This is a genomic window from Eubacterium sp. AM05-23 (assembly GCF_003477535.1).
Taxonomy (GTDB): Bacteria; Bacillota; Clostridia; order Eubacteriales; family Eubacteriaceae; genus Eubacterium; species Eubacterium maltosivorans.
Window position 1 is genome coordinate 108,616 of sequence record NZ_QUDF01000004.1, and the last position, 112,910, is coordinate 221,525.

Here is a 112,910-nt window from a genome sequence, read left to right on the forward strand (position 1 = left end):
CCTTTTTTGGCTATCTGACAGCAGGCATTGATTTTAAGACGCTGAAACTGGTGCTGCATCCGGCAACCCTTGAGGGCGATAAAATTATCCGGCCAGAGCTTGTGATCTCTTATGGGGATTTTTTGCAGAATGTCATTGATTTTTTTATTATAGCGCTGTCCATTTATATTGTGACAAAAGCCATTCGGAAGATCAGCCGCAAAGAGCAGAATCAAGATCAGCAGGATGCAGTGACGGAAATTGACCTTTTGACCGATATAAAAAATATATTGGAAAAAGATCAGAGCAGCCCTCCGGCACCATTGCCGGAAAGTGTGAAGGCTCAAAAAACAGACCTGCCAGAACAAAATGTTCCGATTCACAAAAATGCGCAGAAGCTGCGGCTTGATAAAAAGTATAGAATCCATTAAAATAAAGAGTAAACTTATTTGGAAAAACATATAAAAGTTAAAGGGGAAACTATTGAAAGAACTATCCGTATTTGATATTATCGGGCCAAATATGATCGGGCCTTCCAGCTCCCATACCGCAGGAGCTTTAAGAATCGCACTTCTGGCCCGCAAAATGGTCAAGGGGACCATCCGAAAGGTAGATTTTGTGCTCTATGGTTCCTTTGCCAGAACCTACCGCGGACATGGCACAGACAAGGCCCTGGTGGCTGGAATTTTAGGCTTTGGCACCGAGGACTACCGTATTCGGGATTCCTTTGAGTATGCCAGAAAAGAAGGGCTTGAATACCGTTTTATTGCTAATACCGAGAAAAAGGATATCCATCCCAATACTGTAGCCATTACTATCACCGATATAGAGGGACAGACCACTGTTGTCGTCGGAGAGTCCATAGGCGGCGGAGCCGCAGTGATCCGGGAAATCAACGGTGTCGAGATTGCCCTTTCCGGCGAATATAACACTATTCTGGTCAAGCAGAGGGATAAGCCCGGCGTGCTGGCTCATATAACCAGATGCCTGAGCGACTGCCAGATCAATATCGCTTTTACCAAGCTCTATCGAGAAAAGAAAGGCGAAATCGCTTATACAATTATCGAAACCGACGAAGAGATCACGGGCGAGGTCATCGCAGCCATCGAGGCGTCCGAGAATATTATCATCGCTACGCGCATCGAGCTGTAGGAGGAAAGCGATGAATTTTACAAATGGAAGTACCCTGTTAAAAAGCTGTCACCGCCATCAGTGTCCGATTTCAGAGGCCATGTTCAGAAGAGAAACGACCTATCTGGAAAACACGCCTGAAGAAACAGAAGCCCGGATGCATCACGCCTGGGAAATTATGAAGGACGCGGTCAGAACCTCCCTTGAGGAAGAGCTGACCTCTGTCGGCGGACTTATCGGCGGTGAGGCTCGGAAGCTTAACGCGCGCCGCCAGGCAGGCAAAAGCATCAGTGGTCCTCTGACCGCTAAAGCCATCGCCTATGCCATGGGCGTGCTTGAAGTGAACGCCTCCATGGGGCTGATCGTTGCGGCGCCTACTGCTGGCTCCTCCGGCGTACTGCCTGGAGTTTTCATGGCCGTTCAGGAGGAACACGGCTTTAGGGATACCGAGATGGAAAAAGCATTATTCAACGCGGGGGCTATCGGCTATATTATTTCACGGAACGCAACCGTTGCTGGAGCAGAAGGCGGCTGTCAGGCCGAGGTCGGTGCGGCCAGCGCCATGGCGGCCAGCGCGCTGACCGAGCTCTTTGGCGGAACCCCGCAGATGTGCCTGGGTGCGGCCGCAAACGCTCTTTCAAATCTGCTGGGACTGGTTTGTGACCCTATTGCAGGATTGGTGGAAGCGCCGTGTCAGAAGCGGAACGCCATCGGGGCTTCCAATGCCATTATCAGCGCAGAGATCGCATTGAGCGGCGTGGAAAGCCTTGTTCCCTTTGACGAGGCAGTCAGCGCCATGCTGCAGGTCGGAAGGCGGCTGCCGCCAGAGCTGCGGGAGACAGCCCTTGGGGGCATGGCCGCAACGCCGACAGGCTGTGCGCTGTGCAAGCAAATTTATAAAGGACAGGATGAGGAGGAAAGAGAATGAAAAGAGAAGATTATTTGTCCTGGGATGAATACTTCATGGGGATCGCCCTGCTGGCAGCCAAAAGAAGCAAGGACCCTGGAACACAGGTAGGAGCCTGTATTGTAAGCCCGGACAACAAAATTTTAACCATGGGCTATAATGGAATGCCCACAGGCTGTCATGATGACGAGATGCCCTGGGAGCGGGAAGGCGAGCCCCTTGAGACAAAATATCTTTACGTCTGTCATGCTGAATTTAACGCTATTTTGAATAACGGCGGTCGTTCTCTGAAAGGAGCGACCCTTTACGCAACCCTTTTTCCCTGTAATGAATGCGCCAAAGCCATCATTCAGTCGGGAATTCAAAAAGTTATTTATATGGAGGATAAATACGCAGATACCGACGCGGTCATTGCCTCCAAAAGAATGTTCGATATGGTTGGGGTCACCTACGAGGCCTATGAAGTTAAGCATAAGAAAATTGTCATTGAGCTGTAAAGCTAAAAAAAGCTGCCGAGTTTTGCCGGCAGCTTTTTTATCTTTCTTTATTCCTTGATGACAACCCCCAGAAGCCTTGAAAGCTCAGCGGCCTGAAAAAGATTTACAACAGCGCCTCGCAGCTCCTGGCTGCCGGAAACCGTGATCCGGCTCAGGGTATCGCTCGTGAAATCTATACCCTTTAAAGGCGTATGGAGAAAATCAGCTTCAGTGAGGTCGCACTGCTGAAACTGGGTGGTTTTCAATTTACAGTCCTGGAAGCTGACATTTTGGAGGGGGCAGTTCTCAAACAGGACGTGCTTGGTTTTACTGGTGGAAAAATTCATGAAATTTCCAAGGCATTCCGTAAAGTGGCATTCTTCCAAAATACAGGCGTTAAAATCGGTGCCCAGCAGTTTGCAGTTTTTGAAGACGACGCGGTGGAAGGTGGAATCACTGAGGTTAAGATTCGATAGATCACAGCCGGTAAAAATAACGTCGGCAAAAAAAGTATGGGTCAGGCCAGAAGATAGAAACTGACAGTTCTTAAACTGGCAGTGGTGAAATTCAAGCTTTGACTGGCGGAAAGCTTCAAGACCAGTATCGCTGAATTTAAAGCTTTCGATATCCTCATCCTCATCAATACATTCATAAATAATTGTGAGCAGGTCATTATAAGGCTTTAGGGGATCGGGAAAAGCCGGTGGTTGTAAGCGCATAAGGACACTCCTTTCATGATGACTTATTATAGCATAACAGATATCAGAATTAAATAGAAAATTTGTTCTTTTTCTGTTGACTAATTCGATCTGATGTTTTATACTAATTTAAAGAAAGAACGGATATTTGAAGGGATGAGGGCTTAAAATGGAACTGTTGGACAAATTGAAAATTCTAACCGATGCTGCAAAATTTGACGTAGCCTGTACCTCTAGTGGGGTAAAACGGAATGGAAAGAAGGGTGCCTTGGGAAATACGGTGGCGGATGGCATCTGCCATAGCTTTGCAATGGATGGCCGCTGCATTTCTCTTCTGAAGGTGCTGATGACAAATGTATGTGTCTATGACTGCAAGTACTGTGTGAACAGGGTTTCTCAGGATGTTGAGCGCGCTGCATTTACCCCAAGGGAGCTGGCAGATCTGACCATTGGCTTTTACCGGCGAAATTATATCGAAGGCCTTTTTCTCAGTTCTTCGGTCATAAAAAATCCTGATTATACCTGTGAAAGAATGATTGAAACCCTGGCGCTTTTGAGAGGGGACGAATACAATTTTAACGGCTACATTCATGTAAAAGCCATACCAGGGGCCGATCCAAGGCTTTTGACACAGCTGGGCTATCTGGCGGACCGGATGAGCATTAACATTGAGCTTCCGTCTGAGGAGGGCCTTAAACGACTGGCGCCGGATAAAACAAAGACCTCCATTTTTAAGCCCATGGGGATGATTACAGATAAAATCGAAGAAAACAGCTATGATGTGGTCAAATACCGCCATACCCCCAAATTTGTCCCGGCCGGCCAGAGCACACAGATGATCATCGGTGCAACCCCGGACACAGACTACAAAATATTAAACCTGACAGAAGGCCTTTATCAGAAATATTCGCTTAAACGCGTGTTTTTTTCTGCTTATGTGCCTGTGTCAGAAAATAAACTACTGCCGGCCCTCGACACTAAACCGCCGCTTTTGCGGGAGCACCGGCTGTACCAGGCGGATTGGCTGCTCCGGTTTTATGGCTTTCACGCGGCCGAGCTGCTGGATGCCGAGCATCCGAATTTTAACCCGCTGGTTGATCCAAAGTGCAGCTGGGCGCTGGCGCATCTGGATCAGTTTCCCATTGAGGTGAATACTGCCTCCAGAGAAATGCTTCTAAGGGTGCCGGGTATTGGGGTTAAAAGCACCACGCGTATTATTCAGGCACGGCGGATGGGGAGGCTGGATTTTGAGGGACTGCGTAAAATCGGTGTGGTCTTGAAGCGGGCTCAGTATTTTATTTTGTGCAGCGGAAAAATGGTTGAAGGGCTTAAGGTAACGCCGGACGGCGTGTTGAGAGCGCTGATTTCAGAGCAGGGACAACGCGATTTAATTGAACGGAAATATGAGCAGCTGTCCTTCTTTGATAAAGATCAGTCGCCTGTGCTGCATAGGGAGGTTTTAAAATGTCTGACACAATGAAGCAGGTTTATCTCTATGATGGTAGCTTTGAGGGGTTTCTATGCTGCATTTTTGAAAGCTATATAAAAAAAGAAACCCCTGTCGATATTGTTCCAGATACCTTTGAGCAGTTTTTTCTCTATCCCATTAAGGAGATTGAAACAAACCGCAGACACGCCGACAGGGTTTTCCGTTCCTTTGATATTAAAATGTCTCCAGAAGTGACTGACTTTATTAAGTGTGGATTTCTGATCTGTCATCCTAAAAAGGAAATGTTAATGTATCGTTTTATCCGAAAAGGTTACCGTGTGGGGGGCGGTATTATCGACTGTCTGGCTGATCCGGATGTTCATGAGCTTTACAGAGCGGTCAAGCACCTTAAAAACGAAGCCCATCTTCTTCGGGGCTTTATCCGGTTTAGTGAGTATAATAAAACCCTCGTCTCAGTAATCGCACCTAAAAACTGGGTGCTTCCTCTTTTAGCAGAGCATTTCAGCGATCGGTATAACGGAGAAACGTTTATGATCTATGACGAGGTCCACCACTCAGCCCTTATCTATCACCCTTATGAGTGGATGCTTGTGCCGGTTGAGGATTTTACGCTGCCGGAGGCTGATGAAGAGGAGCTTCTTTTTCAGCAGCTGTGGCAGCGCTTTTACAATACGATCGGTATTAAGCAGCGTTTTAACCCGAAATGCCAGATGACGCATATGCCAAAACGTTATTGGTCTCATACGGTTGAGCACCAGCCTGAGCGCCTTGGCGAATATGGGCAGAAAAAACATTTAAGCGGAACCTAGCGGACAGCTAGGAAGGAGCAAATGGTCTCCTGCTTGACAGAACGGTATAATCCAGCGATGGTTTTATCCTGACATTTGCCTAAATAGGTTTTAAGGGAAGGCCAGCGCAGGCCTTTTTCAACAATGATGGCAGAAATTGCCTGACTGACAGCCTCTTTACATTTTTTTCGGGGTTGTCCTTCAAATTGTTCTGCCAGCGACAGGGCTTCCCGCTCTGTTATAAGGATTGACGCATTGTTATCGTCCAGGAGCCTGCGAGCTACAGCATTATTGAGTACCAGACCAAAAATATTTTCAGTAAGATCCCGGCTGGGATAACCGACATTGGCGGCAAACCGGTTCAAAAGCGTAATAATCTCGTCCTGATCGAACTGATTACAAAAGTGGTTTTCGAGATAGAGATTATTAATAATTTCTTTCATATAATGGATGCCGGAAAGGCTTTTTTGGTAGTAGCAGGGAAGGTATTCCAGCATACAGGGCGTTTCGGTTGCCTTGAATTCTGGGTCGTACTCTTTGAAAAATAAAGGTATATCGTCAATGGTGGTGTTGTAGGCATAGACGTCAACCTTTAGTCGGTTTCCTTTCAGGCGAGTATAGAGTAGTTTCGACTGATTAATTTCCTGTTTAATCTGGGTCAGCCCTTCGGTAAAAAGACTTGGAAGGGTTGAGGTCTGAAGTTTTTCGATGGCATCTTCGGGATTTTCATATTGTGATAAGATGGTGTCGATACAGTAAAAAATGCCATCGGTCAGTACACCTGCGATTTCTGTCTTGACAGAGCTTCCCCCCTGGGTGTAATGGCTGATCTGGCGGGTAAGCAGTGCGCTGAGATGCTTTTGAAAAGTTTCGAGATTGTTCTTGTTGATCATTCCAATGCGCACCCCCTCATATAACAATGTTTTTGTGTACTCGGCAGGGTCTAAATTTTTGACTTTCAGTGTGTTAACGGGCTCCATTTGTTTCATTTTAAATCTCCTGTTTGTGTAATTTGCTTCTGCAAAGTGCGTTAATTTGTCGATCCATCAGGATATCTTCGGCATTTGTCAATCCGCGGTCCAGAGCATCTGCCAGATGCTCGATGATGCAGTCGTCGCTGATACGGTCCAGAGTGTCCTCTTTGATAATATAGAAGGCTTCGACCAATTCTTCAAGGGTTTGGATATAGTTTTCTGGCCAGAGACTTTGAGAGTGGCAGACCGCGCGGATGATTTTTGGCAGTATGCCCTGGCCAATTTCTATACGTCCATGGCTTTTGAGTTCGCCGGCATTGTACATGGTCAGCCTATGGGCTTCGTCAGGAGTGAGGGAAAGGCCGTATTTAGCGGCGTTATCATTGGTACAGAGAATGGCATTTTCTTTTTCAACAATGTCTAGAGTACCAGAATTCAGCAGTGTAATCTGAAAATTCTTCATAAATATCCTCCTTGCCTATTGACAAAATAACTGATATGTGATATAATTATAAAATTAATATAGATAAATAATTTGAACGCAAACACTAGTATAACATTGATCACGCAGTGCTGTCAATGTTTTTTATTTTTTTGAAAAAAACGGTTGATAAAATTTATCGGTCATTGGAAATATAAAAAAACCGCTGCAGGGTGCCTGCAGCGGTTTTATGGCTAGTCTTCCGTAAAGGAATTGATTTTTAAATAGTCGATAAACTGCTCAGCCGTACGCCCGGAACGGTTAAGATGCCGCAGCTCCCATTGGATAGCCAGAGATTCGATTCTTGCGGCGGGCATATTAATACCGGCCTCCTTTGCGAGTTCCAAAACCATGGAGAGATAGCCTTTCTGATTAGGAACCTCAAAGGTAAGCACCAGACCAAAACGGCTAGAAAGTGAGAGTTTTTCTTCCATGACATCCTTGGTATGAACCGCATTATCGCGTTCGGACATGGTTTCAGTTACAAGATGGCGTTTGTTGGAGGTGGCATAAATCAGCACATTCTGCGGGTTTTCCTCGAGAGAGCCCTCCATGACATTTTTGAAAATCTTATAGTCTGCATCGTCCTCGTCAAAGGAGAGATCATCGATAAAAAGAATGAACGGGTAAGGTCGTTTTTTTACATATTCGATAACCGAGGGGATATATTCCAGCTGGTCTTTTTTTATTTCAACCATTTTAAGCTTGGTATCCTTAAAGGTATCCAGCAGGGCTTTGACCATCGTGGATTTTCCGGTACCCATATCTCCCTGAAGCAGTACGTTCAGGCCAGTATAATTGTTTACAAAGGAGGCAGTATTGGCAATGAGTTCCTTTTTTTGCATATCATAGCCGACAAGGGAATCCATAGGCTTATATTTTTGGTTGGTAATAGGGGAAAGGCGTCCACCGTCCACAATTTTAAAGCTGACATTAATTTCAAAAATTCCAAGACCGTGATGGTTGATGTATTCGTTGGTGGCGGTAAAGGCTTTATCGATGTTCTCAGTAGAAAAGGCCAGATCGATTTCATCACAGGGAGGAACCGGGAAAAAGATATGGGCAGAAAAGATATTGGTGTCGTCAAGATTTGTTTCCTTTAAAAAGGTATCCCAGTCAAAGTGATAGAGCTTCATGAAAATTTCAAATTCATGGTACATGCTTTTGGCAAAGGGGTGCTGCTTAGTAACGGGACCTCTTTCGAACAAAAGCGTCAGAGGATTCTCATTCCCGACGATCTGGGTGATCAGAAAATCCTTCCAGGGAGTTTTAGCGTAATTGGTGTCCTCGCTTTTATTAAAAGAATAGCCCAGCATCAGAGATTTCAAATGATAGTATGTGTCCAGATATTCCTTTCGATATTCGGCGCCCTTTAAGCCGGATTCATAGGCTTTTGAAAGAATCAGAAAATCCTTGAGGATCGGGTGCTCCAGAACGGGGCGGTAAAAGGAAAGTGTACTAAAGATATCTGACGCAATCACACGATTTATATTATCAGAGCTTTCAGTTGTCATATTTTGTTCACCTCAATAGTAAATTGTATTTTGTATTCTATTATAGCATAAGCGATTGCGTGATGGGACTAAAAAACAAAAATCTTAAAGATTCATCCTTTTTGTAACGAAAAAGTTACAAAAATCTTGAGAAAAGTTTACGTTTATGTTAAAATTCAATTGTCAACATGTTTTAGCGCTAATTTAAGGAGAAAATATAAATTGAAAACCTCAAAATTTGGAGATAAGCTGAGTTCTGTTGAAGAAAAAATTAACGCAAGGCTGGACAAATTTAACGATAAAATTGGAAAGCGGATTTTTACTGCCAGAGCGTCTGCCATTGTGGTAACAGCCTTTATGGTCTGTGTCGGAACGGGAATTGCCCATGTCCAGACAACAGCTTACGAGGTGTTGTATAATGGACAAAGCATTGGATATGTCAAAGATCAGAGTACCTTTGATAACGCTCTCGGAGAGCTGCAGCAAAAGCTTTCAAAGGAATATGGCAATGATAATGTTATTATTGCAGATGATATCAAGCTTAAGCCTGCCCGTACAATGGGAGAAAAGCTCGATGTGGACCAGTGTGCCGAGACCATTTATAATGCCGGAGTCGATGTTAAGCTCAAGGGGGCAGCCATCATGATTGATGGAAAGGCAGCCATCCAGACCGACTCTAAGGAGACAGCAGAAAAGGCGCTGAATGATTTTAAAAAGCAGTACGCCCAGGTAGAGGGTGCGACCGTTTTAAGCTCTGAGCTTAAGCAAAATGTCACGATTGATGAGCAAAATGTGGAAGTGCCTGATGCAAAAAATTATGATGTTACGATGTCATACCTGAAAGAAGGAAACGAGATTACAGCTCAGACCACCGTTCAGCCGGGGGAAACTGATGGAAATCTTATTGCGGCCAACCGTGGAACAACTGTTGACCGTCTAGCAGCCATGAACGCTGATAAGGATCTGAATGCTTTAAAGGAAGGTGACGTCCTGAATACAACTCAGAAGTCGCCTGTACTGACAGTGGTTACCATTGTCGAAAAGCAGTATCAGGAAGAAATCCCCTTTGAGACAGAAGAACAGCCTACCGATGAGCTGATGACTGGCGAAGAGGAAGAAATACAGAAAGGGGAAAACGGCCAGAAGGATGTCGATGCTGTTTTTACCTATGAAAACGGCCAGGAGGTCGGTAAAGAAGTTAAATCAGAAAATACTACCAAGGAGCCAGTCAAGGCAGTTAAACGTGTGGGAACAAAGGAAGCGGCAGCTGCGCCTGTATCCAGAGGCTCCATCAGCGGCAGCGGACAGTTTCTGATCCCGACCAGCGGCCTTGTGGGTGAAATAGGACGCCCGGGCGGCGGATCAAGCAATCACTCCAATGGCTGCGCTGTGGATATTTTGAACAGCTACGGCACCCCGGTTTATGCATCAGCGGCTGGAACAGTAACGCGCGCGTCAAGCTTTGGCGGCTATGGAAACTGTATTGAAATTCAGCATGAAGGCGGCTACTCGACATTGTACGGCCACCTGAGCAGCATTGATGTCAGTGTTGGACAGACTGTGGGCCAAGGTGAATATATTGGAGGAACCGGTTCTACCGGATCTTCAACGGCTAACCATCTTCATTTTGAAGTGAAGATTGGCGGTGTTGCCCAGCTTATTCAGGATTATATCCCTGTTTCGTCTGGCGCTTATGTTTAAAATTTGTTAAAATAAAACTGCCGGGATTAGCCGGCAGTTTTTTTAGTGGAAAGGAAACCCTATGAGTGATCCTAAGACAGTTCAGAAAGCCTATGACCAGAGTCTGAATTACATTTCTTTTAAAAATCGGACTGAAAAGGAAATGGTCGACTATCTGGAAAAAAAAGAGTACAGTGAGCGTGTGATTGCAGAGGTTATGACAAAGCTTGTACAGTATGCCTTTATTAACGATACCGCTTATGTAAAGAATTATTGCTATAACAATATTCATTTCAATTTCTGGGGCAGGGTTAAAATGCGTTATGACCTGAAAAAACGTGGGATTCCTCAAGAGTTGATCGCCAGCTTAGAGGAGCTTTATACGCCGGAGCAGGAACGGATATGCTGCGAGAAACAATATGAAAAAGCAGCCCGTCAGTACAGCCGGGAAAGCTACAGGAAACGCAAAGGTAAAATCTATACCTTTTTGCAGAGAAAGGGATTTCCGGGTGAGGTCATCCGCGAAGTGATCGAGGCTAACCTGCCAGAGGATGAAACTGAAAACCTGACTGAGGAAGAGACCGAGGCACTTCTTGAAAAACAGATGACCGAACTCAGACGTTTTTATGAAAAATACCGCAGAATGCAGGAAAACAAAGGTTATGCAGGCCGAGAACTGAAGCAGCGAGTTACCCGTAATCTGATGAGCAGAGGCTACAGCTACGATCAAATACGAATAATGACCGAAGAAGACGAATAATTATCTTTTTTGCCGTTAAGGTTACAAAGAATTTTGGTGATTGGTATAAATTTATCCTTAAAAAGCATGCGGGTTTGTATTATAATAAGCTTATTAGGATTAAATTAGGATTCGGAGGCAACGAGCGATGAAAATTGTAATAATGGAACCCCTCGGCATTACAGAGGATGCACTGCAGACCTTGAGCATGCTGCTTCGTGCGGACGGGCACGAGTTTATTGCTTATGAAAACCGGGAAACCGACACAGAAAAGCTGATTGAGCGGGTAAAAGACGCCGATGTTGTCGTACTGGCCAACCAGCCTTTTGGAAAAGAGGTTATTGACGCCTGCAAAAATCTGAAGCTGGTGGATATTGCCTTTACAGGGGTTGACCATGTAGATGTTGCCGCCTGTAAGGAAAGAGGCATTATCCTGTGCAATGCGGCGGGCTATTCGACCAATGCGGTGGCCGAGCTGGCCTTTGGTCTTATGATTGATGTCTACCGCTATATTGTGACCTGTGACCATGAAACCCGCAATGGCGGCACCATTGGCGGACTGATCGGCCATGAGCTCTGTGGTAAAAAGCTGGGAATCGTAGGAACTGGCGCCATTGGTCTGAAAGTGGCAGAAATTGGAAAAGCTTTTGGCTGTGAGCTTTTAGCCTACAGCCGGACTGTTCGCTCAGAAGGTCTAGAAATGGGTATCAAGTATATGGATTTAGAGGAGCTCCTCAAGCAGAGCGATATTGTAACGCTTCATATTCCTGTAAGTCCAGAAACACAGGGACTGATCAGCCGGGATATGCTGGCGCTTATGAAGCCTGAAGCCATTATAATCAATACATCGAGAGGCGGAGTTATTGACAATGAGGCACTGGCTGACGCACTAAAAGAAGGTAAAGTGGCCGGCGCCGGCATTGATGTTTATGAAGGAGAACCGCCGCTGCCAAAGGACCATCCGCTTTTAAGCGCACCGAACACAGTTCTTACACCACACGTGGCATATGCTACAAAAGAGTCCCTGTATAAGCGAGCAGTCATTGTATTTGATAATATTCGCTGCTGGCTTGAGGGCAATCCACAGAATAGGGTATAGGTAAAAATGAAGAAAATACTAGTTGTAACAGCCAGCCCTCTGGCTGAGAATTCTGTCAGCTGTCAGCTGGCAGGTGTTTTTATGAAAAATTATCAGGAGGTACATCCAGAGGATCAGCTTAAGTGCATTGATCTCAGCCGTCTGGAGCTTCCAGAGATTGACGAAGAGCTTATTGCCTACTTTAACGGGCAGTCTGACTCAGATAATGGCGCCTATACAGAAATAGACACCCTTTGTGAAGAATTTATGGCGGCGGACAAAACTGTTTTTGCGCTGCCGCATTGGAATTTAATCGTTCCGCCGAAGATGATCAGCTACTCGCTGGCGGTTATGCGCGCGGGCAGGAGCTTTCGTTATACGGAAAAAGGGCCGGTCGGCCTGCTGAAAAATAAAAAAACTCTGATTCTGATGGCCAGCGGCGGTACTTGTAATACCGATAATCCTGTTATGCACTGTTATGGCGTGGACTGGCTTAAGGGAATCCTTGGCCTGTGTGGGATTAAGGATGTCTCTGTGATTTATGCCCAAGGTATGGAGGAACAGCCGGATAAAACACAGGAGATCATGAATAATGCCTGTTTAGAGGTTGAAGCCTTCTCAAAAGAATGGTAAAATAAAAGCAGATGCGAAAAAAGCGTCTGCTTTTTTAATTTATTTTATGAAAAATTAAGCGAAACATATTAAAATAGAGTTTGTTATTGAGATTGCTTTATAGTCACAACAGGAGAGATAGTATGCTAAATACAAAAATAACCGATAAGACACCCATGGTGGATATACTTAAAAAGGTTGGCGCGGAGGTATTCGTTGGAAACGATACCACAGATCCTTACGAGGTAGCGCAGGCCTTAATCAAGGAATTATATGATTTGGAGAACACCTATACAGCGGCGATTAAGGAGGTGCGCACCAAGCTTGAGATTTTGAACGACGAGTTTCAGTCAACCCATGAGCGCAACCCGATCCATACCATTCAGTCCAGAGTAAAATCACCCAAGAGCATTGTTGAAAAGCTGGATCGCAAGGGCTTTGACCTGTGCGTTGAGTCCGCCAGAGAAAATCTGGATGATATCGCAGGGATTCGTATCATTTGCCCGTATATTGAGGATATCTACGCTGTTAAAAATCTTTTGAAAGCGCAGGACGATATTGAGCTTGTCCGCGTTACAGATTATATTAAAAAACCAAAGCCAAATGGTTACCGTAGTCTGCATTTAATTTTAAAGGTACCGGTGTTCTTTTCGGACCATAAGGAGATGGTTAAGGTAGAGGTACAGATCCGGACCATCGCTATGGATTTCTGGGCCAGCCTGGAACATCAGCTCCGGTATAAGGCAGTGGATTCTGCCAACATCCCCGAGTCTGTCGCCCGTGAGCTGAAAGAGTGCGCTGATACTATTGCAGAAACAGATGTGAGAATGCAGGATATCCATAACCAGGTAATCCGATAAAATACAGCCGTCAGAAAGCTGCTCTAGCCTCTGACGGCTGTATTTTTGTTTAATAAAACCTTGCGAACTGCCTGTTTTAACAATTTCAAATTGTTATTTTAAGTGTAATAGGATATAATTGTTCTACAGCATGAATATTATGGAGGAAAAAAGTGTCAAAGAATGATTACTCCAATCTTGGCGAGGAAATTAAATCCATTGTGAAAGAAGCCATAAACTCAACGGATTTTAAACAGCTCAACAAAAATATAAGCAATACGGTGAACAGCGCCCTGGAAGAAGTAAAAAAAGGCGTGCAGAGAGGAAAAGCCGTATGGTATGAAACAAGTGCCAGGATTGATGATGAAGAAGAAACAGTAACAGAGGCGCAGGTGGTAGAGCGGCCGCTGCGCGCACCGGTGGCAAAGTCGCCGGCTGGTAAAATATCCAGTATCATTATGATGGTGCTGGGATACTTTGGAATAGGATTCAGCGCCTTTGTATTGGCGGCTGTGGGAATTGCAGTCGGTATATCCGGCAGTCTTATTGCAATGGGTGTATCTATGGGGGTGCTGATCCCTCTGCTGATCGTATGTATCATCCTAGCTGTTACAGGAACAAAATCCAGAGGCCGGGTAAAGCGGTTTTATGAGTATGTTCGCACCCTTAACGGGCAGGCCTATATCTCAGTAAAACAGCTTGCATCCAGCGTTGGAAAAAATGATAAGTTTGTCGTGAAGGATTTATTGAAAATGATTCGTTCTGGTATGTTCCCTGAGGGGCGGATTAATGAGGAAAAAACCTATCTTCTGCTAAGTGATGAAGCCTACGACGCTTATGAAAAATACGAGGAAGGCGTCCGTCTGCGCGAGCGTGAGGAGCGCCGTTTAAGAGAAGAGGTAGAGCGGCAGCAGAGAATGGAAGCCCAAAATCCGATTCTCAAGGAAACGCGTCTGCTCATAGAAGAAGGCAAGGAAAGTATCGAACAGATCCGAGAGGCTAATGAGGCCATTTCAGGGGAAGTGATCTCACAGAAGCTTGACCGCCTGGAAATCATACTCTGCAAAATTTTCGAGTATGTTGAAAACCATACAGATGAGCTTCCCGAAACCCGCAAATTTATGGGCTATTATCTGCCAACGACCCTGAAGCTGGTTAACGCCTACCGTGAAATGGACGCGGAGCCCATCCAGGGAGAGAATATCCGGAGCGCGAAGCATGAGATCGAGGAGACACTGGACACCATCAATTATGCCTTTGAAAATCTGCTTGACAGTTTTTATCAGGACAAGGCGATGGATATCTCTACAGATATTACAGTGCTTGAAACCATGCTGGCCCAGGAAGGCCTGACAGAAAAAGACTTTAACACTGGAGGAAAGTAAAATGAGTGATGAAATAAAAGATTTTGAAACCGTTACGCCGACCCTGACTTTTGACCCCTTCGAGGAAGTAAAGGAGCCGATGCCAGAGACGGTAAAAGAAATGGCTGTAGAGGATGCAGCTTTTAATGAAAATACGCTGACGCCAGAAGAACGTCAGATGGTGGAAAATTTTTCACAGCAGATCGAGCTTACCAATTCTAATATGATCATGCAGTATGGAGCAGGCGCACAGAAAAAAATTGCGGATTTTTCAGAAACAGCGCTGGACAGTGTCAAGAGTAAAGATCTTGGTGAAATTGGCAATATGCTTACCAATATGGTCACAGAGCTTAAAAGCTTTGATGTTCAGGAGGAAGAAAAAGGATTCTTTGGTTTCTTTAAAAAAAGTGCCAATAAGATAACAGCTATGCGTGCAAAATACGCAACAGCAGAAACAAATGTTAATAAAATATCGGAAATTCTGGAAGGTCATCAGATCCAGCTTATGAAGGATGTGGCCATGCTGGATAAAATGTACGAGGTTAATAAAACCTATTTTAAAGAGCTTTCTATGTATATTCTGGCTGGCAAGAAAAAGCTGACCAAAACTCAAAACGAAGAACTGCCGGCACTGGTAGAAAAATCTAAGCTCAGTGGTTTACCGGAGGACGCCCAGGCAGCCAACGATTTGGCCGCCATGTGCAATCGCTTTGAAAAGAAAATTCATGACCTTGAGCTTACTCGTATGATCTCATTGCAGATGGCGCCGCAGATTCGTCTGGTTCAGAATAATGATATTCTGATGGCAGAAAAAATTCAGTCTTCACTCGTGAATACCATTCCACTGTGGAAGAGTCAGATGGTACTGGCACTGGGAGTTGTCCACTCAGGGCAGGCAGCGGAAGCTCAGAGACAGGTTACCGATATGACCAACGAGCTCCTCAAGAAAAATGCCGACACCCTTAAAATGGCAACCATTGAAACCGCCAAAGAATCTGAGCGCGGTATTGTAGATATCGAAACTCTGAAGCATACAAATGAATCGCTGATTTCCACTTTTGATGAAGTCCTGCGAATCCAGGCTGAAGGACGAGAAAAACGCCAGGCCGCTGAGGTTGAAATGCAGAAAATTGAAAGTGAACTGAAACAGAAGCTGTTAGAAATTAAAAAATAAAAAGCAGGGCCCCGCCCTGCTTTTTTTATCTGGTTTTATAGTATAATGGATTTTATATAACGCAGTCTATGAAGGATGAGGCTTATAAAAGAAGGGGATGAGGATATGCTGGATCATTTTAAGGATATAACTAAAATGCAGGAAGTACTGCATGAGGCTCAAACGGGGTTATGGGTCATTGAACTGGAGGAAGACAGAAAACCCAGAATGTATGCGGACAGTTCAATGCTGGACCTGCTGGGTTTTGAAGAAGAGCCCACTCCGGAAATGTGCTATCAGTGGTGGTACGACCGTATTGAGGATGATTACTATCCGATTGTTCAGACTGCGGTGGAGAGAATCACGCAGGATGACAGGGCAGAGGTGCAGTATCCCTGGCAGCACCCAAAATGGGGCAGAATTTATGTGCGCTGTGGGGGTGTCAGAGACTGGAATTACAAAAAGGGAATGTGCCTTAGAGGTTATCACCAAAACATCACCAATACAGTAATGCTTAAAAGGGAATATGACGCCATTATACAAACGCTCAGTAAGAGCTATACCGGTATCTTTTTATGTAATCTAGAGGATAAAACCTATAAGGCCATAAAAATGTCTGAAGTTTTTCAGAAATTTCAAATGGATTTTTCCAATTATGAGAGATTTATAGAGAGCTATGCAGTGGGGGAGGTAGCGCCGCAGTATCAGGAAGCCTTTTTAGAAACAGCAGGAATAAAAAATATCTGCAAACGCATCAGAGACGGTGAAAAGCAGAGTGAGGTTCTCTACCGAAATCAGATGGGGAGGTGGCGGCGAATCAAGATTATGCCTTCATCCGAGTATTCGCCGGCGTATCCGTGGGCGATTATCGCTTTTGACGAGCAGGACGTGGAAATGGAAAAAAGGATTGATGATACCATCACACAGATTGCAGTGTCGCAGATTTATAAGATGGTTATCTGTCTTGATTTTGAGCGGGCCGAGTATCATTGTATCCACTATTATGGTGAGCTGCTCCATTTGTCGAAACACGGAAAATCACATGATTTTTATCGGCAGATCATTAAATTGATGCCTTTGGAGGATAAGAAAGCTTTTGACAGCGTCTTTGACATTCAAAGCTACGATAAAAAAGGCTACCTTGAAGGGGTCCTGAGGCTTTGGGATAAAGAAAGGGAAGCCCTGCATTATTATAATTATTACGCTGTCCGGATTGATCAGGATAATGAGGAGCGCATTATATTAATGCTGAGAAACATTGATGACAAACAGGAGGCGCAACGAAGGGAAAACATATTGTCCAATTTATGCCAGTGTTATTACTCCATCTACCTGTTTGATCTGGAAAACAACGTGGAGGAGGCGATCTGGCAGGAAGAATTTATCAGGGAGCGCCATGAATTTCCAAAAGGCAGGCTGGATACATACTATTCAAAATTTGTCAAGGAGTATGTTTACAAAAGGGATCAGGAAAAGATGTACCGTGCGGGGAGTCCGGATTTTTTAAAACATGTGCTCTCACTGGAGCAGCCAGTTTATGAGGTGGATTTCAGAAGACGATATCCAGATGGCCTTTACTGGGTACGATCGCGGTTCAGCATTGCTGAAATAAGGGATGGAGAGGTAACCAAAGTCATTTTTGCCAATATGAATATCAATGAACAAAAGCTGGAAGAGCTGGAGCAGGAGGAGCAGAACCGCAAGGCGCTTCTTGCCGCCTATGAAACAGCCAAAAGCGCCAATGAGGCGAAAAGCAGCTTTTTGGCACAAATGTCCCATGATATCCGCACGCCCATGAACGCCATTATCGGGATGTCCGCCATCGCGTCCAGTCAGATTGATAACCCACAAAAAGTAAGGGAATGTCTGGAAAAGATTAATTTATCAAGCAAACATCTGTTGGCGCTTATCAATGAGATTTTAGATATGTCTAAGATCGAAAAGGGGAAAATTGCCCTGACAGAGGAACCTTTCTGCCTCAGTGATGTGGTTGAGGATGTACGTGCAATGACCCGGGCAGACGCAGTGGATAAAAAGCATGAGTTTACAGTGATCACAAAGGATCTGGAGCACAATATGCTGACGGGAGATGCTGGACGTATTCGACAGGTACTGTTAAATTTAATCAGTAACGCCATTAAATATACTACAAGCAACGGAAAGATTTTTTTTACAGTGCAGGAGGTATCTGCCACAGTACCGGGCTATGGGAGCTTTGTATTTACCATTGAGGATAATGGTATTGGTATGGATGAGGACTTTCTGGATTATATTTTTGTACCCTTTTCACGGGCTGAGGATCCACAGGTTCAGAGAATCCAAGGAACTGGTCTGGGAATGGCCATTTCGCAAAAAATAGTGGCGGCCATGCAGGGAAACATCCAGGTTGAAAGTAAAAAGGGAGAAGGCAGTCGGTTTGTAGTCACCCTAAATTTAAAAATAGAGGAAGGCCACTCGGCTGCCCGGGCCGAAACAGTAAGAAAACCCGCTGTTCAAAAACAAACATCTGGTTTCTCGGGTAAAATAAAGGTGCTGTTGGTGGAGGATAATCCGCTCAATATGGAAATTGCACAGACTATACTGGAAGAAAAAGGATACCTGGTGGAATGTGCTGAGAATGGAGCTGAAGCGCTTAATCTTTTTATAAAGTCAGAGCCCTACACCTACCAGCTTATCCTAATGGATCTGCAAATGCCAGTGATGGATGGCTGTGCCGCGACACGTGAAATCCGGGAAAGTGTGCATTTACAGGCAAAAAACATACCGATTATTGCGCTGACAGCTAATGCCTTTGCGGAGGACATGGCTAAGGCACTGGCGGCAGGGATGAATGATTATGTCTCCAAACCTATTGATTTTAACAAATTGACCGACATCATTGAGAAATGTATAAAAGAATAAAAATAAATCGTCCGAGCTCTGTTTTAAGAGCTTCGGACGGTTTTTGTTCGTTATAAAAGTTTTTCTGCGAGCGCCGTTACTTTTTTCAAAGCCTCGGGGACGTCGATGCTCTGGGGACAGTGCTCAATGCACTCGCCACAGGAAACACACTGCGACTCTTGTTTTTCTGAACCCAGCGCTCTATAGCCGTTGACAAAATCATTTTTATCCTCGCCTAGCATATACTCGTTATAGAGCTTGAAAAGTCCTGGAATCTCTACGCCGGAGGGGCAGTCCATGCAGTACCTGCAGCCGGTGCAGGGAATGGTCTTTGTTTTTGTGAAGATATCGCCGGCCTTGTTGACAAGCGCCATCTCGGATTCGGATAAGGGCTCAAAATTTTCCATGGTACAGATATTATCAGCGACCTGGTCCATGGCGGACATGCCGCTGAGCACAGTGAGCACATTTGGCAGAGTGGCAGCATAGCGCAATCCCCAGGAAGCCAGGCTTTTATCTGGTTCAGCCTCTTTAAGAACAGCAGCCGCCTCATCACAGAGGACTGCCAGGGTGCCGCCGCGCAAAGGCTCCATGACAATACATGGAAGACCATGTGTTTCAAGAATTTCATACTGGCGCTTGGCATTCTGAACATTCCAGTCCACATAGTTTAACTGAAGCTGGACAAAATCCCAGTCATAACGTTCAACCAGCTCCTCCAGCTTTTCCGGAGAGCCGTGAAAGGAAAAGCCCAAATGGCGGATCTGTCCGTCAGCCCTGCGCTTCAGCAGATGTTCCATAATGTTACAGTCATCATAAACCTTAAAGCTTTCATCCGAAATCGCATGGCAAAGGTAAAAATCAAAATAATCTACCTGGCAGTTTTCTAACTGCTTTTCAAAGATCTCATCGACATCTTTTTCCTCTTTTACCAGAAAACCTGGCATCTTACTGGCAAGATAAAACTGATCCCGGGGATATTTTTTCAGAGCTTTGCCCACAAAGGGTTCAGACAGCCGCTGATGATAGTTGAAAGCTGTGTCAAAATAATTAACACCGTGTTCAAAAGCATAGTCAAAAAGCGCCTGCGCGGCCGCTTCATCAATCTCCGGTCTGTCCGGGCTGATTTTTGGCAGGCGCATACAGCCAAAACCTAAAATTGAAATGGCGTCTTCAGTGTTTCGATAGCTACGTTTATACATTCTCTCCTCCTAATTATGTAAGCCTATTCTTATGATAACGCTGTAAAAGGGAACTCGCAAGTAATTTTCATATAATTTGAAAAATAAAAAGACACAAGAGGAAAATCCACTGTGTCTTTGAGCGTTATTGATAATTTTGAATAAACGTGGTGTAAAAAGTAATGGCTCGGCCCAGGTTTTCAATGGAAATACGTTCATTGACGTTGTGCATGGCGTCGCGTTCATTTTTAGTGACCTGCACAGGGGTAAAACGATAGATATTTTTTGATACTATATCATACTTACGCGCGTCAGTGCCGCCCAGCGAAATGGATGGAGTCGTTTCTGCGCCAGGGAAGATAACAGAAATGCAGGCTTCCAGATGTCTGTAGGCCTGAGTATCCGTCTCCGAAAAAACAGAAGGTGGATGATTCATCAAAATTTCAAAATCTGGTTTTTTCTTACCGCAGAGCTTAGTGATATGCCGGATCATATCCTCTACACTGTCTCCCTGCAGTATGCGGCAGTTTAAAATAGCGGAAGCCTCTCCTGGGACTACATTAGCCATATCGCTGCCCTGCAGAATGGTTGGCGCAATGGTGCTTCGTATCATGGCGTTGGTCATGGGAACCTTTGAGAGTTCTTTGTAGAGCGCAGGCTTTAAAAGCTCAATATGGTCATAAAAACGGCGCTTTCTGCCATGAACATCCGGCGAGACTTTTTTGAGCAGCTGCTTGACCGGCTCGGTAAGATGCGGCGGCATAGGATGATCCTCGATACTGACCAAAAGCCTTGAAAGTTGATGAATGGCGCTGCCCGGTGAGGGCACGGCAGAGTGTCCCCCCTTCTGTGAAAAGGTAACTTTTAAATTGGCCTGTCCCTTTTCGCCGACGCCGACGGTCGCCATTGGACGGTCGATCTGGGGAAAAAGATTTTCAATGCACATGCCGCCCTCATCCAGCACACACTCAAATTGAATGTTCTGGGACTTGAAAAAAGAAGCAATCCGTGAGGCGCCGAGGTTTCCGCCAACTTCCTCGTCAAATCCAAAAGCGAGATAAACATCGCGCTCAGGCTGCTGCTCCATGGTAATAAAGCGTTCCAATGCCTCGAAAAGAGCAATGATCTGGAATTTATCGTCTAAAGCGCCGCGCCCCCAGATATAACCGTCGGCAACGGCGCCGCTGAAGGGTGGGTAAGTCCATCTAGATTCGCTGCCCGGATCGGTCGGGACCACATCGTAATGCCCCAGAAAAAGCAGAGGTCTGGCGTCACGGTTTTTACCTTTCAGGCGGTAAACTAACCCGTAATTATTCACACGGGTATGCTCAAGATGCTCGTGGCAGATGGGGTAGGCTTCCTTTAAAAAGACAATAAAATCATCAAAAGGCTGATAATCCGGCGCGCGTCCGGGCCGGTTAGAAATTGTTTTTATCTGAATGGCCTTAGAAAGGTTCTGTATTGCTTTGTTGAGCGTAAGGGTCGTATTCATGGCGTCACATCCTTTGACAAAATTAAACTTAATGCTATTATATCATAATTGCGAATTCGCGAAAACGAAAATTAAGCCAAAATAATCTCTACACCCATATCTCGGTATAGCTTTACAATGTCAGGGGCTGCGTCGGAGTCTGTGATCAATGTGTCCCCGGATTTTAATTTTCCGACACAGACAAAATCATCCTTACCAAGCTTATCGGAATCGGCCATAATCACCAGCTTTTTTGAGATTTCCGCCAGAACCTTGTATAGACCGATTTCCACCAGACTGCCGTGATGCAGGGAACCGTCGGTGCCAATGCTGGTCACACCGATATAAGCTGTTTCAAACTTGAATTCCCGGATCATTCCCTCCGCGAAGCTGCCGGTAGTCGCCAAGGTGTTGCTGCGCAGCTCACCACCGATGATAATAATCGAAATATTTGTACGCTTGCTGAGCTCAAGGGCTGTGTTGAGTCCGTCTGTCACAATAAGCAGCCGTCTGGAATTATCCAGCTGCCGTGCCAGGGTAAAGACCGTGGTGCCAGAACTCAGAAAAATTTTCTGGCCGTCTGTAATCATGGCGGCGGCTCTTCGGGCGATGCGCTCTTTATGTTCGGTATTTGTGTTTAAACGCACATAAAGAGGTTTTTCCAAAAGAATATCTGTATTGTTTAAAACAGCACCGCCATGGGTTCTGGAAATTTTCCCTTCATTTTCCAATTTATCAAGGTCTCTGCGGATTGTCATCTTTGTTACACCAAAAAGATTACAGAGCTGCGAAACCTCTACACTGCCGTGTTGTTCTAATAGTTGTAGAATTTGTTCCTCTCTTTGTTCTTTTAACATCGTTTATGTCTCCTTTATGTGCTCTTTTGTGTCACTTATCTATAGAATAAACCATTTTAGGATTAATTGCAAGTAGATTAAAGGTAAACGGTTGACTTCTATTATGAAATGTGCTATTATACAAACATAAAGTATCCAAACGAACATGTTAAAGGTTCATTTAAAACATGAGGAGGAATAACAAAGATGGCAAAGTATGTAATCGGTATCGACTTCGGTACGCTCTCCGGTAGAGCTGTTGTGGTCAACGTAAAAACAGGGGAAGAAATTGGCTCGGCATTTTATAATTATCCGCATGCGGTAATGGACAGAGAGTTGCCAGATGGCACAAAACTGCCAATGGACTACGCGCTCCAGCATCCGCAGGATTATCTGGATGTTTTCAAGAACGCTGTTCCAGAAGTTTTATCACGCACACAGGTCGACCCGGCAGATGTTATCGGCGTAGGGGTTGACTTTACGGCATGTACAGTCTTGCCAGTAAAAGCTGACGGCACACCCATGTGCTTCTTAGACAAATATAAGAACGACCCAATGGCATATGTTATGATGTGGAAACATCACGGCGCTCAGAGCTATGCCAATAAACTGACTGAAATCGCAGAACAGCGCGGAGAAGATTTCATGGCCCGCTATGGCGGCAAGGCATCGTCTGAATCCATGACACCCCGTCTGTGGCAGATCTGTGTCGAAGACCATGAATTATATGAAGACATGGACTATTACATTGAAGCTGGCGACTGGGTAATCTGGCAGCTGACCGGAAAACAGACCAGAAACTCCTGTGCGGCAGGCTACAAGGCTTTATATCACAAAGTAGACGGTTATCCGTCAAAGGATTTCTATAAAGCGCTCGACCCACAGCTTGAAAATGTAGTGGAAGAAAAATTAAACTGCCCAATCTCACCGATCGGCAGCAGAGCAGGTGAAATTGACACAAAAGGCGCAGCGTTGACAGGCCTTAAGGTTGGCACGGCAGTAGCCATTGCCAATGTCGATGCCCATGCAGGTGTACCGGGTGCCATGAAACAGGCTGGTCCGGACCAGATGCTCATGATCATGGGGACATCCACCTGCCACATGCTGATCTCGAAAGAAGAAAAAATTGTACCCGGCGTCTTTGGCGTCGTTGAAGACGGTATTCTGCCAGGTTATTTTGGATACGAGGGCGGACAGAGCTGCGTAGGGGATCACTTCGCATGGTTTGTTGATAACTGTGTTCCGGAAGAATATGCGCAGGAAGCAAAAGCTCGTGGATTGAACCTGCATCAGATTTTAACCGAAAAAGCTGAAAAAATGGCTGTCGGTGAAAGTGGACTCATCGCGCTTGACTGGTGGAACGGCAACCGCTCCGTCCTCCTCGACAACGACCTAACGGGTATGATGCTCGGTATGACACTGCAGACAAAACCAGAGGAAATGTACCGTGCATTAATCGAAGCAACCGCTTATGGTACCAGAGAAATCATTGAAAACTTTGAAAAATGCGGTGTAACGGTCAATAATCTGTACGCGACTGGCGGCATTGCCATGAAGAATGCTATGATGATGCAGATCTACGCCGATGTTACCAGAAGAACGATCCGCATTGCGGGCTCCGAGTATGGCCCGGCCCTTGGCGCTGCGGTTATGGCTTCTGTAGCAGCGGGCGCTGCTGAGGGCGGCTATGATTCTGTATTTGAAGCTGCTCAGGTTCTGGCCAATGAAAAAGATATTCTTTATACACCAAATGAAGAAAACGCAAAAGTATATGACAAGCTGTTTGCGGAATATGCCATCTTGCACGATTACTTCGGCCGCGGCGAAAACGACGTAATGAAACGTCTGAAAGCCATCAAGGCAGAAGCAGCTAAATAGTCAGTAAAAGTCATTCCTCAAACAGGGGAATGACTTTTTTTGTCCCAAATGATTTGTTTTTTTGGAGGATTTTATCAATTTACAATTGACGAAATGTTATAAATGTGCTATTATAAAAACATAAAGTAACAAAAAGAACATTTGAAGATCGACAGAAAATTTTAATCATTTAGGGAGGAACCATGTTAGAAGAACTGAAACAGCAAGTTTATGAAGCCAATATGCTGCTGCCGGAGTATAAGCTCATTACCTTTACCTGGGGTAATGTATCCGGTATTGACCGGGAAAAAGGTCTGATCGCCATTAAACCCTCCGGTGTGGAATACGACAAGCTAAAGCCAGAAGATATGGTCATTGTCGCGTTAGAAGATGGTAAAGTGGTAGAAGGAGACCTGAATCCTTCATCCGATACCGACACACATCTTGAGCTTTACCGTGAATTTTCAAATATCGGCGGTGTGGTACATACCCACTCACAGTGGGCGACCATTTGGGCTCAGGCGGGAAAAGATATTAATGCTTACGGAACAACCCATGCTGATTACTTCAATGGACCGATTCCCTGCACGCGTGTTATGACCGATACAGAAATTGAGGGTGACTACGAGCTCAATACTGGCAAGGTTATTGTTGAAACCTTCAATGATATGGACATCAATCCCGATTATATGCCAGCCGTACTGGTTAAAAGCCACGGCCCGTTTAGCTGGGGGAAAGACCCGCACGAGGCTGTCCACAATGCGGTCGTTTTAGACCAGCTGGCCATGATGGCCTTCTACACCGAGCAGCTGGCTGGCGGCGCGTACCCAATGCAGGATGTACTTTTAAACAAACATTTCTACCGCAAGCACGGCGAAAACGCCTATTACGGCCAGAAGTAGCGAACCAGAGAAACCAAATCCATGATTTTGTGTTCCTTTAAAAACAAGCTTAAAAAACAAATTAAGTATCTGAATCTAACCTGTTTATAAAATCAAAAGGAGAAAAACATGAGTTTTAAAGAATTATCCATTAACGAATTGATCAACCACGAATTTGATTGCAGCTGTGGGAAAAAACATATTGCCAGCATCGAAAATATCGCCATCGGCAAAAACGCTTTAGATAAACTGCCAGGCATTATGGAAACCCAGAAATTAAAAGACGGCAGCACCCTGAGCAAAAACGATAAAATTTTTATCGTGGCCGATGTAAATACCTGGGAAGTGGCAGGAGAACGCGTTGAAAGCATGGTGGCGGGAGCAGGCTATCCTGTTGAAAAATATATCTTTCCGCATAAAAGCATGCACGCAGAAGATAAATACGCCGAAGAAATGAAGGAACATTTACCAGCTGATACTAAGCTGATCATTGCCATTGGCTCAGGCTCTTTAAATGACTTAACCCGTTATGTCGCATTTGGCGCGGGACTGCCGTATTATATTGTGGCGACGGCACCATCTATGGATGGCTACGCCTCAAACGTTTCTCCTTTAGTTCATAATAATCTTAAAATTACCTATTCTGCAGAATGTGCCAATGCCATCATCGGCGATACCGATATTCTGGCCACCGCGCCGGATGTCATGATCGCAGCTGGTTTAGGTGATGTTTTAGGTAAATATTTAGCCATCAACGACTGGAAAATGTCTGAGCTGATCAATGGCGAATACTACTGTCCAGAAGTTGGGGAGCTGGTTCTCTACTCTGTTAAAAAATGTGTTGATACGGTACCGGGTCTCGTGAACAGAGAATCCGACGCGCTTCAGTACCTGATGGAATCCCTGGTACTCATTGGGATTGCCATGAGCTATATCGGTTTCTCCAGACCTGCGTCTGCTTCCGAACATCATATCTCCCACTTCCTGGAAATGAAGTCCATCTTCAAGGGCGAATACGGCCAGCTGCACGGTACCTGTGTGGGTATGGCAACCTGCATTGTCAGCGATATGTATGCAAAATTCCTGACCATGCCTTTCGATTATGACAAAGCGCGCGCACATGCAGAAACCTTTGATTACGATACCTGGGAAAAAGAAATCAAACGTTCCTTTGGTCTGGGTTCAGATGAAGTTATTAAGTTATACCAGCAGGTACACCAGAATGATCCTGAAGTGGTTGAAAAGCGTATTGACAGCATTCAGAATAATGAAGCGAAACTGGTCAGCCTGATGGAAAATGTGGTGGCAGATACTCAGAAAGCGCCGGAGCTGTTAAAAGCCCTCCACGGTCTTACCAGTCCGGCTGAGTTCAATGTAACAAAGGAAGAATTCAAGGATATTTTAATGTACGCCAAGGAGCTGCGTAACCGCTATGCTGCACTTCAGTTCTTCTATGATATGGGCGTTCTTGAAGAATTAGCGGATGACATTATTGACAAATATATGAAATAAACCTTCAATAAAAAAGGACAGACGATCGTGTCTGTCCTTTTTTATTTATAAAAGCCCTATGTTTAAAAAGACAAGCTGAGGAACCATGGTGCAGAGGACCAGTGCAGCAAAGACAATGGCATAGGTCTGCCGGTTCATTGAGAGCACCCCGATAAATTCGCGGAGAAAAGCGTTTGGAAAGTAATAAAGCGCTGTCTTTGCCGGAATGCCTGTAAAATCAAGTCCAGCGTCGCGGGCATAAAGACTGGCACGGAGAACATGAAAGCTGCTGGTTACAAATACACCCCGAGCATTCGGCATAAGCCTGTCAATGATCGCCTTGGAAAACAGCATGTTTTCCCGGGTGTTTCGGGAATGATCCTCCACTAAAATGTCTGATTCATTATAGCCTTTGGATAAAAGGTAGTCTTTCATTACCAAGGCCTCCGAAACCGATTCATCCATTCCTTTACCGCCAGAGACAACAAATTTTGCTTTCTTTCCAGTCATTTCTATCTGTTTTTCATAAAAAGCAATGGCCCGGTCCAGGCGCTTGGCCAGAAGTGGAGTAACCTTACCGTCAATTACCCGGCAGCCCAAGATCAGAATAAAGTCTTCGTCGTAGGAAGGCTTGTTGAAATAGTAAAGAGCAGAGGCATTGGCAAAGCTGATAAACAGAAAGCCGAAAAACAAAACGACAATCGCCAGCATGGAATAGATCAGCGGAATGACAGGATTCACATTCATAAAAAAGGGAAGCGTGCAGAACAGTATCAGCGCGGCAAGAATAATGAGTCCGAGAAACAAGGTTAAAAGATTACTGACCTGCGTTCCCTCGCGCGATACCATCCGCTGTCCATTGATCATCAACGCAATGCTAGAGAAAAGCAGCAGCAGAGGCATCATTAAAAATACCAGCGCGACAATTCCGAGTATCACCCAGATAATCGGATTGAGAGGGGACATTAAGGCATAGCCGAAAAGCCCAAGAAGAAACAGGGCGAGAAAGACCGTCATCAGAATGCCGCCGGCAATGGGGCGTTTCTGCTTATAATACAGACGATAAAACAGGATAAAGACAATAATGGCAGGTATTAAAAAAATCATGGCATTCTCCTGATTGAAATTTATTTTTATAGTATAAATATACCCGCCATTATGAAAATAAAGCAGACATTTTATGACCGGCAAATTTTACCGGTTGTCACCAGCCGTTTTTTTAAGCTTTAGCCGGTACTGTTCCTGAATCAGATCAGCCACCAGGCTGCAAAGGGCCACGCTGTCTTCAATATGCATCTGCTCGCTGATGGTGGCGTCAAAAAGAAGCTGGAAAGCCCCCGGGAAATCCTCATCACCCGCCCAGAACTGGATGCGGGCAGGAATACGCGGCGCAAAGAAACCCTGTGCGCTGAGCTCCGCTTTGTTCTCGACAATCGAAAAGCCGATCTCTGGCAGAGCCTCCTTCAGTATATCTGGATTACAGCTGTCATAAAAAACGCCCATGGGTTCAATGACATTCTGCCGGATATTCGGATAAAAGACCGCGCCTCTGGGCTGATCCTTATAAGAAATCCACCTTCCTGAAAGGGGGAGATCCACAGCGTGGGAAAAATAGTTGAGCGCGATGAGACGCCAGCTGATGTCAGGCTTTTCGGCAGTGCCTGCAAAAAACACATCGCCGTCGGGGTAGGGGATGCTCAGAAGCTGTCCAAAGCAGTCAAGGGTGAAATCCCCCGTTTTTTCATCGTAAGGGCAGCCGGTATTTTTTGCGATCACCACAGGATCAAGGGCCCGCAGCTTGCGCCGGCTTTCGTCAAAGGCGCCGCGGTAGGCGCCCTCCTCAGGATTACTTTTCATATAATCGTACATGGTCTGATACCTCACTTTGTAAGTTATGCCCATTATAGCATGCCAAGGCAGCAGAGGCAATTTCACATTGGCGTGGGTTTGTGCTACAATAGCTTTACTGAGAATGGAGGGATGAGCATGGCCTATGAGGTGGTAGAGCTTTCGGTGCGGGAGCTGGTAGAATTTATTATGCGCTCCGGCAGTATTGACAGCCGTTTTGGCGGTTTTGACCGGGCCGCAGAGGGGGCGCGTATTCACAGAAAGCTGCAAAAAGAAGCCGGAGAACATTACCGGTCAGAGGTTACCCTGGCCGAGACCACAGACATCAAGGGCTTCACCTTTAAAATACAGGGCCGGGCGGATGGAATTTTTGAGGAGGATGGCATTACCGTCGTCGATGAGATCAAAACCATCACCCAAAGCCTGGAGGATATGGATGAAGACAGCCGCCCAGTGCACTGGGCCCAGGCCAAGTGCTACGGCTATATTTACGGCAGCCAGCAGGGACTTGACTTCATCGATATTCAGCTCACCTATTATCAGGTGGATACAAAAGAGATCCGCCGGTTCCGTAAAAGCTTTTCCGTTATCGAGTTGGAAAATTTCTATCTTGCTCTCTTAAACGCTTATATCCGCTGGGCGGAGATGCAGCGTCAGTGGGTTGAAAAGCGGAATCATACCATCTGCACTTTGGATTTTCCTTATAAAACCTACCGCAGAGGCCAGCGGGAGATGGCGGTGGCCGTTTTTAACACCATCAAAAAAAGCGGTAAGCTTTTCTGCCAGGCGCCCACCGGCATTGGAAAAACTTTGTCCACGCTTTTTCCCTCCGTGAAAGCGCTGGGCAGCGGTATGGCAGAAAAACTTTTTTATCTGACGGCCAAGACCATCACCCGCCAGGCTGCTGTGGACGCCTTTGCACTTATGAAGGAAAAAGGCCTGGAGCTTCGAACCGTTACCCTGACAGCCAAAGATAAAATCTGCTTTCTGGGAGAACGCAGCTGTAACCCAGATGACTGCCCCTACGCCGACGGTTATTTTGACCGTGTGAGCGATGTGCTCTATGAGGTGCTCCAGAAGGAAACCGTCTTTTCAAGAGAGAATATCGAGGCCATCGCGCTTGAAAATAATCTATGCCCCTTTGAGTTTTCGCTGGACCTTACGCTCTGGTGCGACGCCATTATCTGTGATTACAACTATCTCTTTGACCCGCTGGTGGCCCTGAAGCGCTTTTTTATGGACGAGAAGGGGGACTACGTCTTTCTGGTGGATGAGGCCCATAATCTGGTAGACAGGGCAAGGGAAATGTATTCGGCTGCTCTTAGGAAATCCGATTTTCTGAACCTTAAAAGGCAGCTGACCAAAACAGATAAACGTCTTATGGAACCTCTGAATAAAGTAAACCAGGCCATGATTGATCTGCGGAAAAGCTGCCCGGACAGCCGGTCCCGCATCAGCCGGGAGGAGCTTGGAGATTTTAATGAGCTTCTGGGCTTTTTCTGCTTTGCCTGCGAGGACTGGCAGAAAAAGCACCCGGACCACCCATCGGCCGAGGCAGTGCTGGAGCTCTATTTTCAGGCCCGGACCTATTTAAGGATCGCCGAGTTTTACGATGAGCACTATATTACCACCATTCACACCTACGGCAGCGAGGTCATTGTGAAGCAAGTGTGCCTTGACCCAGCGCTGCTGCTGAGGGCACGGCTGGCCTGCGGCAAGGCATCCGTCCTCTTTTCAGCCACTCTCACCCCTCTGGAATACTTTATCGCAGTGCTGGGCGGCGAGGAGGAAACCCCGCGCTACGAGCTGCCATCACCCTTTGACCCGTCGAAGCTTGGCATCCTGCTGGCAGATACCATCAGCACCCGCTATGTGGACAGAGAAGAGAGCTATGCCCCCATCGCTGAAATGATCGCCGCTTTTGCCGCAGGAAAAAAGGGCAATTACATGGTCTACTTTCCATCCTACGCTTACCTTAACGCAGTCTGCGAGATTTTTGGGGAACGATTTCCAGATATCAAGACTATGATCCAGGAGCGGGATATGGACGAAGCCGCAAGAGAAGCCTTTCTGGCAGCCTTTGACGCCGAAAATCCTGAAACCCTCATCGGCTTCTGCGTGATGGGCGGTATCTATTCCGAAGGGATCGACCTCAAAGGCGACCGTCTTATCGGAACGGTTATCGTAGGTGTAGGCCTGCCTCAAATTGGCGACGAGCGCAATATCATCCGGAATTATTATGACGATAAGCAGGGCAGCGGCTTTGCCTATGCCTATCAGTTTCCCGGCATGAATAAGGTTCTCCAGGCTGTTGGACGCGTCATCCGGGATGAGGCTGACCGGGGAATGGTGCTCTTTATCGACAACCGATTTTCAAGCAGCAGCTATCGCAGGCTCTTCCCGCCGCATTTATCCCATTATATAAAGGTGAGAAGTGTGCAGGACATTGGGCGGGAGACCAGAGAATTTTGGGATGAAACGAAAGATTGTGAATAAATACTGTAAATAATAATTAAGCTTCTATATATTATAGTAATCCTGACAGCGGCGCGTCCTCATGGGCTTTAACCTGCTGCCAAAGCTGACTGAGAGTGAGGAAGCAGCCTGCCTGGCCGCAGAGTTCTGAGGTATAAACCTTTAGCTGCGTTGATTTTTTAAAGGCGTTGGGGTATAATAAAAAACGATAGAGGGCAGGGCTGAGGTTTTATTCAGGTCTGCCTTTTTTCATAAAATGATGGGGAAGCAAGAGAAAATTTCCGTTACGGAAAGGAATAAAAAATGACCGTTCAATTTACAGATCAGTATATTTTTAAAAATGAAGCGTATGATATTACAGCTTTGGAGAACACGCTGGCATTTGATCCTTCGGATTACGGCGCCTTTCCAATATCCTTCTGTCCAGCTTGCGCCAGGGGCTTTTATGGGCAGTACGGTTTGCGCGATGGCCGGCTTTGTCTGAGAAACCTGTACATGACCACCCTTGGTGATTATCCGGAAATCAGGGGCGTGGCTCCGGAGACCAACCGCCAGGATTTTTTTCTGAGCCTCTTTAAGGTTTACCGTGGCGTCAATATCCCGGCGGGCTACAGCGGCGGTATGTTTATTGGCCGGGATCTGGTAGAGGATTTTTATGAATCCACAGGTGTTCAGAAGCATTATGCCTACAAAGATGTGTATCTGCTCAAGTTTAAGGACGGACGCCTGAAAAGCGCCCGGGATTATTCCGATAAAATGCAGAAGATCCGGGATGATATTATCTGTGATACCAATTATTTTTATTATGATGAGGCTTCCTTTTCCTTTGTGCGCAATCCGTCGTACGATTCGCCCTATGAGGTTAACTGGGAGGATCTGATCAAACAGGAATAGGATGGGCAGAGCCGCATGTCTGGAAAATTTTTGTAAATATGAAAGCAGAGGAGGAGAAGGATGGGAAACATTGAACTTTTATTGGGCGATATCACAAGGGATTACGGTGTGGACGCCATTGTCAACGCAGCTAACAGCTCGTTGCTGGGCGGCGGCGGTGTGGACGGCGCCATCCACCGTGCGGCGGGACCAGAGCTTTTAGAGGAGTGCCGGACGCTGAAGGGGTGCCCCACCGGCGGGGCGAAAACAACCAGAGCATACCGACTGCCCTGCAAATATGTTATTCATACAGTAGGGCCGGTGTGGCACGGCGGTGGCCAGCACGAGGCTGCGCTTTTGAAAGACTGTTATCACAATTCCATGACACGTGCTCTGGAAGCTGGAGCCCGCTCAGTGGCCTTTCCGTCAGTTTCGACCGGGGTGTACCATTATCCGGTGGATCAGGCGGCAGCCATTGCCTTGAAAACTGTCCGGGATTTTTGGAACGCCTATGCCAGCAGCTTTGAGCGCATTTTGTTTGTTCTGTTTGACGAGCGCACTCTGGCGGCTTATAAAAAGGCCTATGAAGACCTTAATTGAGCTTTATGACCCGGCCCACCCGGTCAAAAATATTCTGGCGTCGCTGATCTTTAAGCCGGAAGCCTTGGTGTTCATTGGCCTGAAGGGCAGCCTTACAGACCGGGCACAAAGCCTTATTGAGCGTTTGCTGCGGCGAAAAGGCATTGAGGCAGAGCTGTGTTTTATCGAGACCGATTTAAAGGATGGCAACCGGGTTGTGCGTATGTTTGAACAGATCACCTGGGAGCACGCAGACTGTGTCTTTGAAATTTCAGGCGGCCCAGATCTGTTGCTGGCTCTGGTAGGGCATTTCTGCGCTCTGCGCGGTGTTCCGCAGCTGTATAAGGATATGGACAGTCAGGAGCTGATCTGGATTACCAGTGAAGGGGAACGGCGGGAGCCCCTGGTACTGCCGAAGCTTGACATCAGTGATCTGCTGTTGGCTTACGGTGCACGTCTGGAACGCACCGACCATTATTATCCAGATCTGGGCGATGCGGCTCAGGAGGCCTGTATCGGCCGAATCTGCCAGGTGTTTCTGCGGTTTCTGGAGGAATGGCCCCACGTCAGTGTCTGGTTCCAGTATGTGTGCCGCAACGCGGTTGAGGAGGACCAGGCCTACGAATGCCTGGAGGTCAGTGAGAAGCGGGATGGCCGGGTCAATATGCTGCTGCGGCAGTTTAAAAATCTGGATGTGTTTTACGCTTTGCAGAAGGCGGGCGCGATTCATGATCTGGCCGTTGACAGGTGGCGCATCAGCTTTCGGTTTGAAAACACGGAAATCCGGCGGCTTCTCACCAATCAGGGCGTCTGGCTGGAGCTCTGCACCTACCTGAGCGCAGCGGAAGCCGGTGGATTTGACGATCTGGTCATGAGCGCTGTCATTGGATGGGATTACGAGAATAAGGAGCATTACCCACAGAATGAGATTGATGTCATTTTACTGAAAGGCATCAGAGCCCTGTTTATTTCCTGTAAAACCAGCATTACCAAGCGTTCGCCCTACGATTTATATGAGATTAAAACCTTATGTGAGCGTTTTGGCGGTGATATGGCACAGGCGGTCCTTGTTACCGCGGACAACTGTCTGGATATTAATCACAGCCTTTATGTCCGGGCGCGGGAGATGGGAATTGTGATTCTGGATATTAATACCATTAAAAAGGGAAATCTCGGAAGCGATTTGCTTAAGATCGCGGAAGGGCGTTACCATTTCCCGAAATAGGAGGAAATTGAAAATGGATGAGCAAAAAAAGCCGCTTCTGGTCATTGGGGTCAAAGGACAGCAATATGTCTATGCGACAGAAGAAAACCTGGAATACAGCGAATACAGACGGATAAAGGACATTGCAGAGAGCACTACACACTATGCTGCCAATGCCCGGTGTGTCAATCCGGATGTGCTGGCCTTTCAGTTTACCACAAGGGTAAAGGAGGAGCTTGGGGTGGTCCTTATACCCGTTCCGGTTTGGCCTCAGATTGTTGTGAAATTTAAAAAATAGCGAACAGCAGATTTTGGTACATATCGTGTGCCGGATCTGCTGCTTTTATTTTTGTCTTTATTAAAAAGACTATTGTCTTTTGCTTTAAGGTGTGTTACACTTTTATACGTTGTCTTAAGAAAGGCTTAAGATGCAACAAAACTCTGGAGAGTCTCTTTTAAAAGAGCGCCGAAGGTGTACCCCCTGTTTTCAGGGCTATCTCTCAGGCAAAAGGACAGAGCAGTTATTTTGCTTTTGTTCAACTCCAACGACATCAAGAAGGAGGAACAAAAATGTTTCAACAATTCACTGATTTTCTGGTATGGGTGGATGATAAGGTTTGGGGAATTCCGCTCATTGTCTTGATTTTGGCAGTCGGTATTTACCTGACCTGCCGCCTGCATATTTTACAGATTCGTCACTTACCAAAAGCGCTTAAGTTTATGGTCAAAAATGAAGAAGACGGGACCGGTGAGGTCACCAGCTTCGGCGCTTTGTGCACGGCTTTATCGGCCACCATCGGCACAGGCAATATCGTCGGTGTGGCAACAGCTCTTGTTGCTGGCGGCCCCGGCGCGCTGTTCTGGATGTGGATCGCGGCTTTCTTTGGGATGGCTACCAAATATGCCGAGGGCGTTTTAGCCATCAAGTACCGTGTGATCGAGGAGGACGGACATGTGCTGGGCGGCCCTTTTTATTACATTGAACGCGGGATGGGGGTAAAATGGCGCTGGCTGGGCAAGATTTTCGCTTTCTTCGGAGCAGGAGTCGGCCTTTTGGGCATCGGTACCTTTACGCAGGTCAATGGGATTGCCTCCGCGGTCAACGGCTTTTTTGATCCAAACAATGCCTGGACGGTCAGCCTTTTTGGTTCAGACTACTCATGGACTGTTGTGATCAGCGGTTTGATTTTAACCCTTTGTGTAGGGCTGGTGGTTATCGGCGGCATCAAACGTATTGCGCGGGTTTCTGAAATTATTGTACCTTTTATGGCGATTGCCTATTTTTTGTGCTGTCTTTTGATTCTGATCATGAACTTTAAAGCCATTCCGGCCGCGCTGCTCGAAATTATTCAGAGCGCCTTTGGCATGCGCGCAGTAACCGGCGGATCCATCGGTGCGATCATCGTGGCTATGCAGAAGGGGATTGCCCGGGGGATATTCTCAAATGAAGCCGGCCTGGGGAGCGCCCCCATTGCGGCGGCAGCCGCCCAGACCAGGGAGCCTGCCCGTCAGGGGCTGGTCTCCATGACAGGGACTTTTATCGATACGATTATCATCTGTACCATGACAGGACTCAGCATTGTCATCACCGGGGCCTGGGATATTGGCCTTGAGGGCGTGGCGGTTACAACACACGCCTTTCAAACCGGCCTGCCATTCGCGCCGCAGGTCAGTTCATTTCTGCTGATGATCTGTCTGGTGTTCTTTGCCTTTACAACGATTCTGGGATGGAATTATTATGGCGAACGCTGTCTGGAATATCTGGCCAATGGAAGAAGCGCGGCGGTGACAACCTATCGCTGGCTGTATATTCTGGCTGTTTTTATCGGTCCGTTTATGACGGTTTCAGCGGTGTGGACCATCGCGGATATCTTTAACGCTTTGATGGCGCTGCCGAACTTGGTAGCTATTATTGCTCTCAGCGGCGTGGTGGTTGCGGAAACAAAGGCTTATTTTAACCGGGCGAAAGCGCTAAACCCCATGGGGCTGGGCACAGATCCGGAAGAAGCATAAAAAAGATCTTCAATCCCTCTTTTGATATTCTTTGCAGTCTGGCAAGAGACTGCAGGGAAGCCTGTATCTAAAAAAGCCCGAAGCAGCTCGCTTCGGGCTTTTTTGTTTATTTTTTCACTTTTGCGCCAAATTGGACTTCATCTGCGCGTTCCTGTTCCTCGCTGGAAAGTGGCTTATCTTCCTTTTCATTCACCTTAGCACCGAAAAATACCTCATCATCGCGTTCCTGTTCTTTGGTTTTTTCACCGTTTCTTGCTGGATCCTCTTTTACATCTGCACCAAACATAATTTCATCGTTGCGTTCTTTTTCATTACTCATCATTAGCATCTCCTTTGCTTGTAATGTTTTTCTTATGTATACTCTATACCCATATTGAAGTATAATCAACATGATATCCGAAATTTTATTTTATTTTATGAAATTTTACTGGTATACCATAACAGTTATTAAGACTTTATTAAAAGTCCGCTTGACGCGCCATGAGAGACTTATTATAATAGAAATAACATTGGATTTAGTCTAATAATAAGGAGTGAAAAAATGGAAACAAATTTTGATGGCTATGCCTATATTACGGAGGAATGTATTAATGCTTTCAGAAAGGATACCACCATTGTGCCGGTCGAGCTGGCTGTCCGGATTATGAAGCATCCGGATTTTCCCATGCACTACCCTTACCACCATTATCTGGTGCCGGCGGTTATGCTGACAGCAGTATACCGGCTCCAGGGTGAAGAGGAAGCTCTGAGGATGGCTCTGGAGGAAGCGAAGAGCCGGGCGCTCAATGTTCTTAAGGGGTTTTGCGGCCTGTATGGTGATTGCGGTGCAGCTGTGGGGCTGGGGATTTTTATGAGTATTTTGACCGGCACAACACCTCATTCGGAGGAAACCTGGGCCATGACCAATCGGATTACAGCCGGCAGTCTGATGAAGATTGCGGAAATAGACGGTCCGCGCTGTTGTAAACGCAACTGTTTTCTGGCGTTGCAGCACGCTGTGCCCTTTCTAAAGGAAACACTGGATGTTACCCTTGAGGCGCCAAAGAAAATTGTGTGCACCTTCAGCGATATGAACGAGGACTGTAAAGGGACGGCCTGCCCCTTTTTCCAGCTGTGAGGTAGAGAGATGAAGGTTCCGATTTTAATCGACCACCGGGCAGCGCCGGTTATTAAGGATGAAAATGTCTGTGAATGTAAGAAAGAACCAGTGCTTATGACGTATAAGAAGGCTGTAATCTATTGGCAGAAAGAAATGGGTGCGTCCGTATCCCGGGGAGAGCTGGTGGCAGAGGGAGAGATTGAAAAACAGAGCATCGCTGTGACCGCGCCGTCTGACGGCATTCTCAGTGAGATCCGTGTGCTGGATGGACAAAAGGCAGGGGTGGATACGCCCCTTGGCTATATTGAAAGCGAGGACTAAATGGAGCAGGAAGCCCTGGAGCTGCTGGTATGCCTGGCCGAAGCTGGCGATGCGGAGGCCATGGAGCAGGCGGCAGATTATTATTTTTACAAAACCAATAAGCAAAAATTGAGTGAGGAGAACTTTGACCGTGTCTGGTCTTGGTACCACACACTGGCAGAGCAGGGAAACGGACACGCCATGGCCGTGATCGGCGCCATATACTACGAGGGCGTCAATATAAAACAGGATTATACCAAAGCGCGGCAATGGTATGAAAGAGCTGCGGAGACTGGCGATGTCTGGGGCATTAACAATTTGGGCTATTGCTACTATTACGGCCGTGAGGTGGATGTGGATTACCAGAAGGCCTGGACCTATTTTGGGCGTGCCGCTGCTCTGGGTAACCACTGCGGTATGTATAAAATCGGTGATATGTACTACCACGGCAAATATATGAGACAGAGTTTCGAAAAGGCTGTGTACTGGTACAGGAAGGCCATCGGGCAGATTGATGAGGATTGTCCTGAGTATCCAAACATCGCGGCCCGGCTGGGCCACTGCGCCTTAAAGGGAGAAGGCATGGATAAGGACGTACTGCTGGCCCTGAAATGGCTTCAGGCGGCAGAATACGGCTGTTATCAGTTTCTGCTCAGAGGGGACGCCTTTGCGCATCTTTCCTTTCCAGGCGTCAAGGCAGATCTGGCGGAGGCACGGGCCTGGCTGGAAATTGCCATTGAAGAGACCCGCTCAGTGGTGCAATATACCTGACGCCATAAGTCGCTGCCTGTTGCGTTTTCAGGCAGCGGCTTTAATTTAAAAAGGCTTAAAAGAAAAAGTTTTTCTTTGGGGGATTGACAGAATGTGTAAAAGATAGTATAATAAGTCTCGTATTCAAGGAAGTATCAATTGATTTCACATATTTTTGCAAGTCATTTTGGTTTTACTTTTCGAAATGATTTACAAAAATATGTGTTTTTTTATTTATATGTTCCTAGAATGAAGTTTTAATTTAGGAGGTACTGTAAAATGAATAAGGGTACAGTAAAATGGTTTAACAGCGAAAAAGGTTTTGGATTTATCTCTAGAGAAGAAGGCGACGATGTATTCGTACATTTCTCTGCGATCGTTGGCGATGGCTTCAAAACTTTAAATGAAGGTCAGGAAGTTACCTTTGATACAGAAGAAGGTCCAAGAGGCTTACAGGCTAAAAACGTTAGTGTTGCTTAATTTAAATTAAGCCAAAAACAGCTGGAACAGCATTTGCTGATCCGGCTGTTTTTATTTTGGGATACGGGTATACTTTTTAAGCCAGAAGGTTTATAATGATTAATAATTTTAATAAAGGAGTGATACATGATGTCTGATTATAAAGAAATAACAACCGGGGATTTATCCCTTAACCCCTTTAAGCGTATTGCGAAGGATTGGATGCTGATCACCGCCGAAAAGGACGGAAAGGCCAATACAATGACCGCAGGCTGGGGCGGTCTGGGAGTAATGTGGGGAAAGGATGTGGCTTTTATTGTTATCCGTGAAAGCCGCTTTACCAAGGAGTTTGTGGATGGATCAGAGCATTTTTCCCTGACCTTTTTTGGTGAAGGCTATAAAAAGGAGCTGGGCTATCTGGGCTCTGTCTCTGGGCGGGATGAAGATAAAATCGCCAGGAGCGGCCTTACACTGGTGCCAGACGCTGCCCCTTACTTTAAAGAGGGGAATCTTGCTCTGGTCTGCAAAAAGCTTTACGCCATAAATATGGGGCCAGAGGGCTTTACCGCTGGGCCGGAGCTTGATGAAAAGTGGTATGCCGATAAGGACTATCATACTCTGTACGTGGGAGAAATCGAAAAAGCTTATACTAAATAGAACAGATTGTGAAGACCATGAAATTTTCTGAAACAGCAGTTTGACAAGGCCTTAAAAGGGTAATTATTAATTGTCAGTTGAATTGATTCAGAAAGGATTGAATGTCATGAATGTAAGTATTGATGAAAGCGGCTGCATCGGCTGCGGATTATGTACACAGGTCTGCCCTGAGGTTTTTGAAATGGGTGATTCCGGCGTAGCCGAGGTCATTATGGAAGAAGTTCCGGAAAATCTGGAAGACAGTGCCCAGGAAGCAGCAGACAGCTGCCCGGTAGAAGTGATCACAGTAGAATAAACAGGAGACGACCAGTAAAACATACCAGTCGTCTCCTGAGGGTTCGCAGGCCTCTGGTCCGGCATCCGCTGCCGGCGCCAGGGGCTTTTTCATCAATGAAGAGCCCTGAAGTCTTCCAGCGTGGTCTTCTGCCCGGGCGGAATAACACAGAAATTTTGTGTCCAATGTCCTGTCAGCAGCTGCTCCAGAATGGTCAGGCTGCCCTCGCCCTCGATGAGTTCAAGCTCTGTAAGGGCTGAAAACGCATCGAGTTCTTCTTGTACCTCCGATATATCATAAGAGCCTGTACGGATCATCATCATGTAGGTGTAGTTTTTGAAAAGCACCCGCGTGATTTTTTTTGATTGTTCTTTTCCATAGCGTTTAAGCTGGTAGTTCAGGTCCTTTGTCACAGGACACTCGCCCCGAAGCCAGCCCTTTGTCAGGAAATAGGTGTTGCTTCGTATCTCATCCAGAGCCGAGTTATCGTTCAGAAGCATATCAATACAGTCGCCAAAACGGGGAATCACCATGGCAGCGCCAGGGCACTTAATACCTACAAGGCCGTTTCCGCAGTTTCCGTAACCCAACAGTACCTGATCCAGGCCTGTTATGGAGTTGAGCACTTCCTGCAGGGCTTCTCGCAGGCGGTCCGGTGCGGCATGAAGTGAGTTTCCCATCCAGTGAACTGGTATTTCCAGCTGATGCAAATCCATTACTTTGTGGATTTCATCCTTCAGGGTTTCGCACGCAATTAACAATTGCCCCATGGGTGTAATGCCTCCTATCCGCATGTAAACATTTAACAGTCTGTATATTATAACACACTTCAGGACATTTGTGTGCCCTTTATGAACTAAAATGTATCTTGTTAAAGGGAAGAGGGCAGTGCTATAATGAAAAAAACACTTCTTTTGGAGGCAGAGATGAATTTTAATGATGGTTATTTTTTAAACAATTTTCACAAAGCAAGATTTAAGGATATGGCCCGCCGTCATGGCAGAGTGTATCAGGCGCCGGCATACTTAGTCAGCGCTTATATTTTCAGCTCAACGCCTGAGCTGATGGCCAGGACTGAGCCCAGTATGAACGATTCAGCCATTGATTTTGCTAAAGTTTTGAACGGAGAGCTGAGTGCGGAGGAAAAGATTCTTGTTCAGTTCGCCGCTAACTTTTATGATCCGGCCAGGTATGAAAGCCCGTCGGTTTCGGCATTGATCAACGACCTCTCAGGTGAAAGCTATACAGTGATGCTAAACATTTTTAAGATGTTCAATTAGTTTAAATAAGAAAGAAACAGGGTATATCAGAAGCAGTATTAATGAAAAGGAGAGAAGCAATGAAACGAAAATCTTTTGTTTTAGTGCTGCTTTTGATCGCTCTGTTATTTCTGGGGGCAGGCTGCAGCATGACAAAGCCATCAGGCGAAAGCGCGTCTGACCCAGACAGCAGAACCCAGGAAATGGATGGGGAAGCCTCAAACGACAGCACAATCAATGGATTTAAACGCGAAACCTCAGAAATCTCTCAGAGAGTGGATGAGGTAGTGCCCATTGAAAATGATATGAATGAAAAAACGCAGCAGTTCAACGGGATTATGCAGAAAATTGACGCCTTGGATCAGAAAATTGATGATTATGAGAACCAGATAGAAGCAGACTATAAAAACCAGAAGCTCTCGGAAAGGGATTATAAAGTCGCCAAAATGGATATTGAAAAGGCGGACGATGACCTTGGGGCTGTAAAGGAAAAACTGGAAAACAAGTTTGCGATGGATGACTGATTTTAACAAAATAAGCCAGAGAAAGATGCGCAAGGCTAAATTCTCTGGTATTTTTATTGAAAAAAAAGCAAAAACATTCGAAAAAGTTTCTATTTTCATATCTTTTTTTGACATTATCTCTAGAATTTTGTATAATTGTATCAATACATTCAAGAAATTATTGAAAGGCCGGAAAAAATGAATCTTAATCATCTATATTACTTTAAAACTCTGGCTGGATTGGAACATTATGCGAAGGCTGCCAAAGAGCTTAACATTAGTCAGCCAAGCTTGAGCTATGCAATTGCGGGACTGGAAAAAGAGCTCGGCGTTCCTCTGTTCAGGAAAAAAGGCAGAAATGTGGTACTGACCAGTTATGGGAAGGCTTTTGAAGAGTATGTCACCATTGCCATTGCCCAATTGGAGGACGGTGTCCGCTTTATCCAAAATATGGACGGAGAGGAACAGGCATAAAAGATACGAACAAGATATTTAAAAGTCGAGAACAGCGCAGGCTGTTCTTTTTTTGCTTTGAACGAAGGGGGACGGTGCCGGGAGTGATTTTCAATAAATGATAAGGGTATATTATACATATGACTTACATAGGAGGTTAAACAAATGGAATCAATTGATTATTACAGCACCAGTAATACCTTAAATACTTTTATGACTGCCCTTTTCGGCGCGGCTGCCGGCGTTGTGGCCGTTATCTCAGCCCTGATCGGTATCGTGCTATACCTGCTTTTAGCATACGCCTATTACCGGATGGCAAAAAACAGAGGTCTGGACCATGCCTGGACAGCCTGGATACCCATCGCGCAGCTTTATCTGCTGGGAATGCTGATAGACCGCCGCGTTTATTTTGGCAGCGCCAAAATTTCCAATGCACATGTCCTGTTACCCATCGGCTTTATTCTGGTACCGGCCATCGCCTTTATTCCAGTAATTGGATATCTTTACGGGGTTGCCTATACAATTTATGCTTTCGCGGCGCATTACCGCTTATACCGTCTTTATGGTACATCTAACCAGGCCTTAGTATTTCTGATTTTAAGTATTATTTTCCCGGTGACAGAACCCTTTTTCGTCTTTGTGTTAAGGAATAAGCCTTCGGTTGAATATCAGACATATTTTTAAAAACAACACAATTGTAATTGAAAGTATCTAAATACTAACAAAAACAAAACTAATGGTTATGGTATTTAGCTAAAAGAATCATATCACAGTGTAAATGGTGATATGATTTTTTTGTTTTGAGATTGCACTGTAAAAGAAAATCTTGTATAATATATCTGCTTGGATTATAAGGGTAAAAGATGTTGGCTTTTTAAAATCAACGGCCTTGATCCAGGTACAAACCTGGCTATTCTTAAGAGACTCCCTCTCTGTTTGAATAGACATTTACATTTCTTTCGCAGGGGCTTAGGCTTCTGCAACGGGTGGAGGAGCGCGCCAATTTCCTCCATTTACTCTTCTTTGAGACAGCACTTTTGCTGTCTCTCTCTTGATATCAGCCAACACTGGTTTTTATGAAGGAGCAAAAAAATGACTGCTCAAGTATATAAAACAGACAGCCTGCCGGGTCAGGAGCAAAAACAGGAACTTTTTATCCGGCGGCTTGGGGAAATACTGAAAGAAAAAAGAACAGAAGCGGTCCTGGCCGCCATGGATATTCAGAATTTTAAATCGGTCAATGAAATTTGGGGCATGAACAATGGCAACCGTCTTTTGTCAATCATTGTCGACCAGTCGTTAAAAGTTTTGGGTGGCGGAGAGAGCGTTTCGCGCTTTTTTAAGGACCGTTTTTACCTGCTGCTGTTAGGGCCGGTGAATACTATAAAAGAGAGGCTGGAAGCCATGAGGCGGCAGATAGAAGCAGAGTTTGTGCGCTGTATTGGTTATCCCTATTCGTTAGTGGTGAGCCTTGGACTCTGTGAGTATAATGATGACGTAAAAAGTGGAGACGAGTGGCTCATACGGGCAAATTATGCGCTGGAAAGCGCTGAATTGCCTGTTGGGAATGGCTTCGCAATTTATGATAACGCCATGCAGAAAAATCTTCAGGAAGTCCGAAAGATTGAAAAACGGATGCAGTTTGGTATTGAGAACAATGAGTTCAGAATATATCTTCAACCGCAGTTTGAACTGGCAACAGGACGCCTGTCCGGTGCTGAAGCCCTGGTTCGCTGGATCAGTCCAGAGACTGGGTTGGTCAGCTGTCCGGATTATTTTATTCCTTTATTTGAGAAAAACGGTTTTATCAAAAAACTGGATCTTTACATGATGGAGCAAACCTGCCGGGTGCTTAGGGACTGGAAAAAGCAGGCCCTTGAGCCGGTGCCCATCGCAGTGAACATTTCACGCCGCCATATCGGAGAGCCAGGCCTGGCTAAGAGACTGCTTGAGATCTGCGAAGCTTATGGAGTACCGCCGGAATACATTGAAATTGAGATGACTGAAACCTTTGAGCTTGCGGAAAATAAAACACTTCAGAAAGCTCTGATTACGTTGAAAAAAGCCGGATTTTCACTGGCTTTGGACGATTTCGGCAAGGAAAACACCTCCATAAGCTTGCTCCGGGAATCCTGCTTCGATGTGATTAAATTTGATAAATCATTTTTGTCTGGCTGCACAGAGGATAAGCGCGCCCGGGGTCTGCTGGATTCTATGCTGCAGATGGTTAAGAACCTTGGAATTAAGACACATGTAGAAGGGATTGAGCGCTGGGAAGAGGAAGATCTATTAAAAAAATACCAGTGTGACCGGGTGCAGGGGTTTTATTATGCAAAACCCATGCCCGCAGATATGCTGACAAACTATTTGCCAAAAACATAAGCAGGGCTTGTGTTTTTTAACTCCAACAAAACAGGAAAAGCACAAATAAACGGGGGTATCGTAGCTGTGTGTTCTGCTTTGGAGGAGTTTTTTTATTGCCTGAAAGACACTTTATAAATAATATTTTTAATATTGTAGGTTTTTTAGAACGATTATGGTATAATCAAGGCTACTAAACGCGTACAATCTGGAACCGGAGGACAGAGTATGAGTGAATTAGCCACCCAGAATTTGGCAACCTATGTTTATGAAAATCTGCTGCTTAGAATCATGACAGGAAAATTAAAAAAAGGCGATGTTCTGCCGTCCAGAAAGAAGCTGGCAGAAGAATACAATGTCGCGGAGATTACCGTCCGCACAGCGATTCAGATGCTGGCTCTAAACAGTATGGTGAGCACCTCTCAGGGAAAGGGAACGGTTGTCACTTTTGATATGCAGCATGACGAGAATTCGCAGTTTTATTGGAGTTTTATGTCTAAGCGTGTGGGCTCCATTGTGGATGTGATGCGGGCCACATCGCTGTTTTTTTCGGATATTATGATCTATGCGGCTCTAAACTGCGGCCCCAAAGATATTGCCCGTTTCAAACGGCTTTACATTGATTACCAGGAGGCCTGTGGAAGAAATATCGTTGTCTGCTTCAGCCGCTTCTGGACAGAGCTTCTGGAAACATTGAAAAACGCGCTTGTCAAAGAGCTTTACCAGCAGATGGTCCAGTTTACCGGATTGTTTTCCATCATTTTTGAAGAAAAAATGATGATGGATTTTAAAGAATGGACACTGCCTTATCTGCAAGTCTTTTTTCGGGGAATGGAGGAGGGCGATCTGGACAAGCTGCAGCAGGGGCTGGGCGCAGTGTTTGGAGATACCGAGTTTGTGACGTATTCCGAAATGTATAACGACAGGCTGGGGACAGAGGAACAGGTTCCTTTTTACTGGTTTATCAGCAGTGAACGTCACAACCTGACGGACTCCATTATTAATGTTATTCTGAAACGTATTGAAATCGGCGAATACCAGATTGGGGACTCTATCCCCTCCCTTAATGCGATCCGGGAGGAATTTCAGGTTTCAGTCAAAACTGCCAGAAGCGCTCTTTCCAGTCTGGAGGAGACAGGCGTGGTCGAACGGTCCCAGGGGAAAAAGGCAGTGGTCACTAAACGTGAGGCCATCCGGATAGACAAGGAAAAAATACCAGTGCGGCAGATGCAGAACGACCTGAAAAATCTGCTGGACGCCCGTGCCGCTTTGCTGCTTACCCACAAGACCTTTGTTCGTGAGGCATTAAAGGGAAAACGCAAAAATGAAGGGCTCTGCCAGCAGAAGAGCCGGCTGAAGACAGTGACCTACCATTCGCCAATTCCCCTGTTTAATGAGATGATTCTGCAGATAGAATCACCGACTCTTCGGCATATTTATACGCAGCTTGAGAACATCCTGATTAAAGGCAGTTATTACAGGCAAACCGCTGACTATGATTACAGCGACCGTGTCAGCGCCATTATGGAAAATTATGAAAAGGCCCTCAACGCTTATCTTGAGGAGGACGAGGAAATCCTGGTGAAAAGTCTGTATGCGGTTATTCGTATACAATACGATGTGACAGTGGATTACTGCCGCAGAAAAGGCGTTTTGGTCGAGCGGCCCATTACCTAAGCCAAAAAGGGATTTGCTTAACTTAAGGAAGTAAAAACTTTTGCTGAAGCCTGACAAAAAACTACCCTTACTTTACTTGACGAACGCGGGAGTAAAACTTATAATTAAAAGCGACACGTATGTCGTTTTGGAGGTTTTATGAGTACACTGAAGGCTGATATGAAGCGGAATTATATTTTAGACAAGGCGCGGGATGTTTTTATCCAGAAGGGTTTTGCCGCCGTTACCATGAAGGACATTGTGGAAGCCTGCGACATCAGCCGCGGTGGACTGTACCGCTATTACGGATCGACCCGGGAGATTTTTCTGGCTCTGTTCCAGCGGGACGCCAAAGAGGAGCTGGAGCGTGTAGAGGTAGCGATTTGGGAGGAAATGTCTGCCAGAGACATTCTTTTTTCCTATATGAAGCGGCAGAAATGTGCCTTTGAGCAGGAGAGAACCACCTTATCCAACGCTGCTTATGAGTTCTTTCTGGAAAACCCCGATGACCGGGTGATCTTTCAGTGGCAGTTTGACGGTATCTCCGAGATGCTGCGGGAAATTTTGGAGTATGGGGTTCGAAAGGGTGAGTTTGTTTTGCCCGACACCGCGGCCTTTGCAAGACACCTGGCTCTTTTTATCAACAGCATGCAGCTTTCATTGCCCCTGCTAAACTTTCCGGGTCCGCGAATTGAGGAGCAGTTCGGATTGCTTTTAAGACCGATTTTAGCCAGTTAAACAATAAAAAATTCCCAGCCGGGTTCTTTGATTCGGCTGGGAATTTTTAGTTTATACGCTTATTTCGTTTTTAAAAAGACAAGGATGACCGCCCCGGGGCCAGTGTGTGTTCCGATGACGCAGCCTACCGGGTGCATTTCGATTTTGTCCAGATGGTGGTCGCGGATGGCCTGGGCTTTAAAATCCATGACCTGCTCCTTGTCCCGGGTATAGCCGAGATAGACCGGCACATTGGGGTCAAGCCCCTGAGCCTTGGCGATCTGCTCAGAGAGAATTTTATTGCCATTTTTCAACCCACGGGCCTTTGCCAGCATTTCAAGACTGCCCTGGTTCAGGGTAACGATGGGTTTGATCCGCAGCAGGGAGCCCATGGTGGCCGCGCCTTTGCCGAGACGGCCGCCTTTTTGCAAATATTCCAGTGTGTCGACCATGGCCAGCAGTACCAGCCGGTGGCGGGCCTCATCAAGGACGGAGACGATCTCATCAGCGGTTTTACCTTCAGCCCGCATGTTGACAGCATATTCGACCAGCAGGCGCAGGCCCATGCTGGCGTTTAAGGTGTCGATGATGTGAATGCGGTCATACTCCGCCATATTTTTGGCCAAGGTCGCGCTCTGGACTGTGCCACTGATTTTGCTGGACAGGAGCAGGACGATGACATCATCACCGGCCTTTTTTGCCTCCTCAAAATAAGGGAGAAACTGAGTGGGTGTTGGCTGTGAGGTGGTTGGCAGGGTTTTTGAGCGCTCAAGGATCGGATAAAATTCCTCAATGCTGATATCCACACCTTCATCGTATTGGTTGTCGCCTACGATGACCTTAAGCGGGACGATGGAGACATCCAGCTTTTTGGCCTCCTCCTGCGAAATATCGGAAGTTGAATCGGTAATAATTTTTATAGACATGGATAATTCCTCTCTGTTTTCATTTGAAATTTAAAATAACTTTAACTTAAAACTATTAGCATTTATAATTTTATCAGAGAATGCTTAAATGTCAAGGAGTTTTCAAAAGTTTTCATTTTTCTAAAGTAAAAAGCCGCGGCCAAAGGTGGCTGCGGCGGGCAGACTTACAGATGAAAAAGGGATAATCTACTGCTTTCTGTCAATGAGCTGGGCGTCTTTTGTGAAAAAGGTTTTATAACCCAGGGTGACAAACAGAACCACCGTGATGGCTGTGCAGCCCAGAATAGCCAGCATGATGCCGATCTGGTATTTGATGGCAGTCAGAGGAAAGGTCCCTGAGAGGATCTGGCCAGTCATCATGCCTGGCAGGGAGACAATGCCCATGGTAAGCATGTTGTTCATGGTGGGGAGAATGGCGCTGTCAAAAGCGTCGTTGACGATATCCCGGGTTGCGGCCTTTGGGGTGGCGCCCAGCATGAGGGCGCTTTCGATCTGGTCGTGTCTTTCAAGCATGGCGCTGCACAGCTTGTTGGCCCCGAGGGCAATCCCTGTCATGGCGTTGCCGACGATCATGCCAGAGATGGGAATCATGTACTGAGGGTTAAACCAGGGCGTAACATGCAGCACACCCAGTATGAAAATGACTGCGGTGATGCTGTAGCCGGCTGCCATGGAAACTGCGATGAGCTGCCTGAGCTTTTTGCTCATGGGCGTTTTTACACGCTTCAGGGCATTGAAAATGGCAAATCCAACCATGACGGAGAGCATCAGCAGTGTCAGCCACCAGCTGGGGTTTTCGAAAACATACATTAAAATATAGCCCATCACTGTGAGCTGGAGAGTCATGCGGGTGGTGGCAATAAGGATCATTTTTTCACGTTTGATGCCCCTTGCCTTAAAGATGACCAGCAGCAGAAGCACAAAGATATAGGCGATGGCGAGGTTGAGAATGGAAAGATCCATAACCGTACTGTTATTCATGGGCGTAGCCTCCTGTCTGTCCGTTCTCAATGCGGATCGTCCCCTCCGGGTAAAGGCCGGAGACCTCCTCGGAGTGGGTGACCATGATAAGTTCCTTTTTTTCACGGATCACAAAATCTGCCAGATTAGTGATGATGAAATGCTCCGTTTCCTTATCCAGCGCTGCCGAGGGCTCGTCCAGCAGATAGACCTCCGCGTCCATGAGCATGACACGGGCCAGGCAGAGCCGCTGCTTCTCACCGCCTGAAAGGCTGAGACAGGGATCATCCAGCGGCTTGTCCAGTTTCACCTGCTCGAGAGCGTTGAGCAGGCGGTCCCTTGACGCGGGCAGCTTCTCAGAAAAGCGGAGGCCGATCTGTAAATTTTCTTCGAGGCTACCGCTGTAAATTACCGGGTTCTGCCCGAGCATAACAACCTCACGGCGCAGGGATACAGACGGGATATCAGCGAGGTCACTGCCGTTATAGATAATGGCCCCGCTGTCGGGGCTATACAGCTTGTTTAAATGTTTGAGCAGCGTGGTTTTTCCGCTGCCCGAGGAGCCGATAATACAGGTGATGGGACGGTCGATGGTCAGGGCCTCGATGTCCAGAATGTTCTTGAATTTTAGGTTGCAGATTTCAAACACAGCTTTTTTCCTTTTTATTTTTATTCTAGCACATTTTACGCGCTGAGAGTAGCCTAAATAAAAGGACGTGTTCTTGAAAGGCACAGGATAAACTAAAGAAAGCCAGCGTAAAATAATCTTATATTAAAATTATGACGAAGCGGAGACGGCATAGTTTAAGGAAATAATTAAAAAGATCTGAATTCCAGATCTTTTTTTGAGTTGAATTTGACCCGCCTTTTTATATGACGTATAATAGGTAGCGTGAGAAATAAACAAACGAGGCGACAATATGATTACATTTAATAAACCTCCCTTTATGGGGGACGAATTCAAATATATCAAGGAGGCGATCGACAATAAGCAGATCAGCGGCGACGGCGCCTTCACGGCCAGATGCAAGGCCTGGCTGGAAAAAAGCTGCGGTGCGCCGGAGGTGCTGCTGACAACCTCCTGTACCCATGCCCTTGAGATGGCAGCTCTGCTTTTGCAGATACAGCCGGGCGACGAGATCATCATGCCTGCCTATACCTTTGTGTCCACCGCCGATGCCTTTGTGCTGCGGGGGGCACGCATTGTTTTTGTGGATATCCGTCCGGATACGCTGAATATTGATGAAAAACAGATTGAAGCCGCGATTACCTCAAAGACCCGCGCCATTGTCCCGGTGCACTACGCCGGCGTTTCCTGCGAGATGGATACCATCAACAGCATTGCCGCGGCACACGGCCTTAATGTGGTGGAGGACGCGGCCCAGGGAGTGATGGCTTTTTATAAAGGGAAAGCTCTCGGCACCCTCGGTGATTTTGGCTGCTTCAGCTTTCATGAAACAAAAAACTACAGCATGGGCGAGGGCGGCGCTATTTTGATCAATGATCTGAAATACAAGGAAGACGCTGAAATCATCCGGGAAAAGGGAACCAACCGAAGCCGTTTTTTCCGGGGTGAGATCGACAAATACACCTGGGTGAACCACGGCTCGTCCTATCTTCCGAGCGATATGAACGCGGCTTATCTGTGGGCGCAGCTGGAGCACGCGGATGAAATTAACAACGACCGGCTGGCCAGCTGGAATTATTACCGCGACGCGCTTCTTCCCCTGGCCCAGAGAGAACAGATTGAGCTGCCTTTTATTCCAGAGGCGTGCACACACAACGCCCACATGTTTTATATCAAGGCTCGGGATCTCGAGGAGAGAACCGCGCTCATGGCCCACATGAGGGAGGCCGGCATTCAGGCGATTTTTCATTATATTCCGCTGCACACCGCGCCCGAGGGCTTGAAGGTTGGCCGTTTCAGCGGCGAGGACCGTTTCACGACCAGCGAGAGTGAGCGGCTTGTGCGGCTGCCTATGTACTATGGACTGGCAAGGGAAGATCAGAACCGGGTGATCAGTGCCATCGAAGACTTTTACCGGGTGTGAACGTGAAGGAGAATGGATCGATGAAGGAGAAAATTGCAATTATCGGCGCCAGTGAGTTTCAGAATCCGCTGATTCTGAGGGCAAAGGAGAAGGGCTATGAAACCCACGTTTTTGCCTGGGAGGCAGGAGATATCGGTGAAAAAACAGCCGATGTCTTTCACCCTGTCAGCATTGTCGATAAGGAAAAGATTCTGGAAATCTGCAAAGCCGAGGAGATTGCGGGAATCTGCTCCATTGGCTCAGATCTGGCGTCCCTGACCGTCAGCTATGTGGCTGAGGCCCTGGGGCTTCGGGGGAATTCCATGGCGTCTGCTGAGCTCAGCACCAATAAATACGCTATGCGCTGTGCCTTTCAGGCCGCGGATGATCCGATTCCCGGCTTTATGGAGGGAGATGCGGCCACCCACCCCCAGGACGTGGCGCTTACGTACCCGCTGATCGTAAAACCTACAGACCGGTCTGGAAGCCGGGGAGTTACAAAGATCGATGGCCCGGACGGGCTGGAAGCCGCCATTTATAAAGCCCTTGAGGATTCCTTTGAAAAAAAGGTCATGATTGAGGAGTTTGTGGAGGGAAGAGAGTACAGTGTGGAGTGTATCTCTTATGAGGGAATTCATGTTTTTCTTGCGCTGACGGAAAAAAGAACTACCGGTGCGCCTAATTTTATCGAAAAAGGACATTTGCAGCCAGCCGAGGTCACACCTGCTCTGCGCAACCAGATCATCACCATTGTCAAAAAAGCACTGGATACCCTCCAGATAAGATTTGGCGCGTCTCATTCAGAAATCATTATCCAGAAAAACGGTGTTATCCGCATTGTTGAGATCGGTGGCCGAATGGGAGGAGACTGTATCGGCTCACATCTGGTGCCCTTGTCCACTGGCTATGACTTTGTGGGCATGGTCATTGATATTGCCTGTGGGAAGGCGCCGGATTTTTCCATTATCCACGAGCCCTCCCCGGTCGAAATCCGTTTTATTTTTGGACCGGAGGATCTGGCAGACTACGAGGCCATGAAAGCGGCGGAAAAGGATCGGATTGTGTTCACCTCCTTACCGGAAAAGCTGGATGATCACCCGGTTACAGACAGCTCGAGCCGCTATGGCTTTTATATTTTTGAAAAGGAAAGGGTGGGTGTGAATGTCGATTAGCGAAAAAATATCCTTTGTGATTCCCTGCTACCGCTCAGAGGATACCATCGAAGCAGTGGTGCAGGATATTGATGAGACCATCAGGCAACGGCCAGGCTATGATTATGAGGTCATTCTGGTCAATGACTGCTCGCCGGACAATACCTATGAGGTATTAATGCGCCTGGCAGACACAAACCCAAGAGTGCGGGTCGTGAACCTGGCCCGGAATTTTGGGCAGGCATCCGCCATTATGGCGGGCTACCACTATGTGACCGGCGACCTGGTCATTAATCTGGACGACGACGGGCAGACAGACCCTAAGGAATTCTACAAGCTGGTGGACCGGGTACACGAGGGCGATGATGTGGTTTACGCCAAATATCCGGAAAAAAAGCACAGCGCTTTCAGAAACTTTGGCTCCAAAGTCAATGATATGATGGCAGACGCGTTGATCGGAAAGCCCAGACACCTGGTTTTTACCAGTTATTTTTGTGCAAGACGTTTTGTCATCGATGAGGTGCTGCGGTATGACAAGCCCTTTCCTTATATCGACGGGCTGCTCATGCGGGTTACCAAGCGGGTGAGCGCTGTGGAGATTCCCCATAAGGAGCGGGAGACAGGGGAGTCTGGCTATACCATCGGCAAGCTTTTTTCACTTTGGCTGGACGGCTTCACAGCCTTTTCGGTCAAGCCTCTGCGGATCGCGACGGTTTTGGGCTTTTTGATCGCCATGGTGGGGTTTGTCTACGGCGTTTACACAATTGTTCTGCAATTTATTGAACCGAGCGAGGTCACGGGCTGGGCGTCGCTGATGGCGGCCACGGTCTTTCTGGGCGGCATGATCATGGTCATGCTGGGGCTTGTGGGTGAGTACATCGGCCGTATTTACATCAGCCAGAACAACGCGCCGCAGTATGTGGTGCGGAACACATTAAATATTGAGGATGGGAAAAATGGAAAAGATACGCGTTAAGGATTTTGTTTTTCTCCATGCCCTTTTGCTGGTTTATTCTTTCTCATCCGTCTGCTCGAAGGCAGCTGCGGCTCAGACGTTTCTGTCCCTTCATTTTTTTATTTATTATGGTCTGGTGCTGGTGATACTGGCAGTTTACGCGCTGCTGTGGCAGCAGGTGCTTAAGCGGATGCCGCTGACGGTGGCCTTTGCGAACAAAGCGGTGGTGATCATCTGGGGCATTGTCTGGGGCATGCTCTTTTTTGGTGAGACACTTCGGATTTCCATGGTCGTCGGGTCTGTTATCATCATTGCTGGCATTTATCTGGTGGTGAGTGACGATGAATAATATGCTTTTTTATACCATTTTGTTTCTGGTCTCTGTGTTTATATCGTCTGTTTCCCAGATTATTTTGAAAAAGAGTGCGGAGGTTAAGTACGCGAGCCTTATTCGGGAGTACCTGAACCCTATGGTTATTACTGCTTATACCATTTTTCTGGCGTCTACCCTGCTGACCACCTTTGCCTATAAAGAGGTTCCGCTGTCGCTGGGGCCGGTGCTTGAGGCTACAGGATATATCTATGTGGCGGTGTTGGGAACCCTCATTTTAAAGGAAAAGCTGAGCCGGAGAAAAATCATCGGCAATGTTCTGATTATTGCGGGGATTATGGTTTTTGCGTTGTTTTAAGCGAGGAGGTAATGGATGAAAAAAATATTGACAGTACTGCTGGTTTTAACGCTGCTCTACATTGCGGTGCCTTTTTTGTTCAAAACAGGAAATTTTGTGCTGAACGGCGCGCTTGTACTGGCGACCGCGGCGTTTCTGGCATTCTGGTGCAGCCTGGTATTCACAAAGGAGGAACAGGATGTGGACTAAAGCCTTTTTTAAAACCTATCAGCGGGAAATTTTCTTTGTTTTGTTCTGCTTCTTTTTTTATTTTGCCTGGTCGCAGCTGATTCCCTATAATAATGCGCCGGATGAGGATATGCGGTACGATATTGCCCATTTTATTTTTAAGAATGGCGTACTGCCACTTGGCAATGAACCGGAAATTGTCAATCCCCTCTGGGGACAGTCTTACGCTTATCAGCCAATTTTTGCCTACCAGATCGCGGCGGTGTTTATGCACGCGGGCGCGCTTTTCGGCATGGCTGAGGATCAGCTCTACCTCGCGGCCCGTTTTGCCAATACGCTTATCGCCACAGGTACAGTGGTGCTGGTGCTGGCCATTGGAAGAAAGTGCTTTGTTGGAAAAGGCATTTACCTTTTCGCGGCGCTTATCTGCCTTCTGCCGCAGTTTGTTTTTATTTCCTCCTACGTGAATAATGACACGCTGGCGTTGTTTTCCACAGCGCTGATCCTTTATTCGTGGATATTGGGCATGAAATGCCACTGGGATTTAAAAAGCTGCGCGGTGATGGCTGTGGGCCTTTCACTTTGTTTTCTGTCCTATTACAATGCTTACGGTTTTATTCTGTGTAGTGTGGTTCTGTACGCAGGAGATTACCTGATAAACCATAAAAAATGGCCCCTCAAAAGGTTTCTGGGTCTGGGTCTGGCCATTATTGGGATCTGTGCTGTGCTGGCAGGCTGGTGGTTTGTGAGAAGCGCCCTGCTGCACGACGGCGATTTTTTAGGCATGCGGACAAGCGCCGCGCTGGCAGAGCAGCTGGCCCAGCCGGCCTACAAGCCTTCGCAGCACGTAACGCCCATGAGCTCAGGCTATTCGATTCTGCAAATGCTGTTTACCTCCTATCAAAATATGGATAAGGTGAGCCCGCCCTGGGTTTTTGTGACCTATATCAGCTTTTTGGGGAACTTTGGTTTTATGAGTATTCCCATGTCAAAGATTGCCTATGTTGTTCTGACCGGTATCTTTGGTGTGGGGGGCGTCGGCTTTTTGCTGTGGTGGTTTAAAAAAGCGCGGAAGGAAGAGGGTGCCCGCGGCCATTTATGGACAGCCACGCTGATACTGGCGATTCTGCTGCCCATTGGTTTGAGCATATGGTATTCTTATTCGTCGGATTACCAGCCTCAGGGGCGCTATGTGATCACTGCGCTCATTCCACTCATGTACTTTCTGTCAAAGGGTCTGGTGTGGGTGGAAAATGCGCTGCGGTCCAAAGGATTTGCCGTACCAGTAACACTTTTGACGATTTTTGCTGAGATAGTGGTGGTTTTTTACGCATTCTGCGGCAATCTGGCGGCAGCGGTGCTTTCCTGACAAGTGCCGCCACTTTACAGGTGTGATATAATAATGTTGGGTGAAATAAAAGAAGCCCAATATGATGATAAAATGATGGAGGTAACAATGGAAACGATTCAGATGATCTCAAATCCGACTATGAGCAGTATTTTAAACCGCCGGAGTATCCGGAAATACAAGCAGGAGTCTGTTGGAATGAGCGAGCTGGCAACCATTATGGAGGCCGCCCTTCAGGCCCCAACAGGACGGAACGAGCAGTCCTGCGATATTATCATGGTTCAGGACAAGGACCTGCTAACGGAAATGAACGCTGGCTTTAAGGCCTACGCCAACGAGCATGGCAGCCGCTATGATCTGTCCGCGGACAATTATTCAGTTTACTACCACGCGCCGGCCTTTGCTTTTATTGTGGGTGACACCGCCAATAAATGGCGCTATGTGGACGGCGGCATTGTGGTTGAAAACATGGCGCTGGCAGCGGAATCCATGGGTGTGGGCACTTGTATTATCGGCATGATTTTAGACTATATGACCAGCGAGGACGGCGCGGCCATGATGAAAAAGATCGGCGCGCCTGAAGGCTATGAGTTTATCATCGGTCTGGCTCTGGGCTATCCGGATGAAGCGCCGGAAGCGAAGCCGAGGGATGGCTCGAAGGTACGCTTTCTGTAATCTGATACCACATAAGGCATGGGCGCTGTTTTCGGACAGCGTCCTTTTTTTATTGACACAGGGAAATCTTGGCAGCGCAAAGGATGTCGCTTTTTTACAAGCCGCCAGAATTTGAGATGGGTATAATAACAGATATAAAAGCGAAAGGAAAGACTTGAGATGCAGAGTACTTTTTATAATGAAATTAAAACGTGGATGTACCGAAACGCGCGGCATGTGGAGTTATGCCTGTGGCAGTATTTTTTTGAAGGCGGGGATAAGAAAGCCGTTGCCGATGCGCTGTTATCCTACCAGAATGAGGACGGCGGCTTTGGCCACGCTGTGGAGCCGGACAACTGGAATCCAAATTCTACCCCCACCAGTACAGACCATGCGCTGGGGCTTTTAAGGATGATCGATTTTTACGACATGGAGCATCCGGTTTATGAGGGAATATGGAAATGCCTGAATGCAGAGAAAGACCTGGCAGACTATGGCTGGCGCTTTACAGTGGAGAGCAATAACGACTATCCCCACGCGCCATGGTGGAACTACAGCGAGGAGATGAACCGCAAGGAGTATCTTGGCCTGACGGCCAGCTTTTCAGCCTTTATCCTGAAATACGGCGCTGCGGAGTCTTTGCTTTACCAGAAGGCTCTCAAATTCATCCACACTTTTATGAAGATGCTGACACAGGATATAAGCTACGGCGAAATGGGCCTGAGCGGCTATATGGTGCTCATCGACACGGTCAGAGAGCTTAAGCTTAGCGGCTATGACTACAGCGCCCTGGTACAGACACTGGGCAAAAAAATAAAAAAGGCCATTGGGGAGGACGAAACCATCTGGGAGCAGTACGGTGTGCGCCCGTCAAACTACATCAACAGCCCCACCAGTATCTTCTATGAAGATAATGCAGAAATGGTGGATAAAGAGCTGCAATATCTGCTGGACACTAAGCCCAAAGACGGTGTCTGGGGGATTACCTGGACCTGGTTCGACAATATGGCGCAGTACGGCGATGCCTTTATCCTCAGTGAAAACTGGTGGAAGAGCAACTGGGCCATTATGAACACCCTGTTTCTGAGAAACTTTGGAAAGCTGTAAAGTGGGCATAAAAAACGGCACGCGCTAAAAGCGGTGCCGTTTTTGTGGTTTTTTAGAAAAATTCATCCACATAATATTGGATCGGATAGGTCATATATTCGACGGGTTCCATTTTTTCAACGGTAAAGTAACCGGCAGGCGCGTTCAGCAGGGCCGGAATCCGGTTGACAACTGTGGCGCAGGTGTGTTCTACTGTGGCTGGTTTTTCCACATAGAAGGTGGTATCCGGTTCTCCGAAAATTTTCCAGTCACACATATCACCGTCGTTAGGTCCGTAAACCTTGCCGATACACTGCGTTTCGATCACTGGTCCCTGGAAGGTCTCGGTAGTGACCACAGAGCTCATGCCTATGGCATTGCCGCGCTTAATGGTTTCGCCCAGAGTTTCGGAATAAACATCCTCATCAGAGAAGAAGGGGACGTTTTTCTGAGTCTGAGACTTGATGGTCCATCCCATTTTAGAGCACAGTGCTTCGTTGGAGTTCCAGACGTAGGAGGGCTCAAGTGTTTCGGGATGGGCAATCTGTTCTTCAAATTCTTCGGCGGTAAGGCCGGCTCCATGGGCCTTGGCCAGTGCCAGGCCGTAATCTTCAACATTATAGCTCACAGCGCCCTCGATGCGGTCGATACGGTCAACACCACCTGCGACGGCGCCGATCATATTAATCCAGAATATATCCTGCATGCCGGAGCCCGCAATGGTACAGCCGGTTTCCTTGGCAATGACATCGAGCCGGTTGGTGATGGCAGGGGAGGTATTCCAGGGGTAGATCGCTTCCTCACAGGTTGTGATGGCATTGATACCGCGCTTCGCTACTTTTTCGAGGGCTTCCTCCATATCGTCCATAAAGCTGAACATGGTCACAATGGCGACATTTGCGTCGGTATTGTCTAAAACCGCATCGGCATCATCGCTGATGGTGACGCCCAGTTTTACGCCAAGTTCGGCAAAATCACCGATATCCATTCCCACAACATCCGGGTTAACATCGATGGCGCCCACAATTTCTGCGCCTTTTTCATATAAATAGCGGATGATGACCTTGGCCATCTTGCCGCAGCCGTATTGAACCACACGGACTTTTTCTCTAAACATTGGCTTAAACCTCTTTTCTTTGAATTTACAGGTTTCCCTGCGTGCATCTTCTTTTAGGAATATACCCAAAACCAAAGGATTAAACAGGGGCTTAAAAAACCTAAGGAACGCACCTTGAAAATACCGGCAGAAACCGTTACAATGGGGAAAGAAAGGGAGCGATAAAATGAAAGTCATTGTTTTAGCCGCCAGAGCGCGGATTGAGAAATACACAGATTTCAGTCAGATTCCAGAGAACTGGGAGCTCGTTTTTGCCCAGGGGATGACCGACGCCGAAATCTTAGAAAAGGCCGGTGACGCGGCATTTATTTTTGCCGACCCGGTGCTGCCAGTCAGCGGCGGCCTGATCCGGGGCCTGCCGAATCTGAAGTTGATCCAGTCTGAGGGCGTGGGCTATAACCGGATTGATCTGGAGGCTGTCAGGGAAAAGGGTGTATATGTGTGCAATAACGCCTCCGCCAACAGTGGCGCTGTCGCTGAGCAGATCATCCTGTTGATTTTAGCGCTGCAGCGCCGGTTTATGGAGGGCGCCCGTATGGTGTATGAGGGTGGGCAGGCAGCTGCCAAGCAGCAGTTTATACTGGACGGCCTCATGGAGCTGGGAGACAGCACGGTGGGCATTGTTGGCTTTGGCGCCATCGGTAAGGAGCTGGCCAGACGGCTGGACGGCTTTGGATGCCGGATGCTCTACTATAACCGTCACCGCCTGAAAGCGGAAGAGGAGGCCGAGCGGAAGGTTACCTACTGTAAGCTTGACACCCTGCTCGAAACCTCGGATATCGTGAGTGTTAATTTGCCGGTAACGCCGGAAACCACTGGCTTTATCGATGCTGAGTTTTTAAAAAAGATGAAAAAAACCGGCATTCTCATCAACACCGCCCGGGGCGAGATCATGGATCAGGATGCTGTGGCTCAGGCGCTGCTTGATGGAAGTATTGCCGGTGCTGGGATTGATACCCTCGCACCAGAGCCTTTTACGCTGGACAACCCGATTTTAAGGCTGCCTGAGGAAGTCAGGGAAAAGAAGCTGGCTGTCTCGCCCCATGTGGCGGGCACGACCTATCATGTTTTTCACAAGATGCACCGGGACAGCTGGAAGAATCTGCGCCTGGTGGCAGAGGGGAAAGAGCCGGAAAATATTGTGATCAGGCCATAAAAAAGCACGGCGCAAAAATGCGTCGTGCTTCAGTTTGTCGACAAAGTCGGTCATGAGATGCAAAGAGAAAGCTTGAAGCCGTTTGGGTGGAAAATTGAAGGTTGAAAGTGGAAGGTTATGGAACGTTTTTGTTGACGCAAAAACGACTGGAACAGCGGCAGCAGGCCGCATTCAATCAAATCGGCCAACGGCTGATTTGCACCTGAACTTTCCTCTATCCACTTTCAACTTCAAAAGCTTGTTTTTTAACGCTCTGTCTCTTGATGTTAAAGTTTGTCTGCAGTCTGAGATCGGCGCAAAATTGCGCCGATCTTTTTATGCGCGCTTCCAGTAAACGTGGATGCTGAAAAGTGATCCGTTCAGACTGGCGGAGACCTGGTGACCCATGGTCTCTGCCAGATTTTTGACAATGGCCAGTCCAAGGCCGGTGTTCTGTCCGGTGCGCATGCGGTCGGCTGTGAAAAAGCGGTCGAAAATGGAGGCGACATCCGCCTCGGTCAGGCCGCCGGCCTCGTTTGCGAAAAGGGTGACCACGGTATTTTCCTCAGTGTACTGGCGGATTTCAAGGCGCTGGCCGCCGTGCTTCAGGGCATTCTGAATCAGGTTGGTAAAAATACGGGTGACCGCGCCGGCATCAGCGGCAACCTCGGGCAGGTTATCCTCAAGATCGACCTCGAGATGAACGCCTTTCTCCGTAAAGTCTTCGTAGAAAGCGGCCAGCAGCTCGCAGAGAATGGGGTGGAGCGCAACCGGGGAGAGACTCAGGGGGTATTCGCCGGATTCCATGCGGGAGAGGTCGTAAAAGCCTGTGAGCAGGGTTTGCAGGGTGTGGGAGCGTTTTTCCACCACTGCCAGGTACTCGGCCCGGTCCTCAGCGGGCAGGGCAGGGTCTTTTAAAAGCTGGGTGTAGCCAAGAATGGCCGTCAGCGGCGTTCTCAGGTCATGGGAGATGTTGGCGATCTGCTGCCGCAGCGCCTTTTCCCGCCGCAGGGATTCCACCTGAACGGCCTGCTTCTCGTCCATCAGGGCATTGATTTCATGAACCAGCGCCTCAAGGGGACGCCCGGGCGCGGGCAGGGTCAGGCGTTTGTTGGGCGTGTCTTTGCCGGAGTGGCTGATGGTGCGCAGGTCATCCCTGAGCCTGCCGAGGCCTTGGCGCTCAAGCAGTAAAAGAGCCAGTAAAACGGCCGACAGGGCCATAAAAAAGACGAGTATCAGGAACATGTTTCTGACTCCTTTCAGAATAAAAATGAGCTAACAGACATCTTTTCGCTTAAAAATATAAAGGCCGATGGGGATCGATATGGAAATATAGATAAACCCTAAAATTAAGGAATACATAAAAATTTCCGGCGTAATAACGATATAAAAGTTGTCTGATTGTGTTTGAATGACCCCAAACAGTCCTTCGATTTCTACAGGCTGGTTTAGTAACACCTTATGAAAGGGTGTAATTAAAGGCAGGTAGTATAGTGCTCTGATCCACTGTGTACCGGTCAAATAATAAATGAATTGAAGCAATGGATAAGGAAGCACTAAAAAGCTTAAGTAACAAATCATTGAAGGAATGAAATGATTGAACAGGCAGGCGAAAATGCCTGAAACACAGACTGCAGCCATCAGCAAAGGAATACTTGAAGCCATCTGTCCTAAAAGGCCTGCATAAGTCTTGAAAAACAGACTGTTGCCGGATATACCGCAAAACAAATGGCCAATGGCAAGATAAACTAAAAGGATCGTCAGAAAAGTTCCAAAGGTTAACGCCGCCGAAGTAATTAGTTTGCTCACATAAACCTTTTTTCTGGAAAGCCCCATGGCGAGCGTATTTTTAAAGGTGTGAAATTTATATTCATCTGTAATGCAGCTTTTGGTGAAAGCCAGAACCCAAAAAGGCGCAATGCCGAAAAACATGGATGCGGCTGAAGGGGGCATTGCTGAACGGGTTCCGGCGGCTTTAAATAAAGACATTGCTGGAAACCAAGTCAGCATTGGCGTGGTTAAAATAAAGAGAAACAACAAAAGCTTCCAGGTGCCCGGCCGCTTTATAATACGGAAAAACTCTGCTTTGATATAAGCTTTCATTTTATCCCTTCTCTCTAACGTATTTCCCGGCGTCTGTAAACCGCCAGGCCGATAAGGGTGGCGATTACCGCGTAGGCCAGGCCGAGGATAAGGCAGTAGGCCACCGAGGTAGCGGGGAGGAGGGCGGCGTTTGCGATGCTGTCAATGCTCTCCACCTTAAAGCCGACGGCCATCATATTGCCCATGTTGGCAACGCTGATATCCAGCCCCATGATGGCAGTGTAAAAGGGGGTTACCAGAGCGGTGCTGAACAGGGGCATAAAAGCCGGGTTCAGCAGCGTCAGGGCATAGAACAGAAGATAGGGGACAATCAAAAAGCCCATGTACACAAAGCTGAAGGCTGTGCTGTTGGGGATGATGAAGGCGCAGGCGTTGCAGAGGCACAGCGCGCCGATATACAGGGGAATGGCCGCGGCGATACGGTTAAAAACCAGGCCGATCAGGTTCATATCCTCAGGAAAACCCAGCAGCAGAAACAGGGTGGCCAAATAAACGAACAGGGTGATCAGAGATATGACCGCGGTCACGATGATGGAGACCGCGAGCTTTCCAAAATAGACCTGGGTTCGCGTGAAGCCAAAGGACAGCGTGTTTTTAAAGGTTTTGTATTTGTACTCCTCAGAAAACACAATATCAATCATAATCAGCACCATGTATACCATGATCAAAAGCATGGGGACAATAACGGAGAGGCTGGTCCGGATAAGCTCCTGAGAATCTGCGGGGTTACTTCGGAACGCCATAAAAAATACGACGTTGACCAGGGCTGCCAGCAGCGCGAAGATGAGCAGTGTGTTGCGCGTATAAACCCGGTTAAAGGTCTTGAAGCACTCTGCCTTGATGTAATTAAGCATTTTCCGCACCTCCGATGACTGAGATAAAATAGTCCTCGAGGCTGGTGCCTTTGGGGGTCAGGGAGCAGAGACCAACGCCGTTTTGCGAAAGGGTCTGGGACAGAAGCGGCGCCTGATCCAGAAAGCCGTAAACACGCAGCACGCCGTCGGGGAGCACCTCATAGGCGCGGCAGTCCAGGCAGGTTTCCAGAACCATGGCAGCCCTTTCGGTATTGTCGGCGACTACCTCAAGATATTCCTGACACTGGCTTTCCAGCTCACTGGCAGTGATCTCGTTGACAAGGCGTCCTTTATGGATAAAGCCGTAGCGGGTGGCCAGGGTAGAAAGCTCAGAGAGAATGTGGCTTGAAATCAGAATGGTGACCTCCCGCTCCTGGTTAAGCCGGAGCAAAACATTGCGGATTTCCACAATGCCCATGGGGTCCAGCCCATTGGTAGGTTCATCCAGAATCAGAAAGTCGGGCCGGTGCATAATGGCCAGGGCCAGGCCGAGACGCTGTTTCATCCCCAGCGAGAATTTCTGGAATTTCTTCTTTCCCGTATCGCTGAGGCCAACCAGCTTCAGGGCTTCCTCTACGCACCCTTTTCCGGCAATGCCGCGCTGTATCCGGTAGTATTCCAGATTGTCGCGGGCGCTCATAAAGGGATAGAAGCAGGCGTCCTCAACAATGGCGCCGATGCGGCGTCGCATGGTGTTCAGCCCGCTTTCCGAGGCTTCGCCCCAGAGCTCGATCTCGCCCATGTCCGGTAAAGCCAGCGAGGTGATCAGACGGATCAGCGTGGTCTTGCCCGCGCCGTTTTTGCCTATGAGGCCATAGATATCACCCTTTTCCAGAGAGAGAGAAACCCCCTCCACAGCCGGGACATGATGGTATTTTTTAGTCAGGTTTCGTGTTTTAAGTACGGTTGTTTTCATATGGTTCACCTGTCCTTTCGTTGGCCTTATTATACAAGGGAAATTGTAAGGATTGCTCTAGCAAATGTTAAGAAAACATGAAGTTTGGCCGCCTTTGGCGTGTCAGAAAACTTAATCGGCAGAAGTTAAAGCCTTAAAAAGAGGGTTTTTGAGTTGAAAGTTAAAAGTGGATAGTGGAAAGTTCAGGTGCAAATCTGTCATCGGCAGATTTGAAGCGATGCGGCCGGAGGCCGCTTTTTATTCGCTTTGGCGTCAGCCAAAGGGGTCATGAACCTTTCACCTTCCACCTTCCACTTTCCACTTTATCTATCCCTCCAGCTTGAACCCGATGCCCCACACGGTTTTGATATAGCTGGTGTCCGGATCGATTTTGGCGAGCTTGCTGCGGATATTGCTGATGTGCACATTGACGGTGTTGTCCTCGCCCAGAAATTCGTCCTCCCAGACCTGGGTAAAGAGATTTTCGCGGGTGAAGACCTTTTTGGGGTGGGACATGAGCAGGTGCAGGATTTTGAATTCCCGGAGGGTCAGGGAAACCGGCTGGTTCTTCAGGCACACCTCCATGCTTTCCGCGTCCAGGACGAGATCGCCCTTTGTCAGGAGGTCTGGGCTGCGGCCGGCCTCTGAAAAGGCTACGGCGCGCCGGAGCTGGGCCTCGACACGGGCCAGCACCTCGCCCACGTCAAAGGGCTTGCAGATAAAATCATCTGCGCCCAGCTTTAAGAGGTCGATGCGGTCGGCCACGGAGGCTTTGGCGGAGATGATGATAATGGGAACGGTACTGGATCTGCGGATCTGGGCGACCAGCTCCTCTCCGGTAACGCCGGGGAGCATGAGATCTAAAAGCACCAGATCATACTGGTACTGCTCAAGGCACATTTTTCCCTCACTGCCTGAAAAGGCGGGGCGCGCGTGATAGCCGGCTCTGGTCAGCAGCTTTTCCAGCAGGCCGTTAATGTCCGGGTCGTCTTCTACAATAAGAATATGATAGGGGCTCATGGGCGGTTCCTTTCTTTGCCGGGGGTTATTTTATAATGTCGGCCACACTGCCGCGCACAAAGGCGACGAGGGTTTTGGGCGTCATCTCGATCTGATAACCGATCTTTCCAGCGGAGACGATGATGTGCTGAATGCTCTGGCAGCTTTCATGAAAGACGGTTTTGAAGGCCTTTTTCATGCCGATGGGGGAGCATCCGCCGCGCACATACCCAGTGACAGCGTTGATATCCTTGACATGGATCATCTCAACGGATTTTTCACCTGCGGCCCGGGCGGCTTTTTTTAAATCCAGCTCCTCGGCCACCGGAATCACAAAGACGCAGTAATCGCCGGAGTGGCCGTGGCACACCAGGGTCTTAAAGACCTCCTCCACGTTCTGCCCCAGACGGGCCGCGACGGTAACGCCGTCCACAGCGCCGTCCCCGTGCTCGTATTCGTGCGGGGTGTAGGGGAGCTTCGCCTTATCTAAAATGCGCATCACATTGGTTTTGTTTTTATCTTTTTTTGCCAATTCAAGTCACTTCCTTTTTGTCTGTGGATTGATTACGGGGATATTATAGCACAAAAAAAGATCGGCGCAAAATTGTGCCGATCTCAGGCTGTCAAAAAACGTAACGGCAGAAGTTAAAGTCTTAAAAAGAGGTTTTTTAAGTTGAAAGTTGAAAGTGGATAGTGGAAAGTTCAGGTGCAAAGCTGCCGCCGGCAGATTTGATGCGATGCGGCCGGAGGCCGCAATTTTAATCGCTTGAGCCAGCGCGAGAGCGTACTGTAACGATCCACGATCCACTATCCATTATCAACTCGAGCTGCTTCAAGCTTTCTCTTTGCAGCTTATGAGCAACTTTGTTCAGCCCAAAAAAAGATCGGCACAATTTTGCGCCGATCTTTTTGGGGGTTATTTAGAATTTTTCGGTTTCAAAGGCTTTCCAGGGGATATCTACCTGAGCGCCATTGTTAATGATGTCATCCACATGCATGAGCAGCGGGAAGTCTGCCAGATCGACCTTGCCGTTTTCGGCCAGTCTGCGGACTGCCTTGGCGGTGCGGGTAGCGATGACAATGGATTCCAGTGTGACGCCTGCCAGCTCCTGCATGGCGTCGTCGAAGGACATGCCGCGGCCAAGAAGGGTGCCGATTTTGCGGGTTCTGCCGCCAAAGATGGTGACATAGAGGTCGCCCGCGCCGTAGATAATATTTTCTTCACCGCCGCCGACTAACTGGAGAAGCTGTTTCATCTCTTTCACGCTCTGGCCAAACAGAGCCGCCTGGGAGTTGTAATGCTGGACGCCGATGCCTTCATTTTTTTCTGCGATGCCGACAGCCAGGGACACGCCCAGAGCATAAGCGTTTTTGAGGGCGACGGCGCATTCGACGCCGATCACATCGGTTGAGAGGCTTACATGGTAGTAGGGCGCTGTGAACATGGCCTTGATTTTGCGCAGGATTTCGATGTCGCGGCCGCAGAAGGCCACCGCGGAGTTGTCCTTATCGGCCAGCTCGTAGCTGGTGCAGGGGCCGCCGATGCCGTTGATGGAAAGCTTTTTGCCCTCGGGAAGCCGGGATTCCCAGTAGTGGGGATAGGTGATCATGGAGCCGTCCTCCTGGTCGATCATCCCCTTTGTCACCGCGATCATGGGGACGTCGTCCGGGATGATGGGGAGGATATTTTCCGCGAACCAGTCTACGCCGAAGCTGCTGACGCCGCATAATACGACATCCGCGCCTTTAAGGGCTTCTTCCACTTCCTCTGCCTGATAATATTTAACGGTGTCCGGCAGGGTTCTCTTTAAATTAATATGGAAGTTTGATTTGCGAAGCTCGTCGATGACTTCTCGGTCAAGGGGGGTGCCCACCAACCGTACTTCATGTCCGTTTTCGATCACAGGGTAGGTTAATGCAGACGCCATCTGGCCTGCTCCGACATAGGTAAGAATGCTCATAGTTTAAATCTCCTTTGGTTCTTTTGTTTCTCGTGATATTTGATTGCTGACTATAGAATACGCCTGTTTTTTTGAATTGTCAAGCAAAATTTGAGAAATATTTCAAATAATGAAAATAATCTCATTCATGTAATTTGTATCGTATTTTTCAGGAAAATAAGCTTGACAAAGGATTGAAGAACCATTACAATGAAAATAATCTCAGATATTGAAAAATTTCTCTACCACCAAGAAGGGAAGACTGCATTATGGAACAGAGCAAAGTTAATCAGATTCTTCGCGTCGCTAAAATGTACTATGAGCTCAAGATGAGCCAGCAGGATATCGGCGCCAAGGAAAACATTTCAAAATCCACGGTCAGCCGTCTGTTAAAGAACGCCATGGACGAAGGGTTTGTGGAGGTGCGGATCCGCCAGCCCCATTACGCGCTGGCCGATCTGGAGGCTGAATTTACAAACCGCTTCGGAATCCGCAAGGTAGTGATCGCGGCGGATGTTGTGGAAAACCGGGAGGTGCTGGTACAGGATGTCTGCAGCGCCATGGCGGCAGACCTGCCCAAGTACATCGAGGACGACAGCGTGGTGGGCGTGGCCTGGGGACGCACCTTAAATGTCCTGATCAGGCATCTGCCCAAAATGAGCAGAAGCAATACTCTGACCATCCAGCTCAACGGCGGTGCCTCAAGGGCTCTGTATGAGTCGGGCGCGACGGATATTGTCAAGGCCTTTAAGAACGCCATCGGCGGCGACGGCTATCTGCTGCCCGCACCGGCCATTGTGGACACCCCGCACATCGCCGAGGTGATCATGGGGGATTCCCAGATCAGCTCGGTGCTCCAGCTGGCAGAGCGCTGCCGGACCGCGGTCTTTTCAGTGGGCAACATTACCGAGCACTCGGTGCTCTATGAGCTGGGCTGTTTCAGCCCGCGGGAGTACATGGGCTTTAAGGCTAAGGGCGCGGTGGGCGATGTGTGCTCACATTATATTGATATTGATGGCAACGTGGCGGATGAAAACCTGGACGGCAGAGTCGTGGGGACCTCCCTTGAGCACATTAAGAAAATACCGAATAAGCTGATGGTAGCAGTGGGGCTTGAGAAAGCCGAGGCGGTTCTGGGCGCTCTGCGAGGCGGCTATGCCGATGTGCTTTATCTTGACGAGCCGCTGGCGAGAAAGGTTCTTGAGATTGACGAAAATTCAGAGGACGCGAAAAAATAAATCAGCGTGTCAAAAAAGTGGCATAGACCGAGACTGCGCCTTTTATCCAGATAAGAAAAAAGGTCCAGGCGCTGAGGTAAACGGCCAGGAATCGTGCCAAATAATTGGAAGAGCCGGACACTGGTGAGATCAGGCATCCACTTTAGTGAAGAAAATATTCGTGTGAGGGCAGTGCCCGCAGGACGCTTTTTTCTTCCTTAGGTAAAAAGCTTCGTCTCTCAGGTTTTTCGACAATCCGAAAATAAATTTCAAATTTCTAAGGGGGAAATTAACATGAAGCAAGCGAACTATTTTATGGGTATTGATTTGGGTACGCAGAGTGTGCGTGTGGTGGTGGCCGATATGAGCGGCAACGTGGTGGTATCGGACGAGCAGGCCTATGAGACACTGTATCCTCAGGCGGGCTGGGCGGAGCAGCGGCCTGCGGACTGGTGGCGCTGTCTGAACACTGCGGTGGCGAACGTGACCGACAAGCTGTCCATCGGCCTGCGCTACAGCATATCGGCCATCAGCGTGTGTGCCACCTCACCCACCATTATCCCGGTGGATGAAAACTGCGAGGCCCTGACCAATGCCATCATGTGGATGGACAACCGGGCGGTTAAGGAGACTGAGCTTGTCAACGCCACCCATCATCCCATCCTTGACTACTGCGGCGGCGAAGACTCTGTGGAGTGGACGGTTCCCAAAATGCTCTGGATCAAAAACAATCAGCCGGAGGTTTATAAGAAGTGCTATAAGATCATCGAGCAGCTGGATTATATCAACCATAAGCTCTGCGGCAAATTTACGAACTCGGTCTGCCAGGCAGCCTGTAAGGCTCATTATGTGGCCTGCGAGGGCGGCTGGTCCGACGACTTCTTCTGCCAGGTGGGCCTTGAGGATTATAAGGATAAGATGATTCTTGACGTGACCCGTGTGGGCGATGTGCTGGGAACCATCAATAAGGACTTTGCGGAAAAATACGATTTGAACCCGGAAATGCTGGTGGTGCAGGGGGGCATCGACGCCCACATCGGCATGCTGGGCCTGGGGGTAGACCGGGCCGGTAAAATGGCCATGATCATGGGCACCAGCTTTGTGCAGCTCTGCTTCTCAGAGCAGAAGCTGAGGCTGGACGGCCTCTGGGGGCCCTACGACGCGCCCATTATCCCGGACGCGTGGCTTTTGGAGGGGGGACAGACCTCGGCCGGCTCCATTGTAAAATGGTATATGCGTGAGTTTGGCGTGGACAAGCTGGACAACCCCTATGCCCATATGAATGAGCAGATCGAGGGCATCGCCCCCGGAGCCGACGGGCTGGTGGCGCTGGACTTTTTCCAGGGAAACCGCACCCCCTACAAGGACGCCAACGCCAAGGGGGTGATCTACGGACTGACCCTCAGCCATACCAAGGCGCATATTTACAGAGCCTTGCTGGAATCCGTAGCCTTTGGCACCAAGAACATCATCGACAGCTTTGAGAAAAACGGCAGCCCGGTCAATACCATTGTGGGCTGCGGCGGCGTGACCAAGGATAAGGTGTGGATGCAGATCATCTCGGATGTGACCGGAAAGCCCATTGTGGTGACTGAGGACGCGGGGGCCAGCGCCCTGGGCTGCGCCATTGTGGCCTCTGTAGGCTCTAAGGCCTACACGAATTTCGAGGAAGCCACCCGCGGCATGGTCAAGGAAGCCTACGTCGTGGAGCCAAACCCCCAAACCCACGCCGTGTATGAAGGCATCTTTGAAAAATATGTGGAAATCTACCGTCAGTTAAAGGGAACCATGGCGGGGGCGTAAACAAAGATTTATTATGAAGCGGCAGTGAGGTAAGAGGAGGATGGTTTAGTTGAAAGTTGAAAGTGGAAAGTTCAGGTGCAAATCTGCCGTCGGCAGATTTGATGCGATGCGGCCTGCGGCCGCAATTTTAATCGCTTGAGCCACGGGCGAAAGCGTACTGCAACTATCAACTATCCACTATCAACTATCAACTATCCATTATCCACTCAAATAGCTTTAAACTTTAGCTTTGCATCTCATGAACAGCTTTGTCGACACGCCAAGATCGGCGCAATTTTGCGCCGATCTTTTTGCGTCGTGTGGAATTTAATATACATTCACCCCCCTCTGTGATATGATTAATAAAGAGAAAAATACGTATAAATAACAACAGAGAAAAGGAGGGTATATATGAAAGTAAAACTTTGTGATCTGAAGGCTTTGGAAAACCTCACCATTGCGGCGTACGACATACCGGATAATATGGTGCTGGCCTCCAAGGTTAAATTTACCAAGGCAGCGGGAAAGAACAACTGCTTTATCTCCGGGGCCCCTTCACAGGCCATCGACCGGGATCTGGAGGTGCTGTCTGTTTCTGCGCACCGCATATCCTGTACCTACTCCTTCTCCATGAGCGAGAAGGGCTATGAGGAGCTGATTGAGACCTTGATGAAACGGCCGGATTTTACCAATAACCCCAAGTATAATAAAAAATATCATCGGGTTTTTTATGTGAACAAGCGCAAGTTCACCATCTCTTATTTTAACAAAAAGCGCATTGCCACGGTCTACGCCAGCAACGATCTGTTCGATACCGATCTGGCGCCTTTGTTTGACCGCCAGTGGGGGGACCCCATTGAGAGCGGCACTGCTAAAAAGGAGGCGGCCAAAAAGGAAACGACTAAAAAGGAAACGACTAAGGAAGTCCCCAAAAAAGAGGCGGCTAAAAAGGCGGCGGCGAAAACCGAAAACCACAAGTGGGAAAAGAAAAAACAGCCGGTGGTCGCGGCTTCGCTCACCGCTCTGCCGGTGGCCGAAGAGCCTCTGAGGCTTGAAAAAAGTGAGCCACACTGGACCGTGCAGGATATCAGCTTCAGGGTCAACCGGATTGTGGTGGTAGGTGAAAAGCTGAGTGTGAGCGGGGTGAAGCGCGTTAAGGATATCACGGACAAGAGCAACAACAGCGTGAGCCTTAAAACTGAGAACAGAGGGCCCGGACAGCGAAAGCAGGCAGTCACCCTGACCAGCAACATCAACAGCTACCTGGTGGAAGCCATCGACTGCGTCAAGGCCGAATCCCCCGAGCCCTTATCCTTTGAGCTGCGCTTCCCCATGAAAACCGCCACCTGGGATTATATCTGCCGGAACAGCTGGCTGGACGGCGCAGCCAACGAGGCCATGGAAAACGGCTTTAAGCTGGTTTCCGAGGGGCAGTCCGTGTTCTTTTCGCGCAACAACAATACCGGCGTGTGTGAGATGAAGGGCCTGAGCACCGGACTGCTGCGGGACTGCATCATAAGGCTGGAGGATATTTTTGAGAACAACACCGGCGACCGCCGGGTAGAGAAGGAATCCATCAACGAGGTGATCCGGAAAAAGATCCCTTACACCATCCGCATCTTAAAGGATCAGGCGGACCAGTTCATCAACCTGATTTCCCCGTCCTTTGTGCTCCTGAACGACGCCAGCATCGAGCTGACCGACTACAGCCCCATGGTCTTTTCGGTGTACCGCGGCGTTGAGCTGTACCTCAAATACCTGGCAGACCTGAGCGGCATCGACCTGGCCAACCAGCCGGTGGGCAAGATTTTTAAATCTGTCGGACGCCAGAAGCACCAGTATCTGCAGATGATCAACGACTCCATGAAGGGCGAGATGCTCCAGTCCATTTTTGAGAACTTTGGGAGCTACCGCAACGCCCTATTCCACGCTAATCTGGACAATGTCATGGTGATTGGCAGCCGGGAGGCGGCTGAGGATATCTGTATCAGCGCGCTGCAGAACCTGGAGGCGGCCAGCTTTCAGTTTCATCTGGAAGAGATGACGATCACCATCTGAGGAGGAGCGTTTATGCCTTTTTATCTTGCCGATTACCATGTTCACACCCGTTTTTCCTTTGACTCGGAGGAGACCATCGGGGCCATCCGTAAGATGGCTGCCGCCAGGGGGCTTACTGAGGTGTGCATCACAGACCATTTTAGCGTCAACCCAGAGGATAAGAGCTACGGCCTTTACCCCTACCAGGAGGCTTATGAGGAGTACCTCAGGGACAGCGCCGGGGCGGGCCCGGCTGTGCGCTTCGGCCTTGAGATCGGAGAAGGGCAGTACCGGAGGGCAGTTCTGGAGGATTTTCTGGCCCAGGCCGATTATGATTTTATCATCGGTTCGGTCCATAATATCGGGGATATCACTATCCGCCAGACCATCAGGGAGTGGGGTGTGGACTACGCCTTTGACGCTTACTATGACGAGGTGCTTGGTCTGGCTGAGGAGGGCGACTACGATGTACTGGGGCATCTCGACCTCATCAACCGCTATGCCTGGGACGAGCAGGGAATTTACCGGCTCGACGCCTATACTGGTCAGATCGACGCGGTCTTAAAGGCTGTGATCCGCCGTGGCCGGGGCATTGAGGTTAACACCTCCAGCCTGTATAAAAACTGCCGGCAGTTTATGCCCAATCCCTGGATCGTGGCGCGCTTCAGAGAATTGGGCGGTCAGATCGTTACCCTTGGTTCCGACGCCCACAGCGCCGGACGGGTGGGAGACGGGCTGGCTGAGGCGGCTGCCCTGCTGAAAAGCTGCGGCTTTGAGGCAGCGGCAGCCTTTGAAAAACGCCGGCCGAGGCTTTGTGCCCTGGAAAAATTTGACAGTGAGCGATAAAACGACCGATTTTGTTTAGAATTTAAACCTTTCTGATAAATTTTTGTCAGCCTTGTTATTTCGTATGAATTAAGCTACAATAGAGTATATGAAACTTGGAAAGTGTAGATTATAAAAAATGGAGTTATTTGAAGTTAAAACAACGGATGAAATGAAAGCGTTAATGGAGCATTATTTCTCAGATTATCAGCTGGAAACAGAGACGGTTCCCCTTGAGGGGGCGCTGGGACGCGTTTTAAGCGCGCCCGTGGTTTCGGGTGTAAACGTCCCGCACTTTGACCGGTCGGTGGTGGACGGCTATGCGGTAAAGCTTCGGGACGTGCAGGGCGCCAGCGAGTCGATCCCAGCCTTTTTAAAGCTGACCGGCGCGGCGGCCATGGGGCGGGAAACCACCCTCTCCCTGCACACTGGCGAGGCCGTTTATGTGCCCACTGGCGGCATGGTGCCCGCGGGCGCCGAGGCCATGGTGATGATCGAGTACACCGAGCGGTTTGGCGAGGATGAGCTGGCCGTCTATAAGGGGGCCGGCTCCCTTGAAAACATGATGCTCACCGGCGACGATATCCGGGCCGGGGCGCGGGTTTTTGAGGCTGGGCATACCATAAGGCCTCAGGATGTGGGGGTTTTGTCCTCTGTGGGTGTGGTGGAGGTTCCGGTCTACACAAAACCGCGGATCACCATTATCTCCACCGGTGACGAGATCATAAGACCCGGCCAGACGCCAGGGCCTGGCCAGATCGTGGACATCAACACGCCGGCCATCGCTGCCCTCAGTGAAAAACTGGGCGCAGAGGCGGCCGGCGTGGCCTACGCGGCCGACGACCCTCAGGCCATCGAGGACGCCATTGTCCGCGGGCTGGAGCAGAGCGACGCCGTGGTGCTCTCCGGCGGCAGCTCGGTAGGAGAGCGGGACTATACCCTGGCAGTACTTAAAAAGCTGGGCGAGGTCTTTCTGCATGGGCTGTCCATCAAGCCGGGCAAGCCCACCATCATGGGCAGGGCCATGGGCAAGCCAGTCATCGGCCTGCCAGGGCAGCCCGCGTCGGCCATCATGGTTTACATGGTGGTGATGAAAAAGCTCATGAACATCTTTCATAAAACCGATCTGTATAAAAACCAGTATATTGTGGGAACGCTGACCGAAAACGTCCACGCGGCGCCGGGGCGGCGCACTTTTCAGACGGTTGCTGTGGAGACGGGCGAGGACGGCGTGCGTGTCAAGCCTACCTACGGAAAATCGGGGATGATCACCCTGCTGGCCTATTCGGACGGCTATATCGAGATGACGGAAAATGAGGAGGGGAAAAACCCCGGCGACAGCGTGAAGGTCATGCTGTTTTAGCGCGAAAGGAGAGAATAATGGCAAAAATAGTGGATATCAGCGCGCGTAACCTGTACCTGAAAAACGAGGATCTGGACGACGCTGTTGCAAAATATTTAAAAATGGCCGAGGCCGGGCATGGGGGCGTCTGCAGCGAGCGCGCAGACGTGACGGAGGCCCTGGGCAGGGTGACTGCGGAGCCGGTCTTCGCGAGGCTTTCATCCCCCTTTTACAACGCCTCTGCCATGGATGGCATCTGCGTCAGGGCGCTGGAAATTGTGGGGGTGGATGAGCGCAGCCCAAAGGTGCTGACCCTGCATGAGGACTTTGAGTTTGTGGACACCGGCGATGTCATCGAGGAGCCCTACAACGCGGTGGTCATGATCGAGGATGTGGTGAGTGAGGACGCGGACCATGTGCGGATCTCAAAGCCTGTGTCCCTCTGGCAGCATGTGCGGCCCATCGGTGAGGACATCGTGGCCGGGGAGCTCATCGTTCCCGCCTACCACCAGGTGCGGGCCATGGACATCGGCGCGCTTTTGGCCGGGGGCATCCTCACCCTCGAGGTATTGAAGCGCCCAAGAGCGGGCATTATCCCCACAGGCACCGAGATCATCGAGGCTGGCGAGCCCATGGAAAAGGGCAAAATCATCGACTCCAATACCCGTATGTTCGAGGCACTGATCACCGAATATGGCGGCGAGCCCACCCGCTACGCCCCGGTCCCCGATGATTATGAGGTCATTAAGGCCGCCATCCAGCGCGCTGTAGCCGAAAACGACCTGGTGCTCATCTCGGCCGGTTCCTCTGCCGGCACCGAGGATTACACCAGAGCCCTGGTCGAGGAGCTGGGCGAGGTGGCCATTCACGGGGTGGCCATCAAACCGGGCAAGCCGGCCATTCTGGGGTTCATCGAGGGCAAGCCCGTCATCGGCATTCCCGGGTACCCGGTATCGGCCTATTTTGTGTTTGAGAACTTTGTGAAACCGGTGGTGTTAAGCATGACCCATCAGCGGCCTGTGGGCCGGCCGGTGATTCAGGCCACCCTGTCCAAACGGCTCATGTCCACCTTAAAATACCTGGAATTTGTGCGCATGAAATGCGGCAAGGTGGGCGGACGCTTTGTGGCCACGCCCCTGGACCGCGGCGCGGGCGTTACCATGTCGCTGGTGAACGCCGACGGCATTCTGCGCGTGCCCAAAAACGTGGAGGGATATGAGGCCGGACAGGAGGTCGAAATTGAGCTGCTGCGCCCGGTGGAAGAAATCGAAAACACGCTGGTGACCATCGGCAGTCACGATGTGATGATCGACATGATGGCCAATATTATCCATAAAAATAAAAAGCTGGTGAACCTGTCCTCTGCCCATGTGGGCAGCCTGGGCGGCATCATGGCCTTTAAAAAGGGCGAGTGCCACCTCACGCCCACCCATCTGCTGGACGAGGCCACCGGCACCTATAATATCCCCGCGGTCAGGAAGTACCTGGGCGAGGGAAAGGCAGCCCTCATCAAGGGCGTGAAGCGTGTCCAGGGCCTGATGATCCCAAAGGGCAACCCCAAAAACATTGGCGGCGTCGAGGATCTCCTGCGGGAGGGCGTCACCTTTGTGAACCGCCAGCGCGGGGCCGGCACCCGGGTGCTGCTTGACTACCTTCTGAAAGAGAAGGGCATCGATCCGACGCAGATCGTGGGCTATGACCGCGAGCTCAACACCCATATGATGGTGGCCTCAGCGGTGCAGTCCGGCTCCTGCGACGTGGGCATGGGCGTGCTGTCCGCGGCCAACATGATGGGACTGGATTTTATCCCCGTGGGGGACGAGGAGTATGATTTTATTGTGTCACAGGAAAACCTGGAGGACGAGAAGGTCAAGGTTTTTCTGGAGGCGCTGCGGGGCGAGGAGCTGCGCCGCGCGCTCACTGAGCTGGGCGGCTACGGCTTTGATGAGCCTGGAAAAGTGGTGCTGATTTGAGAGACCATTTTGGACGAAAAGTGAATTATATGCGCATTTCCATCACCGATCTGTGCAACCTGCGCTGCGTTTACTGCATGCCTGAGGCGGGCGTGCCCAAGCGCCGCCACGCCACCAACCTCACCTTTGAGGCCATTGAGGCCCTGGTGCGGGCAGGTGCTGAGATGGGAATCGACAAAATAAGGCTTACCGGCGGCGAGCCGCTGGTGCGGCGGGGCGTGCTGGAGCTGGTGGAAAAAATCGGCGCGATCCCCGGAATCCGGGATTTTGCCATGACCACCAACGGCATTCTGCTGCCCGCCATGGCCAGAGACCTGAAGCGCGCGGGGCTTGACCGGGTGAACATCAGCCTGGACACCTTTGAGCCTGAGAAGTACGCGAAAATCACCCGCTGCGGCAGGCTGGAGGACGCTTTGGCCGGTATTGAGGCCGCCCGAGCGGCCGGGCTCACCCCCATCAAGCTCAACACCGTTTTGATCAAGGGCTTTAACGACGACGAGATCGAAGCCTTTGTGGACTACACAAAGGACCACGCCGTGGACGTGCGCTTCATCGAGCTCATGCCCCTGGGGCAGGGCGCCGACTACGCTTTCGGGCAGTATCTGTCCGGTGACGCGGTGCTAGAGCGGGCGCCAGCGCTCACGCCTGTGGCCGGCCCCCCCGGCGCACCCGCCAGGCTCTTCGAGCTGCCCGGCGCCCAGGGGAGAGTGGGGCTCATCAACCCCATCAGCCACCGGTTCTGCGCCGACTGCAACCGCATCCGCGTCACCGCTGACGGCAAACTCAAGCCCTGTCTCCACTCCGATGAGGAGCTGGACGTGGCGGCCCTGCACCAGGCGGGGAAAAGCTACCGGGAGATATTGGAAATGGCGGTGACGGCCAAGCCGGAGCGCCACCACATCGATGAACGGGAAACCATTAAAAAAAGAAACATGAACGAAATAGGAGGATAGAATGGCCATCTCAGACGAATTTACCCATTTTAACGCAGAGGGCCGCGGCCGCATGGTGGACGTGACACACAAAAAGGATACGGAGCGTATGGCGCTTGCCCGCGGCGCCATCTACATGAAGCCCGAAACCCTAGAAAAGATTTTAAGCCACCAGATGAAAAAGGGCGATGTGCTGTCTGTGGCACAGATCGGCGGGATTATGGGGTGCAAGCGCACCTCGGAGCTGATCCCCATGTGCCACAATATCCCCATTACCGCCAGCGATATCCGCTTTGAGCCCGACGCCGAAAACAGCTGTATCCATATCGAGGCCGAGCTCAAAACAACGGGCAAAACCGGCATCGAGATCGAGGCCCTGACCGCTGTGTCAGTGGCTGCCCTGACCATTTACGATATGTGTAAAGCCGTCGACCGGGACATGGTCATCGGCGATATTAAACTGATGAAAAAGACCGGGGGCCACTCTGGCACCTTTGAGAGAAAAGAGGAGAAATGATGATAAAAGGAAAAGTGATCGCCATCAACCGCAGCGAAAAAAAGGGCGTGATGAAAACGCCCGTGGGCGAAGGCGTGTTTATTGAGAAATTTGGGCTGGAGGGCGACGCCCACGGCGGCGACTGGCACCGCCAGGTAAGCCTGCTGGGCCAGGAGAGCATCGATAAAATGGTGGCGCTGGGCGCGGGTGAGCTGACCCCCGGCAATTTTGCCGAGAACATCACCACCCAGGGCATTACCGTCTACGAGCTGCCAGTGGGCACCCGGCTGAAAATCGGCGAGACCCTCCAGGAGGTCACCCAGATCGGCAAGGAGTGCCACAAGGGCTGCGAGATCGCCAAAAAAGTGGGCGACTGCGTCATGCCCAGAGAGGGCATTTTTACCATTGTTCTGAAAGGCGGCATGGTAAAGCCCGGGGACAGTATCGAGGTGTTGGAGGATTAGGCAGGGCGAGAGATCGGCGCAATTTTGCGCCGATCTTTTTGGGCTTTTATTTATTCTGAAAATATTGTATAATAAATGTGCAAATTATGTGCAAGTGATTGTAAGGAGGGCAGATAATGGATACCACCAATGTGACGGTTCGAATGGATAAAAAGCTGAAAGAGGAAGCGGACGCGCTTTTTTCTGAGCTGGGACTCACCACTAATTCGGCGATTAACGCTTTGGTACGTCAGGCTGTGCGTGACGGCGGCGTAACCTTTAAAATCAAAAAAACGCCGGATCATCTTGACAGCCTGATCGAGGAGGGCTATGAAGACTTCTTAAAAAGGAAAGGACGCCCGGCAGAAGAATTTTTTGCAGAGATGCAGGAGAAGTATGGTGAATGAAAAGCTATGAGGTGATTGTCACCGACGCGGCGCAAAAAGATATTGAAAGGATATGGCGGTATATTCGTACAGAGCTTTTAGAACCAGAGGCTGCGAAGGCATTTAGAAAAAAATTGAAATCGGAAATTTTAAAGCTGGGGCAGATGCCTGCCCGGCATTCGGCTTATAAGAAAGAGCCCTGGGCTAAACGAGGATTGAGATTTTTTAAAACAGGTCATTTTCTGACATTTTTTATTATATTGGAATCAGAACGGCAGGTTTATGTTTTGCGAACCGTATATGAAAAAAGAAATCTGGACGATATGTGGCATTGAGTTTATGGGAGCACGGCGTAATTTTGCGCCGTGCTTTTTTTGGCTTTTATCAGGCGGCGTTTCAGCTTTCAGTTGCAGATTGGTTATGCGGGACAAGCCGAACAGCTGAAAATTCTTTCTTTCATGACAATATCCTTGAAAATACCAGTGGCCGCTTTTCAATACAAGCTGATACGGCTCGACGGTTCGCGCGGCGTTATATGCGCTCTGCGTATATATCCGCGTTTATATGCCACTCGCCGTCCTCTTTTACAGTGACATTCTGCCAGTGAAAATGGGTATCCTCAATTTTGACAAACACCCATTTTTGCCTTTCATCGTCAATGTTTGTAAGAACGACCATATCGTTTTGTTTCCTCGCTTCAAGCCGCATGATTCTCCCTGTATAACCATAGGCGATATCCCATGTGTGTGTACCAGGATTGTAGACCCGAAGCGTCGTGCCGTACTCAGTAAGGGGATGCGGGAGTTGGGTTTTAGTTTCGCGCGAGGGTAAAATAATCACATCCTGTACTGCCATGCCCTCAAGAACCCACGAAAAATGCCATTCGCCTTTGACTGAGCAGGCTATATTATGGTCTGTATAATCGAGTTTCCAACTGCCGATAAGCTTTCCAAAATAATTATATGCCTCGGGCAGCTCTGTGCTCTTACCACTGCTTGTCAGCGTTTCAATAAAGTGATTCATTTCAATCCTCCTGATAATCGGTTTTAGCTGCGCTATGGGAATCCCTCTCCAGGGACTGCGGAATGTGATTTCCGCAAAGTGCTGCCAGTTATTATCTATTATAGCATATTGGCAGGGTTTTACCTAACTAACGGCTGTTCAGCATATTTCCAAAAGCGGCGGGCAGCGCCTTGCCTCCAGACCAGTCTAATCCCGGACCAATGCCAGCTCTTTATGAACCCGGAAAGCCATAAAGACCGTCACCACAGCGGAGAGCACGTCCGCGACGGGCTGGGCGCACAGGATACCGTTCAGCCCCCAGAGAGCCGGGAGGATTAGAATGACCGGGATGAAGCAGATTCCCTGACGGCAGGCGCCCAGAATACAGCCCTCTTTTGCCCTGCCCATGACCAGAAACAGGAATGAATAGACTGTGTAGAAGCCAAAGAGCATGAAAGACAGGCCGCTCAGCCGGAGCCCGGCCGCCCCGATGCGAATCATTTCCATATCGTTTTTTGTAAACAAAGACAAAATCGGCGTCGCGAATATGGCAGCCGTCAGGCCAAAGGCCATGCAAAACAGGGTAGACCAGAGGATGGCGGTTTTGATGGCCTCGTGGAGCCGGTCAAATTTACCGGCCCCATAGCTGAACCCGGCGATGGGCTGGAAGCCCTTCAAAAACCCAAACACGACCAGTGTGCCCATGGACATGATCTTGGTGAGAGGCCCCATGGCGGCCAGGGCAGAAGCGCCGTATTCTTTGGCGGCGTCGTTGATCATGCCCATGGAAAGGCTGGTCAGCAGCTGGAAAACCAGTGTGGGAATCCCGATTTTCAGAATTTCGGACAGAATTTCTCTGGAAAAGCAGCATTCCCGGATACTGAAGCTGAACACGCTTTTTTTCATAAAGATATAGCCCAGATAGATGAGCGTGGAGACAATCTGGGAGAGGGCTGTGGCCGCAGCCGCTCCAGAAACGCCAAGACCGAGAGTATAGATGAAAATGGGGTCCAGGGCCACGTTTAAGACAGCGCCGGCCATGAGCGCGCACATGGCGGTTTTGGCGGCCCCCTCGCTGGAAACAATGTTGTTCATGGTCACGTTGAACACGTTGAAGATCGAAAACAGGATGTAAATACGGGTATAAGCAAGGGCGTAGGGCATAACGCTGTCCAGAGCGCCGAGCTGTTTTAAAATGGGCTCCAGAAAAAGAACTGAGCATAAAATCACGAGCGCTCCGATAAAAATGCTACTGTAAAGCGCCGTGCTGGCCACCTTGCCGGCGGTTTCGCCATCGCCGCGCCCCAGCAGCCTTGATAGGCAGGCGGCGGCGCCGTTTCCAAACAACAGGCCCAGGCCCACGACCACCTGCCCGAGGGGAAAGGCCACCGTGACAGCGCCCATGGGGCCGGTCCCAAGACCGCCCACAAAATAGGTGTCGGCCAGGTTGTACAGGGCGTTGATGAGCATGCCGGCCATGGTCGGGAGCCCCAGCGCCAGAAGGGCTTTGGGAATGGGGGCGCTGCCCAGCAGTGCCATTTTTGAGTTGTGTTCCTTCATGTTAAAATCTCCTTTTACTTGACAATAATTGTAAAATATAGTACTATAAATTACAGCAATCCGACTGAGGAACCCATAATACTATAAATTATAGTATCTGTCAAGAAGAAAAGGGAGGTTATTATGGCAACCATTGATCTGATCGTACTCGGCATGCTCACAAAGGAACCGATGAGCGCGTACGATATCCAAAAGCAGGTAGAATACCGGAACATATCCAGATGGGTAAAAATCAGCACCCCCTCCATCTATAAAAAAGTCATAAAGCTTGAGGAAAAGGGGTATATTAAAAGCGATGTGGTGAAGGAAGGAAAAATGGCCGAAAAGGCCGTCTATGCCTTAACCGACGCGGGCGAGAGGCAATTTGAAAAGCTGATGACAGAGATCGCCTGCAAGCCTATCAACATCTTTCTGGATTTTAACGCAGTCATCGTTAATCTTGACAGTCTTCCGCCCGAAAAGCAGAAGCAGTGCCTGGACAGCATTGAGGCGAATGTAAAAACCCTGAAAGGCAATCTGGAAGAAAATATGGCGTTGAAGGAGACCCTGCCGGAAGTCCCGGAAACCGGGAAAGCTGTTCTGCGGCAGCAGCTGATACTGGCCGAGGCCATCGAGGCCTGGATGGCCACGCTTAAGGAGCGTTTTTAGGAAAGGCCGCAGCGGCATGGACAGGAAAAAAGATCGGCACAATTTTGCGCCGATCTTTTTTAATGGTAACGACTTTCTTTACCAATGTGGCACAATTTATCCGATCTGTTATAATGGTTAAAGAATGTTAACGAAAGAAGGTGGAAATCATCATTAAGCATTCCATTAAAATGATCAGGGAAAAATATATTGGTCTCGGCCTGTGCCCAGAGGTCTGCGTTGCATGGAGCGCCGTTCTGGACGCGCGGGATTTATAGGAGGGGCCCTATGGAAAAAACATGTGAAGAACGGATTGCTGAGATTACGCAGGGCTTTGAGGCCTGCCGGAATGCCTTTACCGCCATCGGCGATGAGACCAGACAGCTCATCCTGCTGGTGCTTTTGCAGAGCGACCTGTCCGGTATCCGGGTCGGTGAGATTGCTGAAAAAACCCACCTGACAAGGCCCTCGGTGTCCCACCATCTCCAGATTTTGAAAGAGGCAGGCATTGTGAACATGCGGCGGGAAGGAACCCGGAACTACTATTATATCAGCGCGGATGAAACCCAGTGGAAAGCCCTGGCAGAGCTGGTAAACAAGATCTACGACGGTGTGGTGCACATTGGTGAAAATGGCGCGCACGTCTTTGAAAGGAGCAGTTTAAAATGATTTTATATTTTTCAGGCACCGGAAACAGTGCCTACGCAGCCAAAAGAATCGGCCGGGAAATCCAGGATGAGGCCCTCGACCTCTTTGATAAAATAAGGAATCACGACCACAGCGCCCTGTCCTCAAAGCGGCCCTGGGTGGTGGCTGCGCCGACCTACGCGTGGCGGATTCCCCGGGTGGTGAGTGACTGGCTCATGAAAACAGAGCTTGAAGGCGCCCGGGACATTTATTTTGTGCTGACCTGCGGCGGTGGTATCGGCAACGCCGGCGCATATCTGAAAAGGCTGAGCGAGGCCAAAGGCCTGCGTTACCGCGGATGCGCGGAGGTCAGGATGCCCGAAAATTACATTGCCCTTTACGACGCGCCTGGCAGGGAGGAGGCCCTGGCCCTCATCGACAAGGCTGAGGCTCCGATCAGCGCCATTGCCCGGCGCATCGGGGAGGGGGCAGTGCTGCCCGGACCGTCAGCCACCTTTAAGGATAAAATCCAGAGTGGACTGGTCAACGATGTGTTTTACCCTGTAGTGGTACATGCCAGCAAGTTCCGGGTCACCGGCGCCTGTATTTCCTGCGGGAAGTGCGAGGCGGTCTGTCCCCTTTCCAATATCCGGATGGAAAACGGCAGGCCCCGCTGGGGCAAACGCTGCACCCACTGCATGGCCTGTATCTGCCGCTGCCCGAAAGAGGCCATCGAGTACGGAAAGCACAGCGAAGGACAGCCGCGGTATGTCTGCCCAAAGACCGTTGAGTCCCCGGTTTATAAAAACAGCGAAGCCGCGCAGTAAACCAGTAAAAGAGCCATGACCAGATTGACCGTTTTGGTATGTCTGGCGAAAAACTGGCAGAAAGCAGCGCCGAACAGAGCCCAGACAAAGGAACCGGAAGCGCCGATGAGCGACAGAAGAACCGTGAATCCGGCCAGCGCCCAGGGGGATTGGTAAAACGGCAGAATATAAAGGGAGGCGGCCGTAATGGCGTAGATATAGATTTTTGGGTTGGCGAATTGCAGGAGCATGCCCGACAGAAAACGGGCCTCCCCGCCGCCCTTTTCCTTTAAATCCGCTGTGCTTTTCCAGACCTTCCAGGCAAGGTACAGCATGTAAGCGGCGCCCAAAACCTGCATGATGATTTTTACCCTGGGCAGGAAGGTGTAGAGCGTTGCGCTGAAAGCCATGCAAAGTGTCATGATAACGGTAAATCCGGCCAGGATACCCAGATTAAACCGGACGCTGCGCCGGAAGCCCAAGCGCGCGGCGTTGCTCATGGAGAGCAGGTTATTGGCCCCCGGTGTGTAGGCAGTGATGAAGCAGTAAATCAGAAAATCGTATAAATGAAACAATTCAAACCTCTCTTTCCTTTACAAAAGTGCTTTTAGATTATATAATAATACAAAGTGAATATTATATCGCACAAGGTGTGTGATATAATGATACATCTTGTGCGATATAATGTCAATAGGGAGGTGTTTTTTTGGATACAATGAATCAAATCATTGCTAAAAATATAAAAAGGCTCCGTGAGGAGCGAAAATTGAGTATGGATGAGCTCGCGAGGCTGAGCAGCGTGAGCAAAAGTATGCTGGCGCAGATCGAACGGGGAGAGGGCAACCCTACAATATCGACCCTGTGGAAGATATCGAATGGCATCGGCGTCCCCTTTGATACCCTGACCCTTCGTCCCAAAAAACCATATGAGATCGTAAAAACCGCAGAGCTGCAGCCGCTGCTTGAGGACAATGGAAAAGTGAAAAACTACGCGCTTTTCCCCGACGATGAGAACCGGCGCTTTGCCGTCTATTACCTGGAGTTGGATAAGGGCAGCTACTGGGAGTCGGAGCCGCACCTGCGGGGAACCACTGAGTTTATCACCCTGTTTGGGGGACGTGTTGAGATCTGCGCAGACGGCCAGCGGCTCATTGTGGAGAAGGGGGAAAGTATCCGGTTCAAGGCTGATACTGCGCATTCCTATAGAAATACAGGGGATGAAACCGCCATACTGCATATGATTCTTTTTAACCCATAATGGGGTATGAGAAAAATTGGGGGTTTGAGCCAGAAAGCTTAAAGGATGCGCCTGGGCTTTGCCTTTGTCCCCGGATATGTTAAAATGATGCTGAACAAAATAATCAAGAAGGAGAACATGCTTTATGTATCAAAACCGTAAAACGGATATTGTGTCAGGCCGGGAGGTCTGCGCAGCATAACGCGTCAGAAAGCCTCCCATAGGTTAGTGTAATGCAACTTTAAGGAGGAAAAAACATTGAATAATATCACATTGAAGCAGATGGGAATGAATGACCGGCTAATCGAGAGTGCAGGCGAGTACAGCGGGCTTTACGCCGGGCGGGTAGTGTCGCAGTATAAGGATTCTTACCGGGTGATGACCGAGAAGGCCGCGCTGATGGCCGAGGTCTCTGGCCGGCTCCGGCATGGGGCGGCCGGGCCCGCGGATTTTCCAGCGGTGGGCGATTTTGTCATGCTGGACCGGCAGAGCGACGCGGGCGGCCATGCCATTATCCACCACGTGCTCCCGAGAAAGAGCGCCTTTATCCGCAAGGCGGCGGGCACAGCCCAGGAGGAGCAGGTGGTCGCCAGCAACATCGACACGGTTTTCATCTGCATGGCCATGAATAAGGATTTTAACCTGAGGCGGCTGGAGCGGTACCTGGCCATTGGCTGGGACAGCGGTGCGGCGCCTGTGGTGGTTCTGACCAAGTCGGACCTGTGCGAAAACCCGGCGGACCGCCTGGCCGAGGCGCAGTCCACCGCCATCGGGGCCGACGTTGTCATGACCACAGCTCTGGGCGGCGTGGGCTTTGAGGCGGCCATGCCCTACATGAGACCCGGGCAGACCGTGGCCTTTATCGGCTCGTCCGGCGTGGGCAAATCCACGCTCATCAACGGCCTGGCAGGAGCAGAAATATTTGCCACCGGCGGCCTGAGAAGCGACGACAAGGGCAGGCATACTACCACCCGGCGTGAGCTGATTCTGCTGCCAGGCGGCGCCATGGTCATCGACACACCAGGCATGCGTGAGCTGGGCGTGGAGAGCGCGGACCTGGACAGGGCCTTTGCCGACATCGAGACCCTGGCAGAGGACTGCCGGTTCCGGGACTGCACGCATACAAACGAGCCGGGCTGCGCGGTGCTATGTGCGGTGGAAAAGGGCGCGCTGGACGCGGACCGGTTTGCGAGCTACCAGAAGCTGAAAAAGGAAGCAGGCTATGAGGGCCTGAGTTCCCGCCAGATCGAGGCGAAGAAGCTGGAGCGCATGTTTGGCAGCGTGGGCGGCATGAAAAACGCCCGGCGTTTTTTAAAGGATAATGACAAAAGAAAAAAGCGTTAAAAAGAGACCGGCGCGGTTTTGCGCCGGTTTTTTTGTGTTGGCAGCCGGAAAGCTTAATGAAAGATTTAGTAATGGTGCATTGAGCGCAAAAGACTTGCCTTGAGAGAAATATGTGTTACAATAGGGCCAAGAAAATGTTTACATCGATGGGCACTTTCGAATAAAAACCTCAGGGAAGCTGGCTGCAGCTCTTGCAGGAGGGCAGCTCCGCCTCGAGATCCCGGGTGGTGTTGGCCTTGGCCCAGGCGCAGATATTCTGGAGGATGGGCAGGACAGACCGCCCCTTATCGGTCAGGGAATACTCGACCCTTGGGGGAATCTCGTTATACTGGGTCCGGATAATCAGGTTGTCGGCGATCAAATCCTTTAGCATGGAGGCCAGAACCGTGTCGGTGATGTTACTCAGCTCTTTCTTGAGCTCCTTGTAACGCATGGCGGAAGACAGGGACAGCACGCAGATGATACGGGCCTTCCATTTGCCGCCAAAGGCCTCGAGGCCGTGCTCAATGGGGCACATTCTTTCTTTTTCGAGTTTGTGCTGGTATTTCATAGGTTCCTCCTATCGCTTGTTTTATTTAATTTTAACACACTTTTCGGTTTTGGGTAAAAAATTTTGCGGTTTTCCCATTACTCATTAATTTATGAGTGACTCATAAATTTGTAAACAACTTGTTTTGGGAAAAAATGGTGATAAAATGAAGTTAAGAAATCAATTACATCGGGGGAGGGAAGAATGATGGAGATTCATTCCAAAAACGGCCTTGTCTTTATGGTTCAGGTTGACCACCTGACAGGCGAGTGTGTAGGCCAGGCCATCGACCACCTTTATGGCGCAGGGGCCGCGAATGTCCAGGTGGTGTCTGCCATCACCAAGAAAAACAGGCCGTCTTACATGTTTTTTATTGACTGCTGTCCCGCTTCCGGAGATGCGGTGGAGGCGGCCATCGCCAGCGAGCTGACCAGCGGCGGCTGGCACCGGATCAGCACCGAGCACCGCTACCAGTATAATGATAAGCTGAAGCGGCCGGTGGAACTGCAGTACCGGGGAGAAAGCCTCAGCCTTACCGTTGAGGGCAAGCGGTTCGAGAGCGGCAGCCTGCGGCCTGAGCACGACAGCGTGATGGCCATGCGGGCGGCGGTCTATGAAAAGTGGGGGCGGTCCGTCGCCTATGACGCGGCCTACCATATTGCCTTTTCAGTCCTGAGGGACGAAGAAAACAGTGTTTATCAAATTTAATTTTAAGATTTTCAGGAGGGAATATCATGAATGATGTTAAGAGCAGAGTGATCTCTGCAGTGGAAATGGCTTCGGTATCCAATATTTCGAATCTGACCAACGACCGGATCGAGGCGCTGGCCGGCGGGCACGGCATGGTCAACATGGCTATCCACACCGTGGCCAACGTGATTACCAAAGAGCTTTTAAAGGGAGAACGTCTCTCCATTGAGTTCGCGGACGCCAGACGGCTGCCGGTGGACGATATTATGGAAAAGGCCATCAATGTGGCCAAGAAATCCGGCGCCGACGGGGCCAACGCGGCCCTGATCACCGCCTGTATCATGTACCTGGCTGGCTCCGCCGCCCAGGTGGGCATTCCGGCGGGTAACCGGAAGCTGGGGGCCACAGCCCGCATGATGGCCGGCGTGGACCGCAGCGGCGTGGCCGCTATTCCTACAGCCAAGATGAACAATAAGATCTCGGCTTTCCCGGCAGTGCTGGCCATCAACAAGGCCATGATGGAGGGCACCCTCTCGTCCCTTGACGGGCGCAACGTGCCCATGAACGTGGGTGGCGGCCCGCTTTACGGCCACAGCGCTCTGGGCGAGGACTATGTCTGGCCTGAGCTGGCCGTCAATGGCGCGCGCATCGGCACGCAGGCCATGCTGGACGCCATGGCAGGCGCGGTGATGGTTCCCCATCCCTTCACCGCCGCGGTGCTGGGCGCTGCCGCCATTTTGGAGATTATCCATCCCGACGCCGAGGTGCCTGAGGGCGAGGGCGTCTACGGACGCACCAGCTCGGCCTATCTGGTGGGTAAATCCGCAGTGGCCACCGCAGGACTGCCGGAGGAAGTACACTTCAAGGTTACCGGCGAGGCAGTGGACACGGCCAAGCTGGTGGGCGACGTGGGCCTGATTCTCAAAGACATCGGCGCGCCGTCGGTCATTGGCATGATGGCCTTTGATGAAATCTTCTCCTGCTTCCAGGAAGGCATCGCGGGCTTTTCCGGCGGCCCGGTCAACGCGCCGCTGGGCCATGTGGGCGCTTACGCGGTCATCGGTATGAAGGCCCTGATCAAGAATGAGGGCGACGCGGCCAAAACCGGCCGGGAAATCGTGGCTGAACGCAGCGCCTGCTCCTTTGATCCGGAGGTGGCGCAGCTCAGCATTAACACCATCTGCCGCAAGGCCAACGAGCTGTGGCGCGGCCCAGTGACCGATATGCTCATCGACGCCACCGAGCCTGCCCGCGCCTGGGCCATTCATCGCCGGGCAGAGTACGCCTATGATCAGCTTGAAGCCGGCACAAGCCTGGAGGCCGTCGTGTCCAAATTTGACGATGACCGCATCGCCGAGGTCGAAAAGAACGCTGGCGTTCTGCTCTCCGGCATGGTGGGCGAGCCGGTAACCATCAAGGTGCGCCGGATCGAGCCCGCTGCCCGCAGAACCTCCAAGCTGGCTCAGAAATACTGGTCCTTCGACCCGGCGGTGGACATCACCGTGACCGTGGGCGAAAATGTGGCCGAGATGGACGGCTTTGTCCATGACATTATCCCCAAGGTGGTACGTGGCGAACGGGACGACGTGGCCTGGGCAGTGCCTCTGGGCGCGGCCGTGATGGATGAGCTGGCCCTGTGCGCCTGCAGTATCTTGAACGTGACAGTGCCCGCGGCGGTGGCGGCGGCCATGAAGAAATGCGCGCCGGACGAAGCCGGCGACATCGTGGAAAAGGCCGCGCACCTGACCCGCGCCATCCCGGGCGGCAAGTTTGCAGCCCAGAAGGTTGCGGCGCTGGCACTCAGTATTGTGGAATACCAGGCATAGCAGGCCGAAGCAGCAGCCAAGGCAGAACAGTGCGCGCCCGCGGGTCCAGAGTTACCTGGATCCGCGGGCGTTGCTGTCTGCCGGATTAAGAAAAGGGGAGCAGGAAGATGACAAAAAAAGAAATAGAACAATTGTTAACCGCGGTGCGCTCCGGCGCTCTGGAGGTGGGCGACGCCCTGGAGCAGATCCAGGAAATGCCCTATAAGGATCTGGAGTACGCCAAGGTGGACTATCACCGGGAGCTGAGAAACGGCTTTCCCGAGGTGATCTACAGCCCGGGAAAAAGCCTGGAGCAGATCCAGGGCATTGTGGCCGATATGCTGGAGCGCACAAAGGGCAATATCCTGGCCTCCCGGGCCGACGAGCAGGTCTACGCGGCCATCCGGGAGCTGACCGGGGACGCCATTTACTATAAAGACGCCCGGTCGGTGGTGGTCAAGCGGCAGGAATACCCGGTGTCAGAGGATTATATTGCGGTCGTGACAGCAGGCACCTCGGACATCCCGGTGGCCGAGGAGGCGGCTGTGACCGCCATGGTCATGGGTAACGCCGTGCGCCGCTTGTACGATGTGGGCGTGGCGGGTATCCACAGGCTGCTCGACAATGTGGAGGTCATCAACAGGGCCCGGGTCATCATTGTGGTGGCCGGCATGGAGGGCGCGCTGGCCTCAGTGGTGGGCGGCCTCACGGACAAGCCGGTGATCGCCGTGCCCACCAGCATCGGCTATGGGGCCAACTTTGGCGGCATTTCGGCCCTTTTGGGCATGCTGACCTCCTGCGCCAGCGGCATTGGCGTGGTCAACATTGACAACGGCTTTGGGGCGGCCTGCATGGCCTCGAAAATCAACCAGCTTTAGGAGGAACGGATGAAAATCGTGTATTTTGACTGCTTTGCGGGCATCAGCGGCGACATGACACTGGGGGCCTTTCTGGACTGCGGCGTGAGCGCTGAGACTCTGCGGCAGGAGCTTGAAAAGCTGGGCCTGCCCGGCTTTCACCTTGAGATTGAAAAGACGAAAAAGCGGGGCATCACGGGCACCAGCTGCCGGGTGGCCGCTGACCGGGAGGAGCACAGCCACCGCCATTTCGCTGAGATCCGTGAGATGATTGGGAACAGCGGCCTGGACGCGCCGGTCAAGGAAACGGCCCTGGCCATCTTTGGACGGGTGGCACAGGCCGAGGGAAAGGTGCATGGCCTGCCGCCCGAAAAGGTTCACTTTCATGAGGTGGGGGCAGTGGACTCCATCGTGGATATTGTGGGCGCGGCCATCTGCGCCCACGCCGTGGCAGCGGATAAATTTCTGGCCTCCGCGGTCAATACAGGGCAGGGCATTGTGGAATGCGCCCACGGCGTGCTGCCAGTTCCGGCGCCGGCCACAGCCGAGATTTTGGCCGGCACAGGCCTTGAGCTCTACGCCCGCTGCGCTGAGGGCGAGGCTGTAACACCGACTGGCGCCGCCATTCTGGCAGAGCTGGCCAGCCCCGCAGGCGGTTTTCCCGCCATGCGCGTGGATAAGGTGGGCTACGGCTTTGGCGAGCGCGAGTTCGAGGTGCTTAACGCCCTGCGGATTTTTATCGGCGAGGCGGACGGACTGTAGACAAAGTTGAAAGTCTCCGGCAAAGTTAAAGCGAAAGGCAATTTCAGGTGGAAGGTGGAAAGTTGAAGGTTGAAGGTTCATGACCCCTTTGGCTGACGCCAAAGCGAATTTGCACCTGAACTTTCCACTATCCACTTTCAACTTTCCACTTAAAAAACCCTCTTTTTAACGCTTTAACTTCTCATGATAAAATTTTCTGACACGCTCAAACCTGACAGACATTGTCAGGTTTTTTTGGTATAATGGTACAAAGAGCCAAAAGGCGGCAGAGGGAGGAAAGCAATGAGTGAAGCGTATATTAATCTGACGGCTGGGAATCTGGACAGCGAGCATTTGTGCTGCGCCATATCCGACAAGAAGCACCAGTGCGGTGTGGGGGTGAAAAAGCAGTGGCTGCGGGACCGGCTGGCCGAGGGCCATGTTTTCAGGAAGCTTGACGCCAAGGGAAAGGTTTTTATCGAGTACGCGCCGCTGGAAACCGCCTGGGCGCCGGTGCAGGGGGAGAACTATCTCTACATCTACTGCCTGTGGGTGTCGGGCTCCTTTAAGGGGAAGGGCCACGGCAAAGCGCTTCTGGACTACTGCGTTCAGGACGCCAGAGACCAGGGCCGGTCGGGCGTGTGTGTGATCAGCGCCAAAAAGAAAAAGCCCTTCCTGTCTGATAAAAAGTTCCTGGCGCACCAGGGCTTTGAGGTGGCAGACAGCATCGGCGAGTACGAGCTGCTGGCCCTGTCCTTTGACGGCGCCCTGCCCTGCTTTTCGGAGAGCGCCCAGCGTCAGGCCGCTGACAGCGATGCGCTCACTGTTTACTACGGCATGCAGTGCCCCTATATTCCAAACTGCCTTGAGCAGATCAAGGCCTTCTGTGCGGATAACAGCGTGCCCCTCAGGCTGGAGGCAGTGGATTCTCTGGAGAAAGCCAAGGCTGTGCCCGGTATTTTTAACAACTGGGCGGTCTTTTATAAGGGACAGTTTGAGACCGTGCACCTCCTTAACGAGGGTGCGCTCAAAAAGCTGCTGAACCGGCAGCGGTGAACAGAAGGGAGATAAAAAATGGCAGTTGCAACAAAAAAAGTCCGCTTTTCCTGCGGCATCGATACACTTTGGAATACAGTGGTGGACAATGAGAACAGCGCGTGGCGCAGCGACCTGAGCAGAATCGAGATTTTGGACAGCCGGCGTTTTGTGGAGTACACCAAGGGCGGTTACCCCACAGCCTTTACCATCACTGCCCTCGAGCCCTGCAGGCGCTATGCCTTTGAGATGGAAAACACCAACATGAAGGGGCGGTGGACAGGTGTGTTCAGTGAGGAAGACGGCCAGGCGGTCCTCACCTTTACCGAGGAGGTCGCCCTCAAAAAGTTTTTCATGAAGCCCTTTGTGGGCGCTTACCTGAAAAAACAGCAGGCCCTGTACGCGGCCGACCTGGAAAAAGAGCTGATGAAAGAAAAATAAGCGCAAAAAACAGCGTGTGGAAGAAACTATCCGCGCGCTGTTTTTTTGCGCGTCCTGCTTTCAGGAGCGCGGGTCTGTAAACTTATAGCCAATGCCCCAGATGGTCAGGATAAACTCTGGCGCGTCGGGGTTGGGCTCAATCTTTTTCCGGAGCTTGCGGATAAAAGCCATGATGTTGCTGTCGGCCATGAGGTAGTCCTCGGCCCACACCGCCTGGTAGATCTGTTCCTTGGTAAAGACCTCGCCTTTGTTTTTAGCCAGAAAGTGCAGGATATCAAACTCCTTGGGGGTCAGGCCAATCTCTTTTCCGTCGTAGAGCACCCGTCGGCTTTTGGGGTGGATCTCAAGGGCGCCGGCGTAGATGCCGTCGTCCATGAGGCCGGCCAGGCTCTCGCTGTGGCCGGCCAGGCCCAGCACAAGGGTCGCCGCATCACCGTCGAGGAGGTCACGCAGGCCCTGGCGCAGCTCCTCGGCGTAGGCAGACTGGACCGGCAGGGTCTCCAGGGCCTGGTACAAAGACTGGGCAAGGGCGGAATCCATCATGATAAAGCTTGCGTTTTTTTTCATCTGGGTTCCTCCTTTCTAGATCAGTTCGCCGTATTTCGTGGTGTAGAGCCGTTTCAGCACAGTGGTCAGCAGCATGTAGACCGCCACGACAGCCAGCAGAAAGCCAAAGTAGCGCGGCGGGAGTATGGTCAGCCCCAGCACGCTGAACAGCGGGGTAAAGGAAAGCCCGGTGAACAGCAGGATACCGGCAACGGTGATGAGCATGACCGGCGTCGAGGGACGGCTCTGCAGAAACGGAATTTTTTCGGTGCGCAGCATATGCAGGATGAGCACCTGAGTCCACATGGATTCTAAAAACCACCCGGTCTGGAATACCGCCATATACTGGAGCTGCAGGGCCGGGTCGGTGAGCTGGGTATAGAGCAGGCCGCCGGTAAGGGAGGGGCACAGCACAAAGTACAGAAACAGAAAGGTGATCCCGTCGAACAGTGAGCTGATGGGCCCGAAAAAACCCATGAACCGCCCCAGGGTTTTTCCCGACCAGTCCCTGGGGGAGGCACAGGCCCCGCTGTCCACGCGGTCCCAGGGGAGCACAATGCACAGGGTGTCGTAGAGCAGGTTCAGCAGCAGGAGCTGGATGGCCGCCATCGGCAGAAAGGGCAGGAAGGCGCTGGCGAAGACAATGGAGAGTATGTTGCCAAAGTTTGAGCTGGCAGTGATTTTGATGTATTTGGTCATGTTGGTAAAGGTCTTTCGTCCCTCCAGAATGCCGGCCTCCAGGACGTTCAGATCCTTTTGCAGCAGGATGACGTCCGCCATGTCCTTTGCCGCGTCCACGGCGGTATCCACCGAGATGCCAACATCGGCCTGGCAGATTGCCGGAATATCGTTCATGCCGTCGCCCAGAAAGCCCACGGTGTGGCCGTTTTCCTGCAGAGCCTCCACGATCCGCACCTTCTGGCTCGGGCTCAGCTCGGCAAAGACAGCGGTTTTTTCCGCGGCGCGGCGCAGCTCCAGGTCGGACAGGGTGTCCAGCTCTGTGCCGGTGAGCAGGCTGTCTGCGTCGACGCCGATCCGCTGGCAGACCGAGCGGGCGATCTGCCGGTGGTCGCCGGTCAGGATTTTGGTCTGGACCTGCAGTGCTCTCAGCCCGGCAATGGACTGGGCCGCGGTGCGCTTGGGCGCGTCAAAGAACGCCAGATAGCCCATCAGGATCATGTCCCGCTCGTCGTCTGTGGTGACATGGCTCTGGCGGTTCAGGGCCTTCCGGGCTACAGCCACCACCTTCATGCCGTCCTCCAGCATCTCGGCCACCACCGCGTCCAGGCTGGCTCTGCCGTCCCGGGTAATGGGGCGGATAGCGCCCTGGTATTCCACAAAGGTACAGCGGGAAAAGACTGCCTCCACATCCCCCTTCATGACCAGGGTATGCCCGCCGCTGCCGGCCAGGAGAATGCTGGCGTACTTCCGGTTATAGTCAAAGGGAATCTCATCCACCTTTTGGTACTGCCTGGCCAGGGCTGCGCAGGCGTCCTCCTTTCCCGGCATGGTCCGGCATTCCAGAATCGCGGCGTCGATGGGGTTCCTGACGCCGGAGTGGTACAGGCTGTTGAGGTAGGCGAAGCGGAGCACTTCCTCGCTCTCATTACCCAGGATATCCATGTAATATTCCAGGAGGATACCCGCATTGGTCAGGGTGCCGGTTTTGTCCATACACAGGATATCCATGCTGCCAAAGCCCTGCATGGCGTTGATGTCCCGGATAATGGTCTGCTTTTTAGACATGGCGACGCTGCCCTTTGCCAGGCAGGAGGTGATGACCATGGGCAGCATTTCCGGCGTGAGTCCCACAGCCACTGAGAGGGCGAAGAGAAAAGCCTCCACCCAGCTGCCCTTGGTGATGCCCGCGGCCACAAAGACAATAGGCACCAGCACAGCCATAAACCGGAACAATACCCAGGCGATGGAGGCGGCGCCCTTTTCAAAGCTGACCGGGGACAGCGCGTCCGGCCCTTTAAAGCTGCCGTACAGGGTCTCCCGCCCCACAGCCAGCACTGTACCCTCGCCCTTTCCGCTGATGACGGTGGTGCCCATAAAGACAAGATTTTGATATTGGGAGAAGGCCATCTCCTCCTGACAGCTGTAAACCCGGCTGTCCTTTTCCAGGATGCCGCTCTCGCCGGTGACGGCCGACTGGGAGACAAAGAGGTCCTGGGTATGGGTGAGGCGTATATCCGCCGGGACGCGGTCGCCGGCAGCCAGGAAGACATGGTCGCCCACCACCAGTTCCTCGGCGGGGAGGGCGAGGCGCACACCGTCCCGTTTTACATCCACATGGGTGTGCACCAGCCGGTCGAGCCGGTCATAGGCGCGCTTTGAACGCAGCTCCTGGGTCAGGCGCACGGTGCCGCTGATGAGGATCATCACAGCGATGATGACCACTGTGCCGGTGTTTCTGGGGGAGCTGCCGCTGTACCAGAGGTCAGTGGCCAGAGCGACCAGGCCCAGCACAAACAGGATCACCGTAAAGGGGTTGACAAAAGCCCGGCGGAGTCGGGCGCTCATGGCCTCGGCCTTTCCGGCAACCCCGGTGTTGGCTCCGTATTTTTCCTTCATGGCGCCGATCTGGTCTAGCCGCAGCCCGTTTTTGGTGGTGCCCAGGTCCCGGTACAGGGCGGCGGCATCGGAGTGGGCGTATTTTTTGATCCGTTCATTTAAGGGCGATGTTTTTTTCAAGGGAACACCTTCTTCCTGAAAATTTCATTTTGCTGGTTCCTATTGTAGCACACCTTACATGTAAAAATTCTTGCGATTTCTTGCGATTAAAAAAGCCGGACATAAGCCCGGCTACTGAACCTGCTCCCACTTGGCGGAAACCTTGTCCTCATTTTTCAGGCAGCTCGTGGTGATCTGCTCTATGACAGGGATGGGGTTCCGGTAAAAGCAGGTGTATTCTGCGATGATCTCGATGCGGCCGCCGGGCAGGTCGTTGCTGTCCAGGCTCACCAGGTACATTTTCCGGTTCCGCACCGCGTTGATGAGGTAGCTGCGCAGGCGGCCCTCATACCGCTCGTCGCACACAACGGATACAGTGTAACGGTTGTCCGTCTCAGAGAAATTGACCAGCGGGTAGATCCGCCTGGCCACCGGGCGGGAGAGGATATTGGCCGCTATGAGGATCAGTGCTGCCACCAGGGCGAAAAGGATCCTGCCGGTTGCCGAGAAGCAGCCCACCGCCGCAGTGCACCAGAGTGTGGCGGCAGTGTTGAGCCCCTTGACGTTTCCGCCCTCCTTGAAGATGACGCCGCTGCATAAAAAACCGACCCCCGAGATAATGTAGCTCTCGATACGGCCGATGTCGGAGTAAAGCTCGATCACCATGGGAAGCTGTAAAAACAGGCAGGTTCCCAGGCAGATAAGAATATTGGTCCGGATGCCGGCAGGGTGCCCGGTGAACTGGCGCTCCAGTCCAATGATAAAGCCGAGCAGCAGCGCGACGCCAAGGCGGAATACAAAATCATAGATGTTCATCGTGACACCCCCTTCGGTTTGTTATTTCAGAAAGCCGCAGGCTTACTGCGGCCGGCTGTGGGCGCGGGCCTGCGCGGCAGACTGCACTGCCTGTTTTTGGGGCTTAAGGCCCCAGAGCACTGCGTTCATTACAACCACAGCCAGCAGGCAGACCAGCATGGCGGCCCAAAAGCCGAGGTTGACGCCCAGCAGCTCCGTGGTGTTAAAAAGGCTTATCCAAAGCATATTAAAGTTCATCATCATACTCCTTTCGTTTTAGAGAAGGTCCCCGAAATGCCGTACATAGGCTTTTTTCACACTGGTGGCAAGGCACATGTACAGGATAATGCATGGGGCCAGGTAGGCAAAATAGAGGGACGGCAGCGGCATGAAGCCCAGGCTCGCGCCAAAAGCGGTAAAGGGCAGGGCTGTAACCACCCCGCATCCGATAAAGGTGAGCAAAGTAAGGCCCGCGGAGGCCCGGCTCTGGATAAAGGGCAGCTTGTCGGTACGGATCATATGGATGACCATGGTCTGGCTCCACATGGATTCCACAAACCAGCCGGCCTGGAACAGCGCCGTATAGCTTATCTGCATCTGGGCCAGCTCGGCGCCGGAGAAGTGGGATGCCAGGTCATTGTACAGGACGCCGCCGGATATGAACATGGGGCAGAACACAAAGTACATGACGGCATAGGTGGTCCAGTCGAAGATGGAGCTTGTGGGCCCGAGCCAGAGCATAAAGCTGCCCACCGATGAGGCGTCCCAGTTGCGGGGCCGCTTCAGAAAGTCCTCGTCCACGTTGTCCCAGGGGATGGCGGTGCAGGTCAGGTCATAGATCAGGTTTAAAAAGATCAGCTGCGCGCTCTGCATGGGTAAAAAGGGCAGCAGGGCAGAGGCGGCCAGCACCGAGAACATATTTCCAAAGTTTGAGGAGGCCGTCATCTTGATGTACTTGTTCATGTTGGCGTAGGTTTTGCGCCCCTCGATGATGCCCTGCTCCAGGATCATCAGGTCCTTTTCAAGGAGGATAATGTCCGCGGATTCCTTGGCAATGTCTACCGCGCTGTCCACAGAGATACCGACGTCGGCTGATTTCATAGCCGCCGCGTCGTTGATGCCGTCACCCATAAAGCCGACCGTATGGCCCTTTTCGCGCAGCACTGTGACAATGCGGGCCTTCTGGTCGGGTGAGAGCTTGGCGAACACATCGGTGCGCTCCGCCATCTTTGCCAGGGTGAAATCATCCATTTTGTCAATGTCGGAGCCCAGGAGCAGGTTGTTGATCTTAAGGCCCACCTGGCGGCAGATAAACTGAGTGACCTTTTCGTTGTCCCCGGTCAGAATCTTGGTCGTCACACCGTATTCCCGCAGCGCCTTAATGGCCGCGAAGGCAGATTCTTTCGGCGGGTCTAGAAAGGCAAGGTAGCCCATGAGCACCATGCCGCACTCGTCCTTCACGCCAAAGGTGCCCACCGGTGACGGGTTTGTCTTCTGGGCGACAGCGATGACCCGCATGCCGTCGTTGTTGTAGGCGTCGACGGTCTTCAGGATATTTTCCCGGATTTCGTCGGTCAGCGGCTCGACCCTGCCCCTGTACTCCGCAAAGGCGCAGATCGAGAGCATTTCCTCCACCGCCCCCTTGGTGACCATCTGGGTCTTGCCGTTTTTGTCGCTGACCACAGTGGAAAGGCGGCGGCGGGCGAAATCAAAAGGGATTTCATCCACCTTGGTGTAGGTTTCGGACAGGTCCGTCAGCCTTGGGTCAGAGGCTTCCTCCTCCTCGGTCTTGCGGATAATGGCGTGGTCCATCAGGTTTTTATACCCTGTCTGGAAATAGCTGTTGAGGTAGGCGTGGCGGAGCACCCGGTTGTCCTTATTGCCCATCACGTCCAGAGAATACTCCAGCACCACGCGTTCCTGGGTCAGGGTGCCGGTCTTGTCGGTGCAGAGAATATCCATGGCCCCGAAGTTCTGGATGGCGTTCAGGTTTTTGACAATGGTTTTTTTCTTGGACATGGACACAGCGCCCTTGGCCAGGCAGGTGGTGACGATCATGGGCAGCATTTCCGGGGTCAGCCCGACAGCGATGGAAATGCCGAAGAGGAAAGCCTCCAGCCAGTCGCCCTTGGTCAGCCCGTTGATGACAAAGACCACGGGTACCATGACAAACATAAAGCGGATAAGCACCCAGGAGATGGCGTTGACGCCCTTGGTAAAGCTTGTTTCCACAGCTTCCCCCGCTACAGAGGAAGCCATGGAGCCAAAGAGCGTGTCATCACCCACAGAGATGATGACTGCGGTGGCGCTGCCGCTGATGACATTGCTGCCCATAAAGACAATGTTCGTATAGTCGGTGACGGTGCCGGCTGTGCCGTCGCAGGCAAGTGGGGTTTTTTCGGTGGGTTCGCTTTCGCCGGTCAGGGCCGCCTGGCTGACGAACAGATCCTTGGCGTGGATAATCCGCGCGTCAGCGGGGATCATGTCGCCGGCGGAAAGGTGGATGATGTCCCCGACGACGGCCTCGTCCAGAGGGATCTCCTGGGTGGCGCCGCCCTCGCGGTCAACGGTGCAGGTGGTTGTGATCATGCCCAGCAGCTTTTCGGCCGCGCTGCCGGAGCGGGATTCCTGAAAAAAGCGCAGGGTTCCTGAGATCAGAACCATGGTCAGAATAATGACGACAGTCTTTAGGCTGAAGTCATCCGGTGAATTCTGAATAAGCGGCAGAATAATGTCGGTGATCGCAGACACAAAGGCAAGGCAGAATAAAATGGCAGTAAAGGGATTAATGAAGGCTTCCGCCAGCCTTCTCGGCAGTGTTTTCTTCTTTTCATGGGTGACCTTGTTGTTACCATAGGCGCTGCGGCTGGCGGTCACATCCTTTTCCGTCAGGCCCCCCAGCGTGGTATTGAATTTTTTTAAAACCGCAGGGATTTTGCTGGCAGCCGCAAAATGGATGACTGCGCTGGCCTGTTCTCTGCGGGCAGCGCTGTCAATTCTCTTTTTTACAGCTCCGTTGTTTTTTTGAATCCTGTTCATGGGTCCATACCTCCTGATAATAATGGTGCGGTGCGTGAATGCAGGGCTTGCTTACTCCGATTTGTACCAGCCTGAGTGGTTGATAAAAGCAATATCAAGGCTGGTCAGGATAAACCAGGCAATCATGCACCACATGAACGCAGTGTGGTGGAACGCCGGGTTAAAGCCAGCGGCCAGAAATACAGCGCTGGCAGCGCCCACCACACATCCGATGTTCCGGCTGAGCCGGTCAATGCGTATTTTGCTTTTTTCACGTTCGGACATTCTCTGCCAGACGTTGAGCCAGCCAGGGGTCAGCCCGGCGAAAAAGGCGGCTCCGGCCGCCAGAAAGATCAGCCCGAAAATAATGCAGTATAGGTTCATTGGTGCCACACTCCTTCTGTGTTTCTGGGAAAGGCTGAAAAAGGGCATAAAAAAACCACCGCCTTATGCCGCTTCAGCGCATATCCCTTCATTTCCGAAAGCTTCCTGGGGTTTGGGTATGCAACAGTAAGTGGAAAACATAAACGATGGAAAACAGATTATGGAAAAAAGGCAGAGGTATCAACACCCGGAGGGCAGTCTGCCGCCTGGGGATACGGCGGGAACGCCGCCTGCCCGCAGGCCTGCTTTTCTGATCGTTTTGTCGGGTCCGCTGTTACTGCAACTATCCACGGTGTTTCATCTCCTTCCGTTAATTTCTTAAGCTGTGCCCGTAAGCACTCTAACAGTATACGCACAGCGGATATAAAATCCTATGGTTAAAACCTTGCGATTTTCTTGCCAAACCGCAATATTTGACAAAAAGAAAACAGCGCACAGACAATAAAACGCTGTGCGCTGTTTTCAGGATGGGGTATAGAAAAAGTCCAGGCTGCCCGGCTCGGCGCCGAGGCCGGCCTCAATCAGGGACGCTGTGGTCCGGAGCCTGTGATCAAGCTGCTCGGGTGTCCAGTCAAAAATACCGGGGCCGAGCAGAAAACAGAATACGGACAGAATAATCTCACCGGTTTCCTGGGGCAGGGGCAGGTAAAGCTTCCCTCCAACACGCTCTGGTCGATGATCTCCGCCACAATGGGCGAGAGGCCAGATAGAGATTTCTGATGGATACAGGCATTTTGAGGCAGATGCAGGTAGCGGTCGAAGTCAGTTGAGGTCTGGAGGCTGCGGTAGGCCTGGTACAGGACCTTGAGCTTTTCAGGCGCTGTGCCGCCATTTCTGGACACCAGATCGCGGCACCGTGCAATACGTTTGGCAATATCGCTTACCGAGGAGGTCGCCCCCAAAAAGTTTTTCATGAAGCCCTTTGTGGGCGCTTACCTGAAAAAGCAGCAGGCCCTGTATGTGGCCGACCTCACCCGGGAGGTTGAGAGAACTGTTTCGTTGAAGGGGGAAAGTTCAGGTGCCAATCGCTAAACGCCGCTACTTGAAATAAGTGATGAAAACACTTATAATAAGTTTATACCAAATCACGGAGAGAGGGAAAGGAGAGCGGCTATGTGGATGGAATTACTCGCCAGTTTTCTGACTTTTTGGGGGCCGCTCTTTCTGCGGTACTATCCCTTTCGCAACAGGCTGCGCGTGCCCGCATGGGTGGTGGGGCTCTTTGTGGCGGCGGTCTGGGCCGGCGTGGTGGCCGGGCTTTTGATTTTTGGCTACACGGCCGGGCGGTCCGTCGGCCTTTACCGCAGCATTACCTTTGTCATTTTTTTCACCTCCTCCTGTTTTTTTATCCGGGACCGCTTTGTCAGGCATTTCTTTGTCTACCTGATCTGTTATACCTTTATGGCAGTGGGCATCGGCATCGCCCAGTTTGCCATGGTGCGCACCGGCGGCGGCTATCCAATCATGATTTTCGCAACGCTTCTCTTTGACCTCGTCACCTATCCTTTCATCTTCTACTTTTTCCACCGGGTGCTGGAGCCTGTGATGGACGTGGACAATACCCGCGTGTGGAACATCATCTGGGCGCCGCCGCTGCTGTCCTGTATGCTTATCTCTGTGGCCACGCCGGGCATGCTGGACGCCGAGAGCGTGAGCTATGTGGTTATCCGCACCCTGCTTGGCATCAGCAGCATTGTGACCTGCGCCATACTGGTAATCTGTCTGGGCCATGTGCGGGAGCAGGCCCGCAAAGAGGCTGAGCTCACCCGTGAACGCGAGGTAGCCGCCATGAAGGAAGCCTTTCTGCACGACCTCTCCCACGAGCTCCAGGTGCCTGTGACCGTGGTGTCCGGCTTTGCCCAGCTGACCGGTGAGATGATGGACGATCCTGCGGTTGACCGCGCCGCTGTGCGGGATAACATGCGCCGGGTGGACAGCGAGGCCGGACGCATGGAGCGGCTGGTGCGTCAGATGTTAGACGCCGCGGCCCTGGAAAACGGCAGCTTCAGCCTGAGCCGGTCCGCTGTGGATATGGCCGGGGTGCTGGGGAACGCCGCCGAGGTCCATTTCCCCGTGCTGGACGACGGCCGCAACACCCTGTCGCTTCAGGTACCAAAGCCGCTGCCGCCTGTGGACGGCGACCGGGAGCGTCTGCTGCAGGTGGTGCTGAACCTGCTCTCCAACGCGGCAAAGCACACCCAGGACGGGCAGATCACCCTGTCGGCCCGGGATATGGGCAATATGGTTGAGGTGGCTGTGGCCGATACCGGCGAGGGCATCGCGCCTGAGCGGCTGCCTGGGCTTTTCAGGCGCTACACGAGCGACAGCGCGCCGGACAGCCATGGCCTGGGCCTGTTCATCGCTGCCCAGATCGTAGAGGCCCACGGCGGCGGAATCAGCATTGAGAGCGCGCCGGGCAGGGGAACCACCGTGCGCTTTACCGTGCCGGTCATCAAAGAGGAGGGATAAAATGACGGACAAACAACAACCCACCGTGCTCCTGGTCGAGGACAACGCGCATGTGCTGGCCCTCAACCAGTCTGTTTTGGAGCGCAGGGGCTACAGCGTGCTCACCGCCCGCAGCCTGGCCGCTGTCCGGCAGCTGCTGGCCAGAAAGCCCAGGGTGGACGTGGCGGTTTTGGACATCCGACTGCCTGACGGCAACGGCCTGGATTTTGTACCTGAGCTGCGGCAGACCGCTCCGGTTCCGGTGCTCATGCTCACCAGCTGCCGGGACTACGACGATATGGTGCGGGGGCTGACTGGCGGAGCCGACGATTACATGACCAAGCCCTACCGCATCGATGAGCTGCTGGCCCGCATCGCGGCGCTGCTGTTAAAGCGGGAGTCGGTGCACCCGCCATCTGAGGTGGTGCGGGGGCCGCTGGTGCTGGATACCGTGGCCCAGCGGGGCTTTCTCTTTGGGGAGGACATGCTGCTCCAGCCCCGGGAGTTCGCCACGCTGCTGTTTCTGATCCGCAGCGGGGGCCAGAGCGTTCCAGCCGGCGAGCTGTATGAGGCTGTGTGGAAGCTGCCCGCTGCCGGAAGCGCCGGCGCGGTCAAGACAGCCATATCCCGCCTGCGCGGCAAGCTGAGGGGCAGCGGCTACACCATCACCTCAGGACGCGGCACAGGCTACCGGTTCCAAAAAGACGAATAAAGCGGCGCGAAGGTTACAAATTGGTAACCTTTGCACTTTTGAAGGTTAAATGATTGTATAATATGGGTAGGGGTAAGCGGCCCCGAAAAAACAGAGAGCTCATGGCGGGTTTTCTGTTTTTTATTTTACGAAGGAGAAGTATCATGGAAAAGTCAATCATTTGGCAGGGCCTCCGGGTACCAGAAAAGGAGTGGCGTTATGAAATTTAAAAAGCTATTGTCCGCGGCCGCGGCAGCCTTGCTGCTCATGGCCGCTGTCCCGGGCGCCTGCGCGGCCCAGACCGCAGGCGGTGACACCCCGGTGTCCATCACCCTTCTGCCCCCGCTGGATTATGTGGTGGTGGTGCCGGATAAGGCCAGCCTGCGCTATGACGGCAGTGCCGAGTACGCTCTTGGCGAGGTCTGCGCCGCCCAGGTGTCCCTGCCTGAGGACAAGGCCCTGCAGGTGAGCGTTCCGAGCCAGGCGTATTATCTGTACGCCGATCCGTCCAATCCCGGCGCGGCCCGGCTGCGCTACACCGCCGGCCTGCGGCCCGGCGTCAGTAAGGACGGGCAGAAAATCAACAGCGCCCTGCTGGCCCAGGGTGACCGCTGCGGCCTGTTCGCCAGCTTTGATCCCGCCGCCAGAGGCCTGCGGGCCGGCACGTATGCGAGCCCGGGCAGGGCCGGCGACCTGAGCCTGAAATTTGAAGTTGTGGAGGTATCCCAATGAAAAAAGTTCTTATCCTGCTCGTCCTGCTGCTGGCCCTTTGCGCGCCGGTTTACGCCGAGAGCAGCCAGACCTACGGCAGCGACCTGACCGTCGAGGTGAGCCAGGAGCTCATCGACGCCGATAAAATAAAAGCGCCCGTGCCCAACCCGCCCACCGGAGGCGGCCAGAGCGTCCAGTACGGCTTTCTTCTGGCTGGCGCGGCAGCGCTTGCCGCAGCCTTAACCGCCGCGGCCCTGCGCCCTGAAAAAACAGGGGAGAGACAAACAAAGCGCGGAGGAAAAAAATCATGAAACAGAAAATGATCGCCCTGACGCTGGTCCTGGGCCTGCTCCTCGCAGCCGCGCCAGTCCTGGCCGCAGGCCAGGAGATCCGGCCAGACTCCTCCACCCTGGAGGCCGAGGGGCAGGTGCCCATCGATATGACCCTCGACGAGGGCTATGTGGTGCTCATCCCCGGCGATATCACCATCGCGCCCGGCGTCGGCGGCCGGGACTACGCTGTGGGAAATGTGGGCCTGACCGAGGCGCACCTGCTGCCGGGCCGCCAGGTGCGGCTGGGCCTGCCGCAGCGCATTCAGCTGGACAGCGCCGTGAAGGCCGGCAACACCGTCGAGGCCGGCCCTTTCATCGACGCGGTGGGCGGCGCAAAGCAGAGTGAAGCGCCCCTGGCGCTGGAGAACCCCACGCCTGTGGGCGTCACCTTCGTGCCCCACGCCTTCGCGGACGCGGTGGCCGGCAGCTACCGCGGCACCATGATCTACAAGGTGTGGATCGCCCAGGAAGCAGAGCAGGACGGACAAATTAAATAAAACAACAAGGAGAAGCATCATGGAAAGCTCAAAAATAAAAAACACGGTGATCATTACACTGGCCCTGCTGCTGTTAGCAGCCATCGGGGTGATTGTCTGGTATCTGACCAGCCCGCCGACGTCCGGGGCCGATCAGGGCATTGTGAAGCTCACACCCACGCCCGCAGGGGAGACGGCCCCGGACGGCATCCAGATTCCCGGCTATGCCAGCCTGGAGGCGGACAGCACCACCGGCGAGCTGCAGGTGCTGTTCCAGAATCCAGAGGGCAACCCCTGCACCTTCCAGATCGAGCTCATCCTCAAGGATACGGGCGAGAGCGTCTATAAGTCCCCGGACATCGAGCCCGGCTTTGGCGTTGAGCGCCCACGGCTCTGCAAAACCCCGGCGCCCGGGGCCTACGCCGCTGTTATCAGCTACACGACCCAGAGCCTGGAGGACAAAACCCCCATGAACGGCGCATCGGTCGAGACAACGCTCGTGGTTCAATAAGCGATTCATAGAAAAGGCAGAAAGATAAAAAAATACGTCCTTAAAGGAGAGATAATAATGAAAACAGTAAAAAAGCAAACCGCCGCTTTGGGTCTGATTCTGGCCATCTTATTTGCAGCCCGTCCCGTTCTGGCCGCGGACCCGACGCCGACGCCGCAGACCGAGGTGACAGCCTCCTTCAAGACCTTCACGCAGTACACCCTCGTCATTCCAAAATCGGTTGAGTTCGGCGAGCAGTACATGAAAAATGGGGCCTCCTGGCAGGAGCATGTGAAGGGCGGGAGCCTCTACCTGAAGGACGTCGATCAAGACGCCATGGCCCAGGATTATAAGGTGCGCGTGACGATAAAGGACGCCCAGCCCAGCGGCGCGGCAGGCTTCAGCCTCAAGCGCGCCGACGGCGCGTACATTCCCTACACGGTTTTAAAGGCTGACGGGAGCACCCCAGTGGCCTGGGACGGCGAGGCCATCCTCTTTGACAAGACCAACTACCAGCCCGACGCTGCCCAGACCCGCCTGACCCTGAAGGTGGACAGCCCCGCCGGCACCGGCAGCGCCGGAACCTACAAAGATACCGTGACCTACGCCGCCAGCGTGGTGATTCCATAGGGCTTTCCAGGGGACCAAAGACACCCTGGGGGCTGAGCCCATGCCAAAGGAGGCACAATTATGAAAAAGAAAATGACCGCACTGGCGCTGGCCCTGGGCCTGCTCCTCGCCGCCCGGCCTGTCCTGGCGGAGCCCCTGCCAGGCCCGACGCTGCGCCCGACACCGGGGACAGCCATCGAGTGCGAAAATGGCGTGGGGAACGGGCAGAGCGAGATAAACGCCACGTTCCAGGGCCCCGACTATACCCTGGTCGTTCCTGCGAAGCTGGCGTTCGGCGCGCTGTACTGGAATAAAAACAGTACCTATGAAAAAAATCTGACCGGGAAAGACCTGTATATCGGTCAGATGACAGCCGGATACTTTGAGAGCGGCTGGAAAATTCAGGTGAACGCAGGCAGCGGCAAGGTTAAGGAAGGCAGTTTTGTCCTGTCAAACGCCAAGGGCGACACCATTCCTTTTAAGGTGACCGACGCCGCAGGCCGCGAGGTTGGGCTGAACGGCGCACTCGCCACTCTTGCCCAAACAGGGCCGGAGGACGCGGCCCTCGCCACCCTCAGGCTCACGCCGCCCCAGAGCGAAACCCAGCTGAACCTTGAATATTCGGGGTCGCTGATCTTTACGACCAGACTGGTACCACCGGCGCCAGCTGCTAAACAGGAGGTAAATCCATGAAAAAGAAAATCATTTCCGCATTGCTGGCCCTGTGCCTGCTGACCACCGCATACCCGGCTCACGCCGAGTCCGGCGCAGACGACGCCTCTGCGGATCCGCTGCCCAGCGTCACAATTCAACCGTCGACTGAGCGGAGCGCCGTGACAGCCACTTATCAAAACGCCCCCACCTATACCCTCATCGTTCCCGAAAACATTCGCATGGGAAGCTACGGCACCCTCTATATCCACGACGATAACGCCCGGAAAAGGGCCTTTAACGTCACGCTGAAGCTGCCGAAATCGACAGGCTATAATGAACTGCTGCAGTCCGGGTACAAGATAGAAGTCAGCGTGTACGGCGACAACGGAGGTCAAGGAGATACAAAAGCTTTCACCCTGAAAGGGAGGGAAGAGGGTCATACAGAGAAACTCTCCGGGCTGCTCCCGTACAGCGTGTTCAAATGGAACAGTACAGATTACCCGCTGGCGCCCGGCGAGGCGCCCATGGACGCCGACGTGAGCAGTGATAAAAAGTGGACCGAAATCCAGCCGGACGATGTGCTCGCGAGCTACAGAATCAACGTGTACCCCCACACGGGAATGGATCAGGCAGACGATAGCGATAGCGACAACTACTACTATTACGCCTGGGGCAGGATAGCCCTGGGTGATCTCCCGGAAGAAGCAGAGCAGATTGTGGCAGGCGGCGGGAAAGTTGAGTACGGCACACGTACAGACGCCGGTTTTCTGCACTACAAGGTCAGCCTTAAAGTGGATACGCAGGGCGCAACACGCAACCCGGATGAGAACGGCGACATCAACATCAACGACCCGATTCTCTGATTTCTGAGCTGCCCACTTTCCACTTTCAACTTAAAAAGCCTCTTTTTAACGCTCTGTCTCTTGCTGTTAAAGTTTGTCGACCCTCTGAGATCGGCGCAGATTTGTGCCGATCTTTTTGTGCGCAAAAATCCCCAATTCCCTGTTTTGATGTGGTAAAAGTAGATAAAATGTTATATAATAAGATAACAGACAATATCACCATACGACGATCTGATTTGTAAACCATTAATCCCTCAGAAAAGCGGGAATTAAAGGGCCGTGTGAGAAATGAGGATAATAATTGATAAAGAAATTAGATAAAGAGAGAAGCCGATCCTATTTGAAATGGCTTTATTTTTTGATCGTGGTCGTTTTTGGGGTGATCATTGTCATCAGTATTCAGATGGTTGTCCGGAAAATGGAGGACAGCGCAGTATCGACGAGCCAGTATCTGCTGGAACAGCTCCGGGATAATTTGTCCTATACCATGAAGGGCGACAGCGAAGCCATCGCGTATTTTGCCGATACTCTGGATGTAAACGCGCCTCCCGCCGAGCTTCAGAGGGACATGGCCGCCTTTAAAGAAAATTATGGTTTCCTGGAGGTGGCGGTGCTGGGCCAGAATCAGGAAGGCTACAGCAGCACCGGCGAGGTCTTTCGCCTGCCAGACCAGGAGGTTCTGGAGGACGGCGCTTTTACGGGCTTCAGCAACGCCTTTCACGGCGGCGCGGGCGTCTGGGAGACCGACTACCGCGCGCCCATTGTGAGGGATGGCGCCGAGGCGGGCGCGGTGTACGTGCGCGTGCCCCTGAACAAATACGGGGCCGATAATGCCATGACCTACTACGGCGGCCAGGGCATGGCCTACCTTTTTGACGTCAACACTAAAAAAATGGTGCTCATGCCCACCACGCCCAACCTGATCATGAACTATATGAGCGAGATCGACATGGTGTTTACCGAGCTGGGCTTTGACAAAACCCTCATGGACACGTCGGTTTATCCCGCCATCGCCGGGAGGGAAAGGCTTGTACTGCAGGGCCAGCTGGACGGCGAGCGGGTCTACATTACCCTGTTGCCCATGTCCAATCAGGAGAGCTGGTATATCTGCGGCATTGTGCCGGAATCTGCGGTTTTACAGGAGGCCAGCCTGATTTTACAGATACTGTTCGGCGTTATGGCCGGCATGGGCGTGGTCATGCTTCTGGTTCTGGCCTATGTGGTTTACGAGAGCCGGTGCGGTGCCCGCAGAAAGCAGGAGCAGCTGCAGGAAGCTGAGCTGCAAAACGCAGTCTACGACACCGTGGGCGACGCAAGCGATACCATTCTGTGCGTGTTTAACAGAGAGCGTCAGACCTGCGACATCGTGTTCCACAATATCGTGCGGATTCTGGGCGTTGACGGGGACAGCCTGATGGCGGACAGCAGCGCGCTGGGGATGCTCTTAAACAGCCTCGTCCCCGGGCTTTACGGCCGCATGCTGCGAGGCGAGATCGACGCCGAGGAGGTCATTCCTCTTGTCTACGACCACCCCGTCCGGCACGAGCAGCGCAATATCCGCCTGACAGTCAAGCCGTTGAACATCGAGGGCAGGGCCTGCTACATGCTCATGATGGAGGACATCACCGAGGACATGAAAATACAGATGTCGCTGCGGACTGCTCTGGAAAACGCCAATCAGGCCAATCAGGCCAAATCCGATTTCCTGTCCCGCATGAGCCACGATATCCGCACTCCCATCAACGCCATCATCGGTATGCGTGAGATCGCCGTGCGCCATCTGGACGAGCCAGAGAAAATCAGTGACTGCCTGGGCAAGATCGAGGTCAGCTCCCGGCATCTGCTGGAGCTGGTGAATGATATTCTGGATTTGTCGAAGATCGAGAGCGGCAAGCTGTCCCTGCGCAACGACCCCTTTAATCTGACCGACTGTGTGGCAGACGTCATGAGTATTATAAAGCCCCAGGCCCAAGCCAAGGGCCAGCGCCTTACCCTTGACGCCGAGAGAGTGGCCCACAAGCAGCTCATCGGCGACGACATGCGCCTGCAGCAGATCCTCATCAACCTGCTCAGCAACGCAGTCAAATACACCCAGGAGGGCGGGGAGATCGCCCTGACACTGGAGGAAAGGCCCAGCACCCGGCGCGCCTACAGCACCTATGTGTTTACCGTGCGGGATAACGGCGTGGGCATGAGCGCGGAATTTATTGAAAAAATCGGGAAGCCCTTTGAGCAGGAGACGAACATCTTCCACAAGAGCGAGCTGGGCAGCGGCCTCGGCCTGTCCATTGTCAAAAATCTGGTATCCCTCAAGGGCGGCACCCTGGATATTGAGAGCGAAAAAGGGCAGGGCACCACCACCCGGGTCGAGCTCACCTTTGAGATCGATGAGCAGTCCCGCCAGTCCGGAGCCAAACAGCCCGGCGCGGACGAGCAGTTCTCCACCGAGAGCCTGAAGGGCAGACGTGTGCTGGTGGTTGAGGATAACGCCCTCAACCGTGAGATTGCTGTAGAGCTGCTGCAAATGCAGGACATGGCAGTGGAAACCGCCGTGGACGGAAGGGATGCAGTCATGAAGTTTAAGGAGAGCTCCCCGGGCCATTATGACCTGATTCTCATGGATTTGCAGATGCCTGGCATGGATGGCTGCGAGGCCACCCGTATCATCCGCGGCCTGAGCCGGGACGACGCCAGAGCTGTGCCCATTGTGGCCATGACCGCCAACGCCTTCTCCGAGGACGTGAGCCGCTGCCGCCGCGCGGGCATGAACGCCCATCTCAGCAAGCCCATCGAGCTGGACGCCATGTACGCCTGCCTGGTGCGGCAGCTGGAAAAAAGGCCGGAAAAAAATTAGGAAGAGGAAAAGATGAAAAAGAAAAGATTAACCCTGCTGTCACTGGCGCTGGCCCTGTGCCTGAGCCTGAGCGCCTGCGCCGGAAAAGACGCCCGTGTGGTAAGCAACGCCGGCGCAGAGGAAAAAAAGACCGAAATATCTCTGTTAACCACCGCCAACAACACTACCGCCTACAACGCCCTCAACAGCGCCATCGCGGTTTTTGAGGACAGACGGCCCGATGTGCATGTGGTGTTTGAGGGCTACAACACCGGGGAGGGCAGCAAAAACCTGTCCCAGGTCATTGACGAGCGCATCGCCTCCGGCCAGATCAACGACATGACCACCATGGACGTGGTCAATATCTTCAGATACAGCGGCGTGGGAAAGATCGCCGATTTAACCGACAGCGAAGCGGCCAGAGACCTCACCCCTCTGGCCCGGCAGGATTCCACCGTGGACGGCAAGGTGCTGTCCGTGCCTTTGTCCATGGTCAGCTTTGGCACCTGGGTAAACATGGACGTCATGAGGGAATGCGGCCTGGAGCTTCCGGGAAACTGGGAGGAATTTGTTCACTGCTGCGCTGTGCTCAAGGAAAAAGGCTACCAGCCCATTGCGGGCACAACAGACCTCACCAAGCTTTTTGTGGTGGCGGCCATGGGCGATATTTATATGGACGGCGACACCGACGCCACCGTGGCCCGGCTCAATACCGGCGAGGAAAAAATTTCGAAATACGCCAGAACCGGCTTCGAGCGCGTCGAGTATCTTATCAAGCAAGGCTATATCGACGGCCCCGCCTCGGCCCTTCGCAAGCCCAAGGATATTATGGAGCATATGGAGAATGGGGAGGGTGTCTTTGAGATGCACGCGAGCAATTTGCTTAATCCGGAGGAGCTGTCCTTTGAGGTGGCCTTTATCGGCGTGCCCGGCACCCACGGCATGGTGTCCCCCATGGCCTGCGACCGCCGTTTTGTAGTCATGGCAGACGGCGGGAACGTGGAGGCCTGCAAGGATTTCCTGAGCTGCCTGGGCAGCGGGGAAACTTTAAAGACCCTGTCAGGAACGTTTGGCCTTTTGCCAGCCTACCGCTCCAGCGAGAAATCAATGAAAAAGGACGACCGCATGGCCCAGGTTTACGATAACATCGAAGCAGACCGGATCATGCTCATTCAGGATTATAACCTGGTCTTTGAGCAGTGGTCCAGCCTGGCCGGCATCGTGGACCCCATGCTCACAGGCGCCAGCGCCGAGAGCCAGTGCGCCGCCTTCGACACGCTGCAGATGGAGGCTGTGAATGGAAGCAAATAGAGGGATGGCATAACACCGGCCACCGCAAAAACCAATATTTTAAATGGCTTACAGGAGGAACCATTGCTGAATTTTCATTTTTTTGATATACTTACAGTATGTTCGCATATGGACAATGCGGCTTTGGCAGAGAAACCCGCGTCCATCAGACAAGAGCGAAAATAAGAGACAATCAAAACAGAATCATGGTTTCCGGGACACATACCAATCAACCGGCACACTGACGCTTAATCGGCGCGGTGTGCCGGTTTTTTTTATGGCCCGGCGGCCAGGCACAGGAGGAAAAAATGCTGATAACCAAAGCGCAGATTATCGTGATCGAGGATATAACAGGCGAAGACGGCCGGAAAGCGGGCGAACGCCTGAGGGTACTCTACCAGGCCATCCCCACCTGCGGGGAGTGCGGGCACCCCATGAAAATAAGGGATTTTGTGTGGCGCACCATCATCACCATGAGCGGCTGCCGCGGCCGCATCCGGGTGCGCCGCCTGGTGTGCACCGCGGCGGACTGCTACCTGCACACCCATCCCCGCCGCAACCTGCCCAGGGGCGTGCTGCCCCGCCGCCTGTACAGCGCCGAGGTCCATCAGGCCGTCGCCGAGGGCCGGGACGATGTGCCCTGCCCCCCAAACACCCTTCACCGCATCTTAAAATGGGTGCGGCAGATGGCCGCCTGCCTGATCGCGAGCGGGCTTTTTCCGCTCCTTTGTGAAAACGTTAACGATGTGCCGGACGAGACGGCAGGCCCTCTGGAACGTCTTAAAAATATAACCGGCGGCGGTGAGGACTGGTTCGCCCGGGCGGTGGAGAGGGCCGCGGGCCGGGGCGGAGGTCTGCACTGGGCATAGGATGTGTTTGACATAGGAATAGGGTAAACTCACGGTATCATCTCAAAAAGATGAAATTTCTAAACATTGAGGAGGTACAATGATGAAAACCCAAAATAAAGGTCCGGAGCCATCCCGCGGCCTTGTTCATTGTGCAGAAAATTCTGAAACAGACAAAAAGATTGAGGTCACCCTGTGCCAAAACCAGCCGGTGGTATCCAGCCGGCAGGTGGCCCACGACTTTGAGCGCGCGCACAAAAGCGTGCTGAGAAGTATTACCCTGCTGAGGCGGGAGACATCGGCACAAAATTGCGCCGATCTTTTTATGAGTTCCACTTATGTTGACCAGTACGGAAGAACACAGAAGGAATACCTCATCACCCGGGACGGCTTCGCCCTGCTGGTCATGGGCTTTACCGGCGCCCAGGCCCTTTCCTGGAAACTCCGGTACATCCAGGCCTTTAACGCGATGGAGGAACAGCTCCGCAGGCAGGCGCTTTCCATGCCCCAGGATAAGGCCCTGCTGGCCGCCGCGGTGCTGGAGGCCGAGCGGGTCATCGCCGGGCTGCAGACAGAGGCCGACTACGCCAGGCACGTGCTCGACAGTCAGGCCCTCATCCCCATTACCGGCATTGCCAAGGATTACGGCATGACCGCCGAGTTCATGAACCGCCTGCTCCACAGCCTGGGCGTCCAGTATAAAAAGGGCAGGCGCTGGTATTTGTACGAGGCCTGGCAGGACGCGGGCTACGCCGCCACCAACACCGACACCATCCCCAAAAAAGACGGCAGCGTCAAGGTCGTGGAGAGCCTGCAGTGGACCCAGAGGGGCAAGCGCTTTATCCACGACCTGCTGGCCCAAAACAGCATTTACCCCATCCTGGAGCGTGACCGCCATGAACTTTGTGACTGAGTTTTTAAGCTTCATGACCTGGCTCATGGCCCGGCCCCGCAAAACCTTAGCGCTTTTGGGCCTCTGGGTGTACCTTTTTCTCCAGGACAACGCCGCCGCCGTCCAGGACGAGGATGGCAGCTGGTGCTGGCCGGTGTGGTTTGAGGTGGACAACGGCAGCCTCCGCGCCTTTATGGACGGAATGTCCTCGAAACGCCTCTGGGAACTGAGACAGGAGCTCATCCGCCATTCCCGGCTGGAATACCAGAAGGCTTCCGGCGGCCACCCCGCCCGTTACGCCCTGGTGCCCTTCGACACAGGGCTCAGGCAGGCCCGCCTGTGCGCCGCCGCCCCTTCCGGGGGCGTCCTCGTCTGGAAAGCCAGCGCGGAAAGCCGAGAAAACCCGGCCAGAACACGCCCAGAGCATTCCCCGGAACAAAACCGCTTTTCTTCTGATTTAGAGATAAATCATAAAAATATAAATATAAAAGCATTACCAGGGTATGGGGGCAGCAACCTCAACGGCTTTAACATTCCGCCCCAGCTCACCGCCGAAGAAAAACAGCGCCTCGAGGCCGAATATCCCGACCCGGTTGAGCGCTTCTGGGCAGGCATGGCCCTGCGGGATCAAAAGGCAGAGGAGGAACAGACATGGGAATATTAAAAGACCGCTACACCGACCTTTACGGCGAGCGTTTTTACGAGGATGGGAGCTACACCGTCTACGAATGCCTGGCCGAGGGCGCCCTGCGCCTGAACCTGAGAGCCCGCACCCTGGAGGAGGCCGAGGCCCGCTTCGCCGAAGTCCTGGACGACGCCGAGGATAACCAGCCCGGCCTGGTACTGCGGCAGCAGTGGGTGGCCGAGACATGATGGACGACGCCTTTGGCCGCTGGATGCGGGAGCGCCGCCGGGAAAGAGGGCTCACCCAGCAGGCCCTGGCCGACGCGGCCGGCCTCAGCCACAAGACCGTGTTCCGGGCCGAGCGGGGCCAGGCTGTGAGTGCCTACACAAGGGAGCAGCTGACCGCCCTTCTGGGAGAGCCCCCCGCTGACCAATTGGGCCAGAGAGGACACTTTATTCTGGCCATATACCGGGACGCGCTGTGATGGTAAACTTAAACCAAGAAAACGAAAGGAGGTACACCCCATGACCTATGAACGCATCAAAATCAAACACGAGCTCAAGATGAACCTGAACTACGGCGAAATCGACGGGAAGATCAAGAAAAAGCTGAAGACCATCGGCGGCCTCGACCTTGACGAGACTGTGGCCACCAGCGAAGCAGTCATCAAGACCGCCAAGGCCCTCGGCACCCTCATGGAGCCCATTGTCCAGGACATCACGAATGTCATGTACTACGATAATGTGGAAACCGCCTGAGGCAGCGCATTGCGATCAACCCCATAAAAGAAAGGAGGAACCCCCATGGAAACTGTGAGCACCAAAACACTGGATCTGGAGTTTATGATGGCCAACGGCGACACCGACACCATCAGCCTGCCCGACTATCTGCCCGACGTCACAAAAGAGCAGATCGTGGCCGCGGCCGATATCGTCATCGCCCAGAACATCTTTAAGCCCGACGGCTTCGCCTATCAGAAGCTCAAGGGCTACGAATTCATCGACAAAACCGTGCGGAAGGAAGAACTGGAAGTTTAAGGTGAAAGGGAGCGAGAGCTCCCTTTCATTAATGGAAAATGGAAAATTGAGAATGGAGAATTGTGGAGCGCTTTCGCCAATGGCTCAAGCGATTAAAATCGCGGCCTGGGGTCGCGCCTAATCAAAATGCGCCCGCATTTTGTTCCATAATTCTCCATTCTCCATTATCAATTCTCAATTGTAATCAAGAAGGAGGTTTCTATGAAAATCAAAAAATACCTTGTCCTGTTCATGCTGGTTCTGATCATCGCTGTCTCGGCCGGGTTCTTCACCTCGCAGCTGGGTCATTTTAAGAAAGTGGCGGACTGGGGGGCAGACAGGGGCCAGGCGGGACCGTCGGAGCCAGAGGAGCCGCCGCCCGGCGGCGGAGAGCTGCCTTACAGGGGAGAGGAGGCCGCCCCGGCAGAGGAACCGGAGACGCCGCCCCCGGCGGCGGACCCGGTTATGGCCACTGCCCATTTCGCCCGGGACGAGTACCGCTGCGATTGCGCGGGCGCCTGCGACGGCTGGCCCTGCGAGATGAACCCCGTGCTCCTTGATAAAATTGAGGCGCTGCGCTGTGCCTGCGGGGCGCCAGTCATCATCACCTCCGGTGTGCGGTGCGAGGCCCGCAACGCCGAGGTGGGCGGCGTGTCCTGGTCCTTCCACAAGCGGGGCGACGCGGCGGACCTGTACTGCCCCGGCGTGGCAGTGGGCGACCTGGCACAGATGGCAAAGGCCCTGGGCATGAACGTGCTGCCCTACTATGGCAGCGGCTATATCCATGTGGAAATCTGATCCGGCTGAAATAAAAACCGGATGGGCCTTGACGTTGGAGCGTAGGCAAACTTTAACACGAAGCGGTAACGCGTTAAAAAGAGGACTGCTCAGTTGAAAGTTGAAAGTGGATAGTGGAAAGTTCAGGTGCAAATCCGCCACAGGCAGATTTGATTGGACGCGGCCTATGGCCGCGTTTTTAATCGCTTGGGCCATCGGTGAAAGTGTTTTATCGATCTTCAGGCATATCAGCCGATGGACGGCAGGTCAGGGGTGTGTTAGAATGTGAGGAGA

At 51.2% G+C, this 112,910-nt stretch carries 122 protein-coding genes, 1 pseudogene and 1 riboswitch (1 of these 124 running past the window's edge); of the genes and pseudogenes, 89 read left to right on the forward strand and 34 right to left on the reverse strand.

Annotated features, from left to right (window positions below; translation table 11 throughout):
• The 4 genes in view from mscL to DW091_RS06375 are tightly spaced (at most 52 nt apart) and all read left to right on the forward strand, a layout consistent with a single transcriptional unit that may run on beyond the window.
• Positions 1-410, forward strand: partial view of a large conductance mechanosensitive channel protein MscL gene (mscL, locus tag DW091_RS06360; RefSeq protein WP_224168756.1) — the 3' portion only. 121 nt of this gene lie to the left of the window's left edge; the window shows 410 of its 531 coding nt (coding positions 122-531); its start codon lies off the left edge, out of view; it ends in the stop codon at positions 408-410.
• Positions 411-462: 52 nt separating this feature from the next.
• Positions 463-1,131 (forward strand): L-serine ammonia-lyase, iron-sulfur-dependent subunit beta, encoded by a 669-nt coding sequence (gene sdaAB / locus DW091_RS06365; protein WP_118517692.1) that lies wholly within the window; start codon positions 463-465, stop codon positions 1,129-1,131.
• Positions 1,132-1,141: 10 nt separating this feature from the next.
• The gene (gene sdaAA / locus DW091_RS06370) at positions 1,142-2,038 is read left to right on the forward strand and encodes an L-serine ammonia-lyase, iron-sulfur-dependent, subunit alpha (RefSeq protein WP_058695185.1); all 897 of its coding nucleotides are present in this window, start codon (positions 1,142-1,144) and stop codon (positions 2,036-2,038) included.
• Positions 2,035-2,514: a dCMP deaminase family protein gene (locus tag DW091_RS06375; protein WP_096919299.1), complete on the forward strand. Its 480-nt coding sequence runs from the start codon at positions 2,035-2,037 to the stop codon at positions 2,512-2,514. The genes sdaAA and DW091_RS06375 overlap by 4 nt, the downstream gene beginning before the upstream one ends.
• A 47-nt stretch (positions 2,515-2,561) precedes the next feature.
• Here the strand turns inward: DW091_RS06375 and DW091_RS06380 are convergent, their stop codons facing one another.
• Positions 2,562-3,212: a pentapeptide repeat-containing protein gene (locus tag DW091_RS06380; protein WP_096919300.1), complete on the reverse strand. Its 651-nt coding sequence runs from the start codon at positions 3,210-3,212 to the stop codon at positions 2,562-2,564.
• 148 nt (positions 3,213-3,360) lie between these two features.
• Here DW091_RS06380 and DW091_RS06385 point away from each other — a divergent pair, with 148 nt between their 5' ends.
• Positions 3,361-4,671, forward strand: coding sequence for a putative DNA modification/repair radical SAM protein (locus DW091_RS06385; protein WP_118517693.1), 1,311 nt, complete (start codon positions 3,361-3,363; stop codon positions 4,669-4,671).
• Positions 4,656-5,450, forward strand: coding sequence for a TIGR03915 family putative DNA repair protein (locus tag DW091_RS06390; RefSeq protein WP_118517694.1), 795 nt, complete (start codon positions 4,656-4,658; stop codon positions 5,448-5,450). The genes DW091_RS06385 and DW091_RS06390 overlap by 16 nt, the downstream gene beginning before the upstream one ends.
• Here the strand turns inward: DW091_RS06390 and DW091_RS06395 are convergent.
• The 3 genes from DW091_RS06395 to DW091_RS06405 form a co-directional block, all read right to left on the reverse strand.
• The gene (locus tag DW091_RS06395; RefSeq protein WP_118517695.1) at positions 5,447-6,418 is read right to left on the reverse strand and encodes a DUF6179 domain-containing protein; all 972 of its coding nucleotides are present in this window, start codon (positions 6,416-6,418) and stop codon (positions 5,447-5,449) included. The two genes, DW091_RS06390 and DW091_RS06395, sit on opposite strands and share 4 nt — an antisense overlap.
• Before the next feature lies 1 nt (position 6,419).
• Positions 6,420-6,866, reverse strand: coding sequence for a DUF6323 family protein (locus tag DW091_RS06400; RefSeq protein ID WP_074618220.1), 447 nt, complete (start codon positions 6,864-6,866; stop codon positions 6,420-6,422).
• 212 nt (positions 6,867-7,078) lie between these two features.
• Entirely contained in the window at positions 7,079-8,398 is a 1,320-nt protein-coding gene (locus DW091_RS06405; protein WP_118517696.1) for an ATP-binding protein, read from the reverse strand.
• 201 nt (positions 8,399-8,599) lie between these two features.
• Between DW091_RS06405 and DW091_RS06410 the strand changes: the two genes are divergently transcribed.
• From DW091_RS06410 to DW091_RS06445, 8 genes are all read left to right on the forward strand, one after another.
• The gene (locus DW091_RS06410; protein ID WP_118517697.1) at positions 8,600-10,078 is read left to right on the forward strand and encodes a M23 family metallopeptidase; all 1,479 of its coding nucleotides are present in this window, start codon (positions 8,600-8,602) and stop codon (positions 10,076-10,078) included.
• A 61-nt stretch (positions 10,079-10,139) separates the two neighbouring features.
• Positions 10,140-10,817, forward strand: a complete 678-nt coding sequence (locus DW091_RS06415; RefSeq protein WP_118517698.1) for a RecX family transcriptional regulator — start codon at positions 10,140-10,142, stop codon at positions 10,815-10,817.
• 127 nt (positions 10,818-10,944) lie between these two features.
• Positions 10,945-11,895, forward strand: coding sequence for a 2-hydroxyacid dehydrogenase (locus DW091_RS06420; protein ID WP_074618223.1), 951 nt, complete (start codon positions 10,945-10,947; stop codon positions 11,893-11,895).
• 6 nt (positions 11,896-11,901) lie between these two features.
• Positions 11,902-12,507, forward strand: a complete 606-nt coding sequence (locus DW091_RS06425) for an NAD(P)H-dependent oxidoreductase (RefSeq protein WP_096919303.1) — start codon at positions 11,902-11,904, stop codon at positions 12,505-12,507.
• Between the two features lie 122 nt (positions 12,508-12,629).
• Positions 12,630-13,346 carry a GTP pyrophosphokinase family protein gene (locus DW091_RS06430; RefSeq protein ID WP_083337185.1) on the forward strand — a complete coding sequence of 239 codons (717 nt, stop codon included), beginning with the start codon at positions 12,630-12,632 and terminating at the stop codon, positions 13,344-13,346.
• Between the two features lie 152 nt (positions 13,347-13,498).
• The gene (locus tag DW091_RS06435) at positions 13,499-14,710 is read left to right on the forward strand and encodes a 5-bromo-4-chloroindolyl phosphate hydrolysis family protein (RefSeq protein WP_058695173.1); all 1,212 of its coding nucleotides are present in this window, start codon (positions 13,499-13,501) and stop codon (positions 14,708-14,710) included.
• 1 nt (position 14,711) lies between these two features.
• The gene (locus DW091_RS06440; protein WP_074618225.1) at positions 14,712-15,863 is read left to right on the forward strand and encodes a toxic anion resistance protein; all 1,152 of its coding nucleotides are present in this window, start codon (positions 14,712-14,714) and stop codon (positions 15,861-15,863) included.
• A 105-nt stretch (positions 15,864-15,968) separates the two neighbouring features.
• Positions 15,969-18,743 (forward strand): response regulator, encoded by a 2,775-nt coding sequence (locus DW091_RS06445; protein WP_118517699.1) that lies wholly within the window; start codon positions 15,969-15,971, stop codon positions 18,741-18,743.
• Between the two features lie 50 nt (positions 18,744-18,793).
• Here the strand turns inward: DW091_RS06445 and DW091_RS06450 are convergent, their stop codons facing one another.
• The 3 genes from DW091_RS06450 to DW091_RS06460 all read right to left on the reverse strand — a co-directional run bounded on the left by DW091_RS06450 (position 18,794) and on the right by DW091_RS06460 (position 22,231).
• Entirely contained in the window at positions 18,794-19,924 is a 1,131-nt protein-coding gene (locus DW091_RS06450; protein ID WP_058695170.1) for an aldo/keto reductase, read from the reverse strand.
• Between the two features lie 124 nt (positions 19,925-20,048).
• Positions 20,049-21,395: a M20/M25/M40 family metallo-hydrolase gene (locus tag DW091_RS06455; protein ID WP_118517700.1), complete on the reverse strand. Its 1,347-nt coding sequence runs from the start codon at positions 21,393-21,395 to the stop codon at positions 20,049-20,051.
• 71 nt (positions 21,396-21,466) lie between these two features.
• Positions 21,467-22,231, reverse strand: coding sequence for a DeoR/GlpR family DNA-binding transcription regulator (locus DW091_RS06460; protein WP_058695168.1), 765 nt, complete (start codon positions 22,229-22,231; stop codon positions 21,467-21,469).
• Between the two features lie 186 nt (positions 22,232-22,417).
• On the opposite strand from DW091_RS06460, the gene DW091_RS06465 reads away from it, so the two are divergent.
• The 3 genes from DW091_RS06465 to DW091_RS06475 all read left to right on the forward strand — a co-directional run bounded on the left by DW091_RS06465 (position 22,418) and on the right by DW091_RS06475 (position 26,460).
• A complete protein-coding gene (locus DW091_RS06465; RefSeq protein ID WP_058695167.1) occupies positions 22,418-24,088 on the forward strand; it encodes a ribulokinase in 1,671 nt (556 codons plus the stop codon).
• A gap of 182 nt (positions 24,089-24,270) precedes the next feature.
• Positions 24,271-24,969, forward strand: coding sequence for an L-ribulose-5-phosphate 4-epimerase (gene araD / locus DW091_RS06470; RefSeq protein ID WP_118517701.1), 699 nt, complete (start codon positions 24,271-24,273; stop codon positions 24,967-24,969).
• A gap of 108 nt (positions 24,970-25,077) precedes the next feature.
• Positions 25,078-26,460: a sn-glycerol-1-phosphate dehydrogenase gene (locus tag DW091_RS06475; RefSeq protein ID WP_074618229.1), complete on the forward strand. Its 1,383-nt coding sequence runs from the start codon at positions 25,078-25,080 to the stop codon at positions 26,458-26,460.
• A 45-nt stretch (positions 26,461-26,505) separates the two neighbouring features.
• On the opposite strand, the gene DW091_RS06480 is transcribed toward DW091_RS06475, so the two are convergent.
• On the reverse strand, positions 26,506-27,546 hold the full coding sequence (locus DW091_RS06480) for a YdcF family protein (RefSeq protein ID WP_118517702.1): 1,041 nt from the start codon (positions 27,544-27,546) through the stop codon (positions 26,506-26,508).
• An 87-nt stretch (positions 27,547-27,633) separates the two neighbouring features.
• Positions 27,634-28,308 (reverse strand): DUF3786 domain-containing protein, encoded by a 675-nt coding sequence (locus tag DW091_RS06485; RefSeq protein ID WP_158577848.1) that lies wholly within the window; start codon positions 28,306-28,308, stop codon positions 27,634-27,636.
• A 117-nt stretch (positions 28,309-28,425) separates the two neighbouring features.
• Between DW091_RS06485 and DW091_RS06490 the strand changes: the two genes are divergently transcribed.
• From DW091_RS06490 to DW091_RS06515, 6 genes are all read left to right on the forward strand, one after another.
• Positions 28,426-30,783, forward strand: a complete 2,358-nt coding sequence (locus DW091_RS06490; RefSeq protein WP_118517704.1) for an ATP-dependent DNA helicase — start codon at positions 28,426-28,428, stop codon at positions 30,781-30,783.
• A gap of 282 nt (positions 30,784-31,065) precedes the next feature.
• The gene (locus tag DW091_RS06495) at positions 31,066-31,656 is read left to right on the forward strand and encodes a hypothetical protein (protein WP_058695161.1); all 591 of its coding nucleotides are present in this window, start codon (positions 31,066-31,068) and stop codon (positions 31,654-31,656) included.
• 60 nt (positions 31,657-31,716) lie between these two features.
• Positions 31,717-32,235 carry an O-acetyl-ADP-ribose deacetylase gene (locus DW091_RS06500; RefSeq protein WP_058695160.1) on the forward strand — a complete coding sequence of 173 codons (519 nt, stop codon included), beginning with the start codon at positions 31,717-31,719 and terminating at the stop codon, positions 32,233-32,235.
• The gene (locus tag DW091_RS06505) at positions 32,219-33,439 is read left to right on the forward strand and encodes a DUF1887 family CARF protein (protein WP_058695159.1); all 1,221 of its coding nucleotides are present in this window, start codon (positions 32,219-32,221) and stop codon (positions 33,437-33,439) included. The genes DW091_RS06500 and DW091_RS06505 overlap by 17 nt, the downstream gene beginning before the upstream one ends.
• A gap of 13 nt (positions 33,440-33,452) precedes the next feature.
• The gene (locus DW091_RS06510; protein WP_118517705.1) at positions 33,453-33,716 is read left to right on the forward strand and encodes a hypothetical protein; all 264 of its coding nucleotides are present in this window, start codon (positions 33,453-33,455) and stop codon (positions 33,714-33,716) included.
• A 133-nt stretch (positions 33,717-33,849) separates the two neighbouring features.
• A riboswitch (glycine riboswitch) is annotated at positions 33,850-33,944 on the forward strand.
• A gap of 44 nt (positions 33,945-33,988) precedes the next feature.
• Positions 33,989-35,431 (forward strand): sodium:alanine symporter family protein, encoded by a 1,443-nt coding sequence (locus DW091_RS06515; protein ID WP_074616252.1) that lies wholly within the window; start codon positions 33,989-33,991, stop codon positions 35,429-35,431.
• A gap of 106 nt (positions 35,432-35,537) precedes the next feature.
• On the opposite strand, the gene DW091_RS06520 is transcribed toward DW091_RS06515, so the two are convergent.
• Positions 35,538-35,753 (reverse strand): hypothetical protein, encoded by a 216-nt coding sequence (locus DW091_RS06520; RefSeq protein ID WP_058695156.1) that lies wholly within the window; start codon positions 35,751-35,753, stop codon positions 35,538-35,540.
• Between the two features lie 219 nt (positions 35,754-35,972).
• Here DW091_RS06520 and DW091_RS06525 point away from each other — a divergent pair, with 219 nt between their 5' ends.
• The 6 genes from DW091_RS06525 (at position 35,973) to DW091_RS06550 (ending at position 38,991) form a co-directional block, all read left to right on the forward strand.
• On the forward strand, positions 35,973-36,548 hold the full coding sequence (locus DW091_RS06525; protein WP_058695155.1) for a DUF5714 domain-containing protein: 576 nt from the start codon (positions 35,973-35,975) through the stop codon (positions 36,546-36,548).
• Positions 36,549-36,557: 9 nt separating this feature from the next.
• On the forward strand, positions 36,558-36,851 hold the full coding sequence (locus tag DW091_RS06530) for a lipoyl domain-containing protein (protein WP_058695154.1): 294 nt from the start codon (positions 36,558-36,560) through the stop codon (positions 36,849-36,851).
• Positions 36,852-37,601, forward strand: coding sequence for a tetratricopeptide repeat protein (locus DW091_RS06535; RefSeq protein ID WP_058695153.1), 750 nt, complete (start codon positions 36,852-36,854; stop codon positions 37,599-37,601).
• Positions 37,602-37,859: 258 nt separating this feature from the next.
• On the forward strand, positions 37,860-38,060 hold the full coding sequence (locus DW091_RS06540; protein ID WP_058695152.1) for a cold-shock protein: 201 nt from the start codon (positions 37,860-37,862) through the stop codon (positions 38,058-38,060).
• 129 nt (positions 38,061-38,189) lie between these two features.
• Positions 38,190-38,696: a flavin reductase gene (locus tag DW091_RS06545; protein ID WP_058696405.1), complete on the forward strand. Its 507-nt coding sequence runs from the start codon at positions 38,190-38,192 to the stop codon at positions 38,694-38,696.
• A 106-nt stretch (positions 38,697-38,802) separates the two neighbouring features.
• Positions 38,803-38,991: a ferredoxin gene (locus DW091_RS06550; protein ID WP_058695151.1), complete on the forward strand. Its 189-nt coding sequence runs from the start codon at positions 38,803-38,805 to the stop codon at positions 38,989-38,991.
• Positions 38,992-39,083: 92 nt separating this feature from the next.
• Here DW091_RS06550 and DW091_RS06555 read toward each other — a convergent pair whose 3' ends face one another.
• A complete protein-coding gene (locus tag DW091_RS06555) occupies positions 39,084-39,740 on the reverse strand; it encodes a DUF1638 domain-containing protein (protein ID WP_158577849.1) in 657 nt (218 codons plus the stop codon).
• Between the two features lie 126 nt (positions 39,741-39,866).
• Here DW091_RS06555 and DW091_RS06560 point away from each other — a divergent pair, with 126 nt between their 5' ends.
• The 7 genes from DW091_RS06560 (at position 39,867) to DW091_RS06600 (ending at position 45,940) form a co-directional block, all read left to right on the forward strand.
• Positions 39,867-40,250 (forward strand): hypothetical protein, encoded by a 384-nt coding sequence (locus DW091_RS06560; protein ID WP_118517707.1) that lies wholly within the window; start codon positions 39,867-39,869, stop codon positions 40,248-40,250.
• A 59-nt stretch (positions 40,251-40,309) separates the two neighbouring features.
• Positions 40,310-40,753 carry a hypothetical protein gene (locus tag DW091_RS06565; protein WP_118517708.1) on the forward strand — a complete coding sequence of 148 codons (444 nt, stop codon included), beginning with the start codon at positions 40,310-40,312 and terminating at the stop codon, positions 40,751-40,753.
• Between the two features lie 177 nt (positions 40,754-40,930).
• On the forward strand, positions 40,931-41,206 hold the full coding sequence (locus DW091_RS06575; RefSeq protein WP_058695146.1) for a LysR family transcriptional regulator: 276 nt from the start codon (positions 40,931-40,933) through the stop codon (positions 41,204-41,206).
• 144 nt (positions 41,207-41,350) lie between these two features.
• Positions 41,351-41,869 carry a hypothetical protein gene (locus DW091_RS06580; protein ID WP_096919316.1) on the forward strand — a complete coding sequence of 173 codons (519 nt, stop codon included), beginning with the start codon at positions 41,351-41,353 and terminating at the stop codon, positions 41,867-41,869.
• Positions 41,870-42,277: 408 nt separating this feature from the next.
• Positions 42,278-43,567 (forward strand): GGDEF domain-containing phosphodiesterase, encoded by a 1,290-nt coding sequence (locus tag DW091_RS06590; RefSeq protein WP_118517710.1) that lies wholly within the window; start codon positions 42,278-42,280, stop codon positions 43,565-43,567.
• Between the two features lie 207 nt (positions 43,568-43,774).
• On the forward strand, positions 43,775-45,223 hold the full coding sequence (locus DW091_RS06595) for a GntR family transcriptional regulator (protein WP_118517711.1): 1,449 nt from the start codon (positions 43,775-43,777) through the stop codon (positions 45,221-45,223).
• Between the two features lie 138 nt (positions 45,224-45,361).
• Positions 45,362-45,940, forward strand: a complete 579-nt coding sequence (locus tag DW091_RS06600) for a TetR/AcrR family transcriptional regulator (protein WP_013379704.1) — start codon at positions 45,362-45,364, stop codon at positions 45,938-45,940.
• Between the two features lie 59 nt (positions 45,941-45,999).
• On the opposite strand, the gene DW091_RS06605 is transcribed toward DW091_RS06600, so the two are convergent.
• The 3 genes from DW091_RS06605 to DW091_RS06615 form a co-directional block, all read right to left on the reverse strand.
• Positions 46,000-46,845, reverse strand: coding sequence for a DegV family protein (locus DW091_RS06605; RefSeq protein ID WP_118517712.1), 846 nt, complete (start codon positions 46,843-46,845; stop codon positions 46,000-46,002).
• A 186-nt stretch (positions 46,846-47,031) separates the two neighbouring features.
• Entirely contained in the window at positions 47,032-47,826 is a 795-nt protein-coding gene (fetB, locus tag DW091_RS06610) for an iron export ABC transporter permease subunit FetB (protein ID WP_118517713.1), read from the reverse strand.
• Positions 47,819-48,454, reverse strand: a complete 636-nt coding sequence (locus DW091_RS06615) for an ATP-binding cassette domain-containing protein (protein WP_118517714.1) — start codon at positions 48,452-48,454, stop codon at positions 47,819-47,821. The genes fetB and DW091_RS06615 overlap by 8 nt, the downstream gene beginning before the upstream one ends.
• A 271-nt stretch (positions 48,455-48,725) precedes the next feature.
• Between DW091_RS06615 and rffA the strand changes: the two genes are divergently transcribed.
• The 9 genes from rffA to DW091_RS06655 all read left to right on the forward strand — a co-directional run bounded on the left by rffA (position 48,726) and on the right by DW091_RS06655 (position 55,907).
• Positions 48,726-49,856 (forward strand): dTDP-4-amino-4,6-dideoxygalactose transaminase, encoded by a 1,131-nt coding sequence (gene rffA / locus DW091_RS06620; protein WP_118517715.1) that lies wholly within the window; start codon positions 48,726-48,728, stop codon positions 49,854-49,856.
• 20 nt (positions 49,857-49,876) lie between these two features.
• Positions 49,877-51,007: an ATP-grasp domain-containing protein gene (locus DW091_RS06625; protein WP_118517716.1), complete on the forward strand. Its 1,131-nt coding sequence runs from the start codon at positions 49,877-49,879 to the stop codon at positions 51,005-51,007.
• Positions 50,997-51,962: a glycosyltransferase family 2 protein gene (locus DW091_RS06630; protein ID WP_118517717.1), complete on the forward strand. Its 966-nt coding sequence runs from the start codon at positions 50,997-50,999 to the stop codon at positions 51,960-51,962. Before DW091_RS06625 ends, DW091_RS06630 begins: the two co-directional genes overlap by 11 nt.
• Positions 51,943-52,290: an EamA family transporter gene (locus DW091_RS06635; RefSeq protein ID WP_058695135.1), complete on the forward strand. Its 348-nt coding sequence runs from the start codon at positions 51,943-51,945 to the stop codon at positions 52,288-52,290. The genes DW091_RS06630 and DW091_RS06635 overlap by 20 nt, the downstream gene beginning before the upstream one ends.
• Positions 52,283-52,630, forward strand: coding sequence for an EamA family transporter (locus DW091_RS06640; protein WP_058695134.1), 348 nt, complete (start codon positions 52,283-52,285; stop codon positions 52,628-52,630). The genes DW091_RS06635 and DW091_RS06640 overlap by 8 nt, the downstream gene beginning before the upstream one ends.
• 15 nt (positions 52,631-52,645) lie before the next feature.
• Positions 52,646-52,819 (forward strand): hypothetical protein, encoded by a 174-nt coding sequence (locus DW091_RS20090; RefSeq protein ID WP_158501359.1) that lies wholly within the window; start codon positions 52,646-52,648, stop codon positions 52,817-52,819.
• On the forward strand, positions 52,809-54,167 hold the full coding sequence (locus DW091_RS06645) for a glycosyltransferase family 39 protein (protein WP_118517718.1): 1,359 nt from the start codon (positions 52,809-52,811) through the stop codon (positions 54,165-54,167). Before DW091_RS20090 ends, DW091_RS06645 begins: the two co-directional genes overlap by 11 nt.
• 33 nt (positions 54,168-54,200) lie before the next feature.
• A complete protein-coding gene (locus tag DW091_RS06650) occupies positions 54,201-54,821 on the forward strand; it encodes a nitroreductase family protein (protein ID WP_118517719.1) in 621 nt (206 codons plus the stop codon).
• Positions 54,822-54,980: 159 nt separating this feature from the next.
• Positions 54,981-55,907 carry a hypothetical protein gene (locus DW091_RS06655; protein WP_118517720.1) on the forward strand — a complete coding sequence of 309 codons (927 nt, stop codon included), beginning with the start codon at positions 54,981-54,983 and terminating at the stop codon, positions 55,905-55,907.
• 52 nt (positions 55,908-55,959) lie between these two features.
• Here the strand turns inward: DW091_RS06655 and DW091_RS06660 are convergent, their stop codons facing one another.
• Positions 55,960-57,003, reverse strand: a complete 1,044-nt coding sequence (locus tag DW091_RS06660) for a dihydrodipicolinate reductase (protein WP_118517721.1) — start codon at positions 57,001-57,003, stop codon at positions 55,960-55,962.
• A 166-nt stretch (positions 57,004-57,169) separates the two neighbouring features.
• Between DW091_RS06660 and DW091_RS06665 the strand changes: the two genes are divergently transcribed.
• Together DW091_RS06665 and DW091_RS19940 are read left to right on the forward strand one after the other, a co-directional pair.
• On the forward strand, positions 57,170-58,159 hold the full coding sequence (locus DW091_RS06665; RefSeq protein ID WP_118517722.1) for an NAD(P)-dependent oxidoreductase: 990 nt from the start codon (positions 57,170-57,172) through the stop codon (positions 58,157-58,159).
• A gap of 82 nt (positions 58,160-58,241) precedes the next feature.
• Positions 58,242-58,493, forward strand: coding sequence for a hypothetical protein (locus DW091_RS19940; protein ID WP_207665236.1), 252 nt, complete (start codon positions 58,242-58,244; stop codon positions 58,491-58,493).
• Here DW091_RS19940 and DW091_RS06670 read toward each other — a convergent pair.
• The 7 genes from DW091_RS06670 to DW091_RS06700 form a co-directional block, all read right to left on the reverse strand.
• Positions 58,475-59,383 carry a HAMP domain-containing sensor histidine kinase gene (locus DW091_RS06670; protein WP_118517723.1) on the reverse strand — a complete coding sequence of 303 codons (909 nt, stop codon included), beginning with the start codon at positions 59,381-59,383 and terminating at the stop codon, positions 58,475-58,477. The two genes, DW091_RS19940 and DW091_RS06670, sit on opposite strands and share 19 nt — an antisense overlap.
• Before the next feature lie 30 nt (positions 59,384-59,413).
• Positions 59,414-60,241 (reverse strand): ABC transporter permease, encoded by an 828-nt coding sequence (locus tag DW091_RS06675; protein WP_118517724.1) that lies wholly within the window; start codon positions 60,239-60,241, stop codon positions 59,414-59,416.
• A 14-nt stretch (positions 60,242-60,255) separates the two neighbouring features.
• Entirely contained in the window at positions 60,256-61,095 is an 840-nt protein-coding gene (locus tag DW091_RS06680) for an ABC transporter permease (RefSeq protein WP_074616235.1), read from the reverse strand.
• The gene (locus DW091_RS06685; RefSeq protein WP_118517725.1) at positions 61,088-62,011 is read right to left on the reverse strand and encodes an ABC transporter ATP-binding protein; all 924 of its coding nucleotides are present in this window, start codon (positions 62,009-62,011) and stop codon (positions 61,088-61,090) included. Before DW091_RS06685 ends, DW091_RS06680 begins: the two co-directional genes overlap by 8 nt.
• Positions 62,012-62,317: 306 nt before the next feature.
• Complete coding sequence (locus DW091_RS06690; protein WP_118517726.1) at positions 62,318-63,010, reverse strand: response regulator transcription factor; 693 nt, start codon at positions 63,008-63,010, stop codon at positions 62,318-62,320.
• Positions 63,011-63,035: 25 nt separating this feature from the next.
• The gene (ybaK, locus tag DW091_RS06695) at positions 63,036-63,521 is read right to left on the reverse strand and encodes a Cys-tRNA(Pro) deacylase (protein ID WP_058695124.1); all 486 of its coding nucleotides are present in this window, start codon (positions 63,519-63,521) and stop codon (positions 63,036-63,038) included.
• Positions 63,522-63,909: 388 nt separating this feature from the next.
• A complete protein-coding gene (locus tag DW091_RS06700; RefSeq protein WP_074616231.1) occupies positions 63,910-64,950 on the reverse strand; it encodes a glycerol-3-phosphate dehydrogenase in 1,041 nt (346 codons plus the stop codon).
• Between the two features lie 248 nt (positions 64,951-65,198).
• On the opposite strand from DW091_RS06700, the gene DW091_RS06705 reads away from it, so the two are divergent.
• From DW091_RS06705 to DW091_RS06755, 11 genes are all read left to right on the forward strand, one after another.
• Positions 65,199-66,167 (forward strand): sugar-binding transcriptional regulator, encoded by a 969-nt coding sequence (locus tag DW091_RS06705; protein ID WP_118517727.1) that lies wholly within the window; start codon positions 65,199-65,201, stop codon positions 66,165-66,167.
• Between the two features lie 273 nt (positions 66,168-66,440).
• Complete coding sequence (locus DW091_RS06710; RefSeq protein ID WP_118517728.1) at positions 66,441-67,949, forward strand: FGGY-family carbohydrate kinase; 1,509 nt, start codon at positions 66,441-66,443, stop codon at positions 67,947-67,949.
• A gap of 390 nt (positions 67,950-68,339) precedes the next feature.
• Positions 68,340-69,986, forward strand: a complete 1,647-nt coding sequence (locus DW091_RS06715) for a type II toxin-antitoxin system RnlA family toxin (protein WP_118517729.1) — start codon at positions 68,340-68,342, stop codon at positions 69,984-69,986.
• Positions 69,987-69,998: 12 nt separating this feature from the next.
• Positions 69,999-70,811, forward strand: coding sequence for a histidinol-phosphatase HisJ family protein (locus tag DW091_RS06720; protein ID WP_118517730.1), 813 nt, complete (start codon positions 69,999-70,001; stop codon positions 70,809-70,811).
• 118 nt (positions 70,812-70,929) lie between these two features.
• On the forward strand, positions 70,930-72,153 hold the full coding sequence (gene glp / locus DW091_RS06725; protein WP_118517731.1) for a gephyrin-like molybdotransferase Glp: 1,224 nt from the start codon (positions 70,930-70,932) through the stop codon (positions 72,151-72,153).
• Between the two features lie 17 nt (positions 72,154-72,170).
• A complete protein-coding gene (locus DW091_RS06730; RefSeq protein WP_118517732.1) occupies positions 72,171-74,105 on the forward strand; it encodes a molybdopterin biosynthesis protein in 1,935 nt (644 codons plus the stop codon).
• Entirely contained in the window at positions 74,102-75,058 is a 957-nt protein-coding gene (gene moaA, locus DW091_RS06735; protein WP_118517733.1) for a GTP 3',8-cyclase MoaA, read from the forward strand. Before DW091_RS06730 ends, moaA begins: the two co-directional genes overlap by 4 nt.
• A 7-nt stretch (positions 75,059-75,065) precedes the next feature.
• Complete coding sequence (gene moaC, locus DW091_RS06740) at positions 75,066-75,554, forward strand: cyclic pyranopterin monophosphate synthase MoaC (protein WP_175557164.1); 489 nt, start codon at positions 75,066-75,068, stop codon at positions 75,552-75,554.
• Positions 75,551-75,997 carry an MOSC domain-containing protein gene (locus tag DW091_RS06745; RefSeq protein WP_118517734.1) on the forward strand — a complete coding sequence of 149 codons (447 nt, stop codon included), beginning with the start codon at positions 75,551-75,553 and terminating at the stop codon, positions 75,995-75,997. The genes moaC and DW091_RS06745 overlap by 4 nt, the downstream gene beginning before the upstream one ends.
• Before the next feature lie 116 nt (positions 75,998-76,113).
• Positions 76,114-76,383 carry a type II toxin-antitoxin system RelB/DinJ family antitoxin gene (locus DW091_RS06750; RefSeq protein ID WP_058695113.1) on the forward strand — a complete coding sequence of 90 codons (270 nt, stop codon included), beginning with the start codon at positions 76,114-76,116 and terminating at the stop codon, positions 76,381-76,383.
• Entirely contained in the window at positions 76,380-76,697 is a 318-nt protein-coding gene (locus DW091_RS06755; RefSeq protein ID WP_058695112.1) for a type II toxin-antitoxin system RelE/ParE family toxin, read from the forward strand. The genes DW091_RS06750 and DW091_RS06755 overlap by 4 nt, the downstream gene beginning before the upstream one ends.
• 51 nt (positions 76,698-76,748) lie before the next feature.
• On the opposite strand, the pseudogene DW091_RS20820 reads toward DW091_RS06755, so the two are convergent.
• From DW091_RS20820 to DW091_RS06770, 3 genes and pseudogenes are all read right to left on the reverse strand, one after another.
• Positions 76,749-76,889 (reverse strand): annotated as a pseudogene (locus DW091_RS20820) (WYL domain-containing protein); the annotation flags it as partial.
• A 4-nt stretch (positions 76,890-76,893) separates the two neighbouring features.
• The gene (locus DW091_RS06765; protein ID WP_118517736.1) at positions 76,894-77,385 is read right to left on the reverse strand and encodes a hypothetical protein; all 492 of its coding nucleotides are present in this window, start codon (positions 77,383-77,385) and stop codon (positions 76,894-76,896) included.
• A 186-nt stretch (positions 77,386-77,571) separates the two neighbouring features.
• The gene (locus tag DW091_RS06770; protein ID WP_118517737.1) at positions 77,572-78,924 is read right to left on the reverse strand and encodes an MATE family efflux transporter; all 1,353 of its coding nucleotides are present in this window, start codon (positions 78,922-78,924) and stop codon (positions 77,572-77,574) included.
• Positions 78,925-79,047: 123 nt separating this feature from the next.
• Here DW091_RS06770 and DW091_RS06775 point away from each other — a divergent pair, with 123 nt between their 5' ends.
• From DW091_RS06775 to DW091_RS06785, 3 genes are all read left to right on the forward strand, one after another.
• Positions 79,048-79,572 (forward strand): PadR family transcriptional regulator, encoded by a 525-nt coding sequence (locus tag DW091_RS06775; RefSeq protein WP_118517738.1) that lies wholly within the window; start codon positions 79,048-79,050, stop codon positions 79,570-79,572.
• 267 nt (positions 79,573-79,839) lie between these two features.
• Positions 79,840-80,220, forward strand: a complete 381-nt coding sequence (locus tag DW091_RS06780) for a metalloregulator ArsR/SmtB family transcription factor (RefSeq protein WP_058695108.1) — start codon at positions 79,840-79,842, stop codon at positions 80,218-80,220.
• The gene (locus DW091_RS06785; protein ID WP_118517739.1) at positions 80,217-81,005 is read left to right on the forward strand and encodes an EFR1 family ferrodoxin; all 789 of its coding nucleotides are present in this window, start codon (positions 80,217-80,219) and stop codon (positions 81,003-81,005) included. Before DW091_RS06780 ends, DW091_RS06785 begins: the two co-directional genes overlap by 4 nt.
• Here the strand turns inward: DW091_RS06785 and DW091_RS06790 are convergent.
• Positions 80,978-81,559, reverse strand: coding sequence for a LysE family transporter (locus DW091_RS06790; RefSeq protein WP_058695107.1), 582 nt, complete (start codon positions 81,557-81,559; stop codon positions 80,978-80,980). The two genes, DW091_RS06785 and DW091_RS06790, sit on opposite strands and share 28 nt — an antisense overlap.
• A 140-nt stretch (positions 81,560-81,699) precedes the next feature.
• Here DW091_RS06790 and DW091_RS06795 point away from each other — a divergent pair, with 140 nt between their 5' ends.
• The 3 genes from DW091_RS06795 (at position 81,700) to DW091_RS20680 (ending at position 83,668) form a co-directional block, all read left to right on the forward strand.
• Positions 81,700-82,242, forward strand: coding sequence for an XRE family transcriptional regulator (locus DW091_RS06795; protein WP_347561011.1), 543 nt, complete (start codon positions 81,700-81,702; stop codon positions 82,240-82,242).
• A 237-nt stretch (positions 82,243-82,479) separates the two neighbouring features.
• Positions 82,480-83,565 carry a ribosome small subunit-dependent GTPase A gene (gene rsgA / locus DW091_RS06800; RefSeq protein WP_118517741.1) on the forward strand — a complete coding sequence of 362 codons (1,086 nt, stop codon included), beginning with the start codon at positions 82,480-82,482 and terminating at the stop codon, positions 83,563-83,565.
• Entirely contained in the window at positions 83,543-83,668 is a 126-nt protein-coding gene (locus DW091_RS20680; RefSeq protein WP_263422106.1) for a hypothetical protein, read from the forward strand. Before rsgA ends, DW091_RS20680 begins: the two co-directional genes overlap by 23 nt.
• A 66-nt stretch (positions 83,669-83,734) precedes the next feature.
• Here the strand turns inward: DW091_RS20680 and DW091_RS06805 are convergent, their stop codons facing one another.
• A complete protein-coding gene (locus tag DW091_RS06805; RefSeq protein WP_058695104.1) occupies positions 83,735-84,115 on the reverse strand; it encodes a helix-turn-helix domain-containing protein in 381 nt (126 codons plus the stop codon).
• Between the two features lie 183 nt (positions 84,116-84,298).
• Between DW091_RS06805 and larC (DW091_RS06810) the strand changes: the two genes are divergently transcribed.
• The 6 genes from larC (DW091_RS06810) (at position 84,299) to DW091_RS06835 (ending at position 89,663) form a co-directional block, all read left to right on the forward strand.
• On the forward strand, positions 84,299-84,802 hold the full coding sequence (gene larC, locus DW091_RS06810; RefSeq protein ID WP_118517742.1) for a nickel insertion protein: 504 nt from the start codon (positions 84,299-84,301) through the stop codon (positions 84,800-84,802).
• Between the two features lie 26 nt (positions 84,803-84,828).
• The gene (locus DW091_RS06815) at positions 84,829-86,610 is read left to right on the forward strand and encodes a hypothetical protein (protein WP_118517743.1); all 1,782 of its coding nucleotides are present in this window, start codon (positions 84,829-84,831) and stop codon (positions 86,608-86,610) included.
• Between the two features lie 107 nt (positions 86,611-86,717).
• Entirely contained in the window at positions 86,718-87,467 is a 750-nt protein-coding gene (gene larB, locus DW091_RS06820; RefSeq protein ID WP_118517744.1) for a nickel pincer cofactor biosynthesis protein LarB, read from the forward strand.
• 9 nt (positions 87,468-87,476) lie between these two features.
• Positions 87,477-88,208: a nickel pincer cofactor biosynthesis protein LarC gene (larC, locus tag DW091_RS06825; RefSeq protein WP_118517745.1), complete on the forward strand. Its 732-nt coding sequence runs from the start codon at positions 87,477-87,479 to the stop codon at positions 88,206-88,208.
• A gap of 282 nt (positions 88,209-88,490) precedes the next feature.
• Positions 88,491-89,243: an N-acetyltransferase gene (locus tag DW091_RS06830; RefSeq protein ID WP_096919344.1), complete on the forward strand. Its 753-nt coding sequence runs from the start codon at positions 88,491-88,493 to the stop codon at positions 89,241-89,243.
• 18 nt (positions 89,244-89,261) lie between these two features.
• The gene (locus tag DW091_RS06835) at positions 89,262-89,663 is read left to right on the forward strand and encodes an SRPBCC family protein (protein ID WP_118517746.1); all 402 of its coding nucleotides are present in this window, start codon (positions 89,262-89,264) and stop codon (positions 89,661-89,663) included.
• Between the two features lie 60 nt (positions 89,664-89,723).
• Here DW091_RS06835 and DW091_RS06840 read toward each other — a convergent pair whose 3' ends face one another.
• The 7 genes from DW091_RS06840 to DW091_RS06870 all read right to left on the reverse strand — a co-directional run bounded on the left by DW091_RS06840 (position 89,724) and on the right by DW091_RS06870 (position 97,996).
• Positions 89,724-90,230: a winged helix-turn-helix domain-containing protein gene (locus tag DW091_RS06840; protein WP_074616208.1), complete on the reverse strand. Its 507-nt coding sequence runs from the start codon at positions 90,228-90,230 to the stop codon at positions 89,724-89,726.
• A 15-nt stretch (positions 90,231-90,245) separates the two neighbouring features.
• Positions 90,246-92,906 (reverse strand): magnesium-translocating P-type ATPase, encoded by a 2,661-nt coding sequence (mgtA, locus tag DW091_RS06845; RefSeq protein WP_118517747.1) that lies wholly within the window; start codon positions 92,904-92,906, stop codon positions 90,246-90,248.
• Between the two features lie 111 nt (positions 92,907-93,017).
• A complete protein-coding gene (locus DW091_RS06850) occupies positions 93,018-93,701 on the reverse strand; it encodes an MgtC/SapB family protein (protein WP_038353611.1) in 684 nt (227 codons plus the stop codon).
• A gap of 42 nt (positions 93,702-93,743) precedes the next feature.
• The gene (locus DW091_RS06855) at positions 93,744-93,944 is read right to left on the reverse strand and encodes a conjugal transfer protein (RefSeq protein WP_347561010.1); all 201 of its coding nucleotides are present in this window, start codon (positions 93,942-93,944) and stop codon (positions 93,744-93,746) included.
• A gap of 12 nt (positions 93,945-93,956) precedes the next feature.
• Positions 93,957-96,719 carry a magnesium-translocating P-type ATPase gene (mgtA, locus tag DW091_RS06860; RefSeq protein WP_118517749.1) on the reverse strand — a complete coding sequence of 921 codons (2,763 nt, stop codon included), beginning with the start codon at positions 96,717-96,719 and terminating at the stop codon, positions 93,957-93,959.
• 51 nt (positions 96,720-96,770) lie between these two features.
• Positions 96,771-97,082, reverse strand: coding sequence for a DUF3784 domain-containing protein (locus tag DW091_RS06865; protein ID WP_058695093.1), 312 nt, complete (start codon positions 97,080-97,082; stop codon positions 96,771-96,773).
• Between the two features lie 521 nt (positions 97,083-97,603).
• The gene (locus DW091_RS06870; RefSeq protein WP_118517750.1) at positions 97,604-97,996 is read right to left on the reverse strand and encodes a hypothetical protein; all 393 of its coding nucleotides are present in this window, start codon (positions 97,994-97,996) and stop codon (positions 97,604-97,606) included.
• 199 nt (positions 97,997-98,195) lie between these two features.
• On the opposite strand from DW091_RS06870, the gene DW091_RS06875 reads away from it, so the two are divergent.
• From DW091_RS06875 to DW091_RS06965, 19 genes are all read left to right on the forward strand, one after another.
• Positions 98,196-99,551 carry a HAMP domain-containing sensor histidine kinase gene (locus DW091_RS06875; RefSeq protein WP_118517751.1) on the forward strand — a complete coding sequence of 452 codons (1,356 nt, stop codon included), beginning with the start codon at positions 98,196-98,198 and terminating at the stop codon, positions 99,549-99,551.
• A gap of 1 nt (position 99,552) precedes the next feature.
• Positions 99,553-100,242 (forward strand): response regulator transcription factor, encoded by a 690-nt coding sequence (locus DW091_RS06880; RefSeq protein WP_118517752.1) that lies wholly within the window; start codon positions 99,553-99,555, stop codon positions 100,240-100,242.
• Positions 100,243-100,440: 198 nt separating this feature from the next.
• Entirely contained in the window at positions 100,441-100,953 is a 513-nt protein-coding gene (locus tag DW091_RS06885; RefSeq protein WP_118517753.1) for a hypothetical protein, read from the forward strand.
• Positions 100,950-101,243 carry a hypothetical protein gene (locus DW091_RS06890; RefSeq protein WP_118517754.1) on the forward strand — a complete coding sequence of 98 codons (294 nt, stop codon included), beginning with the start codon at positions 100,950-100,952 and terminating at the stop codon, positions 101,241-101,243. The genes DW091_RS06885 and DW091_RS06890 overlap by 4 nt, the downstream gene beginning before the upstream one ends.
• On the forward strand, positions 101,240-101,761 hold the full coding sequence (locus tag DW091_RS06895) for a hypothetical protein (RefSeq protein WP_118517755.1): 522 nt from the start codon (positions 101,240-101,242) through the stop codon (positions 101,759-101,761). Before DW091_RS06890 ends, DW091_RS06895 begins: the two co-directional genes overlap by 4 nt.
• A gap of 19 nt (positions 101,762-101,780) precedes the next feature.
• Entirely contained in the window at positions 101,781-102,251 is a 471-nt protein-coding gene (locus DW091_RS06900) for a hypothetical protein (RefSeq protein WP_118517756.1), read from the forward strand.
• Positions 102,252-102,308: 57 nt separating this feature from the next.
• Complete coding sequence (locus tag DW091_RS06905; protein ID WP_118517757.1) at positions 102,309-102,860, forward strand: hypothetical protein; 552 nt, start codon at positions 102,309-102,311, stop codon at positions 102,858-102,860.
• 60 nt (positions 102,861-102,920) lie between these two features.
• The gene (locus DW091_RS06910) at positions 102,921-103,532 is read left to right on the forward strand and encodes a hypothetical protein (protein ID WP_118517758.1); all 612 of its coding nucleotides are present in this window, start codon (positions 102,921-102,923) and stop codon (positions 103,530-103,532) included.
• A complete protein-coding gene (locus tag DW091_RS06915; RefSeq protein WP_118517759.1) occupies positions 103,529-104,356 on the forward strand; it encodes a hypothetical protein in 828 nt (275 codons plus the stop codon). The genes DW091_RS06910 and DW091_RS06915 overlap by 4 nt, the downstream gene beginning before the upstream one ends.
• A gap of 280 nt (positions 104,357-104,636) precedes the next feature.
• Complete coding sequence (locus DW091_RS06920) at positions 104,637-107,189, forward strand: ATP-binding protein (RefSeq protein ID WP_118517760.1); 2,553 nt, start codon at positions 104,637-104,639, stop codon at positions 107,187-107,189.
• A 12-nt stretch (positions 107,190-107,201) separates the two neighbouring features.
• On the forward strand, positions 107,202-108,479 hold the full coding sequence (locus DW091_RS06925) for an extracellular solute-binding protein (RefSeq protein WP_118517761.1): 1,278 nt from the start codon (positions 107,202-107,204) through the stop codon (positions 108,477-108,479).
• Positions 108,480-108,766: 287 nt separating this feature from the next.
• Entirely contained in the window at positions 108,767-109,327 is a 561-nt protein-coding gene (locus tag DW091_RS06930) for a DUF6431 domain-containing protein (protein WP_118517762.1), read from the forward strand.
• 79 nt (positions 109,328-109,406) lie between these two features.
• Positions 109,407-110,219: a phage regulatory protein/antirepressor Ant gene (locus DW091_RS06935; RefSeq protein ID WP_118517763.1), complete on the forward strand. Its 813-nt coding sequence runs from the start codon at positions 109,407-109,409 to the stop codon at positions 110,217-110,219.
• Positions 110,203-110,862 (forward strand): hypothetical protein, encoded by a 660-nt coding sequence (locus tag DW091_RS06940; protein ID WP_118517764.1) that lies wholly within the window; start codon positions 110,203-110,205, stop codon positions 110,860-110,862. Before DW091_RS06935 ends, DW091_RS06940 begins: the two co-directional genes overlap by 17 nt.
• Complete coding sequence (locus tag DW091_RS06945; protein WP_096919362.1) at positions 110,850-111,071, forward strand: hypothetical protein; 222 nt, start codon at positions 110,850-110,852, stop codon at positions 111,069-111,071. Before DW091_RS06940 ends, DW091_RS06945 begins: the two co-directional genes overlap by 13 nt.
• Positions 111,053-111,307, forward strand: coding sequence for a helix-turn-helix domain-containing protein (locus DW091_RS06950; RefSeq protein WP_147365279.1), 255 nt, complete (start codon positions 111,053-111,055; stop codon positions 111,305-111,307). The genes DW091_RS06945 and DW091_RS06950 overlap by 19 nt, the downstream gene beginning before the upstream one ends.
• Before the next feature lie 40 nt (positions 111,308-111,347).
• The gene (locus tag DW091_RS06955; RefSeq protein ID WP_074616189.1) at positions 111,348-111,581 is read left to right on the forward strand and encodes a hypothetical protein; all 234 of its coding nucleotides are present in this window, start codon (positions 111,348-111,350) and stop codon (positions 111,579-111,581) included.
• Between the two features lie 45 nt (positions 111,582-111,626).
• Entirely contained in the window at positions 111,627-111,860 is a 234-nt protein-coding gene (locus tag DW091_RS06960; RefSeq protein ID WP_096919363.1) for a DUF2922 domain-containing protein, read from the forward strand.
• 201 nt (positions 111,861-112,061) lie between these two features.
• On the forward strand, positions 112,062-112,637 hold the full coding sequence (locus DW091_RS06965) for a D-Ala-D-Ala carboxypeptidase family metallohydrolase (RefSeq protein WP_118517766.1): 576 nt from the start codon (positions 112,062-112,064) through the stop codon (positions 112,635-112,637).
• The last annotated feature ends 273 nt before the right edge of the window (positions 112,638-112,910 follow it).

Coding starts and splice junctions, on each gene's coding strand:
- larC (WP_118517742.1), top strand. CDS start 84,299: ATGATGGAGATTCATTCCAAAAACGGCCTTGTCTTTATGGTTCAGGTT.
- DW091_RS06465 (WP_058695167.1), top strand. CDS start 22,418: ATGGCAAAGTATGTAATCGGTATCGACTTCGGTACGCTCTCCGGTAGA.
- DW091_RS06635 (WP_058695135.1), top strand. CDS start 51,943: ATGGAAAAGATACGCGTTAAGGATTTTGTTTTTCTCCATGCCCTTTTG.
- DW091_RS06775 (WP_118517738.1), top strand. CDS start 79,048: ATGGCAACCATTGATCTGATCGTACTCGGCATGCTCACAAAGGAACCG.
- DW091_RS20680 (WP_263422106.1), top strand. CDS start 83,543: ATGACAAAAGAAAAAAGCGTTAAAAAGAGACCGGCGCGGTTTTGCGCC.
- DW091_RS06525 (WP_058695155.1), top strand. CDS start 35,973: ATGGAAACAAATTTTGATGGCTATGCCTATATTACGGAGGAATGTATT.
- DW091_RS06750 (WP_058695113.1), top strand. CDS start 76,114: ATGGATACCACCAATGTGACGGTTCGAATGGATAAAAAGCTGAAAGAG.
- DW091_RS06840 (WP_074616208.1), bottom strand. CDS start 90,230: ATGAAAAAAAACGCAAGCTTTATCATGATGGATTCCGCCCTTGCCCAG.
- DW091_RS06505 (WP_058695159.1), top strand. CDS start 32,219: ATGAAGACCTTAATTGAGCTTTATGACCCGGCCCACCCGGTCAAAAAT.
- DW091_RS06630 (WP_118517717.1), top strand. CDS start 50,997: ATGTCGATTAGCGAAAAAATATCCTTTGTGATTCCCTGCTACCGCTCA.
- DW091_RS06885 (WP_118517753.1), top strand. CDS start 100,441: ATGAAATTTAAAAAGCTATTGTCCGCGGCCGCGGCAGCCTTGCTGCTC.
- DW091_RS06915 (WP_118517759.1), top strand. CDS start 103,529: ATGAAAAAGAAAATCATTTCCGCATTGCTGGCCCTGTGCCTGCTGACC.
- DW091_RS06665 (WP_118517722.1), top strand. CDS start 57,170: ATGAAAGTCATTGTTTTAGCCGCCAGAGCGCGGATTGAGAAATACACA.
- DW091_RS06590 (WP_118517710.1), top strand. CDS start 42,278: ATGACTGCTCAAGTATATAAAACAGACAGCCTGCCGGGTCAGGAGCAA.
- DW091_RS06385 (WP_118517693.1), top strand. CDS start 3,361: ATGGAACTGTTGGACAAATTGAAAATTCTAACCGATGCTGCAAAATTT.
- DW091_RS06905 (WP_118517757.1), top strand. CDS start 102,309: ATGAAAACAGTAAAAAAGCAAACCGCCGCTTTGGGTCTGATTCTGGCC.
- DW091_RS06625 (WP_118517716.1), top strand. CDS start 49,877: ATGAAGGAGAAAATTGCAATTATCGGCGCCAGTGAGTTTCAGAATCCG.
- DW091_RS06460 (WP_058695168.1), bottom strand. CDS start 22,231: ATGTTAAAAGAACAAAGAGAGGAACAAATTCTACAACTATTAGAACAA.
- DW091_RS06655 (WP_118517720.1), top strand. CDS start 54,981: ATGCAGAGTACTTTTTATAATGAAATTAAAACGTGGATGTACCGAAAC.
- DW091_RS06640 (WP_058695134.1), top strand. CDS start 52,283: ATGAATAATATGCTTTTTTATACCATTTTGTTTCTGGTCTCTGTGTTT.
- DW091_RS06895 (WP_118517755.1), top strand. CDS start 101,240: ATGAAACAGAAAATGATCGCCCTGACGCTGGTCCTGGGCCTGCTCCTC.
- DW091_RS06960 (WP_096919363.1), top strand. CDS start 111,627: ATGGAAACTGTGAGCACCAAAACACTGGATCTGGAGTTTATGATGGCC.
- DW091_RS06545 (WP_058696405.1), top strand. CDS start 38,190: ATGTCTGATTATAAAGAAATAACAACCGGGGATTTATCCCTTAACCCC.
- DW091_RS06910 (WP_118517758.1), top strand. CDS start 102,921: ATGAAAAAGAAAATGACCGCACTGGCGCTGGCCCTGGGCCTGCTCCTC.
- DW091_RS06880 (WP_118517752.1), top strand. CDS start 99,553: ATGACGGACAAACAACAACCCACCGTGCTCCTGGTCGAGGACAACGCG.
- DW091_RS06430 (WP_083337185.1), top strand. CDS start 12,630: ATGCTAAATACAAAAATAACCGATAAGACACCCATGGTGGATATACTT.
- larC (WP_118517745.1), top strand. CDS start 87,477: ATGAAAATCGTGTATTTTGACTGCTTTGCGGGCATCAGCGGCGACATG.
- DW091_RS06780 (WP_058695108.1), top strand. CDS start 79,840: ATGGAAAAAACATGTGAAGAACGGATTGCTGAGATTACGCAGGGCTTT.
- DW091_RS06390 (WP_118517694.1), top strand. CDS start 4,656: ATGTCTGACACAATGAAGCAGGTTTATCTCTATGATGGTAGCTTTGAG.
- DW091_RS06485 (WP_158577848.1), bottom strand. CDS start 28,308: ATGTACGATTATATGAAAAGTAATCCTGAGGAGGGCGCCTACCGCGGC.
- DW091_RS06405 (WP_118517696.1), bottom strand. CDS start 8,398: ATGACAACTGAAAGCTCTGATAATATAAATCGTGTGATTGCGTCAGAT.
- DW091_RS06945 (WP_096919362.1), top strand. CDS start 110,850: ATGGGAATATTAAAAGACCGCTACACCGACCTTTACGGCGAGCGTTTT.
- larB (WP_118517744.1), top strand. CDS start 86,718: ATGACAAAAAAAGAAATAGAACAATTGTTAACCGCGGTGCGCTCCGGC.
- DW091_RS06675 (WP_118517724.1), bottom strand. CDS start 60,241: ATGAAAGCTTATATCAAAGCAGAGTTTTTCCGTATTATAAAGCGGCCG.
- DW091_RS06450 (WP_058695170.1), bottom strand. CDS start 19,924: ATGTATAAACGTAGCTATCGAAACACTGAAGACGCCATTTCAATTTTA.
- DW091_RS06535 (WP_058695153.1), top strand. CDS start 36,852: ATGGAGCAGGAAGCCCTGGAGCTGCTGGTATGCCTGGCCGAAGCTGGC.
- DW091_RS06690 (WP_118517726.1), bottom strand. CDS start 63,010: ATGAGCCCCTATCATATTCTTATTGTAGAAGACGACCCGGACATTAAC.
- DW091_RS06925 (WP_118517761.1), top strand. CDS start 107,202: ATGAAAAAGAAAAGATTAACCCTGCTGTCACTGGCGCTGGCCCTGTGC.
- DW091_RS06805 (WP_058695104.1), bottom strand. CDS start 84,115: ATGAAATACCAGCACAAACTCGAAAAAGAAAGAATGTGCCCCATTGAG.
- DW091_RS06560 (WP_118517707.1), top strand. CDS start 39,867: ATGAAAAAAACACTTCTTTTGGAGGCAGAGATGAATTTTAATGATGGT.
- DW091_RS06745 (WP_118517734.1), top strand. CDS start 75,551: ATGATGATAAAAGGAAAAGTGATCGCCATCAACCGCAGCGAAAAAAAG.
- DW091_RS06495 (WP_058695161.1), top strand. CDS start 31,066: ATGACCGTTCAATTTACAGATCAGTATATTTTTAAAAATGAAGCGTAT.
- DW091_RS06540 (WP_058695152.1), top strand. CDS start 37,860: ATGAATAAGGGTACAGTAAAATGGTTTAACAGCGAAAAAGGTTTTGGA.
- DW091_RS06890 (WP_118517754.1), top strand. CDS start 100,950: ATGAAAAAAGTTCTTATCCTGCTCGTCCTGCTGCTGGCCCTTTGCGCG.
- DW091_RS06650 (WP_118517719.1), top strand. CDS start 54,201: ATGTTGGGTGAAATAAAAGAAGCCCAATATGATGATAAAATGATGGAG.
- sdaAA (WP_058695185.1), top strand. CDS start 1,142: ATGAATTTTACAAATGGAAGTACCCTGTTAAAAAGCTGTCACCGCCAT.
- DW091_RS06785 (WP_118517739.1), top strand. CDS start 80,217: ATGATTTTATATTTTTCAGGCACCGGAAACAGTGCCTACGCAGCCAAA.
- DW091_RS06530 (WP_058695154.1), top strand. CDS start 36,558: ATGAAGGTTCCGATTTTAATCGACCACCGGGCAGCGCCGGTTATTAAG.
- DW091_RS06930 (WP_118517762.1), top strand. CDS start 108,767: ATGCTGATAACCAAAGCGCAGATTATCGTGATCGAGGATATAACAGGC.
- DW091_RS06700 (WP_074616231.1), bottom strand. CDS start 64,950: ATGAGCATTCTTACCTATGTCGGAGCAGGCCAGATGGCGTCTGCATTA.
- DW091_RS06795 (WP_347561011.1), top strand. CDS start 81,700: ATGAATCAAATCATTGCTAAAAATATAAAAAGGCTCCGTGAGGAGCGA.
- DW091_RS06685 (WP_118517725.1), bottom strand. CDS start 62,011: ATGAAAACAACCGTACTTAAAACACGAAACCTGACTAAAAAATACCAT.
- DW091_RS20090 (WP_158501359.1), top strand. CDS start 52,646: ATGAAAAAAATATTGACAGTACTGCTGGTTTTAACGCTGCTCTACATT.
- DW091_RS06490 (WP_118517704.1), top strand. CDS start 28,426: ATGGCCTATGAGGTGGTAGAGCTTTCGGTGCGGGAGCTGGTAGAATTT.
- DW091_RS06715 (WP_118517729.1), top strand. CDS start 68,340: ATGAAAGTAAAACTTTGTGATCTGAAGGCTTTGGAAAACCTCACCATT.
- fetB (WP_118517713.1), bottom strand. CDS start 47,826: ATGAATAACAGTACGGTTATGGATCTTTCCATTCTCAACCTCGCCATC.
- DW091_RS06600 (WP_013379704.1), top strand. CDS start 45,362: ATGAGTACACTGAAGGCTGATATGAAGCGGAATTATATTTTAGACAAG.
- DW091_RS06580 (WP_096919316.1), top strand. CDS start 41,351: ATGGAATCAATTGATTATTACAGCACCAGTAATACCTTAAATACTTTT.
- DW091_RS06605 (WP_118517712.1), bottom strand. CDS start 46,845: ATGTCTATAAAAATTATTACCGATTCAACTTCCGATATTTCGCAGGAG.
- DW091_RS06475 (WP_074618229.1), top strand. CDS start 25,078: ATGAGTTTTAAAGAATTATCCATTAACGAATTGATCAACCACGAATTT.
- DW091_RS06445 (WP_118517699.1), top strand. CDS start 15,969: ATGCTGGATCATTTTAAGGATATAACTAAAATGCAGGAAGTACTGCAT.
- DW091_RS06415 (WP_118517698.1), top strand. CDS start 10,140: ATGAGTGATCCTAAGACAGTTCAGAAAGCCTATGACCAGAGTCTGAAT.
- DW091_RS06765 (WP_118517736.1), bottom strand. CDS start 77,385: ATGAATCACTTTATTGAAACGCTGACAAGCAGTGGTAAGAGCACAGAG.
- DW091_RS06395 (WP_118517695.1), bottom strand. CDS start 6,418: ATGAAACAAATGGAGCCCGTTAACACACTGAAAGTCAAAAATTTAGAC.
- glp (WP_118517731.1), top strand. CDS start 70,930: ATGGAGTTATTTGAAGTTAAAACAACGGATGAAATGAAAGCGTTAATG.
- DW091_RS06550 (WP_058695151.1), top strand. CDS start 38,803: ATGAATGTAAGTATTGATGAAAGCGGCTGCATCGGCTGCGGATTATGT.
- DW091_RS06425 (WP_096919303.1), top strand. CDS start 11,902: ATGAAGAAAATACTAGTTGTAACAGCCAGCCCTCTGGCTGAGAATTCT.
- DW091_RS06835 (WP_118517746.1), top strand. CDS start 89,262: ATGGCAGTTGCAACAAAAAAAGTCCGCTTTTCCTGCGGCATCGATACA.
- DW091_RS06400 (WP_074618220.1), bottom strand. CDS start 6,866: ATGAAGAATTTTCAGATTACACTGCTGAATTCTGGTACTCTAGACATT.
- DW091_RS06710 (WP_118517728.1), top strand. CDS start 66,441: ATGAAGCAAGCGAACTATTTTATGGGTATTGATTTGGGTACGCAGAGT.
- DW091_RS06480 (WP_118517702.1), bottom strand. CDS start 27,546: ATGATTTTTTTAATACCTGCCATTATTGTCTTTATCCTGTTTTATCGT.
- DW091_RS06455 (WP_118517700.1), bottom strand. CDS start 21,395: ATGAATACGACCCTTACGCTCAACAAAGCAATACAGAACCTTTCTAAG.
- DW091_RS06520 (WP_058695156.1), bottom strand. CDS start 35,753: ATGATGAGTAATGAAAAAGAACGCAACGATGAAATTATGTTTGGTGCA.
- DW091_RS06565 (WP_118517708.1), top strand. CDS start 40,310: ATGAAACGAAAATCTTTTGTTTTAGTGCTGCTTTTGATCGCTCTGTTA.
- DW091_RS06660 (WP_118517721.1), bottom strand. CDS start 57,003: ATGTTTAGAGAAAAAGTCCGTGTGGTTCAATACGGCTGCGGCAAGATG.
- DW091_RS06555 (WP_158577849.1), bottom strand. CDS start 39,740: ATGGGGCAATTGTTAATTGCGTGCGAAACCCTGAAGGATGAAATCCAC.
- DW091_RS06595 (WP_118517711.1), top strand. CDS start 43,775: ATGAGTGAATTAGCCACCCAGAATTTGGCAACCTATGTTTATGAAAAT.
- rffA (WP_118517715.1), top strand. CDS start 48,726: ATGATTACATTTAATAAACCTCCCTTTATGGGGGACGAATTCAAATAT.
- DW091_RS06440 (WP_074618225.1), top strand. CDS start 14,712: ATGAGTGATGAAATAAAAGATTTTGAAACCGTTACGCCGACCCTGACT.
- DW091_RS06705 (WP_118517727.1), top strand. CDS start 65,199: ATGGAACAGAGCAAAGTTAATCAGATTCTTCGCGTCGCTAAAATGTAC.
- DW091_RS06500 (WP_058695160.1), top strand. CDS start 31,717: ATGGGAAACATTGAACTTTTATTGGGCGATATCACAAGGGATTACGGT.
- DW091_RS06855 (WP_347561010.1), bottom strand. CDS start 93,944: ATGATGATGAACTTTAATATGCTTTGGATAAGCCTTTTTAACACCACG.
- DW091_RS06770 (WP_118517737.1), bottom strand. CDS start 78,924: ATGAAGGAACACAACTCAAAAATGGCACTGCTGGGCAGCGCCCCCATT.
- DW091_RS06720 (WP_118517730.1), top strand. CDS start 69,999: ATGCCTTTTTATCTTGCCGATTACCATGTTCACACCCGTTTTTCCTTT.
- DW091_RS06645 (WP_118517718.1), top strand. CDS start 52,809: ATGTGGACTAAAGCCTTTTTTAAAACCTATCAGCGGGAAATTTTCTTT.
- DW091_RS06900 (WP_118517756.1), top strand. CDS start 101,781: ATGGAAAGCTCAAAAATAAAAAACACGGTGATCATTACACTGGCCCTG.
- DW091_RS06815 (WP_118517743.1), top strand. CDS start 84,829: ATGAATGATGTTAAGAGCAGAGTGATCTCTGCAGTGGAAATGGCTTCG.
- mgtA (WP_118517749.1), bottom strand. CDS start 96,719: ATGAACAGGATTCAAAAAAACAACGGAGCTGTAAAAAAGAGAATTGAC.
- DW091_RS06865 (WP_058695093.1), bottom strand. CDS start 97,082: ATGAACCTATACTGCATTATTTTCGGGCTGATCTTTCTGGCGGCCGGA.
- DW091_RS06575 (WP_058695146.1), top strand. CDS start 40,931: ATGAATCTTAATCATCTATATTACTTTAAAACTCTGGCTGGATTGGAA.
- DW091_RS06830 (WP_096919344.1), top strand. CDS start 88,491: ATGAGTGAAGCGTATATTAATCTGACGGCTGGGAATCTGGACAGCGAG.
- DW091_RS06935 (WP_118517763.1), top strand. CDS start 109,407: ATGATGAAAACCCAAAATAAAGGTCCGGAGCCATCCCGCGGCCTTGTT.
- DW091_RS06670 (WP_118517723.1), bottom strand. CDS start 59,383: ATGTTCCTGATACTCGTCTTTTTTATGGCCCTGTCGGCCGTTTTACTG.
- DW091_RS06875 (WP_118517751.1), top strand. CDS start 98,196: ATGTGGATGGAATTACTCGCCAGTTTTCTGACTTTTTGGGGGCCGCTC.
- DW091_RS06850 (WP_038353611.1), bottom strand. CDS start 93,701: ATGAACATCTATGATTTTGTATTCCGCCTTGGCGTCGCGCTGCTGCTC.
- DW091_RS06940 (WP_118517764.1), top strand. CDS start 110,203: ATGAACTTTGTGACTGAGTTTTTAAGCTTCATGACCTGGCTCATGGCC.
- DW091_RS06380 (WP_096919300.1), bottom strand. CDS start 3,212: ATGCGCTTACAACCACCGGCTTTTCCCGATCCCCTAAAGCCTTATAAT.
- DW091_RS06870 (WP_118517750.1), bottom strand. CDS start 97,996: ATGAAAAACTTTTTGGGGGCGACCTCCTCGGTAAGCGATATTGCCAAA.
- DW091_RS06965 (WP_118517766.1), top strand. CDS start 112,062: ATGAAAATCAAAAAATACCTTGTCCTGTTCATGCTGGTTCTGATCATC.
- DW091_RS06515 (WP_074616252.1), top strand. CDS start 33,989: ATGTTTCAACAATTCACTGATTTTCTGGTATGGGTGGATGATAAGGTT.
- DW091_RS06680 (WP_074616235.1), bottom strand. CDS start 61,095: ATGCTTAATTACATCAAGGCAGAGTGCTTCAAGACCTTTAACCGGGTT.
- araD (WP_118517701.1), top strand. CDS start 24,271: ATGTTAGAAGAACTGAAACAGCAAGTTTATGAAGCCAATATGCTGCTG.
- DW091_RS06375 (WP_096919299.1), top strand. CDS start 2,035: ATGAAAAGAGAAGATTATTTGTCCTGGGATGAATACTTCATGGGGATC.
- DW091_RS06510 (WP_118517705.1), top strand. CDS start 33,453: ATGGATGAGCAAAAAAAGCCGCTTCTGGTCATTGGGGTCAAAGGACAG.
- DW091_RS06420 (WP_074618223.1), top strand. CDS start 10,945: ATGAAAATTGTAATAATGGAACCCCTCGGCATTACAGAGGATGCACTG.
- DW091_RS06730 (WP_118517732.1), top strand. CDS start 72,171: ATGGCAAAAATAGTGGATATCAGCGCGCGTAACCTGTACCTGAAAAAC.
- DW091_RS06955 (WP_074616189.1), top strand. CDS start 111,348: ATGACCTATGAACGCATCAAAATCAAACACGAGCTCAAGATGAACCTG.
- DW091_RS06755 (WP_058695112.1), top strand. CDS start 76,380: ATGAAAAGCTATGAGGTGATTGTCACCGACGCGGCGCAAAAAGATATT.